The sequence below is a fragment of the Citrobacter sp. Cpo037 genome (assembly GCF_030332945.1).
Classification (GTDB): Bacteria; Pseudomonadota; Gammaproteobacteria; order Enterobacterales; family Enterobacteriaceae; genus Citrobacter; species Citrobacter portucalensis.
The window spans coordinates 114,594-229,537 of record NZ_JAOWGW010000063.1 but is presented as its reverse complement, the minus strand read 5'-3'; the positions used below and the strand labels follow the sequence as shown (position 1 = coordinate 229,537).

General features: G+C 52.2%; 105 protein-coding genes, 2 tRNA genes, 1 rRNA gene and 1 pseudogene (1 of these 109 only partly in view). 59 read left to right on the top strand and 50 right to left on the bottom strand.

Going from position 1 to position 114,944, the window contains the following annotated elements; genetic code table 11:
• Window positions 1-82, top strand: a 5S ribosomal RNA gene (gene rrf, locus OGX94_RS24975); the annotation flags it as partial.
• 87 nt (window positions 83-169) lie between these two features.
• Here rrf and OGX94_RS14205 read toward each other — a convergent pair.
• From OGX94_RS14205 to OGX94_RS14175, 7 genes are all read right to left on the bottom strand, one after another.
• The gene (locus tag OGX94_RS14205; protein ID WP_257662143.1) at window positions 170-928 is read right to left on the bottom strand and encodes an amino acid ABC transporter ATP-binding protein; all 759 of its coding nucleotides are present in this window, start codon (window positions 926-928) and stop codon (window positions 170-172) included.
• Window positions 929-935: 7 nt separating this feature from the next.
• Entirely contained in the window at window positions 936-2,039 is a 1,104-nt protein-coding gene (locus tag OGX94_RS14200; RefSeq protein WP_126319745.1) for an amino acid ABC transporter permease, read from the bottom strand.
• Window positions 2,040-2,048: 9 nt separating this feature from the next.
• Window positions 2,049-3,230: an amino acid ABC transporter permease gene (locus tag OGX94_RS14195; protein ID WP_003828860.1), complete on the bottom strand. Its 1,182-nt coding sequence runs from the start codon at window positions 3,228-3,230 to the stop codon at window positions 2,049-2,051.
• Between the two features lie 69 nt (window positions 3,231-3,299).
• Window positions 3,300-4,325: an amino acid ABC transporter substrate-binding protein gene (locus OGX94_RS14190; RefSeq protein ID WP_003828858.1), complete on the bottom strand. Its 1,026-nt coding sequence runs from the start codon at window positions 4,323-4,325 to the stop codon at window positions 3,300-3,302.
• A gap of 460 nt (window positions 4,326-4,785) precedes the next feature.
• Window positions 4,786-5,007 (bottom strand): lipoprotein, encoded by a 222-nt coding sequence (locus tag OGX94_RS14185; RefSeq protein WP_003025292.1) that lies wholly within the window; start codon window positions 5,005-5,007, stop codon window positions 4,786-4,788.
• 270 nt (window positions 5,008-5,277) lie between these two features.
• On the bottom strand, window positions 5,278-8,391 hold the full coding sequence (locus tag OGX94_RS14180; protein ID WP_008785975.1) for an efflux RND transporter permease subunit: 3,114 nt from the start codon (window positions 8,389-8,391) through the stop codon (window positions 5,278-5,280).
• An 11-nt stretch (window positions 8,392-8,402) separates the two neighbouring features.
• Entirely contained in the window at window positions 8,403-9,563 is a 1,161-nt protein-coding gene (locus tag OGX94_RS14175) for an efflux RND transporter periplasmic adaptor subunit (RefSeq protein ID WP_286569421.1), read from the bottom strand.
• A gap of 411 nt (window positions 9,564-9,974) precedes the next feature.
• On the opposite strand from OGX94_RS14175, the gene envR reads away from it, so the two are divergent.
• Window positions 9,975-10,631 carry an acrEF/envCD operon transcriptional regulator gene (gene envR, locus OGX94_RS14170; RefSeq protein WP_257662142.1) on the top strand — a complete coding sequence of 219 codons (657 nt, stop codon included), beginning with the start codon at window positions 9,975-9,977 and terminating at the stop codon, window positions 10,629-10,631.
• A gap of 46 nt (window positions 10,632-10,677) precedes the next feature.
• Here the strand turns inward: envR and OGX94_RS14165 are convergent, their stop codons facing one another.
• The 13 genes from OGX94_RS14165 to acuI all read right to left on the bottom strand — a co-directional run bounded on the left by OGX94_RS14165 (window position 10,678) and on the right by acuI (window position 21,994).
• Window positions 10,678-10,842, bottom strand: coding sequence for a DUF2556 family protein (locus tag OGX94_RS14165; protein WP_191222088.1), 165 nt, complete (start codon window positions 10,840-10,842; stop codon window positions 10,678-10,680).
• Window positions 10,843-10,924: 82 nt separating this feature from the next.
• Window positions 10,925-11,809, bottom strand: a complete 885-nt coding sequence (gene yhdJ, locus OGX94_RS14160; protein WP_257662151.1) for an adenine-specific DNA-methyltransferase — start codon at window positions 11,807-11,809, stop codon at window positions 10,925-10,927.
• 88 nt (window positions 11,810-11,897) lie between these two features.
• Complete coding sequence (gene fis / locus OGX94_RS14155) at window positions 11,898-12,194, bottom strand: DNA-binding transcriptional regulator Fis (RefSeq protein ID WP_000462905.1); 297 nt, start codon at window positions 12,192-12,194, stop codon at window positions 11,898-11,900.
• A gap of 25 nt (window positions 12,195-12,219) precedes the next feature.
• A complete protein-coding gene (gene dusB, locus OGX94_RS14150) occupies window positions 12,220-13,185 on the bottom strand; it encodes a tRNA dihydrouridine synthase DusB (RefSeq protein ID WP_003025224.1) in 966 nt (321 codons plus the stop codon).
• Between the two features lie 298 nt (window positions 13,186-13,483).
• Window positions 13,484-14,218: a carbonic anhydrase gene (locus OGX94_RS14145; RefSeq protein WP_226804259.1), complete on the bottom strand. Its 735-nt coding sequence runs from the start codon at window positions 14,216-14,218 to the stop codon at window positions 13,484-13,486.
• A gap of 170 nt (window positions 14,219-14,388) precedes the next feature.
• Window positions 14,389-15,270, bottom strand: coding sequence for a 50S ribosomal protein L11 methyltransferase (prmA, locus tag OGX94_RS14140; RefSeq protein WP_003025221.1), 882 nt, complete (start codon window positions 15,268-15,270; stop codon window positions 14,389-14,391).
• Between the two features lie 11 nt (window positions 15,271-15,281).
• Entirely contained in the window at window positions 15,282-16,733 is a 1,452-nt protein-coding gene (gene panF / locus OGX94_RS14135) for a sodium/pantothenate symporter (protein WP_126317326.1), read from the bottom strand.
• Window positions 16,723-16,965 carry a YhdT family protein gene (locus OGX94_RS14130; protein WP_003828839.1) on the bottom strand — a complete coding sequence of 81 codons (243 nt, stop codon included), beginning with the start codon at window positions 16,963-16,965 and terminating at the stop codon, window positions 16,723-16,725. Before OGX94_RS14130 ends, panF begins: the two co-directional genes overlap by 11 nt.
• A 107-nt stretch (window positions 16,966-17,072) precedes the next feature.
• Window positions 17,073-18,422 (bottom strand): acetyl-CoA carboxylase biotin carboxylase subunit, encoded by a 1,350-nt coding sequence (accC, locus tag OGX94_RS14125; protein WP_003828838.1) that lies wholly within the window; start codon window positions 18,420-18,422, stop codon window positions 17,073-17,075.
• Between the two features lie 10 nt (window positions 18,423-18,432).
• Window positions 18,433-18,903, bottom strand: a complete 471-nt coding sequence (gene accB / locus OGX94_RS14120; protein ID WP_003025210.1) for an acetyl-CoA carboxylase biotin carboxyl carrier protein — start codon at window positions 18,901-18,903, stop codon at window positions 18,433-18,435.
• Between the two features lie 392 nt (window positions 18,904-19,295).
• Window positions 19,296-19,895: a protein-methionine-sulfoxide reductase heme-binding subunit MsrQ gene (gene msrQ / locus OGX94_RS14115; protein WP_003828835.1), complete on the bottom strand. Its 600-nt coding sequence runs from the start codon at window positions 19,893-19,895 to the stop codon at window positions 19,296-19,298.
• Window positions 19,896-20,900 (bottom strand): protein-methionine-sulfoxide reductase catalytic subunit MsrP, encoded by a 1,005-nt coding sequence (gene msrP / locus OGX94_RS14110; protein ID WP_003828834.1) that lies wholly within the window; start codon window positions 20,898-20,900, stop codon window positions 19,896-19,898.
• 119 nt (window positions 20,901-21,019) lie between these two features.
• A complete protein-coding gene (gene acuI / locus OGX94_RS14105) occupies window positions 21,020-21,994 on the bottom strand; it encodes an acrylyl-CoA reductase (NADPH) (protein WP_003828832.1) in 975 nt (324 codons plus the stop codon).
• Window positions 21,995-22,219: 225 nt separating this feature from the next.
• Here acuI and csrD point away from each other — a divergent pair, with 225 nt between their 5' ends.
• From csrD to tldD, 8 genes are all read left to right on the top strand, one after another.
• Complete coding sequence (gene csrD, locus OGX94_RS14100; protein WP_048236872.1) at window positions 22,220-24,160, top strand: RNase E specificity factor CsrD; 1,941 nt, start codon at window positions 22,220-22,222, stop codon at window positions 24,158-24,160.
• A 306-nt stretch (window positions 24,161-24,466) separates the two neighbouring features.
• A complete protein-coding gene (gene mreB / locus OGX94_RS14095) occupies window positions 24,467-25,510 on the top strand; it encodes a rod shape-determining protein MreB (protein WP_000913396.1) in 1,044 nt (347 codons plus the stop codon).
• A 66-nt stretch (window positions 25,511-25,576) separates the two neighbouring features.
• Window positions 25,577-26,599, top strand: coding sequence for a rod shape-determining protein MreC (gene mreC / locus OGX94_RS14090; protein ID WP_003828827.1), 1,023 nt, complete (start codon window positions 25,577-25,579; stop codon window positions 26,597-26,599).
• Window positions 26,600-27,088 (top strand): rod shape-determining protein MreD, encoded by a 489-nt coding sequence (gene mreD, locus OGX94_RS14085; RefSeq protein WP_003025196.1) that lies wholly within the window; start codon window positions 26,600-26,602, stop codon window positions 27,086-27,088.
• Window positions 27,089-27,095: 7 nt separating this feature from the next.
• Entirely contained in the window at window positions 27,096-27,689 is a 594-nt protein-coding gene (locus OGX94_RS14080) for a Maf family protein (protein WP_003828824.1), read from the top strand.
• Complete coding sequence (gene rng, locus OGX94_RS14075; RefSeq protein WP_003025190.1) at window positions 27,679-29,148, top strand: ribonuclease G; 1,470 nt, start codon at window positions 27,679-27,681, stop codon at window positions 29,146-29,148. The genes OGX94_RS14080 and rng overlap by 11 nt, the downstream gene beginning before the upstream one ends.
• A 111-nt stretch (window positions 29,149-29,259) precedes the next feature.
• Window positions 29,260-33,060 carry an AsmA2 domain-containing protein YhdP gene (gene yhdP / locus OGX94_RS14070; RefSeq protein WP_257662141.1) on the top strand — a complete coding sequence of 1,267 codons (3,801 nt, stop codon included), beginning with the start codon at window positions 29,260-29,262 and terminating at the stop codon, window positions 33,058-33,060.
• A 163-nt stretch (window positions 33,061-33,223) separates the two neighbouring features.
• Window positions 33,224-34,669, top strand: coding sequence for a metalloprotease TldD (gene tldD / locus OGX94_RS14065; RefSeq protein ID WP_003828819.1), 1,446 nt, complete (start codon window positions 33,224-33,226; stop codon window positions 34,667-34,669).
• An 86-nt stretch (window positions 34,670-34,755) separates the two neighbouring features.
• Here tldD and aaeR read toward each other — a convergent pair whose 3' ends face one another.
• Window positions 34,756-35,685, bottom strand: coding sequence for an HTH-type transcriptional activator AaeR (gene aaeR / locus OGX94_RS14060; RefSeq protein WP_003828817.1), 930 nt, complete (start codon window positions 35,683-35,685; stop codon window positions 34,756-34,758).
• Window positions 35,686-35,869: 184 nt separating this feature from the next.
• On the opposite strand from aaeR, the gene aaeX reads away from it, so the two are divergent.
• The 4 genes from aaeX (at window position 35,870) to OGX94_RS14040 (ending at window position 39,384) form a co-directional block, all read left to right on the top strand.
• Window positions 35,870-36,073 (top strand): p-hydroxybenzoic acid efflux pump operon protein AaeX, encoded by a 204-nt coding sequence (gene aaeX, locus OGX94_RS14055; RefSeq protein WP_003828816.1) that lies wholly within the window; start codon window positions 35,870-35,872, stop codon window positions 36,071-36,073.
• Window positions 36,074-36,080: 7 nt separating this feature from the next.
• Window positions 36,081-37,013: a p-hydroxybenzoic acid efflux pump subunit AaeA gene (gene aaeA / locus OGX94_RS14050; RefSeq protein ID WP_003828814.1), complete on the top strand. Its 933-nt coding sequence runs from the start codon at window positions 36,081-36,083 to the stop codon at window positions 37,011-37,013.
• 5 nt (window positions 37,014-37,018) lie between these two features.
• On the top strand, window positions 37,019-38,986 hold the full coding sequence (gene aaeB / locus OGX94_RS14045) for a p-hydroxybenzoic acid efflux pump subunit AaeB (RefSeq protein ID WP_003828813.1): 1,968 nt from the start codon (window positions 37,019-37,021) through the stop codon (window positions 38,984-38,986).
• Window positions 38,987-39,105: 119 nt separating this feature from the next.
• Window positions 39,106-39,384, top strand: a complete 279-nt coding sequence (locus OGX94_RS14040) for a barstar family protein (protein ID WP_003025168.1) — start codon at window positions 39,106-39,108, stop codon at window positions 39,382-39,384.
• Between the two features lie 57 nt (window positions 39,385-39,441).
• Here OGX94_RS14040 and yhcN read toward each other — a convergent pair whose 3' ends face one another.
• A complete protein-coding gene (yhcN, locus tag OGX94_RS14035; protein ID WP_003828812.1) occupies window positions 39,442-39,708 on the bottom strand; it encodes a peroxide/acid stress response protein YhcN in 267 nt (88 codons plus the stop codon).
• Window positions 39,709-40,084: 376 nt separating this feature from the next.
• Complete coding sequence (argR, locus tag OGX94_RS14030; protein ID WP_003025162.1) at window positions 40,085-40,555, bottom strand: transcriptional regulator ArgR; 471 nt, start codon at window positions 40,553-40,555, stop codon at window positions 40,085-40,087.
• Between the two features lie 436 nt (window positions 40,556-40,991).
• On the opposite strand from argR, the gene mdh reads away from it, so the two are divergent.
• Window positions 40,992-41,927: a malate dehydrogenase gene (gene mdh / locus OGX94_RS14025; protein ID WP_008785953.1), complete on the top strand. Its 936-nt coding sequence runs from the start codon at window positions 40,992-40,994 to the stop codon at window positions 41,925-41,927.
• Between the two features lie 147 nt (window positions 41,928-42,074).
• Here mdh and degS read toward each other — a convergent pair whose 3' ends face one another.
• From degS to zapG, 3 genes are all read right to left on the bottom strand, one after another.
• On the bottom strand, window positions 42,075-43,142 hold the full coding sequence (degS, locus tag OGX94_RS14020; RefSeq protein WP_003025154.1) for an outer membrane-stress sensor serine endopeptidase DegS: 1,068 nt from the start codon (window positions 43,140-43,142) through the stop codon (window positions 42,075-42,077).
• Window positions 43,143-43,231: 89 nt separating this feature from the next.
• The gene (gene degQ, locus OGX94_RS14015; protein ID WP_003828805.1) at window positions 43,232-44,599 is read right to left on the bottom strand and encodes a serine endoprotease DegQ; all 1,368 of its coding nucleotides are present in this window, start codon (window positions 44,597-44,599) and stop codon (window positions 43,232-43,234) included.
• Between the two features lie 168 nt (window positions 44,600-44,767).
• Window positions 44,768-45,166, bottom strand: coding sequence for a Z-ring associated protein ZapG (zapG, locus tag OGX94_RS14010; RefSeq protein WP_003025147.1), 399 nt, complete (start codon window positions 45,164-45,166; stop codon window positions 44,768-44,770).
• Window positions 45,167-45,358: 192 nt separating this feature from the next.
• Here zapG and zapE point away from each other — a divergent pair, with 192 nt between their 5' ends.
• The 5 genes from zapE (at window position 45,359) to sspB (ending at window position 49,005) form a co-directional block, all read left to right on the top strand.
• Window positions 45,359-46,486: a cell division protein ZapE gene (gene zapE, locus OGX94_RS14005; RefSeq protein WP_126317333.1), complete on the top strand. Its 1,128-nt coding sequence runs from the start codon at window positions 45,359-45,361 to the stop codon at window positions 46,484-46,486.
• Between the two features lie 218 nt (window positions 46,487-46,704).
• Window positions 46,705-47,133 carry a 50S ribosomal protein L13 gene (gene rplM / locus OGX94_RS14000; RefSeq protein WP_003025141.1) on the top strand — a complete coding sequence of 143 codons (429 nt, stop codon included), beginning with the start codon at window positions 46,705-46,707 and terminating at the stop codon, window positions 47,131-47,133.
• 15 nt (window positions 47,134-47,148) lie between these two features.
• Window positions 47,149-47,541: a 30S ribosomal protein S9 gene (rpsI, locus tag OGX94_RS13995; RefSeq protein ID WP_003025138.1), complete on the top strand. Its 393-nt coding sequence runs from the start codon at window positions 47,149-47,151 to the stop codon at window positions 47,539-47,541.
• A gap of 316 nt (window positions 47,542-47,857) precedes the next feature.
• Window positions 47,858-48,496: a stringent starvation protein SspA gene (sspA, locus tag OGX94_RS13990; protein ID WP_003025132.1), complete on the top strand. Its 639-nt coding sequence runs from the start codon at window positions 47,858-47,860 to the stop codon at window positions 48,494-48,496.
• Window positions 48,497-48,501: 5 nt separating this feature from the next.
• Window positions 48,502-49,005: a ClpXP protease specificity-enhancing factor gene (gene sspB / locus OGX94_RS13985; RefSeq protein ID WP_003025130.1), complete on the top strand. Its 504-nt coding sequence runs from the start codon at window positions 48,502-48,504 to the stop codon at window positions 49,003-49,005.
• A gap of 55 nt (window positions 49,006-49,060) precedes the next feature.
• Here sspB and dcuC (OGX94_RS13980) read toward each other — a convergent pair whose 3' ends face one another.
• Entirely contained in the window at window positions 49,061-50,428 is a 1,368-nt protein-coding gene (gene dcuC / locus OGX94_RS13980; RefSeq protein WP_286569417.1) for an anaerobic C4-dicarboxylate transporter DcuC, read from the bottom strand.
• Window positions 50,429-50,787: 359 nt separating this feature from the next.
• On the opposite strand from dcuC (OGX94_RS13980), the gene nanR reads away from it, so the two are divergent.
• The 5 genes from nanR to nanQ all read left to right on the top strand — a co-directional run bounded on the left by nanR (window position 50,788) and on the right by nanQ (window position 55,769).
• A complete protein-coding gene (nanR, locus tag OGX94_RS13975; protein WP_126317335.1) occupies window positions 50,788-51,579 on the top strand; it encodes a transcriptional regulator NanR in 792 nt (263 codons plus the stop codon).
• A gap of 259 nt (window positions 51,580-51,838) precedes the next feature.
• Window positions 51,839-52,732 (top strand): N-acetylneuraminate lyase, encoded by an 894-nt coding sequence (nanA, locus tag OGX94_RS13970; protein ID WP_003828793.1) that lies wholly within the window; start codon window positions 51,839-51,841, stop codon window positions 52,730-52,732.
• A gap of 109 nt (window positions 52,733-52,841) precedes the next feature.
• A complete protein-coding gene (gene nanT / locus OGX94_RS13965; RefSeq protein ID WP_003828791.1) occupies window positions 52,842-54,332 on the top strand; it encodes a sialic acid transporter NanT in 1,491 nt (496 codons plus the stop codon).
• A 97-nt stretch (window positions 54,333-54,429) separates the two neighbouring features.
• Complete coding sequence (gene nanK / locus OGX94_RS13960; RefSeq protein WP_286569415.1) at window positions 54,430-55,299, top strand: N-acetylmannosamine kinase; 870 nt, start codon at window positions 54,430-54,432, stop codon at window positions 55,297-55,299.
• 2 nt (window positions 55,300-55,301) lie between these two features.
• Window positions 55,302-55,769: an N-acetylneuraminate anomerase gene (gene nanQ / locus OGX94_RS13955; RefSeq protein ID WP_003828788.1), complete on the top strand. Its 468-nt coding sequence runs from the start codon at window positions 55,302-55,304 to the stop codon at window positions 55,767-55,769.
• A gap of 58 nt (window positions 55,770-55,827) precedes the next feature.
• Here nanQ and OGX94_RS13950 read toward each other — a convergent pair whose 3' ends face one another.
• From OGX94_RS13950 to gltB, 5 genes and pseudogenes are all read right to left on the bottom strand, one after another.
• Window positions 55,828-57,108: a cytosine deaminase gene (locus OGX94_RS13950; protein ID WP_126956966.1), complete on the bottom strand. Its 1,281-nt coding sequence runs from the start codon at window positions 57,106-57,108 to the stop codon at window positions 55,828-55,830.
• Complete coding sequence (gene codB, locus OGX94_RS13945; protein ID WP_063941617.1) at window positions 57,098-58,348, bottom strand: cytosine permease; 1,251 nt, start codon at window positions 58,346-58,348, stop codon at window positions 57,098-57,100. The genes OGX94_RS13950 and codB overlap by 11 nt, the downstream gene beginning before the upstream one ends.
• Window positions 58,349-58,463: 115 nt before the next feature.
• Window positions 58,464-59,562: pseudogene (locus tag OGX94_RS13940) on the bottom strand (PDDEXK nuclease domain-containing protein).
• 205 nt (window positions 59,563-59,767) lie between these two features.
• Window positions 59,768-61,186, bottom strand: a complete 1,419-nt coding sequence (locus OGX94_RS13935; protein WP_191235979.1) for a glutamate synthase small subunit — start codon at window positions 61,184-61,186, stop codon at window positions 59,768-59,770.
• Between the two features lie 12 nt (window positions 61,187-61,198).
• Entirely contained in the window at window positions 61,199-65,659 is a 4,461-nt protein-coding gene (gene gltB / locus OGX94_RS13930) for a glutamate synthase large subunit (protein WP_286569413.1), read from the bottom strand.
• 684 nt (window positions 65,660-66,343) lie between these two features.
• On the opposite strand from gltB, the gene mnmL reads away from it, so the two are divergent.
• From mnmL to mtgA, 4 genes are all read left to right on the top strand, one after another.
• Window positions 66,344-67,273 (top strand): tRNA modification radical SAM protein MnmL/YtqA, encoded by a 930-nt coding sequence (gene mnmL, locus OGX94_RS13925; protein ID WP_008785937.1) that lies wholly within the window; start codon window positions 66,344-66,346, stop codon window positions 67,271-67,273.
• Window positions 67,274-67,468: 195 nt separating this feature from the next.
• Window positions 67,469-69,805, top strand: a complete 2,337-nt coding sequence (arcB, locus tag OGX94_RS13920) for an aerobic respiration two-component sensor histidine kinase ArcB (protein WP_257662137.1) — start codon at window positions 67,469-67,471, stop codon at window positions 69,803-69,805.
• A gap of 229 nt (window positions 69,806-70,034) precedes the next feature.
• On the top strand, window positions 70,035-70,688 hold the full coding sequence (elbB, locus tag OGX94_RS13915) for an isoprenoid biosynthesis glyoxalase ElbB (RefSeq protein ID WP_197385469.1): 654 nt from the start codon (window positions 70,035-70,037) through the stop codon (window positions 70,686-70,688).
• On the top strand, window positions 70,685-71,404 hold the full coding sequence (gene mtgA / locus OGX94_RS13910; RefSeq protein ID WP_003828772.1) for a monofunctional biosynthetic peptidoglycan transglycosylase: 720 nt from the start codon (window positions 70,685-70,687) through the stop codon (window positions 71,402-71,404). Before elbB ends, mtgA begins: the two co-directional genes overlap by 4 nt.
• 66 nt (window positions 71,405-71,470) lie before the next feature.
• Here the strand turns inward: mtgA and npr are convergent, their stop codons facing one another.
• The 11 genes from npr to OGX94_RS13855 form a co-directional block, all read right to left on the bottom strand.
• Window positions 71,471-71,743 carry a PTS phosphocarrier protein NPr gene (npr, locus tag OGX94_RS13905; RefSeq protein WP_003828770.1) on the bottom strand — a complete coding sequence of 91 codons (273 nt, stop codon included), beginning with the start codon at window positions 71,741-71,743 and terminating at the stop codon, window positions 71,471-71,473.
• A complete protein-coding gene (rapZ, locus tag OGX94_RS13900; protein ID WP_003025085.1) occupies window positions 71,740-72,594 on the bottom strand; it encodes an RNase adapter RapZ in 855 nt (284 codons plus the stop codon). Before rapZ ends, npr begins: the two co-directional genes overlap by 4 nt.
• A gap of 45 nt (window positions 72,595-72,639) precedes the next feature.
• Window positions 72,640-73,131: a PTS IIA-like nitrogen regulatory protein PtsN gene (ptsN, locus tag OGX94_RS13895; protein ID WP_003025083.1), complete on the bottom strand. Its 492-nt coding sequence runs from the start codon at window positions 73,129-73,131 to the stop codon at window positions 72,640-72,642.
• An 83-nt stretch (window positions 73,132-73,214) separates the two neighbouring features.
• Complete coding sequence (gene hpf / locus OGX94_RS13890; RefSeq protein ID WP_003025078.1) at window positions 73,215-73,502, bottom strand: ribosome hibernation promoting factor; 288 nt, start codon at window positions 73,500-73,502, stop codon at window positions 73,215-73,217.
• A gap of 22 nt (window positions 73,503-73,524) precedes the next feature.
• Window positions 73,525-74,958 (bottom strand): RNA polymerase factor sigma-54, encoded by a 1,434-nt coding sequence (rpoN, locus tag OGX94_RS13885; RefSeq protein ID WP_032934192.1) that lies wholly within the window; start codon window positions 74,956-74,958, stop codon window positions 73,525-73,527.
• A 46-nt stretch (window positions 74,959-75,004) separates the two neighbouring features.
• Entirely contained in the window at window positions 75,005-75,730 is a 726-nt protein-coding gene (gene lptB / locus OGX94_RS13880) for an LPS export ABC transporter ATP-binding protein (RefSeq protein ID WP_003828761.1), read from the bottom strand.
• 6 nt (window positions 75,731-75,736) lie between these two features.
• On the bottom strand, window positions 75,737-76,285 hold the full coding sequence (lptA, locus tag OGX94_RS13875) for a lipopolysaccharide ABC transporter substrate-binding protein LptA (RefSeq protein ID WP_003828759.1): 549 nt from the start codon (window positions 76,283-76,285) through the stop codon (window positions 75,737-75,739).
• The gene (gene lptC / locus OGX94_RS13870; RefSeq protein ID WP_003828757.1) at window positions 76,254-76,829 is read right to left on the bottom strand and encodes an LPS export ABC transporter periplasmic protein LptC; all 576 of its coding nucleotides are present in this window, start codon (window positions 76,827-76,829) and stop codon (window positions 76,254-76,256) included. The genes lptA and lptC overlap by 32 nt, the downstream gene beginning before the upstream one ends.
• On the bottom strand, window positions 76,826-77,392 hold the full coding sequence (kdsC, locus tag OGX94_RS13865; protein ID WP_003828755.1) for a 3-deoxy-manno-octulosonate-8-phosphatase KdsC: 567 nt from the start codon (window positions 77,390-77,392) through the stop codon (window positions 76,826-76,828). Before kdsC ends, lptC begins: the two co-directional genes overlap by 4 nt.
• Before the next feature lie 20 nt (window positions 77,393-77,412).
• A complete protein-coding gene (kdsD, locus tag OGX94_RS13860; RefSeq protein WP_003828753.1) occupies window positions 77,413-78,399 on the bottom strand; it encodes an arabinose-5-phosphate isomerase KdsD in 987 nt (328 codons plus the stop codon).
• 13 nt (window positions 78,400-78,412) lie between these two features.
• Window positions 78,413-79,390: a calcium/sodium antiporter gene (locus tag OGX94_RS13855; RefSeq protein ID WP_003828751.1), complete on the bottom strand. Its 978-nt coding sequence runs from the start codon at window positions 79,388-79,390 to the stop codon at window positions 78,413-78,415.
• 215 nt (window positions 79,391-79,605) lie between these two features.
• On the opposite strand from OGX94_RS13855, the gene mlaF reads away from it, so the two are divergent.
• The 7 genes from mlaF to murA all read left to right on the top strand — a co-directional run bounded on the left by mlaF (window position 79,606) and on the right by murA (window position 84,454).
• Window positions 79,606-80,418, top strand: coding sequence for a phospholipid ABC transporter ATP-binding protein MlaF (gene mlaF, locus OGX94_RS13850; RefSeq protein WP_003828749.1), 813 nt, complete (start codon window positions 79,606-79,608; stop codon window positions 80,416-80,418).
• Between the two features lie 7 nt (window positions 80,419-80,425).
• Complete coding sequence (mlaE, locus tag OGX94_RS13845) at window positions 80,426-81,208, top strand: lipid asymmetry maintenance ABC transporter permease subunit MlaE (protein ID WP_003025053.1); 783 nt, start codon at window positions 80,426-80,428, stop codon at window positions 81,206-81,208.
• A 4-nt stretch (window positions 81,209-81,212) separates the two neighbouring features.
• Window positions 81,213-81,770 carry an outer membrane lipid asymmetry maintenance protein MlaD gene (mlaD, locus tag OGX94_RS13840; RefSeq protein WP_003828747.1) on the top strand — a complete coding sequence of 186 codons (558 nt, stop codon included), beginning with the start codon at window positions 81,213-81,215 and terminating at the stop codon, window positions 81,768-81,770.
• Between the two features lie 18 nt (window positions 81,771-81,788).
• Window positions 81,789-82,424, top strand: coding sequence for a phospholipid-binding protein MlaC (gene mlaC / locus OGX94_RS13835; protein WP_003025047.1), 636 nt, complete (start codon window positions 81,789-81,791; stop codon window positions 82,422-82,424).
• Window positions 82,424-82,717: a lipid asymmetry maintenance protein MlaB gene (mlaB, locus tag OGX94_RS13830; protein ID WP_003025045.1), complete on the top strand. Its 294-nt coding sequence runs from the start codon at window positions 82,424-82,426 to the stop codon at window positions 82,715-82,717. Before mlaC ends, mlaB begins: the two co-directional genes overlap by 1 nt.
• A gap of 169 nt (window positions 82,718-82,886) precedes the next feature.
• A complete protein-coding gene (gene ibaG / locus OGX94_RS13825) occupies window positions 82,887-83,141 on the top strand; it encodes a BolA family iron metabolism protein IbaG (RefSeq protein ID WP_003025040.1) in 255 nt (84 codons plus the stop codon).
• 53 nt (window positions 83,142-83,194) lie between these two features.
• Window positions 83,195-84,454 carry a UDP-N-acetylglucosamine 1-carboxyvinyltransferase gene (murA, locus tag OGX94_RS13820; protein ID WP_003828741.1) on the top strand — a complete coding sequence of 420 codons (1,260 nt, stop codon included), beginning with the start codon at window positions 83,195-83,197 and terminating at the stop codon, window positions 84,452-84,454.
• Between the two features lie 56 nt (window positions 84,455-84,510).
• Here murA and sfsB read toward each other — a convergent pair whose 3' ends face one another.
• Both sfsB and ispB read right to left on the bottom strand, forming a co-directional pair.
• Entirely contained in the window at window positions 84,511-84,795 is a 285-nt protein-coding gene (sfsB, locus tag OGX94_RS13815; protein ID WP_063941611.1) for a DNA-binding transcriptional regulator SfsB, read from the bottom strand.
• A 221-nt stretch (window positions 84,796-85,016) separates the two neighbouring features.
• Window positions 85,017-85,988: an octaprenyl diphosphate synthase gene (gene ispB / locus OGX94_RS13810; RefSeq protein WP_003025033.1), complete on the bottom strand. Its 972-nt coding sequence runs from the start codon at window positions 85,986-85,988 to the stop codon at window positions 85,017-85,019.
• A gap of 258 nt (window positions 85,989-86,246) precedes the next feature.
• Between ispB and rplU the strand changes: the two genes are divergently transcribed.
• The 4 genes from rplU (at window position 86,247) to cgtA (ending at window position 89,114) form a co-directional block, all read left to right on the top strand.
• Window positions 86,247-86,558: a 50S ribosomal protein L21 gene (rplU, locus tag OGX94_RS13805; RefSeq protein ID WP_003025032.1), complete on the top strand. Its 312-nt coding sequence runs from the start codon at window positions 86,247-86,249 to the stop codon at window positions 86,556-86,558.
• 19 nt (window positions 86,559-86,577) lie between these two features.
• Window positions 86,578-86,835, top strand: a complete 258-nt coding sequence (rpmA, locus tag OGX94_RS13800; protein ID WP_003025030.1) for a 50S ribosomal protein L27 — start codon at window positions 86,578-86,580, stop codon at window positions 86,833-86,835.
• 125 nt (window positions 86,836-86,960) lie between these two features.
• Window positions 86,961-87,926, top strand: coding sequence for a DMT family transporter (locus OGX94_RS13795; protein ID WP_174328906.1), 966 nt, complete (start codon window positions 86,961-86,963; stop codon window positions 87,924-87,926).
• 15 nt (window positions 87,927-87,941) lie between these two features.
• The gene (gene cgtA / locus OGX94_RS13790) at window positions 87,942-89,114 is read left to right on the top strand and encodes an Obg family GTPase CgtA (RefSeq protein WP_003828732.1); all 1,173 of its coding nucleotides are present in this window, start codon (window positions 87,942-87,944) and stop codon (window positions 89,112-89,114) included.
• A gap of 105 nt (window positions 89,115-89,219) precedes the next feature.
• On the opposite strand, the gene dacB is transcribed toward cgtA, so the two are convergent.
• Window positions 89,220-90,653 carry a serine-type D-Ala-D-Ala carboxypeptidase gene (dacB, locus tag OGX94_RS13785; protein ID WP_257662136.1) on the bottom strand — a complete coding sequence of 478 codons (1,434 nt, stop codon included), beginning with the start codon at window positions 90,651-90,653 and terminating at the stop codon, window positions 89,220-89,222.
• A gap of 248 nt (window positions 90,654-90,901) precedes the next feature.
• On the opposite strand from dacB, the gene greA reads away from it, so the two are divergent.
• Window positions 90,902-91,378, top strand: coding sequence for a transcription elongation factor GreA (gene greA, locus OGX94_RS13780; RefSeq protein WP_003025019.1), 477 nt, complete (start codon window positions 90,902-90,904; stop codon window positions 91,376-91,378).
• Between the two features lie 153 nt (window positions 91,379-91,531).
• Here the strand turns inward: greA and yhbY are convergent, their stop codons facing one another.
• A complete protein-coding gene (gene yhbY / locus OGX94_RS13775) occupies window positions 91,532-91,825 on the bottom strand; it encodes a ribosome assembly RNA-binding protein YhbY (protein ID WP_003025016.1) in 294 nt (97 codons plus the stop codon).
• Window positions 91,826-91,950: 125 nt separating this feature from the next.
• Here yhbY and rlmE point away from each other — a divergent pair, with 125 nt between their 5' ends.
• The 4 genes from rlmE (at window position 91,951) to glmM (ending at window position 96,891) form a co-directional block, all read left to right on the top strand.
• Window positions 91,951-92,580 (top strand): 23S rRNA (uridine(2552)-2'-O)-methyltransferase RlmE, encoded by a 630-nt coding sequence (rlmE, locus tag OGX94_RS13770; RefSeq protein ID WP_003025015.1) that lies wholly within the window; start codon window positions 91,951-91,953, stop codon window positions 92,578-92,580.
• 99 nt (window positions 92,581-92,679) lie between these two features.
• Window positions 92,680-94,614 (top strand): ATP-dependent zinc metalloprotease FtsH, encoded by a 1,935-nt coding sequence (ftsH, locus tag OGX94_RS13765; RefSeq protein ID WP_003025013.1) that lies wholly within the window; start codon window positions 92,680-92,682, stop codon window positions 94,612-94,614.
• 98 nt (window positions 94,615-94,712) lie between these two features.
• Entirely contained in the window at window positions 94,713-95,561 is an 849-nt protein-coding gene (folP, locus tag OGX94_RS13760) for a dihydropteroate synthase (RefSeq protein ID WP_048225717.1), read from the top strand.
• Window positions 95,554-96,891, top strand: coding sequence for a phosphoglucosamine mutase (glmM, locus tag OGX94_RS13755; protein ID WP_008785919.1), 1,338 nt, complete (start codon window positions 95,554-95,556; stop codon window positions 96,889-96,891). The genes folP and glmM overlap by 8 nt, the downstream gene beginning before the upstream one ends.
• Before the next feature lie 45 nt (window positions 96,892-96,936).
• Here glmM and dcuC (OGX94_RS13750) read toward each other — a convergent pair whose 3' ends face one another.
• Both dcuC (OGX94_RS13750) and iadA read right to left on the bottom strand, forming a co-directional pair.
• Complete coding sequence (gene dcuC, locus OGX94_RS13750) at window positions 96,937-98,403, bottom strand: C4-dicarboxylate transporter DcuC (protein ID WP_003828720.1); 1,467 nt, start codon at window positions 98,401-98,403, stop codon at window positions 96,937-96,939.
• 10 nt (window positions 98,404-98,413) lie between these two features.
• Window positions 98,414-99,547, bottom strand: coding sequence for a beta-aspartyl-peptidase (iadA, locus tag OGX94_RS13745; protein ID WP_003828718.1), 1,134 nt, complete (start codon window positions 99,545-99,547; stop codon window positions 98,414-98,416).
• A 148-nt stretch (window positions 99,548-99,695) separates the two neighbouring features.
• Between iadA and OGX94_RS13740 the strand changes: the two genes are divergently transcribed.
• The 3 genes from OGX94_RS13740 to OGX94_RS13730 all read left to right on the top strand — a co-directional run bounded on the left by OGX94_RS13740 (window position 99,696) and on the right by OGX94_RS13730 (window position 101,185).
• Window positions 99,696-100,589, top strand: a complete 894-nt coding sequence (locus tag OGX94_RS13740; RefSeq protein ID WP_003828716.1) for a LysR family transcriptional regulator — start codon at window positions 99,696-99,698, stop codon at window positions 100,587-100,589.
• Between the two features lie 167 nt (window positions 100,590-100,756).
• The gene (secG, locus tag OGX94_RS13735; protein ID WP_003025000.1) at window positions 100,757-101,089 is read left to right on the top strand and encodes a preprotein translocase subunit SecG; all 333 of its coding nucleotides are present in this window, start codon (window positions 100,757-100,759) and stop codon (window positions 101,087-101,089) included.
• Between the two features lie 9 nt (window positions 101,090-101,098).
• Window positions 101,099-101,185: transfer RNA gene (locus OGX94_RS13730), tRNA-Leu, on the top strand.
• Between the two features lie 196 nt (window positions 101,186-101,381).
• On the opposite strand, the gene argG is transcribed toward OGX94_RS13730, so the two are convergent.
• Entirely contained in the window at window positions 101,382-102,725 is a 1,344-nt protein-coding gene (argG, locus tag OGX94_RS13725; protein ID WP_257662135.1) for an argininosuccinate synthase, read from the bottom strand.
• 334 nt (window positions 102,726-103,059) lie between these two features.
• On the opposite strand from argG, the gene OGX94_RS13720 reads away from it, so the two are divergent.
• The 11 genes from OGX94_RS13720 to OGX94_RS13670 form a co-directional block, all read left to right on the top strand.
• Window positions 103,060-103,136, top strand: a tRNA-Met gene (locus tag OGX94_RS13720).
• Between the two features lie 207 nt (window positions 103,137-103,343).
• Complete coding sequence (rimP, locus tag OGX94_RS13715) at window positions 103,344-103,796, top strand: ribosome maturation factor RimP (protein WP_003024996.1); 453 nt, start codon at window positions 103,344-103,346, stop codon at window positions 103,794-103,796.
• Window positions 103,797-103,824: 28 nt separating this feature from the next.
• Complete coding sequence (nusA, locus tag OGX94_RS13710) at window positions 103,825-105,312, top strand: transcription termination factor NusA (RefSeq protein ID WP_003024992.1); 1,488 nt, start codon at window positions 103,825-103,827, stop codon at window positions 105,310-105,312.
• Between the two features lie 24 nt (window positions 105,313-105,336).
• Window positions 105,337-108,027, top strand: a complete 2,691-nt coding sequence (gene infB / locus OGX94_RS13705) for a translation initiation factor IF-2 (protein WP_003828710.1) — start codon at window positions 105,337-105,339, stop codon at window positions 108,025-108,027.
• Between the two features lie 149 nt (window positions 108,028-108,176).
• Window positions 108,177-108,581: a 30S ribosome-binding factor RbfA gene (rbfA, locus tag OGX94_RS13700; protein ID WP_003024988.1), complete on the top strand. Its 405-nt coding sequence runs from the start codon at window positions 108,177-108,179 to the stop codon at window positions 108,579-108,581.
• Complete coding sequence (truB, locus tag OGX94_RS13695) at window positions 108,581-109,525, top strand: tRNA pseudouridine(55) synthase TruB (RefSeq protein WP_003828704.1); 945 nt, start codon at window positions 108,581-108,583, stop codon at window positions 109,523-109,525. The genes rbfA and truB overlap by 1 nt, the downstream gene beginning before the upstream one ends.
• Window positions 109,526-109,798: 273 nt before the next feature.
• On the top strand, window positions 109,799-110,068 hold the full coding sequence (rpsO, locus tag OGX94_RS13690) for a 30S ribosomal protein S15 (protein ID WP_000059465.1): 270 nt from the start codon (window positions 109,799-109,801) through the stop codon (window positions 110,066-110,068).
• A gap of 246 nt (window positions 110,069-110,314) precedes the next feature.
• Window positions 110,315-112,447, top strand: coding sequence for a polyribonucleotide nucleotidyltransferase (pnp, locus tag OGX94_RS13685; RefSeq protein ID WP_008785911.1), 2,133 nt, complete (start codon window positions 110,315-110,317; stop codon window positions 112,445-112,447).
• A gap of 109 nt (window positions 112,448-112,556) precedes the next feature.
• Entirely contained in the window at window positions 112,557-113,441 is an 885-nt protein-coding gene (gene nlpI, locus OGX94_RS13680; RefSeq protein WP_003024982.1) for a lipoprotein NlpI, read from the top strand.
• Between the two features lie 106 nt (window positions 113,442-113,547).
• Window positions 113,548-113,628: a protein YrbN gene (gene yrbN / locus OGX94_RS13675; protein WP_010723222.1), complete on the top strand. Its 81-nt coding sequence runs from the start codon at window positions 113,548-113,550 to the stop codon at window positions 113,626-113,628.
• Window positions 113,621-114,944 carry the 5' portion of a DEAD/DEAH family ATP-dependent RNA helicase gene (locus OGX94_RS13670; RefSeq protein ID WP_003828643.1) on the top strand. The gene runs 605 nt beyond the window's last position, so only the first 1,324 of its 1,929 coding nucleotides appear in the window; it begins with the start codon at window positions 113,621-113,623; its stop codon lies beyond the right edge, outside the window. The genes yrbN and OGX94_RS13670 overlap by 8 nt, the downstream gene beginning before the upstream one ends.

The window sequence follows — 114,944 nt, the reverse complement described above, 5'->3', positions numbered from 1 at the left end:
CCATGCCGAACTCAGAAGTGAAACGCCGTAGCGCCGATGGTAGTGTGGGGTCTCCCCATGCGAGAGTAGGGAACTGCCAGACATCAAATAAGTGAAAAGGCCATCCTTTCGGATGGCCTTTTTGCATTTATACGCGAAAATCAGCCGGAACTGTATCCGGCATATATATTTAATGAATAACCTGCGATAAAAACGCGCGAGTGCGTTCCGATTTGGGGTGAGCAAAAAACTCATCCGGTGGTGCCTGTTCCACAATCTCGCCAAGATCCATAAAGATCACCCGGTCAGCTACTGTGCGGGCAAAGCCCATTTCATGGGTTACACATAGCATGGTCATACCCGATTGCGCCAGACCTATCATGGTATCCAGCACTTCTTTTACCATTTCAGGATCCAACGCTGATGTGGGTTCATCAAATAACATGATTTTGGGTTTCATACACAGCGAGCGTGCAATGGCCACGCGCTGTTGTTGTCCACCAGAGATTTGCCCGGGATATTTATGCGCATGTTCGGCAATGCGGACCCGCTCAAGGTAGTACATTGCCAGTACTTCAGCCTCTTTTTTCGGCATCTTTTGCACCCAGATAGGCGCCAGTGTGCAGTTTTGCAAGACAGTTAAATGAGGAAAGAGATTAAAGTGCTGAAAGACCATGCCGACTTCTTGTCGGACGCGCTCAATATTGCGGATGTCTTCATTGAGTTCAATCCCATCCACCACAATGCGTCCTTGCTGATGTTCTTCAAGATGGTTAATACAGCGGATAGTTGTCGATTTACCCGAACCGGAAGGCCCGCATAATACGATGCGCTCTCCCTGTTTTACCTTTAGGTTGATGTTTTTCAGGACATGAAACTGTCCGTACCATTTGTTGACGTTTTCCAGTGTAATCATCGAGTCGGTAGACGGCATTAATAATTGGCTCATAAATTCCTCAGTGCGGTGTACGCCCGGTGTTAAAACGTTTTTCCAGATGCTGGCTGTAACGCGACATGCTGAAACAGAAGATCCAGTAGATCAGTGCGGCAAAAACATATCCTTCCGTCGACATACCCAGCCACGCAGGGTCCACAGTTGCCTGCTGTACGCTACTGAAGAGATCAAACAGACCGATGATGATGACCAGGCTGGTATCCTTGAACAGAGCGATAATTGTGTTAACCAGGCCAGGGATAACCAGCTTGAGGGCTTGCGGAAGAATGACCAGCCCCTGAGTTTTCCAGTAACCTAGCGCCAGTGATTCCGCGGCTTCATACTGACCTTTTGGTAGGGCCTGTAACCCTCCGCGAACCACTTCTGCGACATAGGCCGACTGGAAAAGAATAACGCCGACCAGCGCCCGGATAAGCTTGTCGATACTGGTTCCTTCGGACATAAACAGAGGAAGCATGACCGAGGACATAAACAGAACGGTAATCAGCGGTACACCGCGCCAGAACTCAATGAAAATGACGGATAAAACCCGCACGACTGGCATATGGGAACGACGTCCCAACGCCAGTAAAATGCCCCATGGAAGCGCGCCTGCAATCCCCACGGATGCAATAATAAGCGTCAGTGTTAATCCGCCCCACTGCCGCGTTTCTACGCGTTCAAGCCCGAAAAAACCACCGTACATCAGCCACCAGACGACAATCGGATAAATGACTGCCCAGATGGCGATATAGCGGCCACGGTGAGGAATGGTTTTCCAGAACATCGGAACAATAGAAACCAGACCAATCATCAGGGCCAGATTTACGCGCCAACGCTGATCGTGGGGATAAAGCCCATACATGAATTGTCCGAAGCGTTCATGAATGAACACCCAGCAGGCTCCCGCTTTGGTGCAGTCTGCCCGGGTAGAGCCGACCCAGTTGGCCTGAAAAAATACCCAGTTCAACAGTGGTGGAAGAAATGACCAAATCAGCCATACGCATAGCAGGGTGAGCAGGCTATTTGACCAACTGGAGAACAGGTTTTTACGCACCCAGAGTAGACTGCGGCTTGCCGGATTGCTGCGCTGGCGCGAGGGGTGAGACAGCAGTGCTTTTGTCATCATGGCTCCTTAGCGCTCAATCAGTGCAATACGGCGGTTATAAATATTCATCAGCAAAGAAATACTCAGACTGATGATCAGGTATACCGACATGGTGATGGCGATCGTTTCAATGGCTTGCCCTGTTTGATTGAGTACCGTGCCGGCAAACAGTGAAACCATGTCCGGGTAGCCAATGGCGGCTGCAAGAGAAGAGTTCTTGACGATATTCAGGTACTGGCTGGTCAGTGGGGGAATGATGACGCGTAGCGCCTGTGGGATGATTACCTGGCGTAGCGTCACCGGATTTGGCAGACCCAGCGAGCGTGCGGCTTCATGTTGGCCGTAAGGAACTGCCTGAATGCCTGCCCTAATAATTTCTGCAATAAATGCCGAGGTATATACCGAAAGCGCCAGAGTTAGTGCCGCCAGTTCAGGAATAAGCACCATACCGCCACTGAAGTTAAAACCACGGAGCGCGGGAATATCCCAGTGAAGCGCAGCGCCAAACATCCACTGTGAAATCACCGGTAAAAGTACGATCAACGCAAGAGCTGTGGGCCAGGTCCGACGTAGCTGACCGGTTTTGGTCTGATGCATTCTGTTGAAGCGAAATAATCCGATGGTGACGACGATAGCGATAACAACAGCGGTGCAAAAGGCAAAAAAACCTTCTCCCATTTGCGGGGACGGAATATAGAGCCCCCGGTTACTCAGGAACATCAAATCCAGCGCGTTAACGGCCTGGCGTGGGCCGGGCAGGTTACGTAATACGGCGAAATACCAGAAGAAGATCTGCAGCAGCGGCGGTATATTGCGGAACGTTTCGATGTAGATCGTCGAGAGCTTTCGCAATAACCAGTTATCTGACAGGCGTGCCAGCCCGAGAAAGAAACCGAGAATTGATGCGAAAACAATGCACAGTGCTGAAACTAACAGCGTATTGAGCAGGCCGACCACAAAGACACGACCATACGTATCGCCTTGCTCGTAATCGATCAGATGTTGGACAATGCCAAATCCGGCGCTGCGATCGAGAAAAGAAAACCCCGAGGTAATACCGCTATTGTTCAGGTTATTTATCGTGTTATGAATGAGATAGACCGCAATGCTGATAACCGCAATGACGGCGAGTATTTGAAATAACCAGGCGCGGACCGCAGGGTTAGAAAAGGATAATGATCCTTTTACGGTTGAGCGGCGATGGAACATAAGAAAACCTCAGTAACTATGACTCTGGGCTGAGCGCCGCAGTTGCGGCGCCCGTTACATCACTACGCATTAGCGCACCGGTGGCGCATATTGAATGCCACCGTTATTCCAGAGGTTGTTCTGTCCACGTTTGATCTTCAGCGGACTTTCCGATCCAACGTTACGTTCAAAGATCTCCGAATAGTTACCAACTTGCTTGATAATGTTGTAGGCCCATTTGTTATCAAGCTTCAGATCCTTGCCATAATCCCCTTCTTTACCCAACAGGTGTGCCATATCCGGTGTTGCTGGATTAGCCGCTTTTTCATCGACGTTTTTCGAGTTAACACCCATTTCTTCCGCATTTAGCATGGCGAACAGCGTCCAGCGAACAATGGAGAACCACTCATCGTCCCCACGACGTACGACAGGTCCCAGAGGTTCTTTAGAAATAACTTCTGGCAGGACGATCCATTCCGCAGGATTGCTCAGCTTGATGCGTAGGGCATACAGCTGAGACTGGTCGGAAGCCAGCGTATCGCAACGTCCAGATTCCAGAGCTTTGGCTGATTCATCCGAACGGTCAAAGGTGACGGGGGTGTACTTCATCTTGTTGGCTTTAAAGTAGTCGGCCACGTTTAGTTCGGTATCGGTTCCCGCCTGAATACAGACCGTTGCACCATCCAGCTCTTTAGCGCTCTTCAGGCCTGCTTTATTGTGGGTAAGAAAACCAATGCCGTCGTAATACGTTACACCAGTGAAGGACATGCCCATACCGGCATCACGAGAAGAGGTCCACGTGGTATTACGAGAGAGCAAGTCGACTTCACCAGACTGTAATGCGGTAAAGCGTTCCTTGGCGGTGAGCGGGGTATATTTTACTTTGCTATCATCGCCAAATACGGCGGAGGCAACGCCACGACATACATCAACATCAATACCCGAGAACTTGCCGCTTGCATCGGCGTAAGAAAAGCCAGGCAAGCCGTCGCTGATCCCACATTGCACAAACCCTTTTTTCTTTACGGCATCAAGTGTTGCGCCGGCATGTGCCTGATTTGCAACAGCAAGCAGCACACCGGCCGCAGCCAGGCTGGCGATTATCATCTTTTTCATAGAGCATCCTGTGTGGAGGAATTATTGTTATGGAAACGTTCTGAAAACGTCTTTTACCTGTCAGTGGCTTTGGCCATACTCTTTTAAGCAAAGGTAGTGCCAGTTTTTTGCGCCTGATTATTCGACGCAATATGCAGAGTGTAGACAGGAAAAAATAAATGCAGCGCCCTGAAGTGGTGCAAAATTGAAACGTAAGCCACATTTCGGCGCAAAAAATTTAAAAATCAGACAGGACGCGTGATAACGATTTCTGGCGTTAATATTAATGTCGTGAGAATAATGAAAAGAAAATGTGGTGTTACGAAAAACAGAAAAAATGCTAATTTCAAATCGCGGATGTGTGAGTGAAATCTATAATAATTTTATTACATGTCAGGTTCTATTAAGCAACGTTTTGTCTTATATGTAGATTTTATGCTTGTTGCTAAAAGCGCGGTAATAACCGCGCTTTTAAGATGATTTATTTGGTCAGGGCGACAATCCCAAGCGTCAGTCCGGCAACGGCTGCAGCACCACCGGCGATGGCTCCGGCTGTTTCCCAGTTATCCTGGGTGGTGCCTTTCATACAGGTATTGGTATGAACCAGGCGCCCCTGATCGTCGTATACAGGTACGCAAGGAGAATCGTGTGCACAGCCAGCCAGGAATGCGGTAAGCAATGCAACGGATATTAATCTTTTCATGGTGTTACCTCAAAATAAGCGTTTCGCTAATTAAGCAAAGACAAACGCTAAGCCATCTGCGAACTCGGTGATTATTTTACCACTTCTTAAAAAAGGACTGACATGAGGAATAATCTCAATTCATGTGGATTGTAAAAATAATGGATAAAAAGAAAGGTCGCAGGCGAATTTAGAGGGATAGTTTAAATGAAATAAATGGCTATCTTACTAATAAATAAAGAGGAGCATCGTAGGTGAAAAAGACGTCCGTAGACGCCTTTATTTTACAAATTAATCGTTGTGCCGACTAAAACGCCGTCTTACGACAACAAAGAAGACGGGGACGAAGAAGATAGCCAACAATGTTGCGGTCAGCATTCCTCCCATAACACCTGTACCGACCGCATTCTGCGCACCACTACCTGCACCGTGACTGATAACCAGAGGCATAACCCCCAGAATAAAGGCCAGTGATGTCATCAGGATAGGACGAAGACGCATGCGCGATGCCTCCAGCGTCGCTTCAATCAATCCCTTGCCTTCTTTATCCATCAGGTCTTTGGCAAACTCGACGATCAGGATGGCGTTCTTAGCCGAGAGGCCGATTGTGGTTAGTAAGCCAACCTGGAAATACACATCATTATTCATCCCACGCAGTGATGCTGCTAACAATGCGCCCACAACACCGAGCGGTACAACCAGCATCACCGAGAAAGGAATAGACCAGCTTTCATACAATGCGGCAAGGCAAAGGAAGACAACGATTAGTGAGATGGCATACAGCGCAGGTGCCTGGTTACCCGACAGTCGTTCCTGATAGGACATCCCCGTCCAGTCATGACCAATACCGTTTGGCAGTTTTTCCGCCAGGCTTTCCATTAGCGCCATTGCTTCACCGGTACTTCTGCCAGGCGCTGCTTCTCCCAGCAGTTCCATAGAAGGCATACCGTTATAGCGCTCCAGGCGCGGTGAGCCGTAGATCCAGTGTGCGGAACTGAACGTGGAGAATGGAACCATTTCGCCATTGGCGCTACGAACATACAGATTATTGATGTCCTCCGGTAACATACGGAACTTGGCATCGGCTTGTACGTACACTTTTTTCACGCGGCCACGGTCAATGAAGTCATTGACGTAATAGCCGCCCAGCGCAGCTGAGATGGTTTCGTTGATATCAGACAGTGAGACACCAAGCGCTTGCGCTTTCTCCTGATCGACATCCAGCTTGAACTGTGCGGTATCCTCGAGCCCGTTTGGGCGCACACGAACCAGCAGGTCAGGGTGTTTGGCAACCATGCCCAGCAGTTGGTTACGTGCCTGGGTTAGCGCAGCATGTCCCAACCCGCCCTGGTCAATCAGCTCGAAGTCGAAGCCCGTTGCGGTACCCAGTTCAACGATGGCTGGCATGTTGAAAGGGAACACCAGACCATCACGAATCTGACTAAACGCTCGGGTAGCGCGGGCGATAATTGATTCAACGTTATTTTCGTTACCGCTACGTTCTTCCCAGGGCTTGAGGCTGACGAACGCCATCCCTGAGTTTTGCCCCTGGCCGCTGAAGCTAAAGCCGTTAACCGTAAAGACGCTTTCAACGTTGGCTTTTTCATTGTTCAGGTAGTAGTGGGTGACCTGATCCAGCACCTTCTGGGTGCGTTCTTGCGTGGCGCCTGCAGGAAGTTGAATCATCGTCAGGAAGACGCCCTGATCTTCCTCTGGCAGGAAGGATGTTGGCAGGCGCATAAACAGCACCGCCATCCCGATGACGATTATCAGGTAGACGACCAGGTAACGCCCAGTTTTACGCACAATACCGCTGACGCTATTGGTGTAGTGATTGACGCTGTGATCGAATTTGGCATTGAACCAGCCAAAGAAACCGCTTCTTTTCTCGTGATGTTCAGCTGATACGGGCTTCAGCAGCGTTGCACAAAGTGCGGGAGTCAGGATCAGCGCGACCAGTACTGAAAGCGCCATGGCGGAAACGATGGTGATGGAAAACTGCCGATAGATAGCCCCGGTTGAACCGCCAAAGAAGGCCATCGGGATAAATACCGCAGACAGCACCATAGCAATACCAACCAGTGCTCCCTGTATTTGTGACATGGATTTTTCCGTCGCCTCTTTGGGCGGCAGATGATCTTCCATCATCACGCGTTCCACGTTTTCTACCACCACTATCGCATCATCGACCAATAGACCGATGGCGAGCACCATGCCGAACATCGTCAGGGTGTTTATTGAGTAGCCAAACGCAGCAAGCACGGCAAATGTGCCCAACAATACGACAGGTACGGCGATGGTCGGAATGAGCGTTGCCCGGATGTTTTGCAGGAACAAATACATAACCAGGAACACCAGCACGATCGCTTCAAACAGCGTTTTTACCACTTCATGAATGGAGATGGTCACAAATGGCGTCGTGTCGTACGGGTAGACCACCTTCATTCCCTGCGGGAAGAATGGTTGCAGTTCAACCAGCTTGGCTTTAATAGCGTTCGCGGTATCCAGCGCGTTTGCCCCGGTTGCCAGCTTGATCCCAAGGCCGGATGCAGGCTTACCGTTAATACGCGCCACGACGTTGTAGTTTTCCCCGCCCAACTCGATACGCGCGACGTCTTTCAGGTGAACAACCGAACCATCGCTGTTCACGCGTAAAGTCACTTTGCCGAACTCTTCAGGGTCTTTCAGTCGCGTTTGCGCAATGATAGAAGCGTTCAGCTGCTGGTTAGGTAATGCAGGCGTCCCCCCTAACTGACCTGCGGCAATCTGATCGTTCTGTACCTTCAACTGATTGATCACATCAACCGGCGTGAGCTGATATTTATTCAATAAGTTTGCATCCAGCCAGATGCGCATGGCGTACTGTGCACCAAACAGCTGCACGTCACCCACGCCATTCAGACGGCTGATTGAGTCTTTAACGTTCGAGGCGACGTAATCGGAAATGTCATCCTGTGTGGTTTGTGGGTTGTCAGAAACAAACCCCGCGACCATCAAAAAGCTGCTGCTGGATTTCTCGACGCTGATCCCTTGCTGCTGAACTTCTTGCGGCAGTAGCGGAGTGGCGAGCTGCAGTTTATTTTGCACCTGCACTTGCGCGATATCGGGATCGGTACCGGACTGGAAAGTCAGCGTAATAGTCACACTCCCGGCCGAGTCGCTGGTGGAGGACATATACATCAGGTTATCGATACCATTCATATTCTGTTCGATAACCTGTGTGACTGTATCCTGAACCGTCTGTGCATCCGCACCAGGGTAGGTGGCAGAAATAGCGACCGCAGGAGGCGCAATGGTCGGGTACTGTGCCACGGGCAGTTGCATGATTGCCAGAGCACCCGCCATCATCAGAATGATAGCCAATACCCAGGCAAAGATAGGACGCCTGATAAAAAAGTTAGCCATGTCCGGTTACCTTATTGGGCTTTCGTGGCAGGGGTTTCGGTATCGGCGGTTGCTTTAACCTGAACGCCTGGACGTGCTTTCTGTAAGCCGCTCACGATAACTTTGTCACCCGGTTGCAGGCCTTCGCTAATGAGCCACTTGTCACCAATAGCTTGTGCGGCAACGACTGCGCGAGACTCAACCTGACTCTTGTCGTTAACGACCATTACGGTGGCATCGCCGCGAGGCGTACGCGTTACCCCCTGCTGCGGAACGAGAATGGCATTCGGCTGGACGCCTTCATCAATGCGTGCGCGCACAAACATGCCCGGCAACAGCGTGTGCTGTGGGTTAGGGAACACGGCTCTGAGGGTGATTGAGCCGGTGCTTTCATCAACCGTCACATCGGAAAACTGCAAAGAGCCTTTTAGCGGGTATGACTGACCATTTTCCATTACCAGTTCGACAGTACTGCTGGCGCTGTCTTTATGCAGGCTCCCTTGTTCAACGGACTGTTTGAGGCGCATAAAGTCGTTACTGGACTGTGTCACGTCGACGTAAATGGGATCGAGCTGTTGAACGGTAGCAAGCTCTGTAGCCTGGCCATTCGTGACTAATGCACCTTCGGTGACGTTAGATTTACCGATGCGTCCGCTAATTGGCGATGTTACTTTGGTGTAGGCCAGATTGATACGCGCGCTTTCGACCGCCGCTTTTGCCGCGATCACGGAGGCATCGGCCTGACGGGCATCAGCAATTGCCTGATCGTACTCTTGCTGGCTGATGTACTTGGTGCCAACCAACGGCACATAGCGTTTTACCGTTAAATGCGCGATTGCAGCAGCCGCTTCACTCTTCGCCAGTTCACCTTTGGCGCTGTCATAGTCAGCCTGATAAGTCACGGGATCGATCTGATAAAGTGACTGTCCGGATTCAATATCGCTTCCCTCAGTGAAATTCCGTTTAAGCACTATCCCGCTGACCTGGGGACGAACTTCTGCAATTCGGAATGCCGTTGTGCGCCCGGGTAATTCGGTCGTTACGGCTAAAGGAGCCTTTTCGACAACATGGACAGTCACCTGCGGTTCTGTGGGATGAGCTTGTGTTTCTCCCTGATCGTTACAACCGGCGAGTAATGCTGCGGAGACGATGATGAATGAGGGCAGGAGTGAAAACCTGGCATTTTTCGTCATTTCTATTCCTTAAAAAACCGAACGCTCGTTATTAACCGGGTAACGCAGGGGCGATAACGCGCACAAGAAAAATAATAGTTGGCTATCCTACAAATTATTAGCTTGCGATGTAAGCAATACTTATTTATGGGCGCGATACACGGCACGTAAAAGCAAAAAAAGATTAATCGACAGCTGTTTCATTGTGGTGTTAATAGCAATACTATGATTCGCATAAACACAAATTGAAATAAGCATTTGGTTTATGAATATATTTGTTGTTGGTATTCGTTTTGTTTATTCGTGTGCGAAGTCCGTAATAATATTTTTTAGAACTCGTTTAAATAAATGCTAAGTGATACATTTGTTCCGTGTCGCAAATATTAGATAAGAAAGTTAATCATTCTCTACCTACCTCAGACAGTCGGAACCATGGCCAGAAAAACGAAAGCTGATGCCCTCAAAACGCGGCAGCACCTGATAGAAACGGCAATTGTGCAGTTTGCCGCACGTGGCGTAAGCAATACGACGCTAAACGACATTGCGGATGCCGCCAGCGTCACGCGTGGTGCGCTCTATTGGCATTTCGAAAATAAAACTCAATTGTTTAATGAGCTATGGTTACAACAACCACCTTTACGCGATCTTATTCAGGACAAGCTAATTGGTCGTTGGGGGGATAACCCTTTACAGCGATTGCGAGAAAAGTTTGTGGTGGGGTTACAATATATTGCAGAGAACCCTCGTCAGCAGGCATTAATGCAGATTTTATATCATAAGTGTGAATTTCATAACGATATGATATCTGAGCAGGCTATTCGCGATAAAATTGGTATCAGTCATCAAAGCATTCGTGATTCCCTACAAAAGTGTGTAGATGACAATCTGATTGCCACCACTCTTGATTTAGATGTCATCATCATTATTCTGCACGGTAGCTTTAGCGGAATTATAAAAAACTGGTTAATGAATCCAGTGAGTTATGACCTGTATGGGCAAGCTCCAGTATTAGTTGATAATGTATTAAAAATGTTAAGCCCAGACGGCAGCGTCATGCAATTAATGCAGAGTGAAAACCAGTTTGGATAGTTTTAACTGCCAGATGCTGACGACTGTCGAAGCGTTACCTAAAGTGCTATTCGAGGTCGACGCAGTTGACCAGCTTAAGGGGATTCACTGAGTTCATATTCCGGCACTTGTCGTGCTCTGTTGTCATCATCTCTATCCATTGGATGAGCAGCGCATCAAAAAGAAAAACGAATACCGCAAAAACAACCAGCCACCAATACTTGCGAATCATTCCTAAACCCTGTGTATTCATGCCCAAGCGTGCAGGGAATATACACGAAATCTTTAAGCTGAAAAGCAGACTTACAATGCCTTTACTTTGTTGAAAGATCGCCACTCTTTGCCGTCAATCGACTCTTTTTAGACAGGTTTTTTGTCTTACGCTTTTTCACCTTTGCAAGCTCCATCTCTGAAAAATGAGAGCCAATATCCAATCTTCTGAGCCCCATTTTTACGTACTCGGCATTGATTTCAATTCCGACAAATTTGCGCCCTAATTCCACGGCGGTGGCACCGGTTGTGAAGCTACCGGCAAAGGGGTCCAGTACCTTGTCATCAGGGCTGGAGGACGCCAGAATTATACGCTCCAGGAGGGCTTTGGGCTTTTGAGTCGGGTGATTTTCGTATTCGTCCATCAGATAACGAACGCGTGGAAACTCCCAGACATTGCCCGGTACTTTTTTCTGGTTGTAAGGTTGAGGCGGATTCTTTCTGTAGTCTATCAGTGCGCGTTTGGCACCAGTTTTGGCTTCAACCAGAATATCATCACGATTAAACGTATAGTTTTTCTGATCTTTTACCATCATCAGGATCGGTTCATACATCGAACCAAAGTAATTTTTGGCTTGTACCCCTGAGCTATCGTATGACCACACGATACGGCTCTTGATAGTAAAGAGCTGGCGGCATTTGAGGTCAATATACGGCATGTTCTCCGTACTGTTCATGATGTACATGGTGCCGTGCGGTTTGAGAATGCGATGGCACTCGTCAATGCACTCAAACAGCCAAGCCAGAAAAGCCTCTTCATTCCAGGATTCCACCATCCCATCAAAGTCTTTACCGATATTATAAGGAGGGTCGGCAAAAATGAGATCGATGCTTTCAGACGGCAGCTTTTTCAGTTCGGTCAGAGCATCACCCAGGATTATCTTTTTAGATTCATCGCCAAAATAGACAGGTTCACATCTTGCGTTCACCGCCAAAGCCTCCCGTGTGACGTTAATAAAAAAGGCGCTTCCCCATGCCGAGTAGCGCCTTTTAAAACAAACATTTAACTGATTAGTATCAGTTCATGCCGTATTTTTTCAGTTTTTTACGCAGCGTACCACGGTTGATGCCCATCATCAGGGCAGCACGGGTCTGGTTACCGCGGGTGTATTGCATCACCATGTCCAACAGGGGCTGTTCTACTTCAGCCAGTACCAGCTCATAGAGATCGTTAACATCCTGACCATTCAATTGAGCAAAATAGTTCTTCAGTGCCTGTTTAACCGAGTCACGCAGGGGCTTTTGAGTTACCTGGTCCTGAGAGTTAACGGTAGAAACGGTCAGTACGTCAGAATTTACGCGTTGTTCGAACATAGTTCTGTCAGCTCTTTATTTCTGTTTACGCAAAATTTTCGAAGTATGCCTCCAACGCCGCCAGCTGTTCGCTGGAATCTTCAATGGCGTTGAATGTGCGCCGAAACTGGTCATCCGGAGCGTGTTCCTGGAGATACCAGGATACGTGTTTACGCGCAATTCGGTACCCTTTTGCCTGACCATAAAAGTCGTGCAGTTCCCGAACGTGCGCACAAAGCAAGCGCTTCACCTCTGCCAGAGGCAGCGGGGGCAGCAGCTCCCCAGTGTCCAGATAATGCTGGATTTCCCGAAAGATCCAGGGTCTTCCCTGAGCTGCACGTCCTATCATCAGGGCATCCGCCCCCGTATAGTCGAGTACAGCTCTGGCTTTATGCGGGTCAGTAATGTCGCCATTCGCGATAATCGGAATGGAAACTTTCTGCTTAACTGCCCGAATACTATCGTACTCAGCATCTCCATTGAACAAACAGGCGCGGGTGCGTCCATGAATGGTCAGAGCCTGAATGCCACAGTCTTCAGCCAGTTGGGCAATCTCTACGCAGTTACGGTGTTCCGGAGCCCAGCCGGTGCGAATCTTGAGTGTGACAGGAACGTCCACTGCATTGACGACCTCGGTTAGTATCGATTTCACTAAATCCGGGTACTGCAAGAGGGCTGAACCTGCGAGCTTGCGATTCACTTTTTTAGCCGGACACCCCATATTGATATCAATAATCTGGGCGCCGCTTTCCACGTTAATACGTGCGGCATCGGCCATCTCAACAGGGTCGCTACCGGCAATTTGCACCGTGCGAATTCCTGGCTCATCAACGTGCACCATCCGTAAACGAGACTTGTCACTTTCCCAAACCTGCGGGTTAGAAGACATCATCTCGGATACTGTCAATCCTGCTCCCATCTCATAGCACAGCGTCCTGAATGGTCTGTCAGTGATGCCAGCCATAGGTGCTGCGATCAGGCGATTTCTGAGCTGGTATTGTCCGATGCGCATGAGTTAAGAAATGACCATACTGTGACTGCAAGGCGGCGTATATTACGCATTTTTCGCACGAGATGAAAGGCCAAACTTTGACCAATCCACTGAGGTGGATCAATGAATTGCCGTAAATGTGAACGCATGAAAATATTTAATCATATAAATCATCGCATTATAAAAATGTGTCGATTTTATATACACATATAATTTTGCGTAACTTCTCATTTTTTCTTCAGCTGCAGACGGTACTGACAAGATATTCTGCTGAATTAATCGGCAAATTACCTCGTCATTGTGTGATCGCTACCTCATTTTAGTACAGGATCTCGGTATCCCCAGAATAGCTGTCCGTAATCTTGCGTTCATTCAACGGCTGCAGCGGGCGATTGTTTGCTGGCCCAACAATGTAGTGAAATTTATCCAACTGTTCGGCAGAAAGAGCAACAGGCGTTTTCAGGACAGACCAGGTGACGCCTTCGGTGCAGGGAGGTGTTGTTAACGAACCACGGTAGCGCCAGTAGGTTTTATTGTCGGGTAAAAGCTGGTGGATATCGACCGGCGAGAAGATGTCCATGCTGCTGTCCTCCATGGTTGGAAAGGACTCCCACAAATTTTGAATCGCCTGGTTCTGTTCACCCACGTCAAACATAACCGCCACAATAGCAATGTCTCCGGATTGATTTTTGTGGAGCAACTGCATCTCCAGCGGATAGGTTTTACCGTTGAGGGTATGTTCACTCGGGGCGTGAAAATCAAATTGTTTTAAATAATAAAGCGTTTCATCAATTTCAATAGAATTAGATGCGTAACTACTCATCGTTGCTTGCAACGTATGGTTAATGCTCCGAAATCTAGTTGGGCCATCGACGTACTGCATGTTTAGCGCGGGGAGACCGAGTTTACTGGTTGTGGTGGTCTGGATGTCTATGGGGGATTGGTTTATGCCTGTCTGGCACGTTGCATACGCTTTGCTGATTTCTCCCCATCGTGCGGGGCCGTTTTCTTCGGTATATCCCCATGGTACGGCCAGCGTGGTCAGTGGCATCATGCATGCTGCCAGCAAAGTTGTTGTAAAACAGTTGAAACGCATACGTTTACTCAACGAAACTCAATATAAAAAATAACAAAATCAATTGATTATTATATCGCTGAGGAAAGTGTCGGTATGCTGGTCAATTGTCTGAAAATGGCGTGGTCAGATAACCACGCCGGATGGGATTATTTTTTCTGGCCGGTAATACGACACCACTCTTCTTTCTCGATAACCGGATCGAGCGTAAAGAGATCGGCATAGGCTTCACAGACGCTTTCCGCCTGGCTGGCAAGAATACCAGAAAGCCCAAGCAAACCGCCCTCAACGGGCAGTACGCTGATTAACGGAGCCAGTTCACGTAATGGGCCAGCAAGGATGTTGGCGACCACCACGTCGGCTTTCATCGCCTCTGGCTGGTCTTTCGGCAGATAAAGCTCCAGACGCTCAGAAACACCATTACGCTGGGCGTTATCACGGCTGGCCTGAATCGCTTGCGGGTCGATATCCACGCCAATGGCTTTCGCCGCACCCAGCTTCAGTGCCGCAATGGCAAGAATGCCGGAGCCGCAGCCAAAGTCGATAACCGTTTTACCGTTAAGATCAAGACCGTCCAGCCATTGCAGGCACAGAGAGGTAGTGGGGTGCGTGCCTGTGCCAAATGCCAGACCCGGGTCCAGCATCACGTTGACAGCATTCTCATCCGGGACATCGCGCCAGCTTGGGCAAATCCACAGACGTTCACCAAAGCGCATCGGGTGGAAGTTATCCATCCATTCGCGTTCCCAGTCTTTGTCTTCGAGCTGTTCGATTTTATGCGCGAAGCCTTCACCCAGCAGCGGATGCTGTTCCAGGATGGCAACCACTTCTTTCATGTCGGTTTCTGCATCGAACAAGCCGATAACGTCGGTATCACCCCACAGGCGAGTCTCGCCCGGCAGAGGTTCAAATACCGGCGTATCATGCGTATCCTGGAAAGTAATGGAAACGGAGCCCGCTTCCATCAGCGCATCGCTCAACTCTTCAGCGTTGGCACCGGTCGTGTTCAGTTTCAGTTGGATCCATGGCATGGCAAAACTCTTTATTTATCAGTAGTCAATATGGCGGCTTGCGGGACGGCGGAACCGAAACGGTTGCCTATCAGGAAAGCCAGCAAGCTTATCAGTAACGAGGGCACGATTGGGTGGAAGCCCAGGAACTGAACGTTAAAGGTGGCGAGTAGAGCATAAAGCACGCCGCCGACAATCATCGCGCTCAATGCGCCTGACGCGTTTGCCCGCTCCCAATAGAGGCCCAGCACCAGAGGCCACAGGAAGACGGCCTCCAGCCCGCCAAACGCCAGCAGATTCAGCCAGATAATCATCTCTGGCGGTTTCCAGGCGGCCAGCAACAGTAACGCGCCCAACAGCAGGGTAATCACTGCCGACATGCGTTTCAGCCGGGTTTCGTTTTCCAGCTGTTCCGGGCGAAGGTTCAGGTACAGATCCTTAATGATCGTAGCGGAACTTTGCAGCAATTGGGCATTGATCGTCGACATAATCGCAGCCATAGGTGCGGCGAGGAAAATCCCGGCAGCGACCGGCGGCAGGACTTTGACCATCAGCGTAGGGATAACCAGATCCGGTACCGTCAGGTCAGGGATGACCGCCCGTCCCAGGGCACCCGCCAGATGCATACCAAACATCAGGATCGCCACTACGATGGTGCCGATGATAATGCCGCGGTGCACCGCTTTACTGTCTTTATAAGAGATGCAGCGTACCGCGGTATGCGGTAGGCCAATCACGCCAAAGCATACTAACACCCAGAATGAGGTCATAAATGTGGGTGACAAAATGTCATCAGCGCCCTGCGGCGAGACCAGTTTAGGGTCGATAGTCTGCAGGGTTACCACCGCATTGCTAAGGCCACCGGCAGCATGAACGACGCCGACCAGCAAAACGATAGTACCAATCAGCATCACCATGCCCTGCATGGTGTCGTTCAGTACACTGGCGCGAAAGCCGCCGAACGCCGTGTATAACGCGATGCTGACGCCAAAAATCAGCAGACCGGTTTCGTAGGGGATACCCGCTGCGGTTTCCAGCAAACGTGCGCCGCCAATAAACTGTACGGTCATTGCCCCGACAAACGCGACCAACAGGCTGAGGCTTGCCAGCCATACCAGCAGGCGGCTCTGGTAGCGCGCAAATAGCATATCGTTGAGGGTAACAGCATTATAACGGCGTGCCAGAATCGCGAACTTCTTGCCGAGAATACCCAGCGACAGCCAGACGGCAGGCAACTGGATCATCGCCAGCAGCACCCATCCCAGTCCGTATTTGTAAGCGGCACCAGGACCGCCAATAAACGAGCTGGCGCTAATGTAGGTTGCCGTTAGCGTCATCGCTAACACGACCCCGCCCATGGAGCGGCTGCCAAGGAAATATTCATTCAGGAAGGTACCGGTAACTCTCTTACGCATGGCATAAACTGAGAGACCGAATACCACCAGAAGATAGGCGACCAGCGGTAAAATAACTTCAAGCTGCATCGTCATCCTCCAACGGAATGTCGCGATAGATAAACTTTACCATCGCCCAGCACAGCACGATAAAAACCAGCGGCGTTAACAGACAGGCCATTTCGAACCAGTGCGGTAAGCCGGTAAAACCCAGCGTTGAATCAGGTAAGTAAGCGGCCACTAACCATGTGACCAGATATAAAAGGGTTAGCCACAGCGCCCAGCGCGCCTCTTTATGGGCCTGAACAAAACGAGCGTCCATTTTTTGTCCCTTGTGGATAAAGAAAGCGGGGATTGTACCTTATGGCACGTGCGGGAGGGGAGAAAAACAAAAGGCCGGAATTTCCGGCCTTTTCGGTTAATGCACGCTTACTTTTCCTGAAGTCCGAGTTTTTTCTCCAGGTAGTGGATATTGGTTCCACCGTGCTGGAAGTGCTCATCATTCATGATACGGATCTGCAGGTCAACGTTGGTTTTGATACCGTCGATGATCAGTTCCTGCAATGCGTTTTTCATACGGGCGATAGCGACGTCGCGGTTTTCGCCATAGCAGATCAGCTTACCGATCATTGAGTCATAGTACGGAGGTACGGTGTAGCCTGCGTAAATATGAGACTCCCAACGCACACCAAAGCCACCCGGCGCGTGGAAACGCGTGATTTTACCCGGGCTTGGCAGGAAGGTGTTCGGGTCTTCGGCGTTGATACGGCATTCAACCGCATGGCCTTTAACCACAACTTCGTCCTGCTTGATGGACAGCGGTTGGCCCGCTGCGATGCGCAGCTGCTCTTTGATCAGGTCAACGCCGGTGATCATTTCGGTTACCGGGTGTTCAACCTGAATACGGGTGTTCATCTCAATGAAGTAGAACTCGCCGTTTTCGAACAGGAACTCGAAAGTACCCGCCCCGCGATAGCCGATATCAACACAGGCTTTGGCGCAACGCTCGCCGATGTAGCGACGCAGTTCCGGGGTAATGCCCGGCGCTGGTGCTTCTTCGACAACTTTCTGGTGACGACGCTGCATGGAGCAGTCACGTTCTGCCAGATAAATCGCGTTACCCTGACCGTCAGCCAGCACCTGAATTTCAATGTGGCGTGGGTTTTCCAGGTATTTCTCCATGTAGACCATATCGTTATTGAAAGCGGCTTTCGCTTCCGCTTTGGTCATGGAGATGGATTGTGCCAGTTCGGCATCGCTGCGCACGACGCGCATACCGCGACCGCCGCCGCCGCCGGAGGCTTTGATGATAACCGGGTAGCCGATGCGTTTAGCATGAGCGCGGTTAGCGTCCATGTCATCGCCCAGCGGGCCGTCAGAGCCTGGGACTGTCGGTACGCCCGCTTTCTTCATCGCGGTGATTGCAGACACTTTGTCGCCCATCAGGCGGATGGTGTCGGCTTTCGGGCCGATGAAGATAAAGCCAGAACGCTCTACCTGCTCAGCAAAGTTGGCGTTCTCAGAGAGGAAGCCATAGCCCGGGTGAATTGCCACCGCGCCGGTGATTTCAGCGGCGCTGATGATAGCCGGGATGTTCAGATAGCTTTTTACGGACGGAGCCGGGCCGATACAGACCGTCTCATCCGCCAGCAATACGTGTTTTAAATCGCGATCCGCACTTGAATGCACAGCGACAGTCTTGATGCCCAGTTCTTTACAGGCACGAAGAATACGCAGGGCAATCTCGCCGCGGTTGGCGATAACAATTTTATCCAACATGTTCGCCTCGTTATTCGATGACGACCAGCGGCTCGTCAAATTCTACCGGTTGACCACTTTCTACCAGAATCGCTTTAACTACGCCGGATTTGTCGGCTTCGATCTGGTTCATCATTTTCATGGCTTCAACGATGCACAGGGTATCGCCCGCATTCACTTTCTGTCCGATTTCGATGAACGCTTTAGCATCCGGGCTCGGGGTGCGGTAGAACGTACCAACCATTGGGGAGCGTACGATGTGACCACTGATTTCCGCTGCTGCCGGAGCTTCCATACTTGGAGAGGCAGTTTGTGCGACAGCGTTAGACAGAGCTGGTTGCTGCATCACTGGTGCAGCATAAGCCTGTTGCATCATCGGAAAACTTGCAGCTGGCGCTGCACGGCTGATGCGTACAGATTCTTCGCCTTCAGAAATTTCCAGTTCGGAGATGCCTGATTCTTCAACCAGCTCGATCAGTTTTTTAATCTTACGAATATCCATGAGTGGGTTCCGTACTCTTTGTTTAGTGAGATTGTGACAGGCGTTTTACCGCCGTCTGTATAGCATTTTTATAACAGTGAGTGACAAGATGCCACGCATCTCAGGCGCTGCACAGGGCGCTGCTGCCATTAAGTGAGATTGCCAGACTTGTTAGTCATTGTGCGGCTATCTTCTGCCATTTTCGGGTAAAAGACAAAATATACCTTCAATATGCGATTGTCACCCTTTCAGCGCCTTAAAAACGCTACCGGGGATAGCAAAGTCGCACATTATAACTATTTCGTAGCAATTGGCAGCTAAATACTGGTCTTATCAGGGAAGATAATCAACCGTTAACATGTAAAGAAAATCGGATCGTCAGTGTTTTGCAACGCACTGCACATATCGTGAAACTACCGCCACCACTGGCGAAACTTCTTGTAACGGCACGCTAACAGCACCGCAGCGATCGCTGCATAAATAATCGGTTGAGGGGAGATAATTTTAACCGACCACAGATAATGTATGGGTGTCAGGATCGCCACAAGATAGACGAAGTTATGCAAATACTGCCATTTTTTACCCAGCTTTCGCTGTGCAGCCTGCGTGGACGTTAAGGTGAGGGCGAATAATATGACCCAACTGGCAATGCCCAAGGTTAAATAAGGCCGCGTAATTAATTCCCGCCCTAACAACGCCAGATTATTAATGCCCAGTTCCAGTAATGCGTAGCTGGTTAAATGCAGCGTTGCCCAGGCAAAACACCATAGCCCTAACAGGCGACGTGTGCGTATCAATAATGGCTGTTTAGCGTAGCGCGCGAGTGGAGAGACCAGCAAGGTCGCCAGCAAGAATTTCAGAGCTGTCCTACCGGTAAAGTGCTGGATATCTTTGACCGGATCGGCGCTCAGGCCGCCGTGATTTACCGCCCAAAATAGCCAGATAAACGGCAAAAAACCGGCAAGATGCAGGCAAACTTTCAGCCCGGTAATGTGCTTTGCAGTCAGACGCACTTAAAAATTCTCCTGCAAATTGAGTCCGCGATACAGTGACGCAACCTCTTCGGCATAGCCGTTAAACATCAGCGTGGGCTGACGCTGTACGTCCAGAATACCGCCAGCGCCAATAAAACGCTCGGTGGCCTGGGACCAGCGGGGATGATCGACATGCGGATTCACGTTGGCATAAAACCCGTATTCATTGGGCGCGGCCAGATTCCAGGTTGTCGGAGGGCGTTCGCGCGTGAGTTTGATACTCACGATCGACTTAATGCCTTTAAATCCATATTTCCACGGCACAATTAAGCGAATGGGCGCGCCATTTTGTGGCGGAAGGGCTTTTCCATAAACCCCCACTGTAAGCAACGTGAGTGGGTGCATCGCTTCATCCAGACGCAGTCCTTCAACATAGGGATACTTCAACCCGCCGCCAATAAAGCGATCTTTTTGTCCCGGCATTTCCTCTGGTGCGTACAGCGTTTCGAACGCGACATACTTCGCATTGCTGGTGGGTTCCACCTGCGCCAACAGTTTATGTAACGGAAAGCCAATCCATGGCACGACCATTGACCAGGCTTCCACACAGCGCATCCGGTAAATCCGTTGCTCCAGCGGGAAACGGGTGGTCAAGGTGTCGTGATCGAGAGTGAGTGGTTTGGCGACCTCACCACTGATTTTTAATGTCCATGGATCGGTTTTCAGGCTACCCGCGTTGGCTGCCGGATCCGCTTTGTCGAGACCGAATTCATAGAAGTTGTTGTAGCCAGAAACTTTATCCGCTGGGGTTAAAGGAAGCGAATTTTGCCAGGCGGCGGGCTTGCTGAAATTAAGCGGCTTTCCCGCGGGCGCGGGCGGGCGGTCATTACCCTTAAACCAACTCAGAAGGTCAGCTTGCGCAGAGTGGGGTAAAGACAACGCGGCTGCGCTGATCCCTAATGCTTTCAGCACCTGGCGACGCTGCATAAAAAAAGCCGACTCGTCAGTGACGTCGGCTTCTGTAAATGGACGTAATTTCTTCATAACAGACTCCCGGCTTATGCGTCATAACTGACAGGGGACGCGTAGTTAATATGGCAGGGAGTCTGTAGATGTGCCGCGAAATTTCGTTAATTAAGTGTAAATTTCTGCGCCAGAGTCTGTTACTTCACCTTCACCAGCGTACGGCCTTGCACCTGGTTATTGATGATGGCATCGGCGAACTTCGGCGCATCCGCCAGCGTAATTTCCGTTGCCGCCTGAGCATAGAAAGATTCCGGCAGATCCTTAACCAGACGCGCCCAGGCTTCTGCACGGCGTGCCGGCGGGGTCATCACCGAGTCCACTCCTTGCAAACGAACGTTACGCAGAATGAATGGCATCACCGTGGTTGGCAGAGCGAAACCGCCCGCCAGACCGCAGGCAGCAACACAGCCGCCGTAGTTCATCTGCGCGAGGACTTTCGCCAGAACTTTGTCGCCAACGGTATCCACCGCGCCAGCCCACAGCTGTTTTTCCAGCGGACGAGACTCGGCAAACTCATCGCGACCAAGAATACGGTTTGCGCCCAGGCTTTTCAGGTAGTCGTGGGTGCTTTCACGGCCCGAAACCGCCGCAACCTGATAACCCAGCTTATGCAGTAACGCAACGGCCGTGCTGCCCACGCCTCCGCTGGCGCCTGTGACGACAATCTCACCGTCTTGCGGACGAATTCCTGCATCTTCAAGCGCCATGACGCAAAGCATGGCGGTAAAGCCAGCGGTACCGATGACCATGGCTTTACGTCCATCCAGCCCTTTTGGCAGCGCAACCAGCCAGTCGCCTTTCACGCGTGCGCGTTCTGCCAGTCCACCCCAATGATTTTCACCCACGCCCCAACCGGTCAGTAAAACCTCCTGACCCGCATGAAAACGGGGATCTTCGCTTGCGCGCACGGTACCGGCGAAATCGATACCAGGAATCATCGGAAAATTACGAATGATTTTTCCCTTGCCGGTGATAGCCAGGGCGTCTTTATAGTTCAGGCTTGACCAGTGGACATCCACCGTCACATCGCCTTCCGGTAGCTGATTTTCGTCGAGGGGTTGAACGGATGCGAGGGTTTTTCCGTCCTGCTGTTCTAAGATCAAAGCCTGCATAACCTGTCCTCAATTCGTATAGTGGATTGGAAAATTAATAATGAAGACTATACTCGCTAATCAAAACATGATGCCGATTCTGCGCAATAAATTGCCAGATATACCTGATTTGGTAGTATGCCCTCACAGTTTGTATAAATTGACGGATTTTGCCTTCAGTTTTGCATTTTAGAGTCGATTTATTACTTTCAGGCCTGTTTCATAACTGTCGGAGTTAACACAAGGATGCGATTAACGACGAAATTTTCAGCTTTTGTCACGCTGCTTACTGGGTTAACGATCTTCGTGACTCTGATCGGCTGTTCGCTGAGTTTCTACAACGCTATTCAATATAAGTTCACCACGCGCGTTCATGCGGTCGCGACGGCGATTGATACGCATCTGGTCTCCAGAGATGTCGTTGCGTTAACCCCGCAAATCGATGAGCTGATGGTTTCTGTTGATATCGTGCGCATCGAACTGTTGCAGGGCGGAAATGTGGTGTATGACCACTCACGCACCAGCAGCTACCGACCGGCAGGGACGAACAATCTCTACCGCGAGATTACCGTACCGTTGGTCAAGCATCCGGGTATGTCATTGCGTCTGGTTTATCAGGATCCAATGGGTAACTATTTCCATTCGCTACTGACCACCGCACCGCTCACGATAGCCATTGCTTTCATTATTCTGATGCTCTTTTTGTCTGTGCGCTGGCTTCAGCGCCAGCTTTCAGGTCAGGAACTGCTGGAGATTCGTTCCACGCGTATTCTGAACGGCGAGCGTGGACCGAACGTGCGGGGAACGGTCTATGAATGGCCTGCGCGTACCAGCAGTGCGCTCGATATGCTGCTGACTGAAATTCAAAATGCCCGCGAGCAACGCAGCCGCCTGGATACGCTGATTCGTTCCTATGTCGCGCAGGATACAAAAACCGGGCTAAGCAACCGCTTGTTCTTTGATAACCAACTGGCCACGCTGCTGGAAGATCAGGAAAAAGTAGGCTCGCATGGCGTCGTGATGATGGTGCGCCTGCCGGATTTTACGCTGCTGCGCGATAGCTGGGGAATCACCCTCGCAGAAGAACAAATCTCGACGCTGATCAATTTGTTGTCGACTTTTATGACGCGATATCCGGGCGCGTTGCTGGCGCGCTACCACCGTAGCGATTTTGCTATCCTGCTGCCACACCGCACGTTGAAAGAGGCGGAAAGCATTGCCGGGCAATTATTAAAAGCGGTAGATGCACTTCCGGCTAATAAAATGATCGATCGTGCCGATATGGTTCATATTGGCATTTGCGTTTGCCGCAGCGGTCAGTCGCCGGAGCAAGTGATGGATCATGCTGAAGCCGCCACCCGGAATTCGGTATTGCAGGGCGGAAATAGCTGGTCGGTCTATGATGACTCGCTGCCGGAAAAAGGTCGGGGCAACGTACGCTGGCGAACGCTTATCGAACAGATGCTTAGCCGGGGCGGGCCGAGAATTTATCAAAAGCCTGCCGTAACGCGTGAAGGCCGGGTGCACCATCGGGAGTTGATGTGCCGTATTTTTGATGGCAACGAAGAGGTCATTTCGGCGGAATATATGCCGATGGTCCTGCAATTTGGTCTGGCAGAAGAATATGACCGTTTGCAGATAAGCCGTCTGATCCTGCTTTTGGGCTACTGGCCGCAGGAAAATCTGGCGATGCAGACAACGGTTGAATCGCTTATTCGTCCACGTTTTCAGCGCTGGCTGCGTGATACGCTGATGCAGTGCGAAAAATCATTACGCAAACGCATAATTATTGAACTTGCTGAGGCAGATGTCTGTCAACATATCAGCCGGTTACAGCCCGTCATCAGATTGATGAATGCGCTGGGCGTGCGTATTGCCGTTACGCAGGCGGGGTTAACGCTGGTGAGCACCAGTTGGATCAAAGAGCTTAACGTTGAGTTATTGAAGCTGCATCCAAGTCTGGTGAGGAACATTGATAAGCGAACGGAAAATCAGCTTCTGGTTCAAAGCCTGGTGGAGGCCTGTTCGGGAACACCCACACAGGTTTACGCCACGGGCGTACGTTCGCGTAGTGAGTGGCATACGCTGACAGAACGCGGAGTTGCAGGTGGGCAAGGGGATTTTTTTGCCGCATCACAACCACTTGACACTAACGTGAAAAAATATTCGCAAAGATACTCGGTTTAACCTGCCGTTTAATTTGTTTTCACGTAGAATAACGCGCGCTGTGCCTTCTGGGGGTGTGCTTGCCTGCTCGCCAGGTTGTAACAGCAAACATGCAGGTGAATGACCTTTGACAGGTTGCAAACAAAAGCGAGGAGTGCTGCTGATTTATTCAGCCCTGATGGACTCAGGCCGGTTTTGTAACAAAGGAAACGAACTGCACTAATTTTCACCGTAGCAGATGATTTTTGCGCCTTGTCGCTGCTGCGTGTGGTTGGTAAAGTAAGCGGATTTTGTTTTCCGCCCCAGCTTTCAGGATTATCCCTTAGTATGTTGAAAAAATTTCGTGGCATGTTTTCCAATGACCTGTCCATTGACCTGGGTACCGCGAATACCCTTATTTATGTAAAAGGACAAGGCATCGTATTGAATGAGCCTTCTGTTGTGGCCATTCGTCAGGATCGTGCCGGTTCGCCGAAAAGCGTGGCTGCAGTAGGTCATGATGCGAAGCAGATGCTGGGTCGTACGCCGGGCAATATCGCTGCAATTCGCCCAATGAAAGACGGCGTTATCGCTGACTTCTTCGTGACTGAAAAAATGCTCCAGCACTTTATCAAGCAAGTGCACAGCAATAGCTTCATGCGCCCAAGCCCGCGCGTACTGGTGTGTGTACCGGTTGGAGCAACTCAGGTTGAACGCCGTGCGATCCGTGAATCAGCTCAGGGCGCAGGTGCTCGTGAAGTCTTCCTGATCGAAGAGCCGATGGCGGCCGCGATCGGTGCGGGTCTGCCAGTTTCTGAAGCAACCGGTTCAATGGTTGTGGATATCGGTGGCGGTACCACTGAAGTTGCCGTTATCTCCCTGAATGGTGTGGTTTACTCCTCTTCTGTCCGTATTGGCGGCGACCGCTTCGATGAAGCCATCATTAATTATGTTCGTCGTAACTACGGTTCCCTGATCGGTGAAGCGACCGCAGAACGTATTAAACACGAGATCGGTTCCGCTTATCCGGGTGACGAAGTGCGCGAAATCGAAGTTCGCGGTCGTAACCTGGCTGAAGGCGTTCCGCGCGGCTTTACCCTGAACTCCAACGAGATTCTGGAAGCCCTGCAGGAACCGCTGACCGGTATCGTGAGCGCAGTAATGGTTGCACTGGAACAGTGCCCGCCGGAACTGGCGTCTGACATCTCCGAACGCGGTATGGTGCTGACCGGTGGTGGTGCGCTGCTGCGTAACCTTGACCGTCTGTTAATGGAAGAAACCGGTATTCCAGTTGTTGTTGCTGAAGATCCGCTGACCTGCGTGGCGCGCGGCGGCGGCAAGGCGCTGGAAATGATCGACATGCACGGCGGCGACCTGTTCAGCGAAGAGTAATCGGATGCAGGTTGGGTAGCCCCCGCGGGTTGCCCTTCCGCTCTGATACGAGAATACGCATAGACTATGAAGCCAATTTTTAGCCGTGGCCCGTCGCTACAGATTCGCCTTATTCTGGCGGTGCTGGTGGCGCTCGGCGTTATTATTGCCGACAGCCGCCTGGGTACGTTTAGTCAAATCCGAACGTACATGGATACCGCCGTCAGTCCTTTCTACTTTATCTCAAATGGTCCTCGTGAATTACTCGACGGCGTGTCGCAAACGCTGGCTTCGCGTGACCAACTCGAACTTGAAAACCGTGCGTTGCGTCAGGAACTGCTGCTGAAAAACAGCGAACTACTGATGTTGGGGCAATACAAACAGGAGAACGCGCGTTTGCGTGAGCTGCTGGGATCGCCATTGCGTCAGGACGAACAAAAGATGGTGACGCAGGTCATCTCAACGGTTAATGACCCTTACAGCGATCAGGTCGTGATCGACAAAGGGAGCGTTAACGGCGTCTACGAAGGCCAGCCGGTTATTAGCGACAAAGGCGTAGTAGGTCAGGTCGTGGCGGTGGCTAAATTAACCAGCCGCGTGCTGCTGATTTGCGATGCGACGCATGCGCTGCCTATTCAGGTACTGCGTAATGATATCCGCGTAATCGCTGCGGGTAACGGCTGCACCGACGATCTTCAGCTCGAACACCTGCCGGCCAACACCGACATTCGCGTTGGCGATGTGCTGGTCACCTCGGGCCTGGGTGGACGTTTCCCTGAAGGTTATCCGGTTGCTGTTGTTTCTTCCGTTAAGCTGGACACTCAGCGCGCTTATACTGTGATTCAGGCTCGCCCGACTGCGGGTCTGCAGCGTCTGCGCTATCTGCTGCTGTTGTGGGGTGCCGATCGTAATGGCGCAAACCCGATGACGCCGGAAGAAGTACACCGCGTTGCTAATGAACGTCTGATGCAAATGATGCCGCAAGTTCTGCCTGCACCAGATACCATGGGACCGCCTGCGCCGATGCCAGCACCTGCAACAGGCGTGGCTCCAGCGCCCGCAGATACCACGCCGCCACAACCTGCTCCGCGTAAGCCGGGAGGACAGTAAGTGGCAAGCTATCGTAGCCAGGGACGTTGGGTGATTTGGCTCTCGTTCCTTATTGCACTGTTGCTGCAAGTCATGCCCTGGCCGGATGACATTCTGGTTTTCCGGCCAAACTGGGTGCTGCTCATCTTGTTGTATTGGATCCTGGCGCTGCCGCATCGCGTAAATGTGGGCACGGGATTTGTGGTGGGTGCCATACTGGATCTCATCAGCGGCTCCACGCTTGGCGTGCGCGCATTGTCGATGAGTATCATTGCTTATCTGGTCGCGCTGAAATTCCAGCTATTCCGAAACCTCGCGCTCTGGCAACAGGCGCTGGTGGTCATGTTGTTATCACTGGTCGTGGATATTATTGTTTTCTGGGCCGAGTTTTTAGTGATCAACGTCTCTTTCAGACCTGAAGTGTTCTGGAGTAGTGTAGTGAATGGTGTGCTTTGGCCATGGCTATTCTTACTGATGCGTAAAGTCCGTCAGCAGTTTGCGGTGCAATAAGGTTGATATGAATACTCTGTATCTTGCTTCAGGTTCTCCACGTCGTCAGGAGTTGCTCGCTCAGCTTGGTGTTACGTTTGAACGACTGGTCCCTGGGATTGAAGAACAGCGGCACCCGCAGGAAAGCGCGCAGCAGTACGTTTCCCGTCTGGCGCGCGAAAAAGCGCAGGCTGGCGTAGTAATGGCACAGCGCGATTTGCCGGTATTGGGTGCGGATACCATCGTTATCCTTAATGGCGAAGTGTTGGAAAAACCGCACGACGCCGACCATGCCGCAGCAATGCTGCGCAAACTGTCGGGCAAAACGCATCAAGTTATGACGGCCGTGGCACTGGCCGATCGCCAGCACAGTCTGGACTGCCTGGTAGCGACGGAAGTGACATTCAGAGCACTAACCGATGAGGACATCGCGGGCTATGTTGCCAGCGGTGAACCAATGGATAAAGCAGGTGCATACGGTATTCAAGGGTTGGGTGGCTGTTTTGTCAGGAAGATAAATGGCAGCTATCACGCCGTAGTCGGCTTACCGCTGGTAGAAACGTATGAGTTGCTGACCAATTTTAACGCACTGCGTGAGAAAAGGGATAAACATGACGGCTGAATTGTTGGTAAACGTAACGCCATCGGAAACTCGGGTGGCTTACATTGATGGCGGTATTCTGCAGGAAATTCATATTGAACGTGAGGCGCGACGCGGAATCGTAGGCAATATCTACAAAGGTCGTGTAAGTCGTGTACTTCCGGGTATGCAGGCGGCTTTTGTAGATATTGGACTGGATAAAGCCGCATTTCTTCACGCTTCTGACATCATGCCGCACACCGAATGCGTGGCGGGTGAAGAACAAAAACAGTTCACCGTACGCGACATTTCTGAACTGGTGCGCCAGGGTCAGGATCTGATGGTGCAGGTGGTAAAAGATCCGTTGGGAACTAAAGGCGCACGCCTGACGACGGACATCACGCTTCCTTCCCGTTATCTCGTCTTTATGCCGGGGGCGTCGCACGTTGGCGTATCCCAACGTATTGAAAGCGAAACCGAACGCGAACGCCTGAAAAAAGTGGTGGCGGATTACTGCGATGAGCAGGGTGGATTCATCATTCGCACGGCGGCGGAAGGCGTATGTGAAGAGGATCTTGCCTCGGATGCTGCCTACCTGAAGCGCGTCTGGACGAAAGTCATGGAGCGTAAAAAGCGCCCACAAACGCGCTACCAGATGTACGGTGAACTGGCACTGGCACAGCGCGTGTTGCGTGACTTTGCCGATGCGCAGCTTGACCGCATCCGCGTCGACTCCCGTCTGACCTATGAGGCGTTACTGGAATTTACGGCGGAATATATCCCCGAGATGACCAGCAAGCTGGAACATTACAGCGGGCGCCAGCCTATTTTTGATCTCTTTGACGTAGAGAATGAAATCCAGCGCGCGCTGGAACGCAAAGTTGAGCTGAAGTCCGGCGGTTATCTGATCATCGATCAAACCGAAGCGATGACCACGGTCGATATCAATACCGGCGCGTTTGTTGGGCATCGTAATCTCGACGACACTATCTTTAATACTAATATTGAAGCAACGCAGGCCATTGCTCGTCAGCTGCGTCTGCGTAACCTCGGCGGTATTATCATTATCGATTTTATCGACATGAATAATGAAGATCACCGTCGCCGGGTGCTGCACTCCCTGGAGCAGGCTCTGAGCAAGGATCGCGTAAAAACCAGCATTAACGGTTTTTCACAGCTGGGCCTGGTGGAGATGACACGCAAGCGCACACGTGAAAGCGTGGAGCATGTACTGTGCAACGAGTGTCCGACCTGCCATGGGCGTGGTACGGTGAAAACGGTGGAAACCGTATGCTATGAAATCATGCGCGAAATCGTGCGCGTACACCATGCATATGACTCTGACCGTTTCCTGGTTTATGCCTCTCCGGCAGTGGCTGAAACCCTGAAAGGTGAAGAGTCACATGCGCTGGCGGAAGTTGAGATCTTTGTCGGCAAACAGGTCAAAGTACAAATCGAACCGCTGTATAACCAGGAGCAGTTCGACGTCGTCATGATGTAAATCGTGTAGTGGCACCCGCGTATGTAAGCCGGATAAGGCGCAAGCGCCATTATCCGGCAATATTCACTCAAGGGGTGTGAGTCATATTTTTTGGTAGACAAGGAGAGGCGCGTGAGGCGATTGCCGGGGATTTTACTGCTCACTGGAGCCGCATTCGTTGTCATCGCAGCGCTGTTGGTCAGTGGACTGCGCCTTGCGTTACCTCATCTTGATAGCTGGCGCCCGGCCATTCTTGGCAAGATTGAATCCGCCACAGGTCTGCCTGTTTCCGCCAGCCAACTTTCTGCCAGCTGGCAAAATTTCGGTCCTACGCTTGAAGCGCGTAACATCCATGCGCAGCTGAAAGATGGGGGAGAATTTTCGGTAAAACGCGTCACGCTGGCGCTGGATGTCTGGCAAAGTTTGCTGCACATGCGCTGGCAGTTTCGCGATCTCACCTTCTGGCAACTTCAGTTGCGCACCAATACTCCTATCCAGCGCAGCAAAGGCGGAGATGGGATTGAAACCGGCCATCTCAGCGATCTCTTCCTGCGTCAGTTTGATCATTTCGATCTACGCGACAGCCATATCAGCTTTATAACCCTCTCAGGTCAACGTGCTGAACTGGCTATCCCCCAGCTTACCTGGCTGAACGGTAAAAATCGGCATCGCGCCGAGGGTCAGGTCAGCCTCTCCAGCCTGACCGGACAGCACGGCGTTATGCAGGTGCGTATGGATCTGCGTGATGACGAAGGGCTGTTGAATAACGGTCGGGTCTGGCTGCAGGCAGACGACATCGACGTCAAACCGTGGTTGGGCAAATGGATGCAGGATAATGTCGCGCTGCAAACCGCGCGTTTTAGCCTGGAAGCATGGATGACGATCAGCAAAGGCGTCGTTTCTGGTGGCGATGTCTGGCTAAAAAAAGGCGGGGCAAGTTGGCTGGGTGAAAATCGTACGCACACGCTCTCCGTCGATTATCTGACGGCGCACATCAGCCGTGAAGAAGCGGGCTGGCAATTCTCTATTCCCGATACCCGTATCACCATGGATGATAAACCCTGGCCGAGCGGGGCATTAACGCTGGCCTGGATCCCTGAGCAGGAAGTCGGTGGCGAGAATAACAAACGCAGTGATGAGCTACGCATTCGCGCCAGTAATCTGGAACTGGCCGGGTTAGAAGGACTGCGTCCGATGGCGTCCAGGTTATCGCCTGCGCTGGGTGATATCTGGCGGGCCACGCAACCCAGCGGCAAAATAGATGTGCTTGCGCTGGATATCCCGTTACAGGCGACAGAAAAAACCCGCTTCCTGTCCTCGTGGACCGATTTGGCCTGGAAACAGTGGAAGCTGCTGCCGGGGGCAGAACATTTCTCCGGTACGCTTGCGGGAAGCGTTGAAAATGGGGCGCTCACCGCCTCCATGAAACAAGCAAAAATGCCGTATGAAACCGTCTTCCGCGCGCCGCTGGAAATAGAGAACGGCGTGGCGACGCTAAGCTGGCTGAAGAATGATAAAGGCTTCCAGTTAGACGGGCGCAACATTGATGTTAAAGCGAAAGCGGTACATGCGCACGGTGGTTTTCGCTATCTGCAACCGGCTGATGATGAGCCATGGTTGGGCATTCTGGCAGGCATCAGCACCGACGATGGCTCTCAGGCCTGGCGCTACTTCCCGGAAAACCTGATGGGCAAAGAGCTGGTTGACTACCTCAGCGGCGCTATTCAGGGCGGCGAGGCGGATAACGCCACACTGGTGTATGGCGGTAACCCGAATCTGTTCCCGTATCTGCACAACGAAGGGCAGTTTCAGGTCCTGGTGCCGCTACGCAATGCGAAATTTGCTTTCCAGCCCGACTGGCCTGCGCTAACCGATCTTAATATCGAACTAAACTTCATTAACGATGGCCTGTGGATGAAGACGGATAGCGTCAATCTGGGCGGCGTGAAGGCCAGTAACCTGACGGCTAATATTCCCGACTATGCAAAAGAAAAGCTGCTGATTGATGCCGATATCAACGGGCCAGGCAAGGCGGTTGGACCTTATTTTGATGAGACTCCGTTGAAGGATTCTCTCGGCGCCACGCTGGAACAGTTGCAAATTGACGGTGATGTGAATGCTCGCTTACATCTTGATATTCCGCTAGACGGCTCGTTGGTTACCGCCAAAGGCGACGTCAACCTGCGTAATAACAGCCTGTTTATTAAACCGCTCGACAGCACGCTGAAGAATTTGAATGGTAAATTCAGCTTTATCAACGGCGATCTGAAGAGCGAGCCGATGACGGCGAACTGGTTTAATCAGCCGCTGAACGTCGACTTCTCCACCACCGAAGGGGCGAAAGCCTATCAGGTAGCCGTGAACCTGCAAGGCGACTGGCAGCCAACCCGCATGGGGATTTTACCGGTGCAGGTCAACGATGCCTTAAGCGGCAGCATGGCGTGGAATGGCAAGGTGGGTATCGATCTTCCGTATCATGCTGGGCCGACCTACGACATTGAGCTAAAGGGTGACCTGAAGAATGTAAGTAGTCACTTACCTGCTCCGCTGAATAAAGCGGCCGGTGAGGCGTTGCCGGTAAACGTTAAGGCTAACGGCAATCTGCGCAGCTTTGAACTGACCGGTAATGCTGGCAGTAAGAACCACTTTAACAGCCGCTGGTTGCTGAATCAGAAACTGACGCTTGACCGCGCTATCTGGACGTCGGAAAGCCGCACTGTGCCCGGGTTACCCGATCAGCAAGGCATTGAGCTTAATCTTCCCCCTATGGATGGCGCGCAATGGCTGGCATTGTTCCAAAAAGGCGCAGCGGATAACGTTGGCACTAATGCCAACTTCCCACAACGCATCACCGTGCGTACGCCATCGTTATCCCTGGGCGGTCAGCAGTGGAATAATTTGAGTATTGTGTCTGAGCCTGCGAGCAATGGCTCTATCGTACAGGCGCAGGGTCGTGAAATTAACGCCACGCTGGCGATGCGCAATAATGCGCCATGGTTGGCCAATATTAAGTATCTTTATTACAACCCCAGCGCGGCGAAAGCGTCACCGGGCAACACACCAGCCTCGCCGTTTTCCGCCGTGGACAACTTCAGCTTCCGCGGCTGGCCGGACCTTCAGTTACGCTGTGCCGAGTGCTGGATGTGGGGACAGAAATATGGGCGTATTGACGCCGATGTAGCAATTAAAGGCGACACGCTAACGCTGAGCAACGGTCTGTTGGATACGGGATTTGCCAGACTGACCACCGATGGCGTGTGGGTGAATGCGCCGGGCAAAGAACGAACGTCACTGAAGGGTAAACTGAGCGGTAATAAAATTGACTCCGCTGCCAGTTTCTTTGGCGTATCGACCCCGATTCGTAACTCTTCGTTCAACGTGGAGTATGACCTGCACTGGCGTAACCCGCCATGGGATCCGGATGAAGCTTCGCTGAATGGGATTTTGCGTACCCGGTTGGGCAAAGGTGAGCTTACTGAACTCAGCACCGGACATGCGGGGCAACTATTGCGACTGCTGAGCTTTGATGCGTTGCTACGTAAACTGCGTTTTGATTTTAGCGATACCTTCAGTGAAGGTTTCTATTTCGACTCGATTCGCAGTACGGCGTGGATCAAAGATGGCGTGATGCATACCGACGACACGCTGGTGGACGGTCTGGAGGCAGACATTGCGATGAAAGGCTCAGTGAACCTGGTCCGTCGGGAGCTGGATATGGAAGCCATTGTCGCGCCTGAAATTTCTGCCACCGTAGGGGTTGCCGCTGCGTTTGCTGTCAATCCGATTGTCGGCGCGGCGGTGTTTGCTGCCAGTAAGGTTCTGGGACCATTGTGGAGCAAAGTTTCGATTCTGCGCTATCGCATCACCGGTCCGGTCGATAAGCCGCAGATTAACGAAGTTCTGCGCCAGCCGCGCAAAGAAAGCCAGCAATGATTTGACGGGGGCGAGTAATTGCCCCAATCTCAGTACAGTGATCTTCTACCGCAGTCCGTAGGCCGGAAAAGGCGTTCACGCCGCCATCCGGCATTGAAGTGCCTGATGGCGACGCTGGCGCGTCTTATCAGGCCTACAACAGAAACTAATGAGTACCAAAACGATGAGTCTGAACCTGGTAAGTGAACAATTGCTAGCGGCGAATGGCCTGAAACATCAGGATCTGTTTGCCATTCTGGGCCAACTGGCCGAACGCCGTCTTGACTACGGCGATCTCTATTTTCAGTCGAGCTATCACGAATCCTGGGTTTTAGAAGACCGCATCATTAAAGACGGTTCTTACAATATCGATCAGGGTGTTGGCGTGCGCGCCATCAGCGGCGAAAAAACAGGGTTTGCCTATGCAGACCAGATTAGCCTGCTGGCGCTGGAGCAAAGTGCTCATGCTGCCCGTACTATCGTGCGTGACAACGGTGACGGCAAAGTAAAAACGCTGGGAGCGGTTGAGCATCAGGCGCTTTACACCTCGGTTGATCCGTTACAGAGCATGAGCCGCGAAGAGAAACTGGATATTCTGCGTCGCGTTGATAGCGTGGCCCGTGCCGCCGACAAACGCGTCCAGGAAGTAACCGCCAGCCTGACCGGTGTTTATGAACTGATCCTGGTAGCCGCGACCGACGGTACGTTGGCCGCTGACGTTCGTCCGCTGGTACGCCTGTCCGTAAGCGTACAGGTGGAAGAAGATGGTAAGCGCGAGCGCGGCGCCAGCGGTGGTGGCGGTCGTTTTGGCTACGACTATTTCCTTGGCGACCTCGATGGTGAAGTTCGTGCTGACGCGTGGGCGAAAGAAGCCGTACGCATGGCGTTAGTTAATTTGTCCGCGGTAGCAGCGCCTGCTGGTACGCTGCCGGTAGTACTCGGCGCTGGCTGGCCTGGCGTTCTGCTGCATGAAGCGGTCGGTCATGGTCTGGAAGGTGACTTTAACCGCCGTGGTACCTCGGTATTCAGCGGTCACATGGGTGAGCTGGTGGCGTCGGAACTGTGTACCGTTGTGGATGATGGCACAATGGCGGACCGTCGTGGCTCTGTGGCTATTGATGATGAAGGCACTCCGGGTCAGTACAACGTGCTGATCGAAAACGGTATTCTGAAAGGCTACATGCAGGACAAACTGAACGCGCGCCTGATGGGCGTTGCGCCAACGGGTAACGGTCGCCGTGAATCTTACGCGCACCTGCCGATGCCACGTATGACCAACACCTACATGCTGCCTGGGAAATCCACGCCGCAGGAAATCATCGAATCCGTTGAATACGGTATTTATGCGCCTAACTTCGGCGGCGGCCAGGTGGATATCACCTCCGGGAAATTCGTGTTCTCGACGTCTGAAGCGTATCTGATTGAAAACGGTAAAGTAACCAAACCGGTGAAAGGCGCGACGCTGATTGGGTCTGGTATCGAAGCGATGCAGCAGATTTCAATGGTAGGTAACGACCTGAAGCTGGATAACGGGGTTGGTGTGTGCGGTAAAGAAGGGCAGAGTTTGCCGGTGGGCGTGGGCCAGCCGACGCTGAAGGTGGATAACCTGACGGTAGGTGGTACTGCATAACATCATGATGTATGCCCGATAAGCACCAGTGCTATCGGGCATCTTTCCGGACGCGGTGTCAACGCCTTATCCGGCCAATACTCTTTTTATTTCTCTTTTCCCCGGCCGTACATCCCCTGAAAAAGCTGCGCCACATCGACAAAATAATCCGTCAGATAGTTAATCACTACCTGGACCTTGAGCGGCAATTTGTCTTTTTCGGTATACAGCGCATAGACCGGACGCGGATCCGACTGGTAGCGGGGAAGGAGGATCTCCACTTCGCCACGATTGATCTCATTGATCACCCACATCAGCGGCACATAGGCAATGCCCGCACCCGCAGCCAGCCAGCGCACCAATGTCATCGGATCGTTAGTCACAAAACGCCCCTCTGGTATCAGACGGGTGGAAATTCCTTCCGGAGCGATAAGCTCGAATTCATTATCCGGGCGCACGCTGTATTCCAGCCACGAGTGGTTGCTGAGATCGGCGGGTTTCTCCGGGGCACCAAACTGTGCGAGATAGCTTTTAGCCGCGCAGACTACCATCGGCATGGCGCCCAGGCGACGCGAGAACAGACTGGAGTCCTGCAACGCACCGACGCGGATAACCACGTCCAGACCATCGGCGATTAAATCCGGTGCCGGGATGCCTGTTACCAGATTTACCGTCAGACCGGGGTATTCCTTCAGCATTGTCGCGGTCAATCCGGCGAGGACATTTTGTGCCATGGTTGAAGAACAACCAATGCGCAGCGTGCCGATGGGCGTGTTGTTAAAGGCATAAAGCTGCTCGTGAACATCCTGCGCTTCGTGCAGCATTCTCCGGCAGCCCTGGTAGTAAATTTTACCGGCTTCGGTCAGCCCAATGCTGCGTGTACTGCGGTTTAGCAGCTTAACCTGTAGCTCATCTTCCAGTTTGGAGACCGTCTGGCTTATCGATGAAACGCTCATTTGTAGCTGTCTTGCGGCGGCGGTGAAGGAGCCCAGTTCGACGACTTTGGCGAACACCGACATACGTTTTAATCGTTCCATTGTTCACTCTGGCTTAAAAGTGATTTAGATCACATAATATAGATAACAGCATAACAGTTACGTTAATATATTATTATTCAAATAACAGCTATGTCGCTCTCGCCTGGCTCATCCTTGCCCTTCTCTGCGGTGACATACGCTAGAAAATCTATCACCTGCACTCTCTTAAGTTACCAAGGTCAACATGAGTCTGTTTCCCGTTATCGTGGTGTTTGGTTTGTCCTTCCCACCGATTTTTTTCGAATTACTTTTGTCACTGGCGATTTTCTGGCTGGTGCGCCGGATGCTGGTTCCAACCGGCATCTATGATTTTGTCTGGCATCCGGCTCTGTTTAACACCGCGCTGTATTGCTGCCTGTTCTATTTAATAACGCGCCTGTTCGTTTGAGGTTGAAGTGAAAACACTAACAAAAAAACTCTCCCGTACGGCCACGACTCTCGTACTGGTCATTCTGGCCTTCATCGCTATTTTTCGCGCATGGGTGTATTACACCGAGTCGCCATGGACACGTGATGCGCGTTTCAGCGCGGAAGTTGTCGCTATTGCGCCGGATGTTGCGGGTCTTATTTCCAACGTTAACGTCCATGATAACCAACTGGTGAAAAAGGATCAGATTCTGTTCACCATCGATCAGCCACGCTATAAGAAAGCCCTTGAGCAGGCCGAAGCTGATGTTTCTTATTATCAGGTTCTGGCCCAGGAAAAACGCCAGGAAGCTGGTCGTCGTAACCGCCTGGGCGTGCAGGCCATGTCTCGTGAAGAGATTGACCAGTCAAACAACGTCCTGCAAACCGTATTACACCAGCTTGCGAAAGCACAAGCGACCCGCGACCTGGCAAAATTAGATCTGGAACGTACCGTCATTCGCGCACCAGCAGACGGTTGGGTCACTAACCTGAACGTTTATAGCGGCGAATTTATTACGCGTGGTTCCACAGCGGTGGCACTGGTCAAACAGCATTCTTTCTATGTGCTGGCTTATATGGAAGAAACCAAACTAGAAGGCGTTCGCCCTGGATATCGTGCTGAGATCACCCCGCTTGGCAGTAATAATGTCTTAAAAGGCACCGTTGATAGCGTGGCGGCGGGGGTAACAAATGCCAGCAGTACGCAGGATGCAAAAGGTATGGCGACCATTGATTCAAATCTGGAATGGGTGCGCCTGGCGCAGCGTGTACCGGTGCGAATCCGCCTTGATGAGCAGCAGGGAACTCTGTGGCCTGCCGGGACGACGGCTACCGTTGTCATTACCGGTAAGCAGGACCGTGATGCAAGCCAGGAGTCCTTCTTCCGTAAAATGGCGCACCGCCTGCGTGAGTTTGGTTAATCGCGATGGGTATTTTCTCCATTGCCAACCAGCATATCCGCTTTGCGGTAAAACTGGCATGCGCGATTGTACTGGCGCTGTTCGTTGGTTTTCACTTCCAACTTGAGACTCCGCGTTGGGCGGTGCTGACTGCAGCTATTGTGGCGGCAGGCCCGGCCTTTGCTGCGGGTGGGGAACCCTATTCAGGGGCTATTCGCTATCGCGGCATGCTGCGTATTGTCGGGACATTTATCGGTTGTATTGCCGGACTGATCATTATCATCAGTATGATCCGCGCTCCGTTATTGATGATACTGGTGTGCTGTATCTGGGCCGGTTTTTGTACCTGGATCTCGTCACTGGTGAAGATCGAGAACTCCTATGCCTGGGGGCTTTCGGGCTATACAGCGCTGATCATCGTCATTACCATTCAGGCTGAACCGCTGCTGACGCCACAATTTGCGCTCGAACGTTGCAGTGAAATTGTGATGGGGATTGTCTGTGCCATTGTGGCCGATCTGCTTTTCTCTCCCCGTTCGATAAAACAAGAGATTGATGTTGAGCTGGACAGCCTGCTGGTGGCGCAATATCAACTGATGCAGTTGTGCATTAAGCACGGCGACAGCGAGGTTGTGGATAAAGCCTGGGGCGATTTAGTCCGTCGTACGGCAGCGCTGGAAGGTATGCGCAGTAACCTGAATATGGAGTCTTCACGCTGGGGGCGTGCTAACCGCAGGCTTAAAGCATTGAACACGCTGTCGCTCACGCTCATCACGCAGTCCTGTGAAACCTATCTTATTCAGAACACCCGACCGGAACTGATTACTGATACTTTCCGCGAGTTGTTCGATACGTCGGTTGAAACGGCGCAGGATGTCCATAAACAGCTGAAGCGGATGCGTCGGGTGATTGCCTGGACTGGCGAGCGCGAAACGCCGGTCACCATATACAGCTGGGCGGGGGCTGCGACGCGCTACCTGCTGCTCAAACGTGGTGTGGTGAGTAATACCAAGATTAGCGCTACGGAAGAAGAGATCCTGCAAGGTGAACCGGTGGTGAAAGTGGAGTCTGCCGAGCGTCATCATGCGATGGTTAACTTCTGGCGTACCACGCTTTCTTGTGTGCTGGGAACCTTATTCTGGTTGTGGACCGGATGGACCTCCGGCAGCGGCGCAATGGTGATGATTGCGGTCGTCACCTCGCTGGCAATGCGTTTGCCAAATCCTCGCATGGTGGCGATAGACTTTATCTATGGGACGTTGGCAGCGTTACCGCTCGGAGCGCTCTATTTCCTGGTGATTATCCCCAATACGCAACAAAGTATGTTCCTACTGTGCCTGAGCCTGGCGGTGCTGGGATTCTTTCTGGGGATTGAGGTACAGAAACGACGGCTGGGATCGATGGGGGCGCTGGCCAGCACTATTAATATCATTGTGCTGGATAACCCGATGACCTTTCACTTTAGCCAGTTCCTTGACAGTGCATTGGGGCAAATTGTTGGCTGCGTGTTGGCGTTTATCGTCATTCTGCTGGTGCGTGATAACTCTCGTGACAGAACGGGCCGCGTGTTGCTCAACCAGTTTGTCTCGGCGGCGGTTTCAGCGATGACCACCAACGTAGTCCGTCGTAAAGAAAATCATCTTCCGGCACTTTATCAGCAGCTTTTTTTGCTGATGAACAAGTTTCCCGGCGATCTGGCTAAGTTTCGCCTGGCGCTGACGATGATCATCGCGCACCAGCGCCTGCGTGATGCGCCGGTACCGGTAAACGAGGATCTATCCGCATTCCATCGCCAGCTTCGTCGAACTGCCGATCACGTAATTTCAGCAGGAAATGACGACAAGCGCCGACGCTACTTTAGCCAGTTACTGGAGGAGCTTGATATCTACCAGGAAAAATTAATTATCTGGCAAGCACCACCGCAGGTTACCGAGCCAGTAAAACGACTCAGCGGGATGCTGCACAAATACCAGCATGCGCTGGTCAGTAATTAAGAGTTGAAAACCGACGCTAAAAGCGTCGGTTTTTTTATGGCTATACTTACCTGAAAATGCGAGAGACCCCTGAATATTGGCGGTCTGTAGAGTAGCTGGCGTCGGGATGGTGGCTATAGATGAACATCTATACATTTGATTTTGACGAGATAGAAGATCAGGGCGATTTCTATCGCGAGTTCACGCGCACGTTCGGTCTGGCGCGGGAAAAGGTGGTTGATTTGGATTCTCTGTGGGAGGTGGTGATCGGGGAAGTCTTGCCGCTGCCGCTGGAAATTGAATTTGTCCATTTGCCTGACAAACTACGCAGGCGATACGGCGCATTGATTTTACTGTTCGATGAAGCGGAAGAAGAGCTGGAAGGGCAGTTGCGTTTTAACGTTCGTCACTCAATGTAAGACATAAAAAAGCCCCCGGCAGGCGGGGGCAAGTCGTCGAACTTAGACGACGAGGGTTTATTTGTAGAGTTCTGCAGTAGCGTGCCAGTGAGCACCTTCACGGAGTTCGGTGACGCGATAGCTGCTGGCGCCTGCTTTTTCAGCTTTAGCGGCGATGGCCTGGCGCATGTCCATTGGTGAACTACCGATCTGAGAGACGGAGACGCTACCGATGGATTGCAGATTCTGTGCTTCTTGTGAGTTCACCTGAGTAACCGCGGCGCTTGCACCGAAGGAGAGAACAGAAAGAAGGCTTAAGGTTGCAATAGTAGTTTTGATTTTCATGATATTTACCTCGTCGAATTCTTTTATTAGGGTCTATGTTTCGTGACCCTCATCACAAAATCAAGTATACACTAATCACCCGATAAATTAATACCACGCTAATTGTTTCATTGGGTTTTGAGTTATAAGAAAATGATTTATTATAACTCAATGGAATTAAAAAGAGCATTTTAAACAGCTTGTATAAATTAAATTTAATTAAATCATGCAGATATTTGATTTTGCAAAATGTGCGTTTTTAAGGCTGCATATTCACCATGTGAATGTATTTTGATGGTTAAACGCACCATTTGTTAAATCAATAGCAGTGGAAAAGAGAAGGAGGGGGATGAAAAGAGAGTGTTTTCCCCCGCCGCGAGGCGGCGGGGAGGCGGTATTACAGTTCTTGTTCGAACAGTTCCAGAATGGCTTCGTACAGATCTTTTACCGTAAAACCCTTAGCTGGGGTGGTGAAGATGGTATCGTCACCGGCAATCGTACCCAGGATACCTTCCGCTTTCCCCAATGAGTCCAGCAGACGTGCAATCAACTGAGCAGCGCCGGGGCTGGTATGAATAACCACAACCGCATCGTTATAGTCGATATCCAGCACCAGATTTTTCAGCGGACTGGAGGTCGTGGGTACGCCCAGCTCAGCCGGAAGGCAGTACACCATTTCCATTTTCGCATTGCGGGTACGCACGGCGCCAAATTTGGTCAGCATGCGTGAAACCTTGGACTGATTGATATTATCAAAGCCCTGATCCTGCAACGCGAGGACGATTTCGCCTTGAGAGCTGAACTTTTCTTCTTTAAGCAGCGCTTTAAACGCCTTTACTAATTCTTCTTGTTTTGCCGAGCTTCGCATAAGTCACCCGTAATATGGCGGTAGAAACAACATTATTGTGCATACAGATGAATTTTTATGCAAACAGTCTGCCTTGTTCAAGGCTGAAATAATGTTATGAAAGAGCGGAATTTTATCAAATTTCGTTATCAAGAAACATGCCTGTGTCACGGCTCGCAAATAAGGTTAAAAGTAAATTAAATGTTATCAAATTGATGTTGTTTTGAGAGGTGGGTAGGGTATATTGTCAACACCTGTTGGAAAGTTGCTCTACTGTGTGGGTGGTTTTGAATTACGTAACTTAGGTTTTATTTTACGTAAGTTAAATGCATAAAAGCCAAATTTGCGTGACTACGCATTCTTGACGCGTGGTTGTTGTATTCATTGGATTTGTGAATTAAGGTCGCCGCCGCGGAGCAATAGACATTTTGCTTATCAATATAATAAGGAGTTTAGGATGAAAGTTGCAGTCCTCGGCGCTGCTGGTGGTATCGGTCAGGCGCTAGCATTACTGTTAAAAACCCAACTGCCTTCAGGTTCAGAACTCTCCCTGTACGACATCGCTCCAGTAACACCTGGTGTGGCCGTTGATTTGAGCCATATCCCTACTGCTGTGAAAATCAAAGGCTTCAGCGGCGAAGACGCTACCCCTGCACTGGAAGGTGCTGATGTGGTACTGATCTCTGCGGGCGTCGCACGTAAACCGGGTATGGATCGTTCCGACCTGTTCAACGTCAACGCCGGTATCGTGAAGAACCTGGTCCAGCAAGTTGCTAAAACCTGCCCGAAAGCGTGTATCGGTATCATCACCAACCCGGTGAATACTACCGTTGCTATCGCTGCAGAAGTGCTGAAAAAAGCAGGCGTATACGATAAGAACAAACTGTTTGGCGTGACCACGCTGGACATCATCCGCTCCAACACCTTTGTTGCGGAACTGAAAGGCAAACAACCTGGCGACGTTGAAGTTCCGGTTATTGGCGGCCACTCTGGCGTAACCATCCTGCCACTGCTGTCACAAATTCCTGGCGTAAGCTTCACCGAACAAGAAGCCGCTGACCTGACTAAACGTATCCAGAATGCGGGTACTGAAGTTGTGGAAGCCAAAGCTGGTGGCGGTTCTGCAACCCTGTCTATGGGTCAGGCTGCTGCACGTTTCGGCCTGTCCCTGGTTCGCGCATTGAGCGGCGAAAAAGGTGTGGTTGAATGTGCTTACGTTGAAGGCGACGGCCAGTATGCTCGTTTCTTCTCTCAGCCGCTGCTGCTGGGTAAAAACGGCGTAGAAGAGCGTCAGTCTATCGGCAAGCTGAGCGCGTTTGAACAAAGCTCGCTGGAAGGCATGCTGGATACGCTGAAAAAAGATATTACTCTGGGCGAAGAGTTCGTTAAGTAACGCGAAGAAAGGCCTGCGTGTATTTGTAGGCCTGATAAGCGTAGCGCCATCAGGCATTACGTACTAACTCTCTACGATATCGCCTAATAAAAACCGGAGCCAACATGCTCCGGTTTTTTTATGGTCAGTAGGCCGCCAGACGTGACGTTAATTGGTGGCTGGGTATTCCTGGATCGTTACCTGCAGCGTCAACTGTTTGTCATCACGCATCACGACAACGGAGATAACTGAACCTGGTCGAATCTCTGCCACCTGGTCCATCGTTTCCAGTGCAGACACTGCCGGTTTGTTATTGACCGAGATAATCAGATCGTTAACCTGAATGCCTGCCTGCGCAGCCGGACCGTCCGGGGCTACTTCGTTAACCACAATCCCCTGAATTTGATCCATCCCGCCGCCCTGAGCGTGCAGTGGTGCAATTTCGCGACCGCTGATGCCGATGTAGCCACGAATCACGCGCCCGTCACGAATCAGCTTATCCATGATTTTAGTCGCCAACTGAAACGGAATGGCAAAGCCGATCCCTTCCGGGGTTTCGCCATCGTTGCTCTTATCAAATGACAGCGTGTTAATCCCCATCAATTCACCCAGTGAGTTGACCAGCGCACCGCCGGAGTTTCCGTGGTTGATGGAAGCATCTGTTTGCAGGAAGTTTTGCCGTCCTGTTGGGTTCAGGCCAATTCGACCGGTGGCGCTGATGATCCCCTGAGTGATGGTTTGCCCAAGGTTGTACGGGTTACCGATGGCGAGTACCACGTCACCAATGTGCGGCACGCGTTTGTTATTAATTGGGATTGTTGGCAGCCCGCCAGTGGCGTTGATTTTCAGCACCGCAAGGTCGGTTAACGTATCAGACCCCACAAGCAGCGCTTCAAATACGCGACCGTCCTGCAATGCGACGATGATTTGGTCGGCATCGTTAATGACGTGCTTATTGGTAATGATATAGCCGCGCTGATCCATGATAACGCCTGAGCCGAGCGTGCGGATCTCAAGCTGGTTGTGCGCGGTACTGTTCATACTGCGGTTATAAACGTTCACGACGGCAGGCGCTGCGCGGCGAACCGCCGGGTTATAGCTAGCGGGCGTTTCATCTGCACTGTCGAACTGCGGTGCGGTAAGCGTATTAATTTTTCGCAGAGAGGGCATCGCGGCCAGCAGGATGGCGCCGACGATTAAACCAATCGCGACCGAACGTAAAAGCTTCACAAACATGATGGCGGCGTCATTAATAAAGGGAACGGCAGCAGCATATCACGAGTTTACCGGACATCACACGAGGGGCTGATGTCCGGTTGCATGCGTTAACGCAGGAGCAGGTAAATACTCTCGTTACCGCGCACCACCTGCAGAGCAATGATCGACGGTTTCGCTTCCAGCACTTTGCGCATTTCGGCGATTGAGTTTACGCGATCGCGGTTAACACCAATGATAACGTCATCTTTATGCAGACCGGCCTGTGCGGCAGGGCTGCTTTTTTCTACGTTATCAATTCTGATGCCTTTGGTGCCGTCTTTTAACTGACCGTCGCTGAGCGTGGCCCCTTGCAACGCAGGCGCAATCATCTCTGCGCTGGCGGACGAAGATGTGCTGGTATCGAGGGTGACTTCAACCTCCAGCGGTTTACCGTTACGCAGCAGGCCCAGTTTGACCTTGGTCCCAGGTTCGGTTGTCGCAATGCGTGAACGCAGTTCGGCGAAGCTGTTGAGCGGTTTACCGTTGAGGCTGGTAATGACGTCACCAGATTTCACTCCCGCTTTTGCGGAGCCGGAGTTAGGCAGAACCTCACTGACAAACGCGCCACGCTGTACGTCCAGTTTGAACGCTTTGGCGATATCCGAGGTCATTTCGGTGCCTTTGATACCCAACAGACCGCGTTTGATTTCACCAAACTGCATCAGCTGCTGTGCCAGCGTGCGCGCCATGTTGCTCGGGATTGCAAAACCAATCCCGATGCTGCCGCCGCCGGGGGCCAGAATCGCGGTGTTAATACCGATCAGCTCACCGTTCAGGTTGAGCAATGCGCCGCCTGAGTTACCGCGGTTGATAGAGGCGTCAGTCTGAATAAAGTTTTCCAGACCTTCCAGGTTCAACCCACTGCGACCTAAAGCCGATACAATGCCGGAGGTGGCCGTTTGACCCAAACCGAACGGGTTACCCACAGCCACCGCGAAATCACCTACGCGGAGTTTGTCTGAGTCGGCAATAGCAATTTGTGTCAGGTTGCTGGGGTGCTGAATTTGTAGCAGTGCGATATCGCTCTGATCGTCGCTGCCGATAAGCTTAGCGTCGAACTCACGGCCATCATTAAGCTGAACGCTGATTTTTTGCGCCTGGTTAATGACGTGGTTATTGGTCAGGACGTAGCCTTTGGCGGCATCAATAATGACCCCTGAACCCAGCCCTTCAAAAGGTTGTGAAGGTTGATCGGGAAGTTCATCACCAAAAAACTTTTTGAACTCTTCCGGGACTTTCTGCCCCTGAGTGGCGGTGCCTTCGACCCTTACGCTCACCACTGCTGGTAACACTTTCTCCAGCATCGGAGCGAGGCTGGGAAGCGCTGCCTGACCGGGAACCTGGCCGGGAATCGACGCAATGGCCGGGAATGGCGCCGAGAGAGTTAACCCGACACTTAACGCTAATGCACTCAACAGCTGGGTTTGTTTTTTCATGGATCCTGCTCTCGTACCTTGAGTAAACGGAAGATGATTCAAAACAGGTTGATGTTATTGAATTTTCGGTTAGGTCACAATGCGGCTAACGACTAAATAATAGCTGGGACAGGAAGAGAAGCGGAGGGCGCAATTGCTGCGCCCAATAAATTTCTTAACGATGTGCGGTTAGTCGCGCTTTGCGCCGCTACGCAGCAGGCCGGATGCCCCTTCAGAATAGTCACGTGGCATCTGAACCGGCGCCTGATCGTTGCCTGCTTCAGACTCTGCCAGACGGTTACGGAACGGGTTGTTTTCCGGCGACATACCCGGCAGCAGGTTGCTGGAGCTTTTCGCCATGTGTTGGTAAATCTGACGATAATCGTCCGCCATGTTATCCAGCAATTCAGCGCTGCGGGCAAAGTGGCTCACCAGCTCTTCGCGGTACTCTTCCAGCTCAGCTTTATTTTTTTCCAGTTCGTACTGCAATGCCTGCTGTTGGCGTAATTTACGATTACCAAAACGCATGGCTACAGCACCAATAATGATACCGACGACTAACCCAATTAGCGCATATTCCCAGGTCATAAACATCTCCCGTTGTCTTGTGTTTCCGTAGGGTGTTGGCTTTAGGCTCCATGCCTGCGCCTGATTATGCCACTATAACCGCTAATCCCGTAGAAGTGGAATCCCGTGTTTATATCACGTAATGTAGAACGGCCTTTTTTTCGTCAACCGTGAGCGACGGCACATCGATTCTCAAGGAATAACAATAACATCATGCAAAGCCTTTCCCCGACATCGCGTTACCAGCAAGCCCTCAGCGACGGCAGTCATCAGCCCGACAACGTACAACTCGAAGCCGTGAATCGACTGGAAACAATTTTCCAGGCGCTTACGACACCAGCACGTCCTGCACCGCAGGAGAGCGGACTGATGGCGCGTTTTGGTAAATTGCTGGGCAAGCGTGAGTCGCCGATCAACGCATCGGTGCGTGGCTTGTATATGTGGGGCGGAGTTGGGCGTGGAAAAACCTGGCTGATGGATCTGTTTTACCATAGCCTGCCGGGCGAACGTAAACAGCGTTTGCACTTTCACCGTTTTATGCTGCGCGTGCATGAAGAGCTTACTGCCTTACAAGGGCAGAGCGATCCGCTGGAAATCATCGCCGACCGCTTTAAGGCCGAAACGGACGTGCTGTGCTTCGACGAATTTTTTGTTTCTGATATCACCGACGCCATGCTGCTTGGCGGCCTGATGAAGGCGCTGTTTGCCCGTGGCATTACGCTGGTGGCGACCTCCAATATTCCGCCAGATGAGCTATATCGCAACGGTTTGCAACGTACGCGTTTTCTTCCTGCCATTGATGCCATCAAACAGCATTGTGACATCATGAATGTCGATGCCGGCGTCGATTATCGTCTGCGTACCTTAACGCAGGCGCATTTGTGGTTGTCGCCATTGAATGAGGAAACCCGCCAGCAGATGGATAAGCTCTGGCTGGCATTAGCGGGAACCAAAGGTGAACATGCGCCAACGCTGGAGATTAACCATCGTCCTATGCAAACCCTGGCTGTAGAAAATCAGACGCTGGCGGTGTCGTTTACCACGCTCTGTGTCGATGCCCGGAGTCAGCATGACTACATTGCGTTGTCGCGTCTGTTTCACACGGTGCTGTTGTCTGATGTGCCGGTCATGACCCCGCTGATGGAGAGTGAAGCGCGACGCTTTATCGCATTGGTGGATGAGTTCTATGAACGCCACGTCAAGCTGGTGGTCAGTGCGGCATCACCCCTCTATGAAATTTATCAGGGCGAGCGTCTGAAGTTTGAATTTCAGCGTTGTTTGTCGCGTTTGCAGGAGATGCAAAGCGAAGAGTATCTGAAGCGGGAACATTTAGCCGGTTAAACCTGCCGCAAATCACATAAAGGGGTCGATCTTTGACCCTGACTTCTCTATAATCTTGCGACCCCACGTTACGAGAGAGTTTTTTTCCCAAAACTTTCTATGCGCCGGCATAGGCTATTCGAAGGGGTAGGTTTGCTGGACAATGTCGTGTGAACCTCAACTGACAAAACGTTTGGGTGTTCACCAACGTGTAACTTATTTATTTGGGTAAGCTTTTAATGAAAACTTTTACAGCTAAACCAGAAACCGTAAAACGCGACTGGTATGTTGTTGACGCGACCGGTAAAACTCTGGGCCGTCTGGCTTCCGAACTGGCTCTGCGCCTGCGCGGTAAGCACAAAGCGGAATACACTCCGCACGTAGATACCGGTGATTACATCATCGTTCTGAACGCTGACAAAGTTGCTGTAACCGGCAACAAGCGTACTGACAAAGTGTACTATCACCACACCGGCCACATCGGTGGTATCAAACAAGCGACCTTTGAAGAGATGATTGCTCGCCGTCCTGAGCGTGTGCTTGAAATCGCGGTTAAAGGCATGCTGCCAAAAGGCCCGCTGGGTCGTGCTATGTTCCGTAAACTGAAAGTTTACGCTGGCAACGAGCACAACCACGCGGCACAGCAACCGCAAGTTCTTGACATCTAATCGGGATTATAGGCAATGGCTGAAAATCAATACTACGGCACTGGTCGCCGCAAAAGTTCCGCAGCTCGCGTTTTCATCAAACCGGGCAGTGGTAAAATCGTAATCAACCAACGTTCTCTGGAACAGTACTTCGGTCGTGAAACTGCCCGCATGGTAGTTCGTCAGCCGCTGGAACTGGTCGACATGGTTGAGAAACTGGATCTGTACATCACTGTTAAAGGTGGTGGTATCTCTGGTCAGGCTGGTGCGATCCGTCACGGTATCACCCGCGCTCTGATGGAGTACGACGAATCCCTGCGTGGCGAACTGCGTAAAGCTGGCTTCGTTACCCGTGATGCTCGTCAGGTTGAACGTAAGAAAGTCGGTCTGCGTAAAGCACGTCGTCGTCCTCAGTTCTCCAAACGTTAATTGTACTCTGCTTTGGCAGACGACAATTTGCGAAAAAACCCGCTTCGGCGGGTTTTTTTATCGTTATTTCTCGCCTCAGATCCACGCTAATCCGCTGATTGCCACCTCTTTTTCCCCATTTCAAGAATCGACTCACCACAAAGGTCACAAAATCTGGTAAACTATCATCCAATTTTCTGCCCAAATGTCCGGTATCGTTCATTTTTTGTTTGTATTTTGAACAGCAATGACTTTCCCGAGCCTGGGTGACATCACTTCTGGCTGGCCACTGAGTGGCTGGTAGCAGTAAAAATTCTGAATATACCTGGAGGTTTTCATGGCTGTCGCTGCCAACAAACGTTCGGTAATGACGCTGTTTTCTGGTCCTACTGACATCTATAGCCATCAGGTCCGCATTGTGCTGGCTGAGAAAGGTGTTAGTTTCGAGATTGAGCATGTGGAGAAGGACAATCCACCTCAGGATCTGATCGACCTCAACCCGAATCAGAGCGTACCGACACTGGTGGATCGTGAGCTGACCCTGTGGGAATCTCGCATCATTATGGAATACCTGGATGAGCGCTTCCCGCATCCGCCGCTGATGCCGGTTTACCCGGTTGCGCGTGGTGAAAGCCGCCTGTACATGCAGCGTATTGAAAAAGACTGGTACACGCTGATGAATGTCATCGTGAACGGTTCTGCATCTGAAGCCGAAGTCGCGCGTAAGCGTCTGCGCGAAGAACTGCTGGCAATCGCGCCAGTATTTGGCCAGAAACCTTACTTCCTGAGCGATGAGTTCAGCCTGGTAGACTGCTACCTGGCGCCGCTGCTGTGGCGTTTACCGCAGCTGGGTATTGAATTCAACGGTGCAGGTTCGAAAGAACTGAAAGGGTACATGACTCGCGTCTTTGAACGTGACTCTTTCCTGGCTTCTCTGACTGAGCCTGAACGTGAAATGCGTCTGGGCCGGGGTTAATCTGTATGGATTTGCCACAGCTAACACCACGCCGTCCGTATCTGCTGCGCGCGTTCTATGAGTGGTTGCTGGACAACCAGCTCACGCCGCATCTGGTGGTGGATGTGACGCTCCAGGATGTGCAGGTTCCAATGGAATATGCGCGTGACGGGCAAATTGTTCTGAATATTGCACCGCGTGCGGTGGGCAACCTGGAACTGGCTAACGATGAAGTGCGCTTTAACGCGCGCTTCGGTGGTGTGCCGCGTCAGGTGTCTGTGCCGTTGGCTGCCGTTCTGGCAATTTATGCACGTGAAAATGGCGCCGGTACGATGTTCGAACCGGAAGCCGCCTACGACGAAGATGTTGCCAGCTTAAATGATGACGACAACGACGCGTCTGGTTTTGAGAGTGAAACGGTCATGTCGGTCATTGATGGCGATAAGCCTGATAATGGCGACGACAACGATCCGGATGATACTCCGCCACCGCCTCGCGGTGGGCGTCCAGCGCTGCGCGTAGTGAAATAAATAGTGAAATAAAAAACAGGCCCTTTGGGGCCTGTTCTGTTTTCTGGCTTTGGCATCAATAAAACAGCGCGATGGTGGCTACCATATTCACCACAAATCCTACTGCCATCGGGATTGCTGTACGTTTTACCACTTCAAAGGGCGATACGCCGGCAATACCCGATGTCACGACAATGACCGCGGTAATGGGTGACACCGCCCGGGCCAGCGTAGTGGCAAAATGCATCGGCATAATCATTACTACGGCAGGAATATGCAGCCCGGCGGCAATATCTGGAATGAGGCTGGCAAAAGACATAAACGGCGCGTTGCCTGACCCCATGACGATCGCACAGGCGGCAATGACTACAGCCATGATGATCATCACGCCGATGCCGCCAAGACCGGAATGCTCTGCGCCTTTTATGACGGCGTCGACAGTCCCGATAGTCGTCAACCCTTTCGCAAAGATTTCACCGGCGAACACCAGCGTGACAACGTTGGCAAACTGCGTCCCCATGCCGTCAAAAAAAGCCTGCACATCATCCATCGTTTCGCGCAGATTATGTTTATGCAGGAATTCAACAAACATAGTCAGCGTCATGCTCATCAACATCACCACCACCAGATTCAACTCTGCTTTCATTAGTCCCATTTGTGCAAGGGCAAGCGAGCCCAGCATCAGGATCAGCGGCATGACAGGTAGAATGGCGTAATAGAGCGGAGGTACGTTTTCCAGCGTCTTTTGTTCCGCAAATCCGTTACTTTCCGGTGCGGCTTTTTTATCAAATTGACGCTGAACGAAAAAATGCGCAATGGCGACGGCGACAATGACACACGACGCGACGGGCAACTGGTATTGAAAGAAATAGGTGGCGATTTTCATGCCCGCGACCTGCGCGGCAAAAATAGAGTTGGTTTCCAGAATGCCCCATTCAATCGACATCGAAGTGGCAATGACCGCAACAGCGGATAAACGGCTCACGCCAAGACTAACCAGTGTTGGGAACAGCGTCACCATCAGCAACATACCTAACCCGGATGCGCTGGTAATGAACTGCGCCATGATCTGACCAATCACATAGGTGGCGGCAAGAACTACATAGGGGGAACGGATTAGCTTGAGCGGGCGACTTAACAGGCTAACCATCGCTCTGCTGGCCCCCATTCTGTCCATATAACGGGCATAACCGCCCACCGCCATGATTGATAACCCCAGTCCGGCCGCACGGTTGGAGAGCATACGCAAAATTTCGTTGTAAATATCGACCAGTAGATAGCCACTGCTTTTGTCGTCAGCGACCAACGCGCCGTAGCCCAGCCAGACGCCGCAGATCATCAGAAAGATCCCGGCGGCGGCCAGCACGACCTGCGGTTTGTAGTTTTTGAGGATCAGGTAACCCATCGTTAATAAAACGATGACAGAGATAATGATGCCGAACATTGTTTCACTCCATGCCAGAGAAGAAGATAAATCCGGTAATAACGCTGTTGTCAAAACGGATGTTATATTTTTCTGGGCATTTTTTATGGAGTGAATATCTTATTTTTAATTCAATGATGTAATTATTTATCGTTATAAAATAGAATGTTATGATAAATTATCACGTTCATGTTCATAATTTTCATGAAGCTATTTAACTCCATTCAATTAAAATGAGGCAGAAGATACTCGCTTAAAATAATATTGCTGTTACGTATATTATCAATAAGCCAGCCGGAGCAGATCGTCCATCATTTCACCCTGCTTTCGATCCTGTGTTAGGATAAACCCGCTGTTGTTTGTCACCACGACTTAGCTGAATGGACCCTATGAACGCATTTGATTCGCAAGCTGAAGACTCTCCATCCACCATTGGCCGTAGCTTACGCAATCGCCCGTTGGCGCGTAAAAAACTGTCTGAAATGGTTGAAGAAGAACTGGAGCAGATGATTCGTCGTCGGGAATTTGGCGAGGGCGAACAGTTGCCGTCTGAGCGGGAGCTGATGGCCTTCTTTAACGTGGGCCGTCCTTCTGTACGAGAAGCGCTGGCCGCGTTAAAACGCAAAGGTCTGGTACAAATCAACAACGGCGAGCGCGCCCGCGTTTCGCGTCCTTCAGCTGATACCATCATTAGCGAGCTGTCTGGTATGGCGAAAGATTTCCTCGCACATCCCGGCGGCATTGCCCACTTCGAGCAGTTGCGACTGTTCTTTGAATCCAGCCTGGTACGATACGCCGCCGAACATGCGACAGATGAGCAAATCGACAGACTGGCTAAAGCACTGGAGATCAACAGCCAGTCGCTCGATGACAATACGTTGTTCATCCGCTCGGACGTTGATTTTCACCGTGTACTGGCTGAGATCCCGGGTAATCCTATCTTTATGGCTATCCATGTTGCGCTGTTAGACTGGCTGATTGCCGCCCGTCCGACCGTTGCCGATCAAGAGTTGTATGAGCACAACAACGTGAGTTATCAGCAGCATATCGCGATTGTAGAAGCTATTCGTCAGCGCGATCCTGAGGAAGCTGACCGCGCACTGCAAGAACACCTCAACAGCGTTTCCGCGACCTGGCACGCCTTCAGCAAAAGTAAAAAATTGCGTAAGTGATCGCGATCCTGACGATCGTTTAAACACAAAATCATTCAAGTTGCATCAAGGCGGCAGGAGAGCGAGTTCCCTGGAGCATAGATAACTATGTGACAGGGGTGAGCGAACGCAGCTAACGCAGAGGCGGCTCGAAGGATGACGTGTTTAGTGAAGTAGATCGCACTATAAGCGTTCCCTATTGTATTGCTGCTTATTTGATCTGGTATAACAGGTATAAAGGTATGTAGTCAGATAACACTAATCATCGTCAGAGGTCGTTATGGCAAGAGATTTAAAAGGCGTAATGCCAGCGTTGTTAACCCCATTCGATAACCAACAGAGACTGGACATCGAGAGTTTGCGCCGCCTGGTGCGTTTCAACATTGGTCAGGGTGTAGACGGGCTCTATGTCGGTGGCTCAACGGGTGAGGCCTTTGTCCAAAACCGCGTTGAAAGAGAGCAGGTACTGGAAATTGTTGCCGAAGAGGCGAAAGGTAAGGTGACGCTGATCGCCCACGTTGGCACGGTGAGTACTGAAGAGAGCCAACAGCTGGCGAGCGCGGCACATCGTTACGGCTTTGATGCCGTTTCGGCCGTTACACCGTTTTACTATCCGTTCAGCTTTGAAGAACATTGCGATCACTACCGCGCAATTATTGATTCCGCTGATGGTTTACCGATGGTGGTCTATAACATTCCGGCGCTGAGCGGCGTAAAACTGACGCTGGATCAGATCAACACGCTGGTGACGCTGCCGGGCGTTGGTGCTCTGAAGCAAACTTCAGGCGATCTCTATCAGATGGAACAGATCCGCCGCGCTCATCCCGATCTGGTGCTTTATAACGGCTATGACGAAATCTTCGCTTCCGGACTGCTCGCGGGCGCAGATGGCGGTATCGGTAGCACTTACAACATCATGGGGTGGCGCTATCAGGGAATTGTGAAAGCGCTCAAAGAAGGTGACATTCGCACGGCGCAAAAGCTGCAAACCGAGTGCAATAAGGTTATCGATCTGCTTATTAAGGTTGGCGTGTTCCGCGGCCTGAAAACAGTACTGCACTATATGGATGTGGTTTCTGTCCCACTGTGCCGTAAACCCTTTGCCCCGGTAGATGAACACTATCTGCCGGAACTGAAAGCGCTGGCAAACCAACTGCTGGCGGAAAAGGCGTAATCGCGGGTCGCCGGGGGCGCTTCGCTTGCCCGGCCTGGATTTTCGACCGTAGGCCGGGTAAGGCAAAGTCACCACCCGGCACAACAACAAAAATCGTCGGGAGAGTAAAATGAGTACTTCTACCCAGAACATCCCGTGGTATCGCCATCTCAATCGGGCTCAATGGCGGGCATTTTCCGCCGCCTGGCTGGGATATTTGCTTGATGGTTTCGATTTTGTGTTAATCGCCCTGGTGCTGACAGAAGTGCAGGGCGAATTCGGACTGACGACGGTGCAGGCCGCCAGCCTGATCTCGGCCGCCTTTATCTCCCGTTGGTTTGGCGGGTTAATGCTGGGGGCAATGGGCGACCGCTACGGACGCCGTCTGGCAATGGTCACCAGCATCATTCTGTTCTCTGTGGGAACGCTGGCCTGCGGTTTCGCGCCGGGCTACACCACCATGTTTATCGCCCGCCTGGTTATCGGTATGGGAATGGCCGGTGAGTATGGCTCCAGCGCAACCTATGTTATTGAAAGTTGGCCTAAACACCTGCGAAACAAAGCCAGTGGTTTCCTGATTTCCGGCTTTTCCGTTGGTGCCGTGATCGCCGCCCAGGTTTACAGCCTGGTGGTCCCGGTCTGGGGATGGCGTGCGCTGTTTTTCATCGGCATCCTGCCAATTATCTTCGCCCTCTGGCTGCGTAAAAATATTCCGGAAGCGGAAGACTGGAAAGAGAAACACGAAGGCAAAGCGCCGGTACGCACGATGGTGGACATTCTCTACCGGGGCGAGCATCGGGTAATTAATATTCTGATGACGCTCGCCGCTGCAACCGCGCTGTGGTTCTGCTTTGCTGGCAACCTGCAAAATGCGGCTATCGTGGCGGTCCTGGGACTGATATGCGCCTTTATCTTCATTAGCTTTATGGTGCAAAGCAGCGGGAAACGCTGGCCGACGGGCGTGATGCTGATGGTGGTCGTGCTATTTGCCTTCCTGTACTCGTGGCCGATTCAGGCGCTGTTGCCAACCTATCTGAAAACGGAACTGCTGTACGATCCTTCCACGGTGGCCAGAGTGCTCTTCTTTAGCGGCTTTGGTGCGGCGGTTGGTTGTTGCGTCGGCGGTTTTCTTGGTGACTGGCTGGGCACGCGTAAAGCCTATGTCTGCAGTCTGCTGGCCTCGCAGTTGCTGATTATTCCGGTATTTGCGATAGGCGGTTCAAACGTTTGGGTACTGGGTTTGCTGCTGTTTTTCCAACAAATGCTCGGCCAGGGGATCTCCGGGATCTTACCAAAACTGATTGGCGGCTATTTCGATACCGATCAGCGTGCGGCGGGATTGGGCTTCACCTATAACGTGGGCGCACTGGGCGGGGCTTTGGCACCGATCATCGGCGCGCTGATTGCCCAACGTCTTGATCTGGGTACCGCGCTGGGATCGCTCTCTTTCGGCCTGACATTTGTAGTGATCCTGCTGATTGGTCTTGATATGCCGTCCCGTGTACAGCGCTGGCTGCGTCCTGAAGCGTTGCGTACGCATGATGCCATTGATGGTCGACCGTTTAGCGGTGCCGTGCCGTTCGGCGGTGACAAAAGCACCATGGTGAAATCCAAAAGTTAATCCAATTGCCCGGTGCTGAACCGGGCAATAGCCGTAAGGGAAGAAATATGTCGTTCTTCGAGCTACAGAGCGCCACCACGATGCATGAGGCTGCGCCATGACCACACTGGCGATTGATATTGGCGGCACCAAATTGGCTGCCGCGCTGGTAGAGAACAATCTGCAAGTCCGCGAGCGGCGTGAACTGCCGACGCCTGCCAGTAAAACGCCGCAAGCGCTGCGCGCCGCGTTACAAACACTGGTTGCACCGCTACAGGGGCGTGCTAATCGGGTGGCGATCGCCTCGACGGGGATTATCCGTGAGGGGGCTTTACTGGCGCTGAATCCGCATAACCTCGGCGGGTTGATGCATTTTCCGCTGACACAAACGCTGGAACAAATCACCGGCCTGCCGACGCTGACAATCAATGACGCGCAGGCAGCGGCGTGGGCTGAGTACCATGCGCTTGGCGGTGAGTACCGCGATCTGGTGTTTATTACCGTCTCCACAGGCGTGGGCGGGGGAGTCGTCAGCGGTGGGAAACTGCTGACCGGGACTGGCGGTCTGGCTGGGCATCTGGGACATACGCTGGCTGACCCACATGGGCCCATGTGCTGCTGCGGGCGTGTGGGCTGCGTTGAGGCGATCGCATCCGGTCGTGGAATAGCTGCGGCAGCCGAAGGCGCGCTTGCCGGATGCGACGCCAAAACTATTTTTAGCTGTGCCGGGCAGGGGGATGAGCAGGCAAGTCGGTTGATCCATCGCTCAGCGCGAACATTGGCAAGGCTTGTTGCCGATGTGAAGGCCACGACCGATTGCCAGATTGTGGTGATTGGCGGCAGCGTTGGGCTGGCTGAAGGGTATCTGGCGCTGGTGGAACATTATCTGGCACAAGTGCCTTTGGCCTATCACGTGGAATTGCTGGCGGCGCATTACCGTCATGACGCTGGATTACTGGGGGCCGCGCTGTTGGCCCAGGGAGAATGATGATGATATCAGATGCGTTGAATTCACTGCCTTCTGCCGGATTACATCCGGTCTTGCAGCAGGCGTTAACGCTTGCCATTGCGGCGAATCCGCAGGAGAAGACGCCTGGGCGCTACACGTTGCAGGGCGAGAATATTTTTATGAATGTCATGCAATTTACAACGCAGAGCCCAGAGCAAAAGAAAGCGGAGCTGCATCAGCAGTACATTGATATTCAGATGCTGTTGTCCGGCGAAGAACGTATTCTGTTTGGGATGACCGATTCTGCTCGTCACTGCGAAGAGATGCACGTTGAGGATGATTATCAGCTGTGCAGTCAGATTGCCGATGAGCAGGCTATGGTACTGAAGCCGGGAAAATTTGTGATTTTTATGCCGGGCGAGCCGCATAAACCGGGTTGTGTGGTGCAGGCCCCGATGGACATCAAAAAGGTGGTGATCAAAGTCCGCGCCAGTTTATTACAAGCTTGAGAATGAGAGACTGTGTCGGATGGCAAGGCTTACGCCATCCGACATGGAATGTAACGACCTAGCGCTTAAACGTCACCGTTTCTGGCTGCGTCAGATGCAGTGTGGTTTGGCTTGGGACCGTCTCGGCAATGACTCGACCATGACGAATGGAATAACGGGCAGGCGTCTGGCGACGAACCGCGTCAAACCCATTTTCTGCAGGCAAAATCACCAGATTCGCAGAATTCCCCACGTTCAGACCGTAGTCCTGCAGGTACAGGGTTTTCGCGCTGTGGGTGGTGACCAGGTTCAACCCATCGTTAATTTGTCCGTATCCCATCAACTGGCACACGTGTAATCCCATATGCAGCACCTGCAGCATATTCGCAGTGCCCAGCGGGTACCACGGATCGAAGACGTCATCATGACCGAAGCAGACGTTGATCTCCGCCTCCAGCATCTCTTTGACGCGCGTAACACCACGACGCTTAGGATACGTGTCGAAGCGCCCTTGCAGGTGAATATTCACCAGTGGATTTGCGACAAAGTTAATACCGGACATTTTCAACAGACGGAAAAGACGGGAAGCATACGCGCCGTTATAGGAATGCATTGCCGTGGTATGGCTGGCGGTCACGCGTTCGCCCATATTGTAGCGATGCGCCAGGGCCGCAACGGTTTCAACAAAGCGGGATTGCTCATCATCGATTTCGTCACAGTGCACGTCGATAAGTCTGTCGTATTTTTGCGCCAGAGCGAAAATCTTATGCAGCGACTCTACGCCATATTCACGCGTGAATTCAAAGTGCGGGATCGCGCCAATGACGTCGGCGCCCAGACGCACGGCTTCCTCCAGGAGCGCTTCACCGTTGGGATAAGAAAGAATGCCTTCTTGCGGGAACGCGACAATCTGTAGCTCTACCCATGGAGCGACTTCTTGCTTCACCTCCAGCATGGCTTTTAGCGCCGTCAACGTAGGGTCGGAAACGTCAACGTGAGTACGGACATACTGGATGCCGTTGGCCATCTGCCACTTCAGGGTCTGCATGGCGCGCGCTTTGACGTCTTCGTGAGTGAGCATTGCCTTACGTTCAGCCCAGCGCTCAATGCCCTCAAACAGCGTACCAGACTGATTCCAGCTCGGCTCGCCCGCGGTTTGCGTAGTGTCCAGATGGATATGTGGCTCAACGAACGGTGGGATAGCCAGACCGCCTTCAGCATCAAGCACTTCACCCTGTGGTATCGTCGCTGCGTCTTGAGGCTCAATACGGCTAAAGCGCCCGTTTTCAATCGTGATTTGCCATAACCCTTCACGTCCCTGTAAACGCGCCTGATGAATGGTGATGTTATTATTCTGCATGGCTGACCTCCGGGGATTTAGCAAGGCTGCGATTGAAAAGTGGATTCAGCAGGATATAGCTGAATACGCCGCCGAGTACGGCATTGACGGGCACGATGCCTGGAATATAGTGACCTGCGGCAATGCCCAGTGCAACGGACAGGAGCGCTATCCAGTTTACGGAAATAAATTGCGCTTTGCTGAAGTCGGCATATCGGCGATGGTTCAGCAGATAGTCGGCGATGATCACCCCGCCAATCGGGGGAATCGCTGCCGACAGAAATGTCAGCCAGCCGACAAAGTTATTGTAAAGCCATAGCGCGCACAGTGTGCCGATAATACCGTTAGCCACTGACAGCGTACGGCTGGAAAGGCCGGTAATATTGGCAAATCCCAGGCCCGATGCATACAACGCATTATCGTTGGTGGTCCAGATATTCAGGCCGAGAACGATGATTGCGGGCAGCAGCAGTCCCTGGGCAATCATCACGTCAGAGATATCCGCCTGCCCAACCGCAGCCGCGCCCGCAGCGCCGAAGATAAACATAAGCGAATTGCCGAGGAAAAATGCCACCATGGCGATCAGCACCGCACCTTTGGCGTTGCGACCAAAACGGACGAAGTCAGCGGTTAACGTCCCTGCGCTGACAAACGAGCCGACTACCAGCGCCAGTGCGGTGGAGAAATCCAGCGGCGTTTGCGGCACTATCGCTTTTAAATGCTCCAAACCGCCGACATCGCTCACTGCCAGCCAGACAGAGTAGCTGCCAAGAATGACGATGGCAGGTACGGCGATGATAGATAAAATGGTCAGCGCTGAGATGCCAAAAAAGATGGTCAGGGTCATCAGCAGACCGGAAACCGCAATCAGGATATTGACGTCAATTCCCGTCGCTTTGCCAACCGGGATAGCAAACATGGCCACACCAACGCCAAACCAGCCTACCTGTGTGCCGCCTAACAGCAGAGAGGGAAGCCATGAACCTTTCACACCAAATGAGTAACGCGCCAGAAGGTGGGTTGAGAGCCCTGTTTTTGCGCCGATAAAACCGAGAAATGCAGTGTAAATACCGAGGAGAAGATTACCGAAGAGAACTGCCAGGAAGAAATCATTATAAGAAAGACCGGTACCGAGTGTGCCACCGGTCCACATACTGGCGGAAAAAAATGTGAGCCCCAACATCACAAATGTTAGTGGAACTACGCCTTTTCGCGCCGCCAGAGGGACGGGGCCCTGGCTATAATTGTTGTCTTGCGACACAACGCCTCCATGAATTTTGCCCAAAAAATCCGCCGCATAATATACAGTTCTCAGAATAAAGCAAACGTTTTCGTTGGCTTTTTCTGGGCTATTATTTCTGGTGTTGATGGCTGTACTAGTTTTCCCCTGACGCCAGTAACTCCACACCCGTGCGTTGAGTTTCGAGCATGGTTTGTGAACGAATCAGTTCGTCTGCGAGTAATTTTTCGTCAGGCAACTGCACTTTGTACTCGCTCGCCATGATGGTATTTGGCAGACCGTTCAGTGCGTAATGTGCTTCACCCGCGCCTTTTCCTGCGCACAAAACCAACCCAACTGGCGGGTTTTCTCCAGACATTGTCCAGTGCTCTTTGGCATAGTTCAGGTACATGTTCATTTGTCCGGCATCCGTATAACTGAATTTGCCTACCTTCAGGTCAACGAGCAACAGGCAGCGCAAGCGGCGATGGAAGAACAACAGGTCGACGCGGAACCAGCTATCGTCTATTCGTAAACGACGCTGGCGACCGACAAAAGCAAAATCGTCACCGAGCTCCAGCATAAAGTCCATCAGGTGACTGAGCAGCGCCTCTTCGAGATCCGACTCGGAATACTCGTCCTTCAGATTAAGAAATTCCAGAATGAACGGATCGCGTATGGCTTGTTCCGGCAAAACTTTTGGCTCGGCGGGCGCAGGCTGCTGCAACATGGCAGATTTGTCATGGGACAGGAGCGTTCGTTCATAAAATAGAGTAGCGATTTGTCTATCAAGTTGCCGTACAGACCAGCCGTTACGTAGCGTCTCTTTCTCATAAAAAGTGCAGGCATCGGGATTTTTTACCGAGAGTAAACGTACGTAAGCTGACCATGGTAGTAGGAAGGAATTAGCCAGTTGCGCCAAGTGGTGAGATTCTCCAGACACTGTCTGGAGAATCTCATTTCTATGAAAATAAAGATAAAACTTTTTAAACTGCCATAGATTACTGGTAGAAAAACCGCGTTTATATCTTTGGCTTAAATCCTGCGATAAACGATTAATTAGCTGTTCACCATATTGCAGCTCTGGCTTCACCGCCTTGTTCAAATTCAACAATGCGTCGACCCATTTCCCAATAGGTTGCTATCATGATGGCGTTGATGTTGCGAACGGTTTGTGTCCGCACGGTGTCCAGCAGTTGAACAATTCCGTTATGGATTTGCTGATAGTCATCTGCATCCTGAAGTGACGTCTGCATGGTCATACTCCATCCCTTTCGTGAAAGTTACGGTGTAAAAATATGCCGCGATCAATACGCCCGGGTGATGAAGTGGTCAATCCGTGTTCCAATAATTACACAGACTTGCAGTCTTAATTGCGAGTAGCTTTCAAAGAATGACGGAGAAATTCGGAGAAAAAAAGCCCCTGTCCGCAAACGTGGACAGGGGCCAGAGAAGGTTTTTTTACACTTCCAGGTAGTTCAGGATGCCGTCCGCCGCTTTACGACCTTCGGCAATCGCGGTGACTACCAGATCCGAACCGCGCACGATGTCACCACCGGCGAAGATTTTCGGGTTGCTAGTCTGGAAGGCGTTGTCGCTGCGCTCTGGAGCAATAATGCGGCCCTGAGAATCCAGTTCGACGCTGTGTTTTGCCAGCCACTCCATACTGTGCGGACGGAAGCCAAACGCCAGTACCACCGCATCTGCCGGAACAACGTGTTCGGAACCGACGACGATCTCCGCACGACGACGGCCCTTTGCATCCGGTTCACCCATTTCAGTACGCGCCATTTTCACACCGCATACCTTACCGTTGGCGTTCACTTCCACGCCTAAAGGCTGGACGTTGAACTGGAATTCGACGCCTTCTTCACGCGCATTTTTCACTTCGCGTTTGGAACCCGGCATGTTCTCTTCGTCACGACGATAAGCGCAGATGACATGTGCTGCGTTCTGGCGAACCGAGGTCCGCACGCAGTCCATCGCGGTATCGCCGCCGCCGAGAACGACGACGCGTTTGCCTTCCATGCTGATGTACGGCTCGTCGCTGTTTTCGCCAAAGCCCATCAACTGTTTGGTATTGGCGATCAGGAACGGCAGGGCATCAAATACGCCGGAAGCGTCTTCGTTTTCCAGCCCACCGCGCATAGACTGATAGGTACCTACGCCAAGGAACACGGCGTCATAATCTTTCAGCAGATCGTCAAGCTGTACATCGCGGCCCACTTCCACGTTCAATTTGAACTCAATGCCCATACCGGTGAAGATTTCACGACGGCGGGTCATCACCTCTTTTTCCAGTTTGAAGGCCGGGATACCGAAGGTCAGCAGACCGCCGATTTCAGGGTGGCGGTCAAATACCACCGCCTTCACGCCGTTGCGGGTCAGCACATCAGCACAGGCCAGGCCTGCCGGACCGGCACCGATGATCGCCACGCGCTTGTCGGTTTGACGCACGCCGGTCATATCCGGGCGCCAGCCCATTTCGAATGCTTTATCGTTGATATAGCGCTCGATGTTGCCGATAGTTACCGCGCCGAACTCATCGTTCAGCGTACAGGATCCTTCACACAGACGATCCTGCGGGCACACACGGCCACAGACTTCCGGCAGAGTGTTGGTCTGGTGCGACAGTTCTGCTGCTTCAAAAATACGCCCCTCGTTCGCCAGTTTCAGCCAGTTCGGGATGTAGTTATGCACCGGGCACTTCCACTCGCAGTACGGGTTACCGCAGGACAGGCAGCGGTCTGCCTGTGCTTTGGCCTGGCCTTCGGAAAACGGCTCGTAGATCTCGATAAACTCGATCTTACGGATCTTCAGCGGCTTCTTAGGCGGATCAACGCGCTGCAGGTCGATAAATTGGTATACGTTCTGACTCATTGCTGCTACCCCTTACTGCGCCTGCACACGCAGCTCTGCTGCGCTACGACTACGGTGACCCAACAGTGCTTTCACATCACTGGATTTTGGTTTTACCAGCGCGAATTTCGCCGAGAATGCTGGCCAGTTAGCCAGGATCTCTTCGCCGTGTGAAGAGCCGGTATGCTGTACGTGCTCGGTAATCAAACCGCGCAGGTGTTCCTCGTGGATAGCCAGCGAGTCCACGCTCAGCACTTCTACCAGTTCCGGGTTCACGCGTTTGCGGAACTCACCGTCTTCGTCGAGCACGTAGGCAAATCCGCCCGTCATACCCGCTCCGAAGTTGACGCCCGTTTTTCCGAGAATACAGACGATGCCGCCGGTCATATATTCGCAGCCGTTGTCGCCAATACCTTCAACCACGGTGATTGCACCGGAGTTACGTACTGCAAAGCGCTCACCCGCACGACCCGCGGCAAACAGGCGGCCACCGGTGGCGCCATACAGACAGGTGTTACCAATGATGCTCGCCTCATGGCTACGGAAAGCAGAGCCAACCGGAGGACGCACTGCCAGCAGACCGCCCGCCATACCTTTACCGACATAGTCGTTGGCATCACCGGTCAGATACAACTCCACGCCGCCCGCGTTCCACACGCCGAAGCTCTGGCCTGCGGTACCGCTGAAGTGCGCTTTGATTGGGTCAGACGCCAGCCCCTGATCGCCATGTGTTTGCGCGATATAGCCCGACAGCGACGCGCCAACAGAACGGTCGGTGTTGCGGATATCGAACCAGAAGGTTTTGCTTTGGCGCTCGTCGACAAACGGTTTCGCTTGCTGTAACAACTGAGCGTTCAGCACGCCGTTATCAAACGGCGGGTTGTTCTCGGTGCAATGCAGCGCTTTACCCGGATGCGGTTCGGCGGTTTCCAGCAGACGAGACAGTTCCAGTTTCTGTTGCTTAGCGGTAAACCCTTCCAGCTCTTTGAGCAGGTCGGTACGACCAATCAGATCCACCAGACGCTTCACACCCAGTTGCGCCATCAGCTCACGGACTTCGCGGGCGATAAATTCAAAGTAGTTAGTCACTTTGAACGGCAGGCCGTGATAGTGGTTCTTACGCAGTTTGTCATCCTGAGTCGCCACGCCGGTTGCGCAGTTGTTCAGGTGGCAAATACGCAGGTATTTACAGCCCAGCGCCACCATTGGACCGGTACCGAAGCCGAAGCTTTCCGCACCCAGAATCGCCGCTTTAATGATATCGACACCGGTTTTCAGACCGCCATCAACCTGCAGACGAATCTTGTGACGCAGACCGTTAGCGACCAGCGCCTGCTGGGTTTCCACCAGACCGAGTTCCCACGGGCAGCCCGCATATTTCACCGAGGAGAGCGGGCTTGCGCCGGTACCGCCATCGTAGCCAGCAATGGTGATCAGATCCGCATAGGCTTTTGCCACGCCTGTGGCGATAGTGCCGACACCCGGTTCGGAAACCAGCTTCACGGAGATCATCGCTTTCGGGTTGACCTGTTTGAGGTCGAAAATCAGCTGTGCTAAGTCTTCGATAGAGTAAATATCGTGGTGCGGCGGCGGGGAGATCAACGTCACGCCCGGTACCGAATAGCGCAGTTTAGCGATGTACGGGGTGACTTTATCACCCGGTAACTGACCGCCTTCGCCAGGCTTCGCGCCCTGAGCGACTTTAATCTGAATGACATCGGCATTGACCAGATACGCCGGGGTTACGCCAAAGCGACCGGAGGCAACCTGCTTAATGCGCGACACCTTGTTAGTGCCGTAGCGCGCCGGGTCTTCGCCGCCTTCACCGGAGTTCGAGTTGCCACCGATGCTGTTCATGGCTTCGGCCAGCGCTTCGTGTGCTTCGGGGCTTAATGCACCGATGGACATCGCCGCGGTATCAAAGCGTTTAAACAGTTCGGTTGCGGGTTCTACTTCGCTAATGCTTACGGCTTCATCGCCAGGCGTAATCGCCAGCAGATCGCGCAGCGTGGCCGCCGGACGCTCATTGACCAGCTTGGCATATTCCTGATAGTCGCTGTACTCGCCGCTTTGTACCGCCTGTTGCAGCGTGCGCACCACGTCCGGGTTGTAGGCATGGTATTCGCCGCCGTGGACGTATTTGAGCAAACCGCCCTGGCTGATAGGCTTACGTGCCAGCCAGGCATGTTTGGAGAGGTTCAGCAGATCCTGCTGGAAGTCGGTAAATCCTGCGCCGCTGATGCGGCTGACTACGCCCTGGAAGCACAGCGCCACGACATCATCATGCAGACCAACCGCTTCAAACAGCTTCGAGCAGCGGTAAGAGGCGATGGTCGAGATGCCCATTTTGGACATGATTTTGTACAGACCTTTGTTGATGCCGTTACGGTAGTTCAGCATCACGGTCCGGTAATCTTTGGCAATCGCCTGAGTGTCGATCAATCGTCCCAGCGTTTCATACGCAAGATACGGATAAATGGCCGTCGCGCCAAAGCCGAGCAGGACAGCAAAATGGTGCGGGTCACGGGCGCTGGCGGTTTCAACGATGATGTTGGCGTCGCAACGCAGACTTTGTTCTACCAGACGCGTTTGCACTGCGCCCACGGCCATCGGTGCCGGAACCGGCAAACGGTTTTTCGCGATGTTACGGTCAGAGAGCACCAGCAGCACCGTACTGTTACGCACCATCTGTTCGGCTTTATCGCACAATGCTTTGACGGTCTCTTCGAGCGTGGTTTCGGTCACGTCGAAGGTGATATCCAGGCGATCGGCGCGGTAATGTTCCTCTTTCATGGTGGTGAGCTGGGTGAAATCGGAGTACAGCAGGATCGGCGATTTAAAGCTCAGGCGGTGTGCCTGACCTTCGGCTTCGCAGAAGACGTTCATCTCACGACCGATGCTGGTGGCCAGCGACATAACGTGCGCTTCACGCAGCGGGTCGATCGGCGGGTTAGTCACCTGCGCGAACTGCTGGCGGAAGTAGTCATAAATGATGCGTGGCTGGCTTGAGAGCACCGCAAACGGGGTATCATCACCCATTGAGCCGACCGCTTCCTGACCGTTTTCACCGAGCACGCGGATCACGGAATCCAGCTCTTCGGCGCTGTAGTTAAACTGTTTCTGATAGCTGGCGAGCGTGTCATCGTCCAGTTCGCGGTTGCCGACCTGATCGTCTGCGAGGTCTTCGAACGGCACCAGACGGCGGACGTTCTTCTCCATCCACTCTTTGTACGGATGGCGGCTTTTCAGATCGTCATCGGTTTCGGCGGAGTGCAGAATGCGCCCGCTGCGGGTATCGATAACCATCAGCTCGCCTGGGCCGACGCGACCTTTCTCGACGACTTCATCCGGCTGATAATCCCAGATCCCGACTTCAGAGGCGCAGGTAATCAGCTTGTCTTTGGTGATGACGTAGCGCGCCGGACGCAGGCCGTTACGGTCAAGGTTACAGGCGGCAAAGCGGCCGTCGGACATAACAATGCCCGCCGGGCCATCCCACGGCTCCATGTGCATGGAGTTAAAGTCAAAGAACGCGCGCAGCTCCGGGTCCATATCCGGGTTGTTCTGCCAGGCCGGCGGCACCAATAAACGCATGGCGCGGATAATGTCCATCCCGCCAGCCAGCAGCAGTTCCAGCATGTTATCCATTGAGCTGGAGTCGGAGCCGGTTTCGTTAACGAACGGTGCGGCGTCGTGCAGGTCAGGGATCAGCGGTGTCTGGAATTTATAGGTACGTGCGCGTGCCCACTGGCGGTTGCCGGTGATGGTGTTAATTTCACCGTTATGCGCCAGGTAGCGGAACGGTTGCGCCAGCGGCCAGCGCGGTACGGTATTAGTGGAGAAGCGCTGGTGGAACAGGCAGATGGCCGATTCCAGACGCAGATCCGCCAGGTCCAGGTAAAAGCGCGGCAGATCCGCCGGCATACACAGACCTTTATAGATATTGACCAGGTTCGACAAGCTACAGACGTAGAAGTCTTTATCGTCCTGGAGGCGTTTTTCGATACGACGGCGCGCGATGAACAGGCGACGCTCCATATCACGCGGACGCCAGCCCGCAGGGGCGTTGACAAAAATTTGCTCGATTCGAGGCAGGGAGGAGAGGGCGATTTCACCGAGAACACCTTCGTTGGTCGGCACGTCGCGCCAGCCGACAATCGACAGGGTCTCCTGCTGTAATTCTTCTTCGACAATGCGACGAGAAGCCGCAGCCAGTTCAGCGTCTTTATTTAAAAAGATCATGCCGACGGCGTAGTTTTTAGCTAAACGCCAGCCGCGCTCTTGCGCCACGATGCGGAAAAAGCGGTCAGGTTTTTGTAACAGCAAACCGCAACCATCGCCGGTTTTACCATCGGCAAGAATTGCGCCACGGTGCTGCATGCGGGCCAGTGCGTGTATGGCGGTACGCACTACCTTGTGGCTAGGTTCGCCTTCTATGTGGGCGATCAGGCCGAAACCACAGTTATCCCTCTCAAGGGATTTATCGTACAACATATCAGTGAACCTCCCCAGGCTCTGCGGGATTCCCATCTGGACCGTTGCGCACGGGCACACCAAGAGCATGGCGACGGGGTTTGCGTGTCATACGCTTACCTCGCATTCGCCCTCTTTATCCTTTTCGCATAGGTCAAACAAGTTTGAGGACTTGCTTCAGAGGGAATCTCAATTACTGCATAAATATGATGAGCAGACTGCTCATCCAGAAAGCTTCCAGCGGATTTCCACGTTATCGGGAATCCACACACAGGTCAAATGGCAATCTTATTTATGCAAAAATGTGCTATATGGCGATTAACTTTATGAATATATTGAAATTTAAGGCTTTTTTACATTGATTTAACGCAAGGGGAATGGAGTGCGAAGTGTGATCTGTCTCACTGTCAGAAAGGCTGTATATCCCCCGTCCTCCCTTTGTTTATCGCTATGCTTGGCATTTTATGCTGGTTTTTAGAGTTTTAGCGTCTTAAAGATACTGTTTTTATGCTGAGAGTATAAGAAGATAAAAAAAACAGTCGGATATAAGGAAAAGTAATTTCATTTTGAATGAATGAAATTTCGATTATTTTGATTTGTTATGCAATAAATAAAGGCACGCCAGGGCGATTGATCCAGGTCATCGCCGACTGGGGCAAAAAATGGCAGGCTTTGGCCTCTTTTCAAGGCGCGGTCTACCAGATTATGCAGTTACAGAAATTAGTCAATATGTTTGGTGGGGATCTTTCTCGCCGTTACGGGCAAAAGGTTCATAAACTCACGCTTCACGGCGGCTTTAGCTGTCCAAATCGTGATGGCACCATCGGACGTGGTGGATGTACTTTCTGCAATGTCGCCTCGTTTGCCGATGAAGCACAGCAGCACCATTCTATTGCCGAGCAGCTTGAGCATCAGGCGCATCTGGTCAATCGCGCGAAACGCTATCTGGCCTATTTCCAGGCCTATACCAGCACCTTTGCTGAAGTGCAGGTGCTGCGTTCGATGTATCAGCAGGCAGTCAGCCAGGCCAGTATCGTCGGGTTATGCGTTGGGACGCGCCCCGACTGCGTGCCGGATGCGGTACTCGATCTGCTTTGCGAGTATAAAGACCTCGGCTATGAGGTATGGCTGGAACTCGGTTTGCAAACTGCGCATGACAAAACCTTGCACCGTATTAACCGCGGCCATGATTTTGCCTGTTACCAACGCACTACGCGACTGGCACGCGAGCGCGGGCTGAAAGTGTGCTCACACCTGATTGTCGGTCTGCCGGGAGAAGGGCAGGCAGAATGCCTGCAAACCATGGAACGTGTGGTGGAGACGGGTGTTGACGGTATTAAGCTGCACCCGCTGCATATTGTGAAAGGCAGTACGATGGCGAAAGCCTGGGAAGCCGGGCGGCTGAACGGAATTGAACTGGACGACTATACGGTTACTGCCGGGGAGATGATCCGTCATACGCCGCCAGAGGTGATTTATCATCGAATTTCCGCCAGCGCGCGCCGCCCAACGCTGTTGGCACCTCTATGGTGTGAAAACCGCTGGACCGGCATGGTCGAACTGGATAAGTACCTTAACAAGTACGGTGTGCAAGGCTCGGCGCTCGGTACGCCATGGGTGCTGCCTGAGAACTAACTCTCCGTAGGCCGGATAAGGCAAAGCCGACATCCGGAAATCTGCGCCTGCTTGCCTGATGGCGCTTTGCTTATCAGGCCTACGATGGCCTCTCCGCGGTCATTTCACCGATAACCTCCGCATTTCTTGCACAATCTTCAACGTCACGCTGAGAATTGAGTATTATTGTGCCAAGTTGTCGTGAAGGAACCCTCTATGAAGCAAATCCGTATGCTGGCGCAATATTACGTCGACCTGATGATGAAGTTAGGTCTGGTGCGCTTTTCGCTGCTGTTGGCGCTGGCTCTGGTCGTGTTGGCAATTGTGGTGCAGATGGCTGTCACCATGGTGCTGCATGGCCAGGTAGAAAGCATTGATGTCATCCGCTCTATCTTTTTTGGTCTGTTAATTACCCCCTGGGCCGTCTATTTCTTGTCCGTGGTGGTGGAGCAACTTGAGGAGTCCCGGCAGCGCCTGTCACGACTGGTACAAAAGCTGGAAGAGATGCGCGAGCGCGATCTCAAGCTCAATGTGCAGCTGAAAGATAATATTGCCCAGCTCAATCAGGAAATTGTTGAGCGTGAAAAAGCCGAAGCAGAGCGCCAGGAAACATTCGAGCAACTGAAGGTTGAAATCAAAGAGCGCGAAGAGGCGCAGATCCAGCTTGAGCAACAGTCTTCCTTTTTACGCTCTTTCCTTGATGCCTCGCCGGATCTGGTTTTTTATCGCAATGAAGATAAGGAGTTTTCCGGCTGTAACCGTGCCATGGAGCTGCTGACTGGCAAAAGCGAAAAGCAGCTGGTGAACTTAAAACCGGCTGACGTTTACTCTCCTGAAGCGGCTGAAAAGGTGATTGAGACCGACGAGAAGGTGTTCCGTCATAATGTTTCGCTCACCTACGAACAGTGGCTGGACTACCCGGATGGGCGCAAAGCCTGCTTTGAAATTCGCAAAGTGCCTTACTATGACCGCGTAGGTAAGCGACATGGTCTGATGGGCTTTGGACGCGATATTACCGAGCGTAAGCGTTATCAGGATGCGCTTGAGCGCGCCAGCCGCGATAAGACCACCTTTATTTCTACCATCAGCCACGAGCTGCGCACCCCGCTTAACGGCATTGTCGGCTTAAGCCGGATCCTGCTGGATACGGATCTAACAGCGGAGCAGGAAAAATACCTGAAAACAATCCACGTCTCTGCTGTGACGCTGGGGAATATATTCAACGATATTATCGACATGGATAAGATGGAGCGACGTAAAGTCCAGCTCGATAACCAGCCGATCGATTTCACCAGTTTTATGGCGGATCTGGAAAACCTCTCTGGCCTACAGGCGCAGCAAAAGGGTCTGCGTTTTGTGCTTGAGCCGACGTTACCCCTGCCGCATAAGGTCATTACCGACGGAACGCGTCTGCGTCAGATCCTGTGGAATCTGATCAGCAACGCCGTGAAGTTTACCCAGCAGGGGCAGGTGACCGTGCGGGCGCGCTATGACCAGGGGAATATGCTGCATTTCGAAGTTGAAGATTCCGGCATCGGCATTCCGCAGGATGAGCAGGATAAAATCTTCGCTATGTATTATCAGGTGAAGGACAGTAACGGCGGTAAACCGGCAACGGGGACAGGGATTGGTTTGGCCGTGTCGAAGCGTCTGGCGAAAAACATGGGCGGTGATATTACGGTTTCCAGCCAGGCAGGAAAAGGGTCTATCTTTACGCTGACCGTGCATGCCCCTGCGGTAGCGGAAGAGATTGAAGATGCTTTTGAAGACGATGAACTGCCGCTGCCAGCCCTGAATGTGCTGCTGGTGGAAGACATTGAGCTGAACGTTATTGTTGCGCGCTCCGTGCTGGAAAAATTAGGCAACAGCGTGGATGTCGCGATGACCGGGAAAGCCGCGCTGGAAATGTTTACGCCGGGTGAATATGACCTGGTGTTGTTGGATATTCAGCTACCGGATATGACCGGTCTGGATATCTCGCGGGAGCTCACGCAAAAATACGCCCGTGAAGATCTGCCACCGCTGGTCGCACTCACCGCCAACGTACTGAAAGATAAAAAAGAGTATCTGGACGCAGGCATGGACGACGTGCTGAGTAAGCCGCTGTCGGTTCCGGCACTAACCGCCATGATCAAAAAATACTGGGATACCCGAAACGAAGAGGAGAGCACTGTGACATCTGAAGAAAGCAGTAAATCGCAAGCGCTGTTAGATATTCCTATGTTGGAACAATACCTCGAGCTGGTGGGACCGAAGTTAATTACCGACGGGCTGGCGGTGTTTGAGAAGATGATGCCGGGATATTTGAGCGTGCTGGAGTCCAATCTGACGGCACGGGATAAAAAAGGTGTTGTTGAGGAAGGCCATAAAATTAAAGGCGCAGCAGGTTCAGTGGGGCTGCGTCACCTGCAACAGCTAGGTCAGCAAATCCAGTCGCCGGATCTTCCTGCCTGGGAAGATAACGTTGCTGAATGGATTGAAGAGATGAAGCAGGAGTGGCAGCACGACGTGGTAGTATTAAAAGCCTGGGTGGCGAGCGTGGAAAAAAAATGACCCCGGCTTGACCGGGGTGCGCGAATACTGCGCCAACACCAGGGAAATCGTGGCTGCGCCGTAAATTATTATCATTGTTTACAAGGGCGCAGCCCTAATTTTCAGGCCGCACGCAGTTAAGATAGCAAATCTTAAATAATTTGTTACATGAATCAGTTAAATGTGTGAAGCGTAGCATTTAAATCATAATAACTAATATGTTTCAGCCAGTTGAGAAAGGAGTATCACGATGAAAAAAGTGGGTGTAGTGCTCAGCGGATGCGGCGTGTATGACGGTGCAGAGATCCATGAAACTGTTCTCACGCTTCTGGCCATTGCCCGCAACGGCGCTCAGGCCGTCTGTTTTGCACCGGATAAACAACAAGCGGATGTGATTAATCATCTGACCGGCGAGCCGATGCTGGAAACTCGCAATGTGCTGATTGAAGCCGCGCGCATCACACGTGGCGATATTCGCCCACTTGCGCAGGCAGTCTCATCGGAACTGGATGCGTTGATCGTGCCGGGTGGGTTTGGTGCGGCCAAAAATCTGAGCAATTTTGCCAGTCAGGGCAGCGAATGCCGGGTTGACAGCGATTTAGCCGCGCTGGCGGTGGCCATGCATCAGGTGGGTAAGCCGTTGGGATTTATGTGCATTGCGCCTGCCATGTTACCTAAAATTTTTGACTTCCCGCTGCGTCTGACCATCGGCACTGATATCGACACGGCAGAGGTGCTGGAAGAGATGGGCGCTGAGCATGTGCCTTGTCCGGTTGATGACATTGTCGTCGATGAAGACAACAAAATCGTCACCACGCCTGCCTATATGCTGGCGCAGGACATCGCTCAGGCTGCGAGTGGCATCGATAAACTGGTATCGCGTGTGTTGGTGCTGACTGAATGAGAAAAGGAGTAACCGCCTTTCTGCGACGTATTTTTCTGCGGGTGGTGGTTGTCCTCGCCGTATTCTGGGGCGGGGGTATCGCACTTTTCAGCGTGATGCCTGTGCCTTTCTCGGCGGTGATGGTCGAGCGACAGCTGGGCGCATGGCTGTCCGGTGATTTCGGCTATGTGGCGCACTCGGACTGGGTGAGTATGGATGAGATCTCACCGTGGATGGGACTGGCGGTGATTGCTGCGGAGGATCAGAAGTTTCCAGACCACTGGGGGTTTGATGTCACCGCCATAGAGAAAGCGCTGGCGCACAATGAACGCAATGAAAACCGCATTCGCGGGGCGTCGACGTTATCGCAACAGACGGCGAAAAACCTGTTTTTATGGGATGGACGCAGCTGGGTGCGTAAAGGTCTCGAAGCCGGGCTAACGCTGGGTATGGAAACCGTCTGGAGTAAGAAACGTATTCTGACCGTCTATTTGAATATCGCCGAGTTTGGCGATGGGATATTTGGTGTGGAGGCGGCGGCGCAACGGTATTTTCATAAACCGGCCAGTCGGTTGAGCCTGTCTGAAGCGGCCTTGCTGGCGGCAGTATTGCCCAATCCTTTGCGTTTTAAGGCGAATGCGCCTTCTGGTTATGTGCGTAACCGCCAGGCTTGGATTATGCGCCAAATGCGTCAGTTAGGTGGTGAGTCGTTTATGCGGGAAAATAAGCTGTATTAGCGTAGTTATTGCCGGATGCGGCGTAAACGCCTTATCCGGCCTACTGGCTACGTTCTGTGTACTCGATTAATCTTCATCAAACCCTGAATTAAACAGGGCAATCACTGCGGCCAGGGCTTCTACTTCCTGTGGTCCCGTGGCTTCGACTTCTATCTGACGCCCTTTGGCTGAATCCAGCATCAGCAGAGCGATAACGCTGTTGGCCTCGGCCTCCGTTCCTTCATCATTACGCAGCAAAACTTCTGCTTCGAAACCCTGCATCAATTCAAACAGTTTCATCGCTGGGCGGGCATGCATGCCCAGCTTATTGGTGATTTCAACGGTTTGCTTCACGGTCATGATTTACGTTTTTCCAGCGTACGATGGCGTGACTGCACGTTTTTACCGCGTGAGCGGAAGTAGTCTGCCAGCTGCTCTGCAATATACACCGAACGGTGTTTCCCGCCGGTACAGCCGATGGCTACGGTAAGGTAGCTACGGTTGTTGGTCTCCAGCATGGGTAACCATAGCTCAAGATAGCTGCGAGTCTGGTAGATAAAATTGTGTACTTCTGTGTGCCTGTCGAGGAATGCGGCGACGGGGCGGTCAAGACCGGTCATTGGGCGCAGCTTCGGATCCCAGTGTGGGTTAGGCAGGAAGCGCACGTCAAAGACGTAATCCGCATCAATCGGGATACCGTGTTTGAAACCAAAGGATTCGAATACCATCGTCAATTCACGTTCACGTTTACCCAGCAGTCGGGTACGTAACATTTCCGCCAGTTCGTGTACGGACATTTCGGAGGTATCAACGATCAGGTCAGCGCGAGAGCGCAGAGGCTCCAGCAAATCGCTTTCCTTATCGATAGCGCTTTCCAGAGACAAGTTCTTGCTGGAGAGCGGGTGTAAACGGCGCGTGTCGCTGTAGCGACGAATCAGCGTGTTACGGTCTGCATCAAGGAACAGCAGCTGTGGTGAGAAACCCTCGGGCAGATTATTCATTGCCTGCTCGAAAATTTCCGGGGACTCAGGCATGTTGCGCACATCAATGCTGACGGCCGCAGAAATCTGGCGATCGGCCAGTGTACGAGCCAGATCGGGCAACAGCACTACGGGAAGGTTATCCACGCAGTAAAAACCCATATCTTCCAGCGCACGCAGGGCGACAGATTTACCTGACCCTGAACGGCCGCTGACGATCATCAGTACCATGTACTGTTTCTCCTCACAACGACAAAAAAGGATGCCATTGGGTTGTTATGCTTCATCCTGTCCACCTTCGGTGTCCGTGATGATTTGATACAACTCCTGGTCACTCTGCGCGGCGCGCAGACGACGACAGATGGTTTTATCTGCCAGACGTTTTGCGACCAGTGACAACGTATGCAAATGCGTCTTGGTTTGGTCTGCCGGGACCAGCAGGGCGAAAAGCAGATCGACAGGTTGATTATCAATGGCGTCGAAGGCGATGGGTGTTTCGAGTTGAACAAACACACCAACCGCGCGCATCGTGTCTTCTTCCAGCTTTCCGTGCGGGATAGCAATACCATTACCGATGCCGGTACTGCCCATTTTTTCACGCGTCAGAATGGCTTCAAATACCACCTGAGAAGGCAAGCTAAGCTGTTTTGCCGCAAGTTCGCTGATGATTTCCAGTGCGCGTTTCTTGCTTTGGCAGTGAACGCCTGCGCGTGTACATTCCTGGTTAAGAACAGTGCTCAGTTGTAGAGTCGTATCGTTATTTGTCATAATTTCACCTAAGCGCTAACTGTACAAATGGCCCGTTGTGCTACACAACAGGCCGTCCTGCACCCGCTAACTGCCCGGACAAGTTAGTGCTGTTTCAGTTTATCTTTATGTTTTGTTAACTGCCGAGCCAGTTTATCAATTAAACCGTCAATGGCGGCGTACATATCCTGACCTTCCGCGCTGGCATGAATTTCGCCACCGTTCACATGCAGTGTTGCATCCGAGATATGTGTAACCTTCTCCACTTTCAACACAATATAGACCTGATTAATCCGGTCGAAATATTGTTCGAGCTTGGCAAATTTTGTATTCACAAAATCGCGCAGGGCTTCGGTGATTTCGACGTTGTTTCCAGTGATGTTGAGCTGCATAGTGTCTTCCTTATCGGTTGGGTCACACCAGCTGTTTGCGCTGGTTAGACGGCGGAATGGATAAAGACTCTCGGTACTTCGCAACGGTGCGGCGTGCCACCATGATACCCTGTTCTGACAGCATAGAGGTTAACTTGCTGTCACTCAGCGGTTTCGCGGGGTTTTCCGCAGCAATTAATTTCTTCACCAGCGCACGGATAGCTGTGGATGAGGCTTCACCTCCGCCTTCAGTGTTAACGTGACTGGAAAAGAAATACTTCAATTCAAAAATGCCGCGCGGACTGTGCAGATACTTTTGCGTGGTCACACGGGAAATGGTCGATTCGTGCATCTCGACGGCCTGGGCGATATCCGCCAGTACCATCGGTTTCATATACTCTTCGCCTTGTTCAAAGAAAGCTTGCTGCTGCTCAACGATGCAGCGGCTGACGCGCAGCAACGTATCATTGCGGCTTTCCAGGCTTTTAATCAGCCACTTCGCATCTTGCAGATTGCTACGAATAAACTGGCTGTCGGCATCGTTACGTGCGCTATTGCACATCGCGGCGTAGTGCTGGTTAATCTGTAAGCGCGGAATGCTGTCGCCGTTGAGTTCGACCACCCAGCGATCGTTATGCTTACGCACCAGCACATCCGGAATGACGTACTCCGGCTCGCCAGTCTGGATCGACTGCCCTGGGCGGGGATCAAGCGACTGGATGAGGTTGACGGCTTCTTTCAGCACGTCTTCTTTCAGTCGGGTCACGCGCATCAGCGTGCGGAAGTCATGGTTGGCTAACAGATCGAGATGATCGCTGATGATCAGGCGCGCTTCATCCAGCCACGGTGTGGCTTTATCAAACTGCGAAAGTTGGATCAGTAAGCAGTCACGGAGATCTTTGGCGGCCACGCCAACGGGATCAAAGCGCTGAACGCGTTTAAGCACGGCTTCGATTTCGTCCATACCGACGTCGTCATCGCCCATGCTTTCGAGAATATCGTCCAGGGTCACGGTGAGATAACCGGTTTCGTCTACCGCATCCACAATGGATGTCGCAATGGCGCGATCGGTATCAGAAAACGGGGTCAGTTCCACTTGCCACATCAGGTAATCCTGTAGTGATTGCGTGGTCTCACCCTGATAGACAGGCAGTTCGTCGTCGATGTAATCTCCGCTGGTGCCCGAAGGCGTCCCGGCGGTGTAAATTTCATCCCAACTGGCGTCAAGCGGCAACTCCTCAGGCATCTCTTTTTGTTCGAGTGCATCTGCGGTGTCGAGGGTTTCGCTGTCCTGTTTTTCCTGGGTATCAATTTCGTCGTGAAGATCGGTTTGCTCGAGCAGTGGGTTACTTTCCAGCGCTTGCTGAAGTTCTTGCTGAAGTTCCAGCGTGGACAACTGCAACAGACGGATAGCCTGTTGTAGCTGAGGCGTCATCGCCAGTTGTTGGCTAAGCCTGAGTTGCAAACCTTGCTTCATGTTCAGAGTTGTTTTCTCCTGCAGTGACGTGAAGTCTTCTACCCTATCAGAGTCTGAAGTCTTCCCCAAGGTATACGCGCTTAACGTGCTCATCCTGCAGTATTTCTGTTGGCGTGCCGTGCGCGATCAGGTGCCCCTGACTTACGATATAGGCGCGCTCACACACTGCCAGCGTTTCGCGGACGTTGTGGTCGGTAATCAGCACACCAAGGCCGCTGTCGCGCAGGTGTTCGATGATCCGTTTAATATCAATAACAGAAATCGGGTCAACACCGGCAAACGGTTCATCCAGCAGGATAAATTTCGGATTGGCGGCCAGTGCGCGAGCGATCTCCACGCGGCGTCGTTCACCACCGGAGAGCGACTGACCTAAGCTGTCGCGCAGGTGCTCGATGTGGAATTCTTCCATCAGCTCGTTAGCGCGATCTTCCCGCTGCTCGCTGGTCAGATCGTCACGAATTTGCAGCACCGCCATCAGGTTATCAAACACGCTCAGGCGACGGAAAATCGATGCTTCCTGCGGTAAGTAGCCGATGCCGCGACGCGCGCGCGCATGCAGAGGCAGCAGACTGATGTCTTCGTCATCAATGATAATGTTACCCGCATCGCGCGGGACAATGCCGACTACCATGTAAAAGGTTGTTGTCTTGCCTGCACCGTTAGGACCGAGCAGACCGACGATCTCCCCGGAGTTGACGGTCAGACTGACATCTTCAACCACACGACGGCCTTTATAGGCTTTTGCAAGGTTCTTTGCAGTTAATGTTGCCATAACGAATCAGTTACCTTTTTTCTCTGCCGGAGCCTTGTTTTTGTCCTGCAACTGCGACGGAACCAGAACGGTGGTGACGCGTTTGCCTTTATCGCTGAAGGCCTGCATTTTCTGCTCTTTTACCAGATAAGTGATCTTATCGCCCGTGATGTTGCTATCGAGCTGTTCCAGATACGCCTTGCCGGTGAGAACGACAAAGTCTTTCGCCAGTTCATAGTGCATCTGAGAGGCGTGGCCTTTAACCGGTTTACCGTTGTCCTGCATCTGGTAAAACGTTGCTGGATTGCCATAGCCATCAATCACTTCTTTGCCGTCTTCACCGCCAGGACGGGTCACGACGACTTTATCGGCGTTAATTTTGATGGTGCCCTGAGTCACAATCACGTTGCCAGTAAACGTCACCACGTTGCCCTGCATATCCAGGGACTGCTGGTCCGATTCAATGTGAATCGGCTGCTCGGTATCGCCGGTGACGGCAAATGCCGGAATGCTGGCGGCCAGAAGTGAGCTGGCAAGTACAAGATTAAGGCTGAGTTTGTTTGTTTTGGATTTCATATGAGGTTCTAACCTTTTCAATCAGCTCGGCGTTCTTGCTGCGTAAGTTGCCGCGCATCTTCAGTCCGCTGGAGTTAAATGTTGTGCCATACAACGTCACCAGATCATCGGAAGTGACGTCTTGTGTCACCAGGTTAATCTGCGCGTTATCGGTCGTAATTCTGCGTAGTTGAGAGTCAGGCACCAGGGCGTTAACCTCAACATGGCCGTACAGATACAGCATCCGATCGTTGGTCAATTTGGCTTTATCGGCCTTGATCGTCCAGGTCGGTACTTTATCCTTATCAAACGTGGTTAATACCGGTTGAGTAAACCACGAAACCGCTTGTTCCGAATAATATTCAACGTGTTGTGCGATCAAGTGATAGCTCAGCGCGCCTTCCGGACTATACACGACGGTATCAGTATGTTCGCTCTTATAGGTTGGCTCGTTGTTATTGACGACGACCTGAGCGGTGTCATCTTTGTCTGCCAGATTAATACCAATCATCACAAGGACAGCCAGCGACAGTAGAATGATAACCCAACGTCTGGTTTTGCTCATATCGATTGCCCTTTGGCCTCGTCCAGTTTGCCCTGCGCCAGGAGTAATAAATCGCAGACTTCACGCACAGCGCCACGTCCCCCATCAATGCGGGTGACATAATCAGCTCGCGGGATCAGCAAAGGGTGGGCATCTGCCACCGCGACGCTTAATCCCACTTTAGCCATCACCGGCCAGTCGATCAGGTCATCGCCAACATAGGCGACATTCTCCGGTGCGATCGCCAGTTTGCTAAGGAGATCGCCAAAGGCAACCAGTTTGTCTGACTGCCCCTGATACAGGTGGGTGATCCCCAAAGTGGTACAGCGATCTTCTACAAGTTTAGCCTTTCGTCCGGTAATAATGGCAACCTCAATACCGGAAGTGAGCGCACAGCGAATTCCGTAACCATCACGGACGTTAAAAGCCTTCAGCTCTTCACCGTTGTTGCCCATATAAATCAGACCATCAGACAGTACGCCATCCACATCCAGGATCAGCAAACGGATGTTTTCTGCCCGGGTGATAACGTCTGCGCTGACGGGTCCATAACAGGTCGCAAGCGACGCACCTGCTTTACTCATTTTTGTTATCCTTGAGTTTCTTACACTACACCTGCACGCAGCAGATCATGCATATGTAACACACCGAGTAACTGGTCGCCATCAGCAACCATTACCGAGGTGATATGGCGGGACTGCATTAAGTTCAGGGCATCGACGGCAAGAATGCCCGGACGCACGCGAATGCCTCCAGGGGTCATCACATCGGCAATGCCTAACTGGCGTACATCAACGCCCATATCGAAGACACGACGTAAATCGCCATCGGTGAAAATACCGTCAATCTTCATGGCATCATCGCAAATGACGGTCATGCCGAGATTTTTACGCGTGATCTCAAGTAAGGCGTCACGCAGGCTGGCGTTTTTGGTCACATGCGGGATCTCGTCGCCCGTATGCATAATATCGTTAACGCGCAGTAAAAGCTTACGGCCCAGTGCGCCACCGGGATGAGACAACGCAAAATCTTCCGCGGTAAAGCCGCGCGCTTTTAATAACGCCACCGCCAGGGCATCGCCCATCACCAATGTTGCTGTCGTACTGCTGGTCGGCGCCAGGCCTAACGGACAAGCTTCCTTGGGCACTTTAACACACAGATGCACATCAGCCGCACGCGCCATACTGCTTTCAGGACGACCGGTCATGCAGATAAGCGGTACATGAAGACGTTTTAATACCGGGATCAGCGCCGCTATCTCATTGGATTCACCGGAGTTAGAGATGGCGATGACCACATCCTGCGGCGAGACCATACCCAGATCGCCATGTGCGGCTTCGCCTGGATGTACAAAAAATGAGGGGGTGCCGGTGCTGGCAAATGTGGCTGCCATTTTCCGCCCGATATGGCCAGATTTCCCCATTCCCATCACCACCACTTTGCCCGGGCAGCTGAATATTTTCTCGCATGCGAGGGTAAAATTTTGGTTGATGTACTGATCAAGCTCCGCCAGGCCTTCACGTTCAATTGCCAGGACTTCCTTGCCTGCTTTCTGAAAGTCAAAACCCGGTTGCAACTCTAAGTGCGACATAATGCGTTTCCAGTTATCCAACGAGAAGTGGCGATAACCAATACAGCATCGCCAGCCATATGATAAAACCGCCGGTCAGCAGCGCACCTGCGCCGCGACCAATCTGGCGCGGACGTCGCCAGCAGAGTAGTGCAAAAATCACGCTCACCAGCAGCATGACGCTATAGTCACGGGTGAAGGCCATTGGATTGACTTCACCCGGCGTAATCAGCGCCGGTAGCCCGAGGACGATAACGATATTAAAAATGTTTGCGCCGATAATGTTACCGACGGCAATATCGTTTTCACCTTTACGCAGACCCGCAATCGCTGTTGCCAGCTCCGGCAGGCTGGTACCAATGGCGACCACAGTTAGCCCGATAGTAAGTTCGCTCATGGCGAAATAGTTCGCCAGCACGGTAGCGTTATCCACCACCATACGTGTTGCCATTGGCATAATAATCAGCGCAATGCCCAGCCACAAAAACGCGACAGGTAACCCGCCTTCACGCGGTAGCTCAGCTATCTGCTCACGTGTCAGGCTGTCATTGCCTTGTCGCTCGGCCAGACGGGCGATTTTAACAATGAATAGCAGCCATAGCACGGCCAGAAGCAGAAGAAAGAAACCGTCGCTGCGGCTTAACTGTCCGTCATACAGGACGGATGCAGCTAAAATACTTACCAGCAACATTAGCGGTAATTCACGACGCAGAACATCAGAATGCACGGTAAAAGGATGAATCAGCGCCGACAGGCCTAAAATAAGCAGAATGTTGGTGATGTTAGAACCTATGGCGGTCCCGACAGCCAGATCGAGTTGCCCATTCATCGATGCGGCAACGGAGACAATTATTTCGGGTAACGACGTACCCATGCTGACCACGGTCATTCCGATGATAATGGGAGGAATACCGAAATTTCGACATAAAATGGATGCGGCAAATACCAGACGGTCGGCACCGTAGACCACCAGAAGTAAACCAATTATTAACAGCGCCGTCGCTAAAAGCATCTAAAGTCCTTTCTTCAGGTATACTCGCCGGTCCACTTGAAGGATCTTCTGGAAGCCGTAACGAAGTCTTAATTTTGACTTTATGCGGCTAAAAAGTAAAACAAATGCCAGCTTTCGCTAACCAGGACAGGCAATAATCTGTAAATATGTTGGGTTCAGGGCTAAATTGAGCGCCAAACTCTTCGATCAACGAGGCAATAGTAAAGGATGAATCAATGGGTCAGTCTGTGGCGAATCTAGTCGATATGCGCGATGTCAGCTTTTCCCGGGGTGACCGCTGCATCTTTGATAATATTTCCCTGACGGTACCGCGCGGTAAGGTGACGGCGATCATGGGGCCATCAGGCATCGGCAAAACGACGCTGTTGCGTCTGATTGGCGGACAGATCCCCCCGGATAAGGGCGAGATCCTGTTTGACGGAGAGAACGTCCCGGCCATGTCCCGTTCGCGTTTATTTACCGTGCGTAAGCGCATGAGTATGCTGTTTCAGTCTGGTGCGCTATTTACCGACATGAATGTTTTTGACAACGTCGCGTACCCTCTGCGCGAGCATACGACGTTGCCAGCGCCGTTGCTGAAGAGCACGGTGATGATGAAGCTCGAGGCCGTCGGCCTGCGGGGTGCGGCCAAATTAATGCCTTCTGAATTATCCGGTGGGATGGCGCGTCGCGCCGCGTTAGCACGTGCTATCGCGCTGGAGCCAGACCTCATCATGTTTGATGAGCCGTTCGTCGGCCAGGATCCCATCACCATGGGCGTTCTGGTGAAGCTAATTTCAGAACTGAACAGCGCGCTGGGCGTCACCTGTGTGGTGGTATCCCATGATGTGCCTGAGGTACTGAGTATTGCGGATTACGCCTATATAATGGCGGACAAAAAAATAGTGGCCTACGGTAGTGCTCAGGCGCTACAAGAAAATGCCGATCCGCGCGTACGCCAGTTCCTTGACGGCATTGCCGATGGACCGGTTCCGTTCCGTTACCCGGCGGGCGACTACCACATCGATTTACTCAAAACAGGGAGTTAAGCCACCCATGTTGTTAAATGCGCTGGCATCACTCGGACATCGGGGAATAAAAACCCTCAGGACGTTCGGGCGAGCCGGATTAATGTTGTTCAATGCGGTTGTCGGCAAGCCGGAGTTTCGCAAACATGCGCCGCTGCTGATACGCCAGCTCTATAATGTCGGTGTCTTATCGATGCTGATCATTATTGTTTCTGGCGTGTTCATCGGTATGGTGCTGGGGTTGCAGGGATACCTGGTGCTGACGACTTACAGCGCGGAAACCAGCCTCGGTATGCTGGTGGCACTGTCATTGTTACGTGAGCTGGGACCGGTTGTTGCGGCGCTGCTGTTTGCCGGGCGGGCCGGGTCGGCCTTAACCGCAGAAATTGGCCTGATGCGGGCGACCGAACAGCTTTCCAGTCTGGAAATGATGGCCGTCGATCCACTGCGCCGGGTGATTTCCCCACGTTTTTGGGCCGGTGTTATTTCATTGCCGCTGCTGACGATTATTTTTGTCGCAGTCGGGATCTGGGGTGGTTCACTGGTTGGCGTAAGCTGGAAGGGGATTGATGCGGGCTTTTTCTGGTCGGCTATGCAAAATGCCGTCGACTGGCGTCTGGACCTGGTCAACTGTCTGATTAAGAGCGTGGTGTTCGCCATTACGGTCACATGGATTGCATTGTTCAATGGTTATGATGCGATCCCGACCTCTGCCGGGATTAGCCGGGCAACGACACGCACCGTTGTGCACGCCTCTCTTGCCGTTCTGGGGCTGGATTTTGTGCTGACCGCACTGATGTTTGGGAATTGAGTTCATGCAAACGAAAAAAAATGAAATTTGGGTCGGGTTATTCTTGCTGGTTGCGCTGCTGGCAGCGCTGTTTGTGTGCCTGAAGGCAGCGAACGTCACCTCAATGCGTACTGAGCCGACTTACACGATTTATGCGACCTTTGATAATATCGGCGGCCTGAGAGAGCGTTCTCCGGTGCGGATTGGCGGGGTGGTAGTTGGACGCGTATCGGACATCTCGTTAGATCCGAAAACGTACCTGCCGCGCGTGACGCTGGAAATCGAATCGCGTTTTAACCATATTCCTGACACCAGTTCTCTGAGCATCCGTACTTCCGGTCTGCTGGGCGAACAGTATCTGGCATTGAACGTGGGTTTTGAAGATCCTGAGCTGGGAACGTCTATCCTCAAAGATGGCGGTACGATTCAGGACACGAAATCCGCGATGGTGCTGGAAGATATGATTGGTCAGTTCCTTTACAACAGCAACAGTAAAGGTGATGACAATAAGAATTCTGGCGATGCGCCAGCCGCAACTGACGGCAATAATGAAGCCACTACGCCTGCGGGCGCAACGAAATAATCTCAGGAGAATCGACGTATGTTTAAACGATTGATGATGGTGGCTATGCTGGTGATTGCTCCACTTAGCGCGGCAACCGCAGCAGACCAGACTAACCCGTACAAACTGATGGATGAGGCGGCGCAGAAGACCTTTGACCGTCTGAAAAACGAGCAACCAAAAATCCGTTCCAACCCCGATTACCTGCGTCAGGTCGTCGATCAGGAACTGCTGCCTTATGTGCAGGTTAAGTATGCCGGTGCGCTGGTGCTGGGCCGTTACTACAAAGATGCGACTCCTGCCCAACGTGAAGCCTATTTTGCCGCATTCCGTGAATATCTGAAGCAGGCTTACGGCCAGGCACTGGCGATGTACCACGGCCAAACCTATCAGATTGCCCCTGAACAACCGCTGGGTGATGCGACTATCGTACCTATCCGCGTAACCATCATCGATCCAAACGGTCGTCCTCCGGTACGTCTGGATTTCCAGTGGCGTAAAAACTCCCAGACCGGTAACTGGCAGGCGTATGACATGATCGCCGAAGGCGTAAGTATGATCACCACCAAACAAAATGAGTGGAGCGACCTGCTGCGTACCAAAGGTATTGATGGCCTGACGGCGCAGCTGAAATCTATTTCTCAGCAGAAAATCACTCTGGAAGAGAAAAAATAATGACGCAGTCACTCACCTGGACGCGCGAAGGCGACAAGCTGGTGCTGGTGGGAGAGCTGGATCAGGACGTGTTAAATCCCTTATGGGATGCGCGAATTGAGGCGATGAAAGGGGTATCCTGCATCGACCTGAACCAGGTATCCCGGGTAGATACCGGCGGTTTGGCGTTACTGTTGCATCTGATTAATCAAGGCAAGCAGCAGGGAAATAGCGTTTCGCTCACTGGCGTTAACGATAAAGTGTACACGCTGGCGCAGCTTTACAATCTGCCTGACGACGTCCTTCCGCGTTAATTTTTCCAGGCCGGATAAGGTCTTGTGCCGCTATCCGGCAAAACCCCTGAGGGGGATCTGCCACTAAAGCCTTGTCTGATTTATCAGCGAGGCTTTTTGCTTATTTATGACAGCGCCACTTTGCTCTAAGATGTTGGGCTGTTTTCACTATCTGACGAATGAAGAGCCCATGGAAAATAATGAAATTCAGAGCGTGCTGATGAATGCACTCTCCCTCCAGGAAGTCCACGTTTCTGGCGACGGCAGTCACTTTCAGGTTATTGCCGTGGGTGAGATGTTTGAAGGCATGAGCCGGGTCAAGAAGCAGCAATCGGTCTATGGCCCGTTGATGGAGTACATTGCGGACAACCGCATTCATGCCGTGTCGATTAAGGCGTTTACCCCAGCGGAATGGGCGCGCGATCGCAAACTTAACGGTTTTTGAGCTACGGGTGATGTACCGGTAGCGAAGATAAATTCTTAACAGAGAACAGAATAATGGATAAATTTCGTGTTCAGGGGCCAACCAAGCTCCAGGGCGAAGTCACAATTTCAGGCGCTAAAAATGCCGCACTGCCGATCCTGTTTGCGGCGCTGCTGGCTGAAGAACCTGTAGAGATCCAAAACGTCCCGAAACTGAAGGACGTTGACACCTCGATGAAGCTGCTGAGCCAGCTGGGTGCGAAAGTTGAGCGTAATGGTTCCGTGCACATTGATGCGCGTGATGTGAACGTCTTCTGTGCGCCGTACGATCTGGTGAAAACCATGCGTGCATCCATCTGGGCGCTCGGGCCGCTGGTTGCCCGCTTTGGTCAGGGCCAGGTATCACTGCCGGGCGGCTGCACCATCGGTGCACGTCCGGTTGACCTGCACATTACCGGCCTGGAGCAGTTAGGCGCGACTATTAAGCTGGAAGAAGGCTATGTGAAGGCGTCCGTTGATGGCCGTCTGAAAGGCGCGCATATCGTCATGGACAAAGTGAGCGTCGGTGCGACGGTCACCATTATGTGCGCAGCAACGCTTGCCGAAGGCACCACCGTCATCGAAAACGCCGCGCGCGAGCCGGAGATTGTGGATACCGCGAACTTCCTGATTGCGCTGGGCGCGAAGATCACGGGTCAGGGCACCGACCGTATTACCATCGAAGGCGTTGAGCGTCTCGGCGGTGGTGTTTATCGCGTTCTGCCAGATCGTATCGAAACCGGTACCTTCCTGGTGGCGGCGGCAATTTCTCGCGGCAAAATTATCTGCCGTAATGCACAGCCGGACACGCTGGATGCCGTTCTGGCGAAGCTGCGTGATGCGGGTGCGGATATTGAAGTTGGCGACGACTGGATAAGCCTCGATATGCACGGTAAACGTCCGAAAGCGGTCAATGTGCGTACTGCACCGCATCCGGCATTCCCAACTGATATGCAGGCCCAGTTCACGCTGCTGAACCTGGTAGCTGAAGGAACCGGCTTCATCACGGAGACCGTGTTTGAGAACCGCTTTATGCACGTGCCTGAGCTGAGCCGTATGGGTGCTCACGCAGAAATCGAAAGCAATACCGTGATTTGCCACGGCGTGGAAACGCTCTCTGGCGCACAGGTTATGGCGACTGATCTGCGCGCATCTGCAAGCCTGGTGCTGGCAGGTTGTATTGCTGAAGGTACGACGGTAGTCGATCGTATTTATCACATCGATCGCGGCTATGAGCGCATCGAAGATAAACTGCGTGCGCTGGGCGCAAACATTGAGCGCGTGAAAGGCGAGTAATCGTCAACGTCTCTTTTAACCCCTGGTTCTGCGAACCGGGGGTTACAGCTCAATGTTCATTCCGGATTCTTTTTCTCTTTGCGACTCCTCATCATCCGCGTTCTGTCGATGAACTCATGCGTTTTGGCATCGTGATAGCGTGACGGCCAAATTACCCAGGGGTCAGTTCCCAGCGCCTGGGCGATTATCAACTCACCTTTTGGCCATGGTCTCGTTAACGCATTTGCCAGCGTTGATGAACTCAATCCATTTTTACGTGATTCAGCGGCCATTGAGGTCCCTTTCTTGCGCAGTCCGGCGATGATGTCGGCCGGATGCCAGTCAATCAGCTTGCTTTCCATAAATTCATCTCTCCTTTGGTTAACGACTTACGGTTCCACGATCGGTTGTGCCGACACTATAACGCCCGAAGAGTGAATGTTCTAAAATGTTCATGTAAAGTGTGTGTATATTCAGAATATGCCAAGATTCTGCGTGATTTTCTGGAGAGGAGGAAATGCTTACTGGAGCTTATAAGAAAATCCCGTGCAGGGCACGGGATGAGAGAGGATGCAGTAGGGAATTAACGGTCGCGCTGTACGGCAATATGTGCCAGACCAATCAGCGCTTCTCTCCACGGTGTATCAGGCAGCACCTGCAGCGCAGCGATGGCCTTATCAGCCTCTTCTTCTGCACGTTGGCGAGTCCATTCCAGGGAGCCACAGGCGTTCATCGCTTCCAGAACCGGCTCCAGAAGGTGACGACCATTACCTTGCTCAATGGCCTGGCGGATCATTTGCGCTTGTTCTGGGGTACCATGGCGCATGGCATGCAGCAGCGGCAGCGTTGGTTTACCCTCGTTGAGGTCATCGCCGACGTTTTTACCCAGTTGCTCGCCATCTGCGCTGTAATCCAGCAAATCGTCAATTAACTGGAAAGCGGTACCGAGATAACGGCCATAATCCTGCAACCCTTTTTCTTGTTCTTCGCTACAGCCAGCCAGAATACCTGAACATTGGGCTGCCGCTTCAAACAAACGCGCGGTCTTACTGTAGATGACGCGCATATAGTTTTCTTCGGTGATGTCCGGGTCGTTGACGTTCATCAACTGCAAGACTTCACCTTCGGCGATGACGTTGACTGCTTTCGACATGACTTCCAGCACTTTCAACGAGCCAAGGCTGGTCATCATCTGAAATGCGCGGGTATAGATAAAATCGCCAACCAGCACGCTGGCCGCATTACCAAACGCCGCATTTGCCGTAGCTTTCCCACGGCGCATGTCTGACTCATCCACAACATCGTCGTGCAGCAGGGTCGCGGTGTGGATAAACTCGATGAGGGCCGCGATCGTAACGTGCGCATTTTCCTGGTAACCAACGGCCCGCGCTGCGAGGACGGCGATCATTGGGCGAATGCGTTTTCCGCCGCCGCTAACGATGTAGTACCCCAGTTGATTGATCAACTGAACGTCGGAATTGAGCTGTTCAAGGATTGTCGCATTGACCCCCGCCATATCTTGCGCGGTTAACTCATTGATTTTTTCTAAATTCATCGCAAAAGCCGGGCTTCTCGCCCCGATTACCTTACTGTGTGGGAAGGTAACGTCGGGTTTAGGGTTATAAATATATGCTGATTGTACTGAAAAAACGCCGTAGATAAACGTTACCGTACGTGTTGTGTTTTTTTTCTTCATGTATTGACGGTAGCACTTGTCAAAGGCTCGCGTTTTGCGTAATATTCGCGCCCTATTGTGAATATTTATAGCGCACTCTGAATCATCAAAAAGGTGTGCGCGGAAGCGGAGTTTTTTATGTACGCGGTTTTCCAAAGTGGTGGTAAACAACACCGAGTAAGCGAAGGTCAGACCGTTCGCCTGGAAAAGCTGGACATCGCAACTGGCGAATCTGTTGAATTCGCAGAAGTTCTGATGATCGCAAACGGTGAAGAAGTCAAAATCGGCGTTCCTTTCGTTGATGGCGGCGTTATCAAAGCTGAAGTCGTTGCTCACGGTCGTGGCGAGAAAGTTAAAATTGTTAAGTTTCGTCGTCGTAAACACTACCGTAAGCAGCAGGGCCATCGTCAGTGGTTCACTGATGTGAAAATCACTGGCATCAGCGCTTAAGTTAAGGGGAGCAGATTAAATGGCACATAAAAAGGCTGGCGGCTCGACTCGTAACGGTCGCGATTCAGAAGCTAAACGTCTGGGCGTAAAACGCTTCGGCGGTGAAACAGTTCTGGCTGGTAGCATCATCGTTCGTCAACGTGGTACTAAATTCCACGCTGGCTCCAACGTTGGTTGCGGCAAAGACCACACTCTGTTTGCTAAAGCAGACGGTAAAGTGAAATTTGAAGTGAAAGGCCCGAAAAACCGTAAATTCATCAGCATCGTTGCTGAATAAGTTTTTCGCGTCCCGGTAACGGATAAAAGCCCCGCAACACGTTGCGGGGCTTTTTACATTCGACGGCCGGTAAATACGCTCGTCGCGCCGACAACCCGGAAACGAGCCCTTGCAGGGAATACGGCATGAAGCAGCAGGCAGGCATTGGTATTCTGTTAGCACTCACAACGGCAGTATGTTGGGGCGCTTTGCCAATAGCAATGAAGCAAGTGCTGGAGGTGATGGAGCCTCCTACCGTGGTGTTCTACCGTTTTTTAATGGCAAGCGTTGGCCTTGGCGCTATTCTTGCGGTTAAAAAAAAGCTCCCTCCGCTGCGTATTTTTCGCAAAGCGCGCTGGCTGGTGTTGCTGGCTATCGCAACCGGTGGGCTGTTCGGTAACTTCATTCTGTTTAGTTCATCCTTGCAGTATTTGAGCCCAACGGCTTCGCAGGTTATCGGCCAGCTGTCACCGGTTGGTATGATGATCGCCAGCGTCTTTATCCTGAAAGAAAAGATGCGCGGCACGCAGGTTATTGGCGCCATTATGCTTCTGAGCGGCCTGGTTCTGTTTTTTAATACCAGTCTGATCGAAATTTTTACCCGACTCACCGATTACACCTGGGGCGTTATCTTTGGTGTCGGTGCGGCGATGGTCTGGGTGAGCTATGGGGTCGCGCAAAAGGTGTTATTGCGCCGCCTGGCATCACCGCAGATCCTGTTTTTACTGTACACTTTATGTACGATGGCGTTGTTGCCGCTGGCTAAACCCGGTGTCATCACGCAACTCAGCGACTGGCAGCTGGCATGCCTGGTATTCTGCGGCCTGAATACGCTGGTAGGATACGGCGCTCTCGCGGAAGCGATGGCGCGTTGGCAGGCGGCTCAGGTGAGCGCTATTATCACGCTCACACCGCTGTTTACGTTGTTATTTTCAGATTTATTATCACTGGCCTGGCCCGATTTCTTCGCCAGACCGATGCTAAACCTATTAGGTTATCTCGGTGCGTTTATCGTGGTTGCGGGCGCGATGTATTCCGCCATTGGTCATCGAATTTGGGGCGGTTTACGTAAGCATGAAACGGTGGTTTCGCAACCCCGATCAGGCGAATGATTTACGGAGAGTAAAATGAAGTTTGTTGATGAAGCATCGATTCTGGTCGTTGCAGGTGATGGCGGTAATGGTTGCGTCAGCTTCCGCCGCGAAAAGTACATCCCAAAAGGCGGTCCGGACGGTGGTGATGGTGGTGACGGTGGTGACGTTTGGCTGGAAGCCGACGAAAACCTGAACACGCTGATCGATTACCGTTTTGAAAAATCATTCCGTGCGGAACGTGGTCAGAATGGCGCGAGCCGTGATTGCACCGGTAAGCGTGGCAAAGACGTTACGATTAAAGTACCTGTTGGTACGCGTGTTATCGATCAGGGCACGGGCGAAACCATGGGCGACATGACCAAACACGGTCAGCGTCTGATGGTCGCTAAAGGTGGCTGGCACGGTCTGGGCAACACCCGTTTCAAATCCTCGGTTAACCGTACTCCGCGTCAGAAAACAATGGGTACGCCGGGTGATAAGCGCGATCTGATGCTGGAGCTGATGCTGCTGGCGGACGTGGGTATGCTGGGCATGCCAAACGCCGGGAAATCGACGTTTATCCGTGCGGTGTCCGCGGCGAAGCCGAAAGTCGCTGATTATCCGTTTACCACCCTGGTGCCGAGCCTGGGCGTGGTTCGTATGGACAACGAAAAGAGCTTCGTGGTTGCCGACATTCCGGGACTGATTGAAGGCGCGGCTGAAGGCGCAGGCCTGGGTATCCGCTTCCTGAAACACCTGGAACGTTGCCGTGTACTGCTTCACCTCATCGATATCGATCCGATTGATGGCTCTGATCCAGTTGAAAACGCCCGTATCATTATTGGCGAACTGGAAAAATACAGTCAGGATTTGGCATCTAAACCGCGCTGGTTAGTGTTCAACAAAATTGATTTGATGGACAAGGCTGAAGCGGAAGAGAAAGCGAAAGCGATCGCCGAAGCGTTGGGTTGGGAAGGTAAATATTACCTGATCTCTGCCGCCAGCCAGCTGGGCGTGAAAGATCTCTGCTGGGATGTGATGACCTTTATCATTGAGAACCCGATTGTTCAGGCTGAAGAAGCGAAACAGCCAGAGAAAGTTGAGTTCATGTGGGATGATTATCACCGCCAGCAGCTCGCTGAAGTCGAAGACGAAGCGGAAGATGACTGGGATGACGATTGGGACGAAGACGACGAAGAAGGCGTTGAGTTCATCTACAAGCGTTAATCGCATTAAAAACCCCGGCCATGTTGCCGGGGTTTTTGTTTCCAGGCCTCTCTGTAGGCCGGATAAGGCACGTTAATGCCGCCATCCGACAATCAAATTACCCATTTAGTTGTTCTGATAAATATCCTTGTACAACCGGCTCTCGAAGCGCACCAACGGAATACGGCGATTACGCTGGTCAGCTGGCTCTACCGCATAACCAGATAAATACTGCACGAATGCCATGCGTTGGCCACTTGCCGTGGTGATGAAACCTGCGAGGTTATAAACCCCCTGCAGCGAGCCAGTCTTCGCCGATACTTTGCCATCCACACCAGCCTGATGCAGACCCGCACGGTATTGCAAGGAGCCGTCGTGGCCCGCCAGCGGCAGCATAGTGATAAAGTTCAGCTCGTTATCGTGTTGAGCGATATATTGCAGCACCTGCATCATGGTCGCTGGGGCAATCAGGTTATGGCGGGAGAGGCCAGAACCGTCGGCAATAATGGTGTTGCCGATATCAACGCCTGCCTGCTGACGTAAAATCTGGCGCACGGCATCAGAACCCGCCCGCCAGGTGCCCGGCACGTTAAACCGGGCATGACCAATCATACGGAAAACGGTATCGGCAATCATGTTGTCCGATTTTTTCAGCATAATCTTAAGCAGGTCATGTAGCGGCGCAGACTGTTTACTGGCGACCACCGTTCCCGGTTCGTTGACCAACGTCTGGCGCAGCAGCGTACCTCTGTAGGTGATACCTGCTTGTTTTAGCTCATCTTTGATAATTGCCCCGGCATAGCTGGCACCGTCCTGAATGGCGAACGCCAGCGGCAGCGGATCGGCTCGTTGTGGCAGGCATCCGGTCAGCGTATAGCGGTTGAGATCGCCGGGAACCACATCCAGTTCACAATATTGCGCTTCCGCAGAACCTCGGGCGAGGGTACGCACCTGACTGAACATGGTGACCGGGTAATAAGATGCCACGCGAATAAAGGCGAGATCGTTGGGTTTTTGCGCGCTGTAGAGTGAAACCGAGAAACAGTTTCTATCGACAATAGCCGCTGCGGGCGGTGCGCTAAAACACTGCGTCATATCGTTCCAGGGCCAACCGGGCGCTTTATCATGACTGGCAAAAATAGAGGTGTCGATCAGGACATTTCCGGCAATTTGCGTCACACCTGATTTTTTCAGGGTTGCCACCATATTGCGAATATCCTGGCGTTTTAGCGTCGGATCGGCACCAAATCGTGCCACTAAGTCACCTTTCAATACGCCGCCTTCCACGCTGCCTTTGGTCTCAAGCGTGGTGGTAAAACGAAAGTCAGGCCCGAGCTGAATCAATGCCGCCAGCGCGGTGATTACTTTCTGGGTGCTGGCGGGCAGCGCCATCTGCTGGCTATGAAAATCAATAGCGGGTGCAGGTGCGCCAACCTTCTGTACCATAAGGGCGAGGTTGGCCCCGGCAGGGAGCTGATTGATATACTCGTCGACGTTCGCAGCCTGAACGCTGAACGCTATACTGGCAGTCAATCCGATGGTAAATCTGGAAAATCGCATAATCTCGCGCTAACAACCTGGAAACAGGCCGTCATACTACGGCGCAACGCCCCAAAAAGTAAACGATGACCCATAAGGAACTCCAGGGTAAAATGATCATCAAATAGAGAATTGTAGCTGACCTGGGACCTTGAGCCCCGGGTCGGTATTTTTTTGCTTCTGACTCTGGCATGACACACGCCAGAGTGGGCTTAGCAGCCGGGGTGAGAGCAACTACCCCCTACAGGAATGTTCAAGAGGTATAACAAATGCAAGCTATCCCGATGACCTTACGTGGTGCTGAAAAACTGCGCGAAGAGCTGGATTTTCTGAAATCTGTGCGCCGTCCTGAAATTATTGCCGCTATCGCTGAAGCGCGTGAGCACGGTGACCTGAAAGAGAACGCGGAGTATCACGCGGCGCGCGAACAGCAGGGTTTCTGCGAAGGACGCATTAAAGATATCGAAGCTAAACTGTCCAACGCGCAGGTAATCGACGTTACTAAAATGCCGAACAATGGCCGCGTTGTTTTCGGTGCGACGGTTACCGTTCTGAATCTCGATAACGATGAAGAGCAGACATGGCGTATTGTCGGCGATGATGAAGCCGATTTTAAACAGAACCTGATTTCAGTGAACTCGCCTATCGCTCGTGGCCTTATCGGTAAAGAGCAGGATGACGTCGTGGTTATCAAAACGCCGGGCGGCGAAGTGGAATATGAAGTGACGAAGGTAGAATACCTGTAATTCGCATCTTGGTTAAGATGTTGATACATTGTAAAGAAAGGAAAAAGGCCGCATAGCGGCCTTTTATCAACGAAGAGAGCGTGGCATTTTGCTCTCCTGCTAGCGGAAAACCCCGCGTTTTACACAAACTTCGTGTGCAACTTTGGGATATTCTTAGCGTGGCAGCGAGATTTTACGTTCTTTAGTCGGGCGATACAGTACCAGCGTTTTGCCGATGACCTGTACATTGCAGGCGCCGGTTTCGCGTACGATAGCTTCCACGATCAAGGTTTTAGTATCGCGATCTTCCGAGGCGATTTTCACCTTGATAAGTTCATGGTGCTCTAACGCTTGTTCAATCTCGGCCAGTACCCCTTCGGTCAAACCATTATTGCCAAGCATAACTACAGGCTTGAGCGGATGTGCCAGACCTTTCAGGTGCTGTTTTTGTTTAGTACTCAGATTCATCGTATATTTTTGCTTACGTTGGGATTGAAAACGGGTCATTCTACCGCCATCTCCCATATATCACCAAATAGCTGTGTAGAAATTTACACCATTGGTTACGATGAACTGCCCTTTGGGAATGTGAAATGACAGGTAAAAAGCGTTCTGCCAGCTCGAGTCGCTGGCTTCAGGAACACTTTAGCGATAAATATGTTCAACAGGCACAGAAAAAGGGGTTACGTTCCCGTGCCTGGTTTAAACTTGATGAAATACAGCAAAGTGACAAAATTTTTAAACCGGGGATGACGATAGTTGATCTCGGTGCTGCACCCGGTGGCTGGTCGCAATATGCAGTTACGCAGATCGGCAACACCGGCCGCATTATCGCTTGCGATCTTTTACCTATGGATCCAATCGTTGGTGTGGACTTCCTTCAGGGCGACTTTCGTGATGAATTAGTCCTGAAAGCGTTACTTGAACGCGTAGGTGACAGTAAAGTACAAGTTGTCATGTCTGATATGGCGCCAAATATGTGTGGAACACCGGCGGTGGATATTCCCCGGGCCATGTATCTGGTAGAGCTGGCGCTTGGAATGGCTCGTGATGTATTAGCGCCAGGTGGTAGTTTTGTAGTGAAGGTGTTCCAGGGCGAAGGCTTCGATGAGTATCTAAGAGAGATTCGCTCCCTGTTTACGAAGGTCAAAGTTCGTAAGCCGGACTCTTCTCGCGCCCGTTCGCGTGAAGTGTATATTGTAGCGACCGGGCGTAAACCATAACCGGCAGATTTCAAACGAAAGTTTGAAAGAAACTGGATATAGAGTATCCTGACGCTGTTTTTAACACAGTTGTAATATGAGGTTAATCCCTTGAGTGACATGGCGAAAAACCTAATTCTCTGGCTGGTCATTGCCGTTGTGCTGATGTCAGTATTCCAGAGCTTTGGGCCCAGCGAGTCTAATGGCCGTAAGGTTGATTACTCTACCTTCCTGCAAGAGGTCAATCAGGACCAGGTTCGTGAAGCGAAGATCAACGGACGTGAGATTAACGTTACCAAGAAAGATAGTAACCGTTACACGACCTACATCCCGGTTAACGATCCGAAGCTGCTTGATAACCTGCTGACCAAAAACGTCAAGGTTGTTGGCGAACCACCTGAAGAGCCGAGCCTGCTGGCTTCTATCTTCATTTCCTGGTTCCCAATGCTGCTGCTGATTGGTGTCTGGATCTTCTTCATGCGTCAGATGCAGGGCGGTGGTGGCAAAGGTGCCATGTCGTTCGGCAAGAGCAAAGCGCGCATGCTGACGGAAGATCAGATCAAAACGACTTTTGCTGACGTTGCGGGTTGTGACGAAGCAAAAGAAGAAGTCGCTGAGCTGGTTGAGTATCTGCGCGAACCGAGCCGTTTCCAGAAACTGGGCGGTAAAATCCCGAAAGGCGTCCTGATGGTTGGTCCTCCGGGTACGGGTAAAACCCTGCTGGCGAAAGCTATCGCAGGTGAAGCGAAGGTTCCATTCTTCACAATTTCCGGTTCTGATTTCGTGGAAATGTTCGTGGGTGTCGGTGCATCTCGTGTGCGTGACATGTTCGAACAAGCCAAGAAAGCGGCACCGTGCATCATCTTCATCGATGAAATCGACGCCGTAGGTCGCCAGCGTGGTGCAGGTCTGGGCGGTGGTCACGATGAACGTGAACAGACGCTGAACCAGATGCTGGTTGAGATGGACGGCTTCGAAGGTAACGAAGGTATTATCGTTATCGCAGCAACTAACCGTCCAGACGTTCTTGACCCTGCGCTGCTGCGTCCAGGCCGTTTCGACCGTCAGGTTGTGGTTGGTCTGCCAGACGTTCGCGGTCGTGAACAGATCCTGAAAGTGCATATGCGTCGCGTACCGCTGTCTCCGGATATTGATGCGGCAATCATTGCACGTGGCACGCCTGGCTTCTCCGGTGCGGACCTCGCGAACCTGGTGAACGAAGCGGCGCTGTTTGCTGCTCGTGGCAACAAGCGCGTAGTGTCGATGGTTGAGTTCGAAAAAGCGAAAGACAAAATCATGATGGGTGCAGAACGTCGCTCCATGGTGATGACGGAAGCGCAGAAAGAATCTACCGCGTATCACGAAGCTGGCCACGCGATTATCGGTCGCCTGGTACCGGAACACGATCCGGTGCACAAAGTAACGATTATCCCGCGCGGTCGTGCGCTGGGTGTGACCTTCTTCCTGCCTGAAGGCGACGCAATCAGCGCCAGCCGTCAGAAACTGGAAAGTCAGATCTCCACACTGTACGGTGGCCGTCTGGCGGAAGAGATCATCTACGGTGCTGAACATGTTTCTACCGGTGCGTCGAACGACATTAAAGTCGCGACTAACCTGGCGCGTAACATGGTTACTCAGTGGGGCTTCTCCGATAAACTCGGTCCGTTGCTGTACGCTGAAGAAGAAGGCGAAGTGTTCCTGGGACGTTCTGTGGCGAAAGCGAAACACATGTCCGATGAAACCGCTCGCATTATCGATCAGGAAGTTAAACTGCTGATTGAGCGTAACTATGACCGTGCACGTCGTTTGCTTAACGAAAACATGGACATTCTGCACTCGATGAAAGATGCGCTCATGAAATATGAGACCATCGATGCGCCGCAGATTGACGATCTGATGGCTCGCCGCGATGTGCGTCCGCCAGCGGGTTGGGAAGAACCGGGTTCTTCTAATAACAACTCTGGCAGCACCGGCAAGCCGAGTGCACCGCGTCCGGTTGATGAACCGCGTGCGCCGGACTCTGGCACTATGTCAGAGCAACTGGGCGACAAATAAGTTATCGTTGATGATGACCGTGTTTTAATTGAAAACCCTGGGGCTTGCTCCGGGGTTTTTCTTATCTGCATATTCAAGATTTTACCAGGGATAAAACTATGAAACTCTTTGCTCAGGGTTCTTCACTGGATCTCAGCCATCCGCACGTCATGGGGATTTTGAACGTCACGCCAGATTCTTTTTCCGATGGCGGAGCGCACAACTCTCTGGTTGAGGCGGTAAAACACGCAAACCTGATGATTAACGCCGGGGCGACTATCATTGATGTGGGCGGTGAGTCCACGCGTCCGGGCGCGGCTGATGTGAGTGTGGAAGAGGAGTTGCAGCGAGTGATCCCAGTGGTCGAGGCGATTGCTCAGCGTTTTGAAGTGTGGATTTCGGTCGATACCTCAAAACCCGAAGTGATTCGCGAATGTGCCAGAGTTGGCGCGCATATCATCAATGATATTCGCTCACTCTCGGAGCCTGGAGCGCTGGAAGCCGCTGCGGAGACCGGATTGCCGGTTTGCCTGATGCATATGCAGGGGCAGCCGAAAACCATGCAGGAAGCACCAAAGTATGAGGATGTTTTTGCTGAGGTAAACCGTTACTTTGTTGAGCAAATAGCACGTTGCGAGCGGGCTGGAATCACAAAAGATAAATTGTTGCTCGACCCCGGATTCGGATTCGGTAAAAATCTCACTCACAACTACACATTACTGGCACGTTTGTCTGAGTTTCATCATTTTAATCTGCCATTGCTGGTTGGGATGTCACGAAAATCAATGGTTGGCCAGTTACTGAATGTGGGGCCATCTGAACGCCTGAGCGGTAGCCTTGCGTGCGCGGTGATTGCCGCAATGCAGGGGGCGCAGATCGTTCGTGTCCATGACGTCAAAGAAACCGTAGAAGCGATGCGTGTGGTGGAAGCCACATTGTCTGCAAAGGAAAAAAAACGCTATGAGTAATCGTAAATATTTTGGCACTGATGGGATCCGCGGTCGCGTAGGCGATGCCCCAATTACTCCTGACTTTGTGCTCAAGCTGGGCTGGGCTGCAGGGAAAGTGCTTGCTCGTCATGGTTCACGTAAAATTATTATCGGTAAAGATACGCGTATTTCCGGCTATATGCTGGAGTCTGCGCTGGAAGCGGGCCTGGCTGCCGCCGGACTCTCAGCCTCATTCACAGGGCCAATGCCAACACCCGCCGTTGCGTATCTGACGCGCGCCTTCCGTGCTGAGGCCGGGATTGTTATCTCCGCTTCGCACAACCCGTACTATGACAACGGGATTAAATTCTTCTCTACCGACGGGACTAAACTGCCGGATGCAGTGGAAGAAGCCATTGAAGCCGAGATGGAAAAAGCGATCACCTGCGTGGATTCCGCTGAACTGGGTAAAGCCACACGTATCGTTGATGCTGCCGGTCGCTATATCGAGTTTTGCAAAGGCACCTTCCCGAACGAATTGAGCCTGAATGAGCTTAAAATTGTGGTGGATTGCGCTAACGGTGCGACGTACCACATTGCGCCAAATGTACTGCGTGAACTGGGTGCAAACGTGATTGCCATTGGCTGTGAGCCAAACGGTGTGAATATCAATGAAGAAGTCGGTGCCACCGACGTCCGTGCCCTGCAGGCGCGCGTGATTGCGGAAAAAGCCGATCTGGGTATTGCGCTGGATGGCGATGGCGACCGCGTCATTATGGTTGACCACGAAGGTAATAAGGTCGATGGCGATCAGATCATGTACATCATCGCCCGTGAAGCCCTGCGTCAGGGTCAGCTGCGCGGTGGCGCGGTAGGTACGCTGATGAGCAACATGGGCCTCGAGCTGGCGCTGAAACAGCTGGGTATTCCGTTTGCCCGTGCAAAAGTTGGCGACCGTTATGTGCTGGAAAAAATGCAGGAAAAAGGCTGGCGTATCGGTGCCGAAAACTCTGGTCATGTGATCCTGCTGGACAAAACCACCACTGGTGACGGCATCGTGGCGGGCCTGCAGGTGCTGGCGGCGATGGTGCGCAACCATATGAGCTTGCACGACCTGTGCAGCGGCATGAAAATGTTCCCACAGCTGCTGGTTAACGTACGATATACAGCAGGTAGCGGCGATCCGCTGGAACATGAAAACGTGAAAGCGGTGATGGCGGAAGTGGAAGCGGCGCTGGGTAACCGTGGACGCGTCCTGCTGCGTAAGTCTGGTACCGAACCGTTAATTCGTGTGATGGTTGAAGGTGAAGACGAAGCGCAGGTGACTGAATTCGCCCACCGTATTGCCGATGCTGTGAAAGCGGCGTAATTCCGAAGAAAGTGAAAGCCGGAGTCTGAGACTCCGGCTTTTTTTTTACTGTACGGCAAGCGGCTGTTTACGTCGGCGCTGCCAGAAGTAACCACCGACCATCAGTAGCACAAGGGCTGCCAGCCACGGCAGAACCGCCAGCAGATGCCCGGACCGGGCAAAGGTTAGCGCAATCATCAGTAGCCAACCGCCCAGCATCGGAATCGCGGTACGCTTAACAATATCCACAGGCGAGACACCTGCAATCCCTGCGATAGCAATGATTACGCCGGCAATGGGCGATAACGTACGACCAATACCCGCAGAGATCTGGATAGGCAACATCATGACCGCGATATCGCTACCGATATGACGGCTGATGTCCGGCACCATGGGTGCGAAGGAGAAAAATGCCGCATTCCCGGAGCCCATCAGCGCTGAAATTGCGAAGGTGATCAGGGTCATCAGCAGGATAATAGAGGCGGCGCTGAGGCCAAATTCACCGGAAAGTGACAACAGTGCGTCAACGGCACCAATGGCTTTCAGTCCGGCGGAAAAGACTTCACCGGCGATAATCAGTGTCACGACGGTGGCAAAAACGCTGCCCATGCTGTCGAAAACCTTTTGTACGCCAGCCATCACCTCGCGCGCCTTGCGATGACGGCAGTACTCACAAACCAGCGTAATAGCGAGGCTTATCAGTACGGCGGTATCCAGGGTGATCTTGAGTGAGCTGAATACTAAATCGCTGCACACCAGCATCAATACCAGCGGCAGCATGGGCAGAAACAGCCAGGCGATAGGTGCGTCGGCTTCATCAGTCGCCGTTAATGTCTGCATTTGCTGAGCTGTATTGTCGCCACTTTCCCGACGGTCAAAAAAGCGTTGCACAACAATATGCAGTAGGGCGATGAAAAGAATGACGGGTACAACGATCGGCAACTGATCCTGCACGAAATAGTTCACGACCTCGATGCCTGCAGTTTTGGCGGCGAGAACAGAGTTGCCGGAACCGGGGCCAAACTCAACCGCACAGGTACTGGCGATAACGGCGGCAACCGCGGCGCGGCTACAGCCAAGACGGGTAAGCAATGGGTAAAGCGTCGCCATCAACAGCAGACCCAATCCGGTGGCGCTGCTGATAAACAGTGACAGGAATTGACCCAGTAGCAGTGCCAGCCCCAGCAGCAGATAAGGCGAGTTCAGGCGTTGCAAAGGACGAGATGTCACCCGAACCAGTACCTGGCTTGCGCCAATGGCCGACATATAGGTGGCAAAACCACCAATCAGCATAATTTGCAGACCGAGGCCGCCGAGACGCACGCTCAGGGTATCGCGAATAAACTCAAAGGCGTCAAAGGGGCCAAATCCAGTGCTCTTTTTCACCAGGCCACTGAGTGAGGTCATTCCGCTAAAATGCGCGATAAGCAACAGCACAATCCCGGTCAATAACAGTACCGACTGGGGGTGATATTTTTTGAGGATTAGACGTCCGGCAAAAATGATGGCGATTAGCGCCAGTAGTAACGACATTCTTGCCCCCTTACTCGAAGTTGCCGGTAACCAGGCACTCGCCATCCCGCAGCAACGGTTTACCCGCGGCAAACAGATGGGCCAGCGAGAGGTCATCATTGAGTACACAGATATCAGCACGTTCTCCGGCGCAGAGCACGCCCCCGGAAATACCCAGCGAGCGCGCAACGTTTGCCGTCAGCATCGCGATGGCCTGTTGCACCGGAATCCCGACATCAATCAGGCGAGGAAGCAGGTTAAGATTGCCTGCGACCGGTGCTGCGCTTAAACCTTCAACGATACCCTGAGCGTTAAAGCGTGGAACGCTGCCATTGCCGTCAGAACTGATCGTGATGCGCTCCGCCGGAACCTGTGCTTCGAGTGCGTGGAGAATCGCTTGCTCCTGAGGCATAAAACGACTGCCACCTGACGTAACATCGATATGGCCGCCGCGATGGGCAAAAGCAATTGCCTGTTCGAACAAGGGCTCAGTTCTCGCAACATGCGTCGGTGAAATATGGTGAATCGGAATACCCGCATCACACAGCTCAATAAGTTGCGACATCCCTTCCGGCAGATTCCCCAGGTGCACATGCAGCAAGCCTTTTTTCCCTGCCAGCAGGGAAGCGACGCGAATATCGCTCACTATCCTCAGCAACTCCTGGAAAGAGGGGTAAGAGCCACGGTGATCGGCGAGGGCGATTTTTACACCAAGAATTGCCGGAATGAAGGCCATATCATCGCGGATGGATCGCGTAATAGTGGGGCTGGGAACGGCGTAGGCTCCCGTGTGCATAAACGCGCGTAATCCCTCAAGGTTGAGAGACTGCATTTTAGCGTAGAGGTCTTTGGGTGAACGAGAAATGGCATCGGTGCCTAACACGCCAACCACCGTGGTAATACCTGCCTGAATCAGATCGCGCAGCTTGACGGCGGGCGTCCGACTGGCAAATCCGGCTTCACCACCGCCACCGGTAAGATGAACATGCTGATCGATGATACCAGGGATAACCCATTTACCCCGACAATCGATGACCTCGTTGATGCCATCAAACAATGAAATATCTTTTTCTACCGCCACAATTCGGTCGGCATGAATGAGCAGGGAGCAGAGGCCTAAATCCTCAGGAGAAAAAACACGGGCATTGGTCAATAAAGTAAACATAGCGGTCCTGTCAAACGTCGAGGGTGAGAGTCGGCAGGTGAAACGAAATATTGTTGTTATGATGCCCACCATAAAGCCATTACTATAACTATGACTATTACCGATTTGTTATTGGAGGATGCGGTTATGGCATGGCGGAGAGCACAACGTGGATTGTAAGTGGCTGGAAGATTTTCTGGCCTTGAGCCAGCATGGAAACTACTCTCAGGCCGCGGCGCAGCGGCATATTACTCAACCTGCGTTGAGTCGGCGTATAAAGGCGCTGGAAGAGGTGTTGGGCGTACCTTTGTTTGACCGGACAACGACCCCCGTCACGCTGACGCGCTATGGTGAACGCTTTGAGCCTTATGCCCGGCATGTCCTCAGCACGTTAACAGAGGCACGTCATGAGCTGTCGGCGATGACGCCAGCAACGGATAACACGCTGGTGATGGTCAGCCTGCATACGCTGTCGGTGAATATCCTGCCGGATATGATCAACTACCTGCGACAGAGTGAGCCGCAGTTAAACTTTACGGTAAACGCCAGTATCCAGGGGATAGACAACCACTTCAATGCCCTGATGAACCGGCAAATTGATTTGCTGGTGACCTACGATTTACCGTCCGCGCAGCCTGGGCTGGAGATCGCTGGAGGGTTAAAACGTTCCCTATGGCGGTATGAGCGATTTATACCGGTTATTTCAGCCCAGTTGGCTGATGCGCTTAATGATCCGCATGCTCCGATTCCGTGGCTATGCTACAGCGACTACACCTTTGTCAGACGTATTATTGAGTCGGCAGAACAACGCGTCCGCCCACGGCTAAAAAAAGTATTTGAGAGTGGTTTAAGCGAAACGATACGAGAAATGGTACTGCGCCATATGGGAGTGGCCTGGTTACCTGAATCGATGGTGGCGGAAGAGTTGGTGAATCAGCAAATTATTCACTGCTGGCCAGAAAATACAGACCTGATTTGTGAAATCCCCGTTGTGGTATGGGCGAATCTTGAAGATCAACGTGCCGTTATGCAGAGATGCTGGGAGAAGTTGCTTCGTTTTTGATTGATGTGGCGATTTTTTCCGCAGTTGATACAATGCTAACAAATTGCCCTTGCGAAGGTTATTCGCTTTGGTTAGTATTCACACCCGCTTCAGTGGGAAACAGTAAATATTCCCGCTTTAATGGTCGAAGCATTGTACGCGGCAACTCCGCAAGGAACAGGTTGATTATGCACGAAGCTCTTTTAGTAGTTTTCCTTATTGTGGCAATTGGCCTGGTAGGCTTGATCATGCTGCAGCAAGGCAAAGGCGCTGATATGGGAGCCTCTTTTGGCGCAGGCGCTTCTGGTACTCTGTTTGGTTCAAGTGGTTCTGGTAACTTCATGACCCGTATGACAGCTGTATTGGGAACCTTGTTCTTCATCATCAGTCTGGTGCTGGGTAACATGAACAGCAATAAGACCAATAAAGGAAGTGAGTGGGAAAATCTGAGCGCACCGGCGAAAACCGAGCAAACTCAGCCAGCTGCTCCGGCTCAGCCGACCAGCGATATCCCACGCTAAGTATTCTGTACCGAGGTGGTGGAATTGGTAGACACGCTACCTTGAGGTGGTAGTGCCCTAACGGGCTTGTGGGTTCGAGTCCCATCCTCGGTACCAAATTCCAAAAAAAAGACGCTGCAAAGCGTCTTTTTTTTCGTCTGTTATTTATGGCTGTCTGTAGGTCGGATAAGCGTAGCATCATCAGGCGTTGTAATAATGTCGGATGGTGGCGTAAACGCCTTATCCGACCTACAGACATCCTATATTCCGCGCATAAAAAAGGCCGCTTGCGCGGCCTTAAGATGGTGAATCTTTACTTCGCCTTATTTTCCAGATTCTCAACCTGCGGCAGGCCGGTTGCGGAAGAGGCGGTCAGCAAGCCAGATTGTGCATAACCAAACAGCTTCTCGCGGGTATCGGAGATATCCAGATTACGCATGGTCAACTGACCGATACGGTCGTCCGGAGAGAATACGGAGTCGCCTTTTTCCATCGTCAGACGTTCTGGTTTGTACGTCAGATTGTCAGACACGGTGTTGAGGATTGAGTAGTCATTACCACGACGCAGTTCCAGCGTGACTTCGCCGGTAATCTGGCTGGCAACCCAACGCTGCAGACCGTCACGCAGCATCAGCGCCTGAGAGTCGAACCAGCGTCCCTGATACAGCAGACGACCAAGCTGGCGACCATGTGCGTGATACTGCTCGATGGTATCTTCGTTGTGAATACCGGTCAGCAGACGCTCGTAGGCGATATGCAGCAATGCCATCCCCGGGGCTTCGTAGATGCCACGGCTCTTCGCTTCAATGATTCGGTTTTCAATCTGATCGCTCATACCCAGACCGTGACGGCCGCCGATACGGTTGGCTTCCAGCATCATCTCAACGTCGTCGCTGAAGGTTTTACCGTTCAGCGCAACCGGATGACCCTGTTCAAAACGAACAGTAACTTCTTCCGCAGGAATTTTGACGTTTTCGTCCCAGAATTTGACGCCCATGATCGGGTTAACAATCTTGACGCTGGAGTTCAGGAACTCAAGGTCTTTAGCTTCGTGGGTCGCACCGAGCATGTTGGAGTCAGTGGAGTAGGCTTTCTCAACGGACATTTTGTAGTCGAAACCACAGGCAATCATAAATTCGGACATCTCATGGCGACCGCCGAGTTCATCGATAAAATCGGTATCCAGCCATGGTTTGTAAATCTGCAGTTCGGCGTTGGTCAGCAGACCGTAACGATAGAAACGTTCAATATCGTTACCTTTATAGGTGCTACCGTCGCCCCAGATGTTTACACCATCTTCTTTCATTGCGGCAACCAGCATGGTGCCGGTCACGGCACGGCCCAGCGGGGTGGTATTGAAATAGGTCAGTCCGCCAGTGGTGTTGTGGAATGCACCGCACTGAATGGCAGCGATCCCTTCGGCAACCAGCTGCTTACGGCAATCTACCAGGCGAGCATTCTCAGCACCATATTCCATTGCACGGCGAGGAATGGCGTCATAGTCATCCTCATCCGGCTGACCCAAATTCGCAGTATATGCATATGGGACAGCCCCTTTTTGTCGCATCCACAGCAGTGCTGCACTGGTGTCCAGGCCGCCGGAAAAAGCGATACCAATACGTTGACCTACCGGGAGATGCTTGAGAATCGTCGTCATAAAATAAAACCCTGCTTGATAGACTGGTGAAGAGGTCGGCTTATTATACTAATTGCATTTTTATGCAAAATAAATGAGTTTTCATTTAATCATCTTTTCTGGATGACAGGAAGAGTTTAGTGATAATTTCGTTAAATAACGGCGTGGGCGGCATTTTTATCTTGCTGGGTTAGCGCTGGGCAGCATTCATTGATTTGCATAGTCGTAACAAGGTTGACATAACGCATAGTGAATCAATATACTGTGCGCAGATTTTACGTCCCGTCCTCGGTACCAAATCCCAGCAGTATTTGCATTTTTTACCCAAAACGAGTAAAATTTGCCACGTTTCAGGCGCGGGGTGGAGCAGCCTGGTAGCTCGTCGGGCTCATAACCCGAAGGTCGTCGGTTCAAATCCGGCCCCCGCAACCACTTTCCCTTAGAGTTCTTTTTCAAATATACTGTGAAGACTTAGGCCTTCGTAGCTGGATTTGAAAAAAATTCTTTCGGAAGGTTCTCCGAACCGCAGGTGCGGTTATAGGGTTCAGTTATCTAAAGCCCCGATTTATCGGGGTTTTTTGTTATCTGACTACAGAATAACTGGGCTTTAGGCCCTTTTTTTATGTCTTGGGGGTGGGCTTGTCCACATTAGAGCAAAAATTAACAGAGATGATTACAGCGCCAGTTGAAGCCCTGGGCTACGAACTGGTCGGCATCGAATTTATTCGTGGTCGCACATCCACACTGCGCATCTATATTGATAGTGAAGATGGCATCAATGTTGATGATTGTGCTGATGTGAGCCATCAGGTAAGCGCCGTGATGGATGTCGAAGACCCAATCACCGTTGCCTATAACCTTGAAGTCTCCTCTCCGGGTCTCGACCGTCCTCTGTTCACAGCTGAACACTACGTGCGTTTCCTGGGTGAAGAAGTCACGCTGGTTCTTCGTATGGCGGTACAAAACCGTCGTAAATGGCAGGGCGTTATCAAAGCGGTGGACGGTGAGATGATCACGGTCACAGTCGAAGGCAAAGATGAAGTGTTCGCGCTGAGTAATATCCAGAAGGCGAACCTGGTTCCCCACTTTTAACAGTCTGGATTGAGGTGAAAAGCCCGCGATGAACAAAGAAATTTTGGCTGTTGTTGAAGCCGTATCCAACGAAAAAGCGCTGCCACGCGAGAAAATTTTTGAAGCGCTGGAAAGTGCGCTGGCTACAGCAACAAAGAAAAAATATGAGCAAGAGATCGACGTTCGCGTAGAAATCGATCGTAAAAGCGGTGATTTCGATACCTTCCGTCGTTGGGTAATCGTAGAAGAAGTTACTCAGCCGACCAAAGAAATTACGCTGGAAGCGGCACGCTTCGAAGACGAAAGTCTGAACGTGGGCGAATATGTTGAAGATCAGATTGAATCTGTCACCTTTGACCGTATCACTACCCAGACCGCGAAGCAGGTTATCGTACAGAAAGTACGTGAAGCTGAACGCGCAATGGTTGTTGATCAGTTCCGCGAACACGAAGGCGAAATCGTCACCGGTGTGGTGAAGAAAGTAAACCGCGACAACATTTCTCTGGATCTGGGCAGTAATGCTGAAGCTGTGATCCTGCGTGAAGACATGCTGCCGCGTGAAAACTTCCGCCCTGGTGACCGTATTCGTGGCGTTCTGTACTCAGTTCGCCCGGAAGCGCGCGGTGCACAGCTGTTCGTAACCCGTTCCAAGCCGGAAATGCTGATTGAGTTGTTCCGCATTGAAGTGCCGGAAATCGGCGAAGAAGTTATCGAAATTAAAGCGGCTGCTCGCGATCCGGGATCGCGTGCGAAAATCGCCGTTAAGACCAACGACAAGCGTATTGATCCGGTCGGCGCCTGTGTTGGTATGCGCGGTGCGCGCGTTCAGGCGGTTTCTACCGAACTGGGCGGCGAGCGTATCGATATCGTCCTGTGGGATGATAACCCGGCGCAGTTCGTGATTAACGCAATGGCGCCAGCAGACGTCGCTTCTATCGTGGTGGATGAAGACAAACACACCATGGATATCGCGGTTGAAGCCGGTAACCTGGCTCAGGCGATTGGACGTAATGGTCAGAACGTCCGCCTGGCTTCACAACTGAGCGGTTGGGAACTCAACGTGATGACCGTTGATGACCTGCAAGCGAAGCATCAGGCTGAAGCACATGCAGCCATCGATACCTTCACCAAATATCTCGATATCGATGAAGATTTCGCGACCGTTCTGGTGGAAGAAGGTTTTGCGACGCTGGAAGAACTGGCCTACGTGCCAATGAAAGAACTGCTGGAAATTGACGGCCTGGATGAACAGACCGTTGAAGCGCTGCGCGAGCGTGCTAAAAACGCACTGACCACTCTGGCACTGGCCCAGGAAGAAAGCCTCGGTGATAACAAACCGGCTGACGATCTGCTGAATCTGGAAGGATTGGATCGTGAGATGGCCTTCAAACTGGCGGCCCGTGGTGTTTGTACGCTGGAAGATCTCGCTGAACAGGGCATTGATGATCTGGCTGATATCGAAGGGTTGACCGACGAAAAAGCCGGTGAGCTGATTATGGCTGCCCGTAATATTTGCTGGTTCGGCGACGAAGCGTAATAAACTGTAGCAGGAAGGAACAGTATGACAGATGTAACCGTAAAAACGCTGGCTGCAGAGATACAGACTTCCGTAGATCGCCTGGTACAGCAATTTGCTGATGCCGGTATTCCGAAGTCTGCTGACGACTCTGTGTCCGCACAAGAGAAACAAACCTTACTGGCGCATTTGAACCGTGAAAACGGCTCAGCGCCGGATAAGTTGACATTGCAGCGTAAAACGCGCAGTACTCTCAATATTCCAGGTACCGGTGGAAAAAGCAAATCGGTACAAATCGAAGTCCGCAAGACACGCACCTTTGTGAAACGCGATCCGCAAGAGGCTGAACGCCTTGCCGCGGAAGAGCAGGCGCAGCGTGAAGCGGAAGAGCAAGCCCGTCGTGAGGCAGAAGAAGCTGCCAAACGCGAGGCGCAACAAAAAGCCGAACGTGAGGCCGCAGAACAAGCTAAGCGTGAAGCCGCTGATAAAGCGAAACGTGAAGCTGCGGAAAAAGACAAAGTGAGCAATCAACAGACCGACGATATGACTAAAACCGCCCAGGCCGAAAAAGCCCGCCGTGAAAATGAAGCCGCAGAACTGAAGCGTAAAGCGGAAGAAGAAGCACGTCGCAAGCTTGAAGAAGAAGCGCGCCGCGTAGCGGAAGAAGCTCGCCGTATGGCGGAAGAAAACGAGAAAAATGGTGTGAATAACGCTGAACCTGTCGAAGACACCAGTGATTATCACGTCACCACCTCTCAGCATGCTCGCCAGGCTGAAGACGAGAACGATCGTGAAGTTGAAGGCGGTCGTGGTCGTACTCGCAGCACTAAAGCAGCGCGTCCGGCGAAAAAAGGTAACAAACACGCTGAATCTAAAGCTGACCGTGAAGAAGCACGTGCAGCGGTTCGCGGCGGTAAAGGCGGTAAGCAGCGTAAAGGTTCCGCTCTGCAGCAGGGCTTCCAGAAGCCAGCTCAGGCCGTTAACCGTGACGTTGTGATCGGCGAAACCATCACCGTTGGCGATCTGGCGAACAAGATGGCGGTCAAAGGCTCTCAGGTCATCAAAGCGATGATGAAACTGGGCGCAATGGCGACCATCAACCAGGTCATCGACCAGGAAACCGCACAGCTGGTTGCCGAAGAGATGGGCCACAAAGTTATCCTGCGTCGTGAAAACGAGCTGGAAGAAGCAGTAATGAGCGACCGTGACACCGGCGCTGCGGCTGAACCGCGCGCACCGGTAGTGACCATCATGGGTCACGTTGACCACGGTAAAACGTCTCTGCTGGACTACATTCGTTCAACGAAAGTGGCCTCTGGCGAAGCGGGCGGCATTACTCAGCACATCGGTGCGTACCACGTTGAAACTGACAACGGTATGATCACCTTCCTGGACACCCCGGGTCACGCCGCGTTTACCTCCATGCGTGCTCGTGGTGCTCAGGCAACGGATATCGTTGTTCTGGTTGTTGCAGCAGACGACGGCGTGATGCCGCAGACTATCGAAGCTATCCAGCACGCGAAAGCGGCAGGTGTGCCGGTAGTTGTTGCAGTCAACAAAATCGATAAACCGGAAGCGGATCCAGATCGCGTTAAAAACGAACTGTCCCAGTACGGCATCATGCCGGAAGAGTGGGGCGGCGAGAGCCAGTTCGTTCACGTTTCTGCGAAAGCGGGTACCGGTATCGACGAACTGCTGGATGCTATCCTGCTGCAGGCCGAAGTACTGGAACTGAAAGCTGTGCGTAAAGGTATGGCTAGCGGTGCGGTTATCGAATCCTTCCTGGATAAAGGTCGTGGCCCGGTTGCTACCGTCCTGGTTCGCGAAGGTACCCTGAACAAGGGCGATATCGTTCTGTGTGGTTTCGAATACGGCCGCGTTCGTGCGATGCGTAACGAACTGGGTCAGGAAGTACTGGAAGCAGGTCCGTCCATTCCGGTGGAAATCCTCGGTCTGTCCGGTGTTCCGGCTGCGGGTGACGAAGTTACTGTTGTTCGTGACGAGAAGAAAGCGCGTGAAGTTGCACTGTACCGTCAGGGCAAATTCCGTGAAGTTAAACTGGCTCGTCAGCAGAAATCTAAACTTGAGAACATGTTCGCCAACATGACCGAAGGCGAAGTTCACGAAGTGAACATCGTGCTGAAGGCTGACGTACAGGGTTCTGTAGAAGCGATTTCCGACTCTTTACTGAAACTGTCTACCGACGAAGTAAAAGTGAAGATCATCGGTTCTGGCGTAGGTGGTATCACCGAAACCGACGCGACCCTGGCTGCGGCATCCAACGCGATTCTGGTTGGCTTCAACGTACGTGCTGATGCCTCTGCACGTAAAGTTATCGAATCAGAAAGCCTGGATCTGCGTTACTACTCCGTCATCTATCATCTGATCGACGAAGTGAAAGCTGCGATGAGCGGCATGCTGTCTCCGGAGCTGAAACAGCAGATCATTGGTCTGGCTGAAGTTCGTGATGTGTTCAAATCACCGAAATTCGGCGCTATCGCAGGCTGTATGGTTACCGAAGGCACGATTAAACGTCACAACCCAATCCGCGTACTGCGTGACAACGTGGTTATCTATGAAGGCGAGCTGGAATCCCTGCGCCGCTTCAAAGATGACGTTAACGAAGTCCGTAACGGTATGGAATGTGGTATCGGCGTTAAGAACTACAACGACGTTCGCGTAGGCGATATGATCGAAGTGTTCGAGATCATCGAGATCAAACGTACAATTGCTTAAGGTTGTTCGGGTGTAGGCCGGATAAGGCGTTTACGCCGACATCCGGCAATGTAATGCCTGATGGCTCTACGCTTATCAGGCCTACAGCCTAATCACCGAATTATTTTCAAAAGGGGCTGAATGCCCCTTTTTTGTCTGGAGAATTTATTATGGCGAAAGAATTTGGTCGCCCGCAGCGTGTCGCGCAGGAGATGCAGAAAGAAATCGCACTCATCCTGCAACGCGAAATCAAAGACCCGCGTGTTGGCATGATGACCACCGTATCGGGTGTTGAGATGTCCCGTGATCTGGCATATGCCAAAGTATTCGTGACTTTCCTCAACGATCAGGACGAAGCTGCTGTGAAAAACGGCATTAAGGCACTGCAGGAAGCCTCTGGTTTTATCCGTTCTCTGCTGGGTAAAGCAATGCGTCTGCGTATCGTGCCTGAGCTGACCTTCTTCTACGACAACTCGTTGGTTGAAGGGATGCGCATGTCCAACCTGGTGACCAGCGTGGTGAAACATGACGATGAGCGTCGTGTGAACCCAGCGGACGACAGCAAGGAGGACTGATGAGTCGTCCTCGTCGACGTGGTCGCGATATTCACGGTGTCCTGCTGCTGGATAAGCCGCAGGGCATGTCCAGCAATGACGTGCTGCAAAAAGTAAAGCGCATCTACAATGCCAACCGCGCGGGACATACCGGCGCGTTGGATCCGCTGGCGACAGGTATGCTGCCTATCTGCCTCGGTGAAGCGACAAAGTTTTCACAGTATTTGCTGGATTCTGACAAACGCTATCGCGTGGTTGCCCGTCTGGGCCAGCGTACTGACACTTCCGATGCCGATGGACAGATCGTGCAGGAGCGTCCGGTAACCTTCACCGCAGAACAACTGGCGAGCGCGCTGGAGACTTTCCGCGGCGATATCGAGCAGATTCCGTCGATGTATTCGGCGCTGAAGTATCAGGGTAAGAAGCTGTACGAATATGCGCGTCAGGGCATTGAAGTGCCGCGTGAAGCGCGCCCGATTACCGTCTATGAGCTGCTGTTTATCCGTCACGAAGGTAACGAACTGGAGCTGGAAGTTCACTGCTCCAAAGGCACCTATATTCGTACCATCGTTGACGATCTCGGTGAGAAGCTGGGCTGCGGCGCGCACGTAACGTATCTGCGTCGTCTGACGGTCAGCAAGTATCCGGTGGATCGTATGGTCACGCTGGAACACCTGCGTGAGCTGGTCGAACAGGCAGAACAGCAGAACATTCCGGCGGCTCAGCTGCTTGATCCTTTGCTGATGCCAATGGACAGTCCGGCATCGGACTATCCTGTTGTTAATTTGCCTTTAACATCGTCGGTTTACTTTAAAAATGGTAATCCGGTACGGACGACAGGCGCCCCGCTGGAAGGGCTGGTACGCGTGACGGAAGGCGATGACGGCAAGTTTATTGGCATGGGGGAGATGGACGATGAAGGTCGTGTCGCCCCCCGCCGCCTGGTGGTTGAGTATCCTGCATAGCGCTCTCTGTCTTGCGATAAAAGGGCGCTGCGAGTAGAATACTGCCGCTTAACGTCGCGTAAATTGTTTAACAATCTGCGTGGCGTATACACAAAATCATTCGAGCTGCATCAAGGCGGCAAGTCTGAGAATCCTCAGGAGCTTACTTAGGTAAGTGACTGAGGTGAGCGGACGCAGCCAACGCAGAGTCAGTTTGAAGGATAAAGTGTATACACTGGGATAGCTGAATTAGAGATCGGCATCCTTTCATTCTTATCACTTTGGAGTTTTAAAATGTCTCTAAGTACTGAAGCTACCGCTAAAATCGTTTCTGAGTTTGGTCGTGATGCAAACGACACCGGTTCTACCGATGTTCAGGTTGCTCTGTTGACTGCACAGATTAACCACCTGCAGGGCCACTTTGCAGAGCACAAAAAAGATCACCACAGCCGTCGTGGTCTGCTGCGCATGGTTTCTCAGCGTCGTAAACTGCTCGACTACCTGAAACGTAAAGATGTTGCACGTTACACCGCGCTGATCGAGCGTCTGGGCCTGCGTCGCTAATTCTTTCGAGTTTCAGAAAGAGGGGGCCTTCATGGCCCCTTTTTTCCAGCAGATGGCAGCAATTCGCTGGAAACTAATGTATTGTTGCTATGAATGATCTTCCGTTGCAGAGGTTCGCGCGGCTAATGAGAGGCTTTACTCATGCTTATGGGTTAGGGTTGTCATTAGTCGCGAGGATGCGCAGAAGATCGGGTATTAACGATGGCGCAAAAATGTGCCGTCAAAAAATAGAGAAAGGATATTATTTTGCTTAATCCGATCGTTCGTAAATTCCAGTACGGTCAGCATACCGTTACGCTGGAAACCGGCATGATGGCGCGTCAGGCGACTGCCGCTGTTATGGTTAGCATGGATGACACCGCGGTATTCGTTACCGTTGTTGGCCAGAAAAAAGCGAAACCAGGCCAGGACTTTTTCCCGCTGACCGTTAACTATCAGGAGCGTACCTACGCTGCTGGCCGTATCCCGGGTAGCTTCTTCCGTCGTGAAGGCCGTCCGAGCGAAGGCGAAACCCTGATCGCGCGTCTGATTGACCGCCCGGTTCGCCCGCTGTTCCCGGAAGGCTTCGTTAACGAAGTTCAGGTTATCGCGACCGTTGTTTCTGTTAACCCGCAGGTTAACCCGGACATCGTGGCAATGATTGGTGCATCTGCTGCGCTGACGCTGTCTGGTATCCCATTCAACGGCCCGATCGGTGCTGCACGTGTTGGTTACATCAATGACCAGTACGTACTGAACCCGACTCAGGACGAACTGAAAGAAAGCAAGCTGGACCTGGTTGTTGCAGGTACTGAAGCAGCCGTACTGATGGTTGAATCCGAAGCTGAACTGCTGAGCGAAGATCAGATGCTGGGCGCTGTTGTGTTCGGTCACGAACAGCAGCAGGTTGTGATTCAGGCGATCAACGAGCTGGCGAAAGAAGCTGGCAAACCGCGTTGGGACTGGCAGCCAGAAGCCGTCAACGAAGCGCTGAACGCGCGTGTTGCCGCACTGGCAGAAGCTCGCTTGAGCGATGCTTACCGTATCACTGACAAACAAGAGCGTTATGCTCAGGTTGACGTGATCAAGTCTGAAACCATCGCGACTCTGGTGGCTGAAGACGAAACCCTGGACGCTAACGAACTGGGTGAAATCCTGCACGCTATCGAGAAAAACGTTGTTCGTAGCCGCGTACTGGCAGGCGAGCCGCGCATCGATGGCCGTGAAAAAGACATGATCCGTGGCCTGGACGTGCGTACTGGCGTTCTGCCGCGTACCCACGGTTCCGCACTGTTCACCCGTGGCGAAACTCAGGCGCTGGTTACTGCGACCCTGGGCACCACGCGTGATGCGCAGAACCTCGACGAACTGATGGGCGAGCGTACTGACAACTTCCTGTTCCACTACAACTTCCCTCCGTACTGCGTAGGTGAAACCGGTATGGTCGGTTCTCCGAAGCGTCGTGAGATTGGTCACGGCCGTCTGGCGAAGCGTGGCGTACTGGCAGTAATGCCGGAACTGGATAAATTCCCGTACACCGTGCGTGTGGTTTCTGAAATCACCGAATCTAACGGTTCTTCTTCCATGGCTTCCGTATGTGGTGCTTCCCTGGCGCTGATGGACGCAGGTGTGCCGATCAAAGCCGCCGTTGCGGGTATCGCGATGGGTCTGGTGAAAGAAGGCGACAACTTTGTTGTTCTGTCTGACATCCTGGGCGACGAAGACCACCTGGGCGATATGGACTTCAAAGTGGCGGGTTCCCGCGACGGTATCTCTGCACTGCAGATGGATATCAAAATTGAAGGTATCACCAAAGAAATCATGCAGGTTGCTCTGAACCAGGCTAAAGGTGCGCGTCTGCACATCCTGGGTGTGATGGAACAAGCGATCAACGCTCCGCGCGGCGATATTTCTCAGTTCGCTCCGCGTATCCACACCATCAAGATCAGCCCGGACAAGATCAAAGACGTTATCGGTAAAGGCGGTTCTGTTATCCGTGCTCTGACCGAAGAAACCGGCACCACCATTGAAATCGAAGATGATGGTACCGTGAAGATTGCTGCGACCGACGGTGAGAAAGCGAAATATGCTATCCGTCGTATCGAAGAGATCACCGCAGAGATCGAAGTTGGCCGTATCTACAATGGTAAAGTGACCCGTATCGTTGACTTTGGCGCATTCGTTGCCATCGGTGGCGGTAAAGAAGGTCTGGTACACATCTCTCAGATCGCTGACAAGCGCGTAGAGAAAGTGACCGACTACCTGCAGATGGGCCAGGAAGTACCGGTCAAAGTTCTGGAAGTTGATCGCCAGGGCCGTGTACGTCTGAGCATTAAAGAAGCAACTGAGCAGTCTCAGCCTGCAGGCGAACCGGAAGCTCCGGCAAGCCAGGGCGAGTAAGGTTGCCATTGCCCTCCGTGAAAGCGGAGGGCCTTTAACCCGGCAGGATGCCTTGTTAGCAACCGGGGAACCTGGACGTTCATTCAATCGTTGTCTTCGGGAGTGGGAAATGAAGCCTTTTTTGCGCTGGTGTTTCGTTGCGACAGCACTCACGCTGGCTGGATGCAGTAATTCCGCCTGGCGAAAGAGTGAAGTCCTCGCAGTACCATTGCAACCGACTTTGCAGCAGGAAGTGATTCTGGCACGTATGGAACAAATTCTTGCCAGTCGGGCTTTAACCGATGACGAACGCGCACAGCTTTTATATGAGCGCGGAGTGTTGTATGATAGTCTCGGTCTGAGGGCACTGGCGCGAAATGATTTTTCACAAGCGCTGGCAATCCGACCAGATATGCCTGAAGTATTCAATTACTTAGGTATATATTTAACGCAGGCAGGCAATTTTGATGCTGCCTATGAAGCGTTTGATTCTGTACTTGAGCTTGATCCAACTTACAACTACGCGCACTTAAATCGCGGTATCGCATTGTATTACGGCGGTCGCGACAAGTTAGCGCAAGATGATCTGCTAGCGTTTTATCAAGACGATCCCAATGATCCTTTCCGTAGTCTGTGGCTTTATCTTGCCGAGCAGAAGCTCGATGAGAAGCAGGCTAAAGAAGCGTTGAAGCAACGCTTTGAAAAATCGGATAAAGAGCAATGGGGATGGAACATTGTCGAGTTCTACCTGGGCAACATTAGCGAAGCAACGCTGATGGAACGCCTGAAGGCGGACGCAACGGATAACACCTCGCTCGCTGAGCATCTCAGTGAAACCAACTTCTATTTAGGTAAGTACTACCTAAGTCTGGGGGATTTGGACAACGCTACGGCATTGTTCAAACTGGCGGTGGCTAACAACGTTCATAACTTTGTTGAGCACCGATACGCATTGTTGGAATTATCGCTCCTGGGCCAGGACCAAGATGACCTGGCAGAATCGGACCAGCAATAGCTGACGTACACATCAGCCCGTAATCTTTTTTGATTGCCATCACCTTCACGGGTGAGGGCGTTGTTGTTCGTTAATACACCTACTTTGAGCCGGTTCACACTTTTCAATGAAAATTGCAGATCAATTTCATGATGAGTTATGTAGACTGGCCGCCATTAATTTTGAGGCACACGTACTACATGGCTGAATTCGAAACCACTTTTGCAGATCTGGGCCTGAAGGCTCCTATCCTTGAAGCCCTTAACGATCTGGGTTACGAAAAACCATCTCCAATCCAGGCAGAGTGCATTCCGCATCTGCTGGGCGGCCGCGATGTTCTGGGTATGGCCCAGACAGGTAGCGGCAAAACTGCAGCGTTCTCTTTACCGCTGCTCAACAATCTTGATCCTGAGCTGAAGGCACCTCAGATTCTGGTGCTGGCACCGACCCGCGAACTGGCGGTTCAGGTTGCAGAAGCCATGACGGATTTCTCTAAACACATGCGCGGCGTGAACGTGGTTGCCCTGTACGGCGGCCAGCGTTATGACGTGCAATTACGTGCCCTGCGTCAGGGGCCACAGATCGTCGTCGGTACGCCGGGTCGTCTGCTGGATCACCTGAAGCGCGGTACTCTGGACCTCTCCAAACTGAGCGGTCTGGTACTGGACGAAGCTGACGAAATGCTGCGTATGGGCTTCATCGAAGACGTTGAAACCATCATGGCGCAGATCCCGGAAGGTCATCAGACCGCTCTGTTCTCTGCAACCATGCCGGAAGCGATTCGTCGTATTACCCGCCGCTTTATGAAAGAGCCGCAGGAAGTACGCATTCAGTCCAGCGTCACTACCCGTCCTGACATCAGCCAGAGCTACTGGACTGTGTGGGGCATGCGTAAAAATGAAGCGCTGGTGCGTTTCCTGGAAGCAGAAGACTTTGATGCGGCGATTATCTTCGTTCGTACCAAAAATGCGACCCTGGAAGTAGCAGAAGCGCTGGAGCGTAGCGGTTATAGCAGCGCTGCACTGAACGGCGACATGAACCAGTCCCTGCGTGAGCAGACTCTGGAGCGTCTGAAAGATGGTCGTCTGGATATTCTGATTGCCACCGACGTTGCGGCCCGTGGCCTGGACGTTGAGCGTATCAGCCTGGTTGTCAACTACGACATCCCGATGGATTCCGAGTCTTACGTTCACCGTATCGGCCGTACCGGTCGTGCGGGTCGTGCGGGTCGTGCGCTGCTGTTCGTTGAGAACCGCGAGCGTCGTCTGCTGCGTAACATCGAACGCACCATGAAGCTGACTATTCCGGAAGTAGAACTGCCGAACGCAGATCTGCTGGGCAAACGCCGTCTGGAAAAATTCGCCGCTAAAGTACAGCAGCAGCTGGAAAGTAGCGATCTGGATCAGTACCGTGCTCTGCTGGCGAAAATGCAGCCGGAAGAAGAGCTGGATATCGAAACGCTGGCAGCTGCACTGCTGAAAATGGCTCAGGGCGAACGTCCTCTGATCCTGCCGCCAGATGCGC

Bases quoted from the DNA above. Each gene is read 5' to 3' on its own strand.
- OGX94_RS14205 (WP_257662143.1), bottom strand. From the start codon at position 928: ATGAGCCAATTATTAATGCCGTCTACCGACTCGATGATTACACTGGAA.
- OGX94_RS14200 (WP_126319745.1), bottom strand. From the start codon at position 2,039: ATGACAAAAGCACTGCTGTCTCACCCCTCGCGCCAGCGCAGCAATCCG.
- OGX94_RS14195 (WP_003828860.1), bottom strand. From the start codon at position 3,230: ATGTTCCATCGCCGCTCAACCGTAAAAGGATCATTATCCTTTTCTAAC.
- OGX94_RS14190 (WP_003828858.1), bottom strand. From the start codon at position 4,325: ATGAAAAAGATGATAATCGCCAGCCTGGCTGCGGCCGGTGTGCTGCTT.
- OGX94_RS14185 (WP_003025292.1), bottom strand. From the start codon at position 5,007: ATGAAAAGATTAATATCCGTTGCATTGCTTACCGCATTCCTGGCTGGC.
- OGX94_RS14180 (WP_008785975.1), bottom strand. From the start codon at position 8,391: ATGGCTAACTTTTTTATCAGGCGTCCTATCTTTGCCTGGGTATTGGCT.
- OGX94_RS14175 (WP_286569421.1), bottom strand. From the start codon at position 9,563: ATGACGAAAAATGCCAGGTTTTCACTCCTGCCCTCATTCATCATCGTC.
- envR (WP_257662142.1), top strand. From the start codon at position 9,975: ATGGCCAGAAAAACGAAAGCTGATGCCCTCAAAACGCGGCAGCACCTG.
- OGX94_RS14165 (WP_191222088.1), bottom strand. From the start codon at position 10,842: ATGATTCGCAAGTATTGGTGGCTGGTTGTTTTTGCGGTATTCGTTTTT.
- fis (WP_000462905.1), bottom strand. From the start codon at position 12,194: ATGTTCGAACAACGCGTAAATTCTGACGTACTGACCGTTTCTACCGTT.
- dusB (WP_003025224.1), bottom strand. From the start codon at position 13,185: ATGCGCATCGGACAATACCAGCTCAGAAATCGCCTGATCGCAGCACCT.
- OGX94_RS14145 (WP_226804259.1), bottom strand. From the start codon at position 14,218: ATGATGCCACTGACCACGCTGGCCGTACCATGGGGATATACCGAAGAA.
- prmA (WP_003025221.1), bottom strand. From the start codon at position 15,270: ATGCCATGGATCCAACTGAAACTGAACACGACCGGTGCCAACGCTGAA.
- panF (WP_126317326.1), bottom strand. From the start codon at position 16,733: ATGCAGCTTGAAGTTATTTTACCGCTGGTCGCCTATCTTCTGGTGGTA.
- OGX94_RS14130 (WP_003828839.1), bottom strand. From the start codon at position 16,965: ATGGACGCTCGTTTTGTTCAGGCCCATAAAGAGGCGCGCTGGGCGCTG.
- accC (WP_003828838.1), bottom strand. From the start codon at position 18,422: ATGTTGGATAAAATTGTTATCGCCAACCGCGGCGAGATTGCCCTGCGT.
- accB (WP_003025210.1), bottom strand. From the start codon at position 18,903: ATGGATATTCGTAAGATTAAAAAACTGATCGAGCTGGTTGAAGAATCA.
- msrP (WP_003828834.1), bottom strand. From the start codon at position 20,900: ATGAAGAAATTACGTCCATTTACAGAAGCCGACGTCACTGACGAGTCG.
- acuI (WP_003828832.1), bottom strand. From the start codon at position 21,994: ATGCAGGCTTTGATCTTAGAACAGCAGGACGGAAAAACCCTCGCATCC.
- csrD (WP_048236872.1), top strand. From the start codon at position 22,220: ATGCGATTAACGACGAAATTTTCAGCTTTTGTCACGCTGCTTACTGGG.
- mreB (WP_000913396.1), top strand. From the start codon at position 24,467: ATGTTGAAAAAATTTCGTGGCATGTTTTCCAATGACCTGTCCATTGAC.
- mreC (WP_003828827.1), top strand. From the start codon at position 25,577: ATGAAGCCAATTTTTAGCCGTGGCCCGTCGCTACAGATTCGCCTTATT.
- OGX94_RS14080 (WP_003828824.1), top strand. From the start codon at position 27,096: ATGAATACTCTGTATCTTGCTTCAGGTTCTCCACGTCGTCAGGAGTTG.
- rng (WP_003025190.1), top strand. From the start codon at position 27,679: ATGACGGCTGAATTGTTGGTAAACGTAACGCCATCGGAAACTCGGGTG.
- tldD (WP_003828819.1), top strand. From the start codon at position 33,224: ATGAGTCTGAACCTGGTAAGTGAACAATTGCTAGCGGCGAATGGCCTG.
- aaeR (WP_003828817.1), bottom strand. From the start codon at position 35,685: ATGGAACGATTAAAACGTATGTCGGTGTTCGCCAAAGTCGTCGAACTG.
- aaeX (WP_003828816.1), top strand. From the start codon at position 35,870: ATGAGTCTGTTTCCCGTTATCGTGGTGTTTGGTTTGTCCTTCCCACCG.
- aaeB (WP_003828813.1), top strand. From the start codon at position 37,019: ATGGGTATTTTCTCCATTGCCAACCAGCATATCCGCTTTGCGGTAAAA.
- OGX94_RS14040 (WP_003025168.1), top strand. From the start codon at position 39,106: ATGAACATCTATACATTTGATTTTGACGAGATAGAAGATCAGGGCGAT.
- yhcN (WP_003828812.1), bottom strand. From the start codon at position 39,708: ATGAAAATCAAAACTACTATTGCAACCTTAAGCCTTCTTTCTGTTCTC.
- argR (WP_003025162.1), bottom strand. From the start codon at position 40,555: ATGCGAAGCTCGGCAAAACAAGAAGAATTAGTAAAGGCGTTTAAAGCG.
- mdh (WP_008785953.1), top strand. From the start codon at position 40,992: ATGAAAGTTGCAGTCCTCGGCGCTGCTGGTGGTATCGGTCAGGCGCTA.
- degS (WP_003025154.1), bottom strand. From the start codon at position 43,142: ATGTTTGTGAAGCTTTTACGTTCGGTCGCGATTGGTTTAATCGTCGGC.
- degQ (WP_003828805.1), bottom strand. From the start codon at position 44,599: ATGAAAAAACAAACCCAGCTGTTGAGTGCATTAGCGTTAAGTGTCGGG.
- zapG (WP_003025147.1), bottom strand. From the start codon at position 45,166: ATGACCTGGGAATATGCGCTAATTGGGTTAGTCGTCGGTATCATTATT.
- zapE (WP_126317333.1), top strand. From the start codon at position 45,359: ATGCAAAGCCTTTCCCCGACATCGCGTTACCAGCAAGCCCTCAGCGAC.
- rplM (WP_003025141.1), top strand. From the start codon at position 46,705: ATGAAAACTTTTACAGCTAAACCAGAAACCGTAAAACGCGACTGGTAT.
- rpsI (WP_003025138.1), top strand. From the start codon at position 47,149: ATGGCTGAAAATCAATACTACGGCACTGGTCGCCGCAAAAGTTCCGCA.
- sspA (WP_003025132.1), top strand. From the start codon at position 47,858: ATGGCTGTCGCTGCCAACAAACGTTCGGTAATGACGCTGTTTTCTGGT.
- sspB (WP_003025130.1), top strand. From the start codon at position 48,502: ATGGATTTGCCACAGCTAACACCACGCCGTCCGTATCTGCTGCGCGCG.
- dcuC (WP_286569417.1), bottom strand. From the start codon at position 50,428: ATGTTCGGCATCATTATCTCTGTCATCGTTTTATTAACGATGGGTTAC.
- nanR (WP_126317335.1), top strand. From the start codon at position 50,788: ATGGACCCTATGAACGCATTTGATTCGCAAGCTGAAGACTCTCCATCC.
- nanA (WP_003828793.1), top strand. From the start codon at position 51,839: ATGGCAAGAGATTTAAAAGGCGTAATGCCAGCGTTGTTAACCCCATTC.
- nanT (WP_003828791.1), top strand. From the start codon at position 52,842: ATGAGTACTTCTACCCAGAACATCCCGTGGTATCGCCATCTCAATCGG.
- nanK (WP_286569415.1), top strand. From the start codon at position 54,430: ATGACCACACTGGCGATTGATATTGGCGGCACCAAATTGGCTGCCGCG.
- nanQ (WP_003828788.1), top strand. From the start codon at position 55,302: ATGATATCAGATGCGTTGAATTCACTGCCTTCTGCCGGATTACATCCG.
- OGX94_RS13950 (WP_126956966.1), bottom strand. From the start codon at position 57,108: ATGCAGAATAATAACATCACCATTCATCAGGCGCGTTTACAGGGACGT.
- OGX94_RS13935 (WP_191235979.1), bottom strand. From the start codon at position 61,186: ATGAGTCAGAACGTATACCAATTTATCGACCTGCAGCGCGTTGATCCG.
- gltB (WP_286569413.1), bottom strand. From the start codon at position 65,659: ATGTTGTACGATAAATCCCTTGAGAGGGATAACTGTGGTTTCGGCCTG.
- mnmL (WP_008785937.1), top strand. From the start codon at position 66,344: ATGCAGTTACAGAAATTAGTCAATATGTTTGGTGGGGATCTTTCTCGC.
- arcB (WP_257662137.1), top strand. From the start codon at position 67,469: ATGAAGCAAATCCGTATGCTGGCGCAATATTACGTCGACCTGATGATG.
- elbB (WP_197385469.1), top strand. From the start codon at position 70,035: ATGAAAAAAGTGGGTGTAGTGCTCAGCGGATGCGGCGTGTATGACGGT.
- mtgA (WP_003828772.1), top strand. From the start codon at position 70,685: ATGAGAAAAGGAGTAACCGCCTTTCTGCGACGTATTTTTCTGCGGGTG.
- npr (WP_003828770.1), bottom strand. From the start codon at position 71,743: ATGACCGTGAAGCAAACCGTTGAAATCACCAATAAGCTGGGCATGCAT.
- rapZ (WP_003025085.1), bottom strand. From the start codon at position 72,594: ATGGTACTGATGATCGTCAGCGGCCGTTCAGGGTCAGGTAAATCTGTC.
- ptsN (WP_003025083.1), bottom strand. From the start codon at position 73,131: ATGACAAATAACGATACGACTCTACAACTGAGCACTGTTCTTAACCAG.
- hpf (WP_003025078.1), bottom strand. From the start codon at position 73,502: ATGCAGCTCAACATCACTGGAAACAACGTCGAAATCACCGAAGCCCTG.
- rpoN (WP_032934192.1), bottom strand. From the start codon at position 74,958: ATGAAGCAAGGTTTGCAACTCAGGCTTAGCCAACAACTGGCGATGACG.
- lptB (WP_003828761.1), bottom strand. From the start codon at position 75,730: ATGGCAACATTAACTGCAAAGAACCTTGCAAAAGCCTATAAAGGCCGT.
- lptA (WP_003828759.1), bottom strand. From the start codon at position 76,285: ATGAAATCCAAAACAAACAAACTCAGCCTTAATCTTGTACTTGCCAGC.
- lptC (WP_003828757.1), bottom strand. From the start codon at position 76,829: ATGAGCAAAACCAGACGTTGGGTTATCATTCTACTGTCGCTGGCTGTC.
- kdsC (WP_003828755.1), bottom strand. From the start codon at position 77,392: ATGAGTAAAGCAGGTGCGTCGCTTGCGACCTGTTATGGACCCGTCAGC.
- kdsD (WP_003828753.1), bottom strand. From the start codon at position 78,399: ATGTCGCACTTAGAGTTGCAACCGGGTTTTGACTTTCAGAAAGCAGGC.
- OGX94_RS13855 (WP_003828751.1), bottom strand. From the start codon at position 79,390: ATGCTTTTAGCGACGGCGCTGTTAATAATTGGTTTACTTCTGGTGGTC.
- mlaF (WP_003828749.1), top strand. From the start codon at position 79,606: ATGGGTCAGTCTGTGGCGAATCTAGTCGATATGCGCGATGTCAGCTTT.
- mlaE (WP_003025053.1), top strand. From the start codon at position 80,426: ATGTTGTTAAATGCGCTGGCATCACTCGGACATCGGGGAATAAAAACC.
- mlaD (WP_003828747.1), top strand. From the start codon at position 81,213: ATGCAAACGAAAAAAAATGAAATTTGGGTCGGGTTATTCTTGCTGGTT.
- mlaC (WP_003025047.1), top strand. From the start codon at position 81,789: ATGTTTAAACGATTGATGATGGTGGCTATGCTGGTGATTGCTCCACTT.
- mlaB (WP_003025045.1), top strand. From the start codon at position 82,424: ATGACGCAGTCACTCACCTGGACGCGCGAAGGCGACAAGCTGGTGCTG.
- ibaG (WP_003025040.1), top strand. From the start codon at position 82,887: ATGGAAAATAATGAAATTCAGAGCGTGCTGATGAATGCACTCTCCCTC.
- murA (WP_003828741.1), top strand. From the start codon at position 83,195: ATGGATAAATTTCGTGTTCAGGGGCCAACCAAGCTCCAGGGCGAAGTC.
- sfsB (WP_063941611.1), bottom strand. From the start codon at position 84,795: ATGGAAAGCAAGCTGATTGACTGGCATCCGGCCGACATCATCGCCGGA.
- ispB (WP_003025033.1), bottom strand. From the start codon at position 85,988: ATGAATTTAGAAAAAATCAATGAGTTAACCGCGCAAGATATGGCGGGG.
- rplU (WP_003025032.1), top strand. From the start codon at position 86,247: ATGTACGCGGTTTTCCAAAGTGGTGGTAAACAACACCGAGTAAGCGAA.
- rpmA (WP_003025030.1), top strand. From the start codon at position 86,578: ATGGCACATAAAAAGGCTGGCGGCTCGACTCGTAACGGTCGCGATTCA.
- OGX94_RS13795 (WP_174328906.1), top strand. From the start codon at position 86,961: ATGAAGCAGCAGGCAGGCATTGGTATTCTGTTAGCACTCACAACGGCA.
- cgtA (WP_003828732.1), top strand. From the start codon at position 87,942: ATGAAGTTTGTTGATGAAGCATCGATTCTGGTCGTTGCAGGTGATGGC.
- dacB (WP_257662136.1), bottom strand. From the start codon at position 90,653: ATGCGATTTTCCAGATTTACCATCGGATTGACTGCCAGTATAGCGTTC.
- greA (WP_003025019.1), top strand. From the start codon at position 90,902: ATGCAAGCTATCCCGATGACCTTACGTGGTGCTGAAAAACTGCGCGAA.
- yhbY (WP_003025016.1), bottom strand. From the start codon at position 91,825: ATGAATCTGAGTACTAAACAAAAACAGCACCTGAAAGGTCTGGCACAT.
- rlmE (WP_003025015.1), top strand. From the start codon at position 91,951: ATGACAGGTAAAAAGCGTTCTGCCAGCTCGAGTCGCTGGCTTCAGGAA.
- ftsH (WP_003025013.1), top strand. From the start codon at position 92,680: ATGGCGAAAAACCTAATTCTCTGGCTGGTCATTGCCGTTGTGCTGATG.
- folP (WP_048225717.1), top strand. From the start codon at position 94,713: ATGAAACTCTTTGCTCAGGGTTCTTCACTGGATCTCAGCCATCCGCAC.
- glmM (WP_008785919.1), top strand. From the start codon at position 95,554: ATGAGTAATCGTAAATATTTTGGCACTGATGGGATCCGCGGTCGCGTA.
- dcuC (WP_003828720.1), bottom strand. From the start codon at position 98,403: ATGTCGTTACTACTGGCGCTAATCGCCATCATTTTTGCCGGACGTCTA.
- iadA (WP_003828718.1), bottom strand. From the start codon at position 99,547: ATGTTTACTTTATTGACCAATGCCCGTGTTTTTTCTCCTGAGGATTTA.
- secG (WP_003025000.1), top strand. From the start codon at position 100,757: ATGCACGAAGCTCTTTTAGTAGTTTTCCTTATTGTGGCAATTGGCCTG.
- argG (WP_257662135.1), bottom strand. From the start codon at position 102,725: ATGACGACGATTCTCAAGCATCTCCCGGTAGGTCAACGTATTGGTATC.
- nusA (WP_003024992.1), top strand. From the start codon at position 103,825: ATGAACAAAGAAATTTTGGCTGTTGTTGAAGCCGTATCCAACGAAAAA.
- infB (WP_003828710.1), top strand. From the start codon at position 105,337: ATGACAGATGTAACCGTAAAAACGCTGGCTGCAGAGATACAGACTTCC.
- rbfA (WP_003024988.1), top strand. From the start codon at position 108,177: ATGGCGAAAGAATTTGGTCGCCCGCAGCGTGTCGCGCAGGAGATGCAG.
- truB (WP_003828704.1), top strand. From the start codon at position 108,581: ATGAGTCGTCCTCGTCGACGTGGTCGCGATATTCACGGTGTCCTGCTG.
- rpsO (WP_000059465.1), top strand. From the start codon at position 109,799: ATGTCTCTAAGTACTGAAGCTACCGCTAAAATCGTTTCTGAGTTTGGT.
- nlpI (WP_003024982.1), top strand. From the start codon at position 112,557: ATGAAGCCTTTTTTGCGCTGGTGTTTCGTTGCGACAGCACTCACGCTG.
- yrbN (WP_010723222.1), top strand. From the start codon at position 113,548: ATGAAAATTGCAGATCAATTTCATGATGAGTTATGTAGACTGGCCGCC.